The sequence below is a fragment of the Variovorax sp. 05L425 genome (genome assembly GCF_056397705.1).
On the sequence record NZ_JBFTNY010000023.1, the window covers coordinates 1 to 93,096 of the forward strand.

The window sequence follows — 93,096 nt, forward strand, 5'->3', positions numbered from 1 at the left end:
CGCAACGACGCCCTGCGCCCCTTGCCGCCMCGGCCCTTCGGGTGAGGCCCCAGAGAGGGCCCACTCGTCGTTGCCAATGCTCACTGGGGTCGCACCCCAGTTCCGCTTGGCGCCTAGATTGGGCCCTCTCTGGGGCCTCACGCGAGGGTCATTCATGTGTTAACAGGCCCTAGTCAACGAACGATCTTGTCGAGATTAGCCGCGCGGTCGAGTCCCTTGGCTTCGGCGAAACCCTTGACGTTGCGAAAGACCGTCGCGTCCAGATCGGCCTCGGTGAAATCGGCGCCGGTCACGTCGGCGTCCGTGAGGTCGGCGCCTCCGAGCTTGACGCGAAAGAAATTCGCGCCGCGCAGATTGCTGCCCTTGAGGTTGCAAAAAGTCATCAACGATCGGTTGAAGTCGGCGCCCGCCAGTGTCGCGCCCGCCAGGTTGGCGCTGGCGAGATCGGTTCGCATCTGTCCCATCCCCTGGTTCTTGATGTTGACGCCGACGACGGCATTGCTGAAGTTGGCCCCGGAGAGGTCCGCCCCAGGCAGGTCCGCGATCATCCGGACCCCGGTCATGTTGGCGCCCTTGAAGATCGGCATCTTCTTGACCTCGCCACCCAGGATGACCACCGAAAGCAGACTCGCGCGGGTCAGGTTGGCCCCCGTGAAATCCGTGCCCATCAGCCAGGCACCGTTCAGGTTGGCGCCTTCCAATGCTGCGCCGCGGAAGTCGGACAGCACGAGCTTGCTGCCGAAGAAACTCGTGCCCCGCAGGTTGGCGTTGCGAAAGTCGAGCTTGCTCAGGTCGAGGTCCGAGAGGTCCTTGCCCGAAAGGTCCGCCGCCGTGGTTGGCGATGCGTTCTTCAGCGCGGCCCTGACTTCATCTACCGAAAGGTCCGCCGCCGTGGCGTTCATGGCGCCGGCCACAGCCAGCAACGTGGTCATGGTGGCGTTCGCGAAACCTTGGATGCGGCTCATTGGGACTCCTCTCTCGCCATCGCGGCTATCCACGGGCCAACGTACGCAGGGGCCCATGGCGCCATAGCATTCAATCATTGCCACTTTGAAAGAGACCGACATGACCAAATGGCGCAAGCAGTCCGCTTCCGAGGTGTTCACGCCCGAAGAAACCGTCGCACGGCTCGCCGAGGAGCTGCCGAAGTGGTACTTCGAGGACGGGTGGATTCGTCGCAAGTTCAAGACCAGCGGCTGGAAAGGCACGCTGATGGTGGTCAACACCGTGGGCCACCTCGCGGAAGCCGCCTGGCATCACCCGGATCTCACGGTGTCATACGCGTTCGTCACGGTGAAGCTGATGAACCACGCGGCCAAGGGCATCACCGAGAAGGACTTCGAACTCGCCAGGAAGATCGAGGAAGTCGTGATGTGGCAACCCGGCGCCGTGGAAGGCGCGGTGCTCGAGGGCACGCCGGACGATCCGCGTTTCAAGTACCTGAAGTACGACTGACCTGCGCGCGGGGACGTTGCGTGGTGACACAGTGTCCTCAACTCGATACAAGTCAGCGCGCGCTCGCGAAGACCGCGCACGAGGTCCCGGGAGAGAGGTCAGCGGAACAGAGCTTGCTTTGCAAGCCTTGAACAACCATTGAACTTCATTACACCGAAAGCGCGATGGATCGCCCTCGAAACATTCCCGAAGCGAGCTTTGCCGACCGCCCGACGACCGTCGCACTGCGTGCGCCCGGGCGTTTGCATCTCGGATTTCTCGACCCTGCCGCATCCCTGGGCCGGCGCTTTGGCAGCGTCGGGCTGATGATCAACGGCTTCGAAACAGAGGTCGAGATCAGCGCGTCGCCCCTCGACCAGATCACGGCGAGGGGGCCCGCGGAGCATGCCGAGATCGAGCGCGCGGCCGCGTGCCTGGGCCTGCTGCGAGCACACAGCGGTCGTGGCGAACCGCTGCACCTCCGCTTGCTGCAGGTCTTGCCCGCGCATGCTGGATTCGGCTCGGGGACGCAGTTGGCACTGGCGATCGGCCGGGCGTTCGCGCTGTGGCACGGCCTGAGTGTCCCCACGGCCGCGCTGGCGCAATGGCTGGGTCGTGGGCTGCGGTCGGGCATCGGCATTGCAGGATTCGACCATGGCGGGCTGATCGTCGACGGCGGCCCGGGTGCGAACGGCGCGCCTGCGGCTGTGTTGTCGCGTATTCCGCTGCCCGAAGCCTGGCGCGTGCTGATCGTGCAGGACAGCGCACAGAAGGGCTTGTCGGGCGACGACGAAAGACAGCGCATCGCCAGCTTGCCGCCATTGCCCCGAGCGCTCGCCGCCGACATCTGCCACCAGGTGCTGATGCGCGTGCTGCCGGGCGCCGCCACGGGCGACTTCGCGCCCTTCGCGGCAGGCGTCACGCGCATCCAGCACGTGCTGGGCGAGCATTTCGCGCCCGCGCAGGGTGGCCGTGTTTTCGCAAGTGAAGCAGTGGGTCGACTGCTTGGATGGGCATTGCAGGCCGAGCACGTGGCCGCCATCGGCCAGAGCTCCTGGGGCCCGACCGGCTTCGCGATCCTCCCATCGCAGGCGCGCGCGGAAGCCGCGGTCGATGCCATGCTGGCGGCCAACCTCATCGCCCCATCGCTGACGCTGCGCGTTGTTTCCGGTCGCAACACCGGGGCCACGCTGCTCGATCGGCGTCTCGAAGTGCCCATGTCCTGAGTTCAACGCAGAGTCGTCTTCATGGAACGCCCCTACATCCTCCACATGTTCACACCGGGCCGGCAGATGAGCCCGTTCGACATCAACATGGCGGCCGACGCCGGCTACCAGATCGTCGTGCCGTACTGCGAGGTCGGCACCGACGGCGTTGCCGGGCTCACGCAGGACACCATCTTCTCGCGCAGTCCGAAGGGCCTGCTGCGAACCGGCATCTTCATCGGCGGGCGCGACGTGCTGCAGGCCGCCGACATGCTCGATCGTGCGAAGGCGGCCATGTTCAAGCCCTTCGTCGTGTCGCTGATGGCGGACCCCAGCGGCGCCTACACGACCGCGGCCGCGATGGTGGCCTGCGTCGAGGCTGCGCTTGCCGGCCAGCATGCACAAGGCGCACAGGGCGCACAAGGCCTGGACGGCCGGCGCGTGGTCATCCTCGGTGGCACGGGGCCGGTGGGCCGCATTGCCGGTGTGATCGCGGCACAGTCGGGCGCGCAGGTATTTCTCTCCAGCCGCGGTGGCACTGATGCGGCCGAAGCGGCTGCGGGCGAGACCGGCAAGCGCTTCGGCGTCAGCCTGCGCGGCGTCGCGGGCGGCGATCAGGCCGCCGTGCGCGCATCGATCGCCGACGCCGAGGTTCTGCTCGCCTGCGCGCCGGCAGGCGTCCAGGTCGTCTCGGCCGAGACGCTGACCTTCGCGAAGCAGCTCAAGGTCGCGGCCGATGTGAACGCGGTGCCGCCCGAGGGCATTGCCGGCGTCGGCGTGATGGACAACGCCAAGCCTTTGCCCGGCACCGCGGCGGTGGGTGTCGGTGCATTGGCGATCGGCAACGTCAAATACCAGACGCAGCAACGGCTCTTGGTGCAGATGCATGAGGCCGAATCGCCCGTGGTGTTGAGTTTCAAGGAGGCATTTGCCACCGCTCGTGCCTTCATTGCCGAAAAGGCGGCTTGATTGATCCGACCGCCCGCCATGACAGCGCTTGCCGTGGTCTCCATCTCCGCGCGGATGCTGGCCGAAGCGGCCGTCGATGACGGCTTCGAGGTCGTGGCGCTCGATCTGTTCGGAGACGCGGACACCCGTCGTGCCTGCGCCGAATGGCATTCGATCGGTGATCCGGCCAGCTTGAGCATCGATGGCGAACGGCTGCTGTCCGTGCTCGAAGGGCTCGCGCAGAGGGGCCGTGTCGCCGGCTGGATCGCCGGCTCCGGCTTCGAGGGCCGGCCCGATCTGCTGGAAACTGGCGCGGCGCTGTTGCCGCTGATCGGAACGCAGGCCGACGCCATGCGGCGCGTGCGGGACCCGCAGGCCTTCTTCGGATTCCTCGACGCGCGAGGGATCGCCCATCCGACAGTGCGGGTGACTGCGCCCGAGGACGCAGTCGGCTGGCTCGTGAAGGATGCGCATGGATGCGGTGGCTGGCACATTCGCCGGGCCGCATCGCCCGACGTCTTGGGCGTCCATCAGTACTTCCAGCGCGAGAGCGCAGGCAGGCCCATGTCGGCGACATTCGTCGCGAATGGGCGCGATGCCTCGGTGTTCGGCTTCAATCAACTGATCGTGCGGCCCCTGGCGGGGCGGCCCTTCGTGTATTGCGGTTCGGTGGGCCCGGTGCCATTGCCCCCCGTCGCGGCGGACCAGGTCACCGCGGCGCTGCGCGCGCTGGTGTCGGCCTTCTCGCTGCGCGGTCTGGGCAGCGTGGACTTCATGCTCGATGGCGAAGCCGTCGACGTGCTCGAAGTCAATCCGCGTCCGCCGGCCAGCATGGCGCTTTACGGTCCTGGCATGGTGGCCGCGCACGTGCGTGCCTGTGTGCGGGGCGATTTGCCGGAAAGGGCCGCGCAGGCGAACGGCCTCGTTCGCGGCACCGAAGTCGTCTTCGCACCGTGTCGGCTTTGGCTGGACGAGCCCGCCACGCAGCGTCTTGCCGCGCGCCCCGGCTGCCACGACCTGCCGATCGCCGCAACGGCCTTCGAAGCCGGCGATCCCTTGTGCAGCGTGAGTGCGAGCGGTGCGAACGCCGAGCACGTGCGCGAGTTGCTGCAGCGCGGCTGCGAGGCCGTGCATCAATCCCTGGAGATCTCCGCATGACGGACGCGACGGCGGCACCACCCCTGGCCGCATGCAAGCTCAGCGTGAACGCGCTCGCCCGACCGCTCGTCGAGCGGCTGCTTGCCAATGCCGATGCGCTCGGCGTGCGAGTGCGCCGCGACGAGGGTGGTCCCTTCATCGTCGACGCGGGCATTGCAGCGGGCGGAAGCGTCGCGGCGGGCCTGCTGGTGGGCGAGATCTGCATGGGCGGCCTCGGCCAGATCGTCCTGCGCCCCGATGGACTGGAAGGCTGGCCCACCTGGATCGAAGTGCACAGCGCGCAACCGGTGCTGGCCTGCCTGGGCAGCCAGTACGCCGGGTGGAGCCTCGCGGCCAGCAAGGAGGAAACGGGGGGCAAGAAGTTCTTCTCGCTCGGTTCCGGCCCGGCGCGCGCGCTGGCGGCCAAGGAAACGCTCTTCGATGAACTCGGCTATCGCGATCATGCGGATGCGGGCGTGCTCGTGATGGAGGTCGACCGGCCGCCGCCGCAGGTGATCATCGACAAGCTGCTGCGCGACTGCCATTTGAGCGCGGAGCAGCTGACCCTGATCCTCACGCCGACGACCAGCCTCGCCGGCACCACGCAGGTGGTGACGCGCGTGCTCGAGGTCGCGCTGCACAAGGCGCATCAGCTGGGCTTCGACCTCGGCAACATCGTGGGCGGCGCGGGCGCGGCGCCATTGCCGGCGCCCAGTCCCGACGGCGTCGAGGCCATGGGACGCACCAACGACGCGATCCTCTACGGGGGGCGCGTCCATCTCACCGTGCGTGGCGACGATGCAGCGGCGCGTGAGCTTGCCAGGCAGTTGCCCTCGCGCAACTCGAGCGACCACGGTCGTTCGTTCGCCGACATCTTCAAGGCAGCGGAATACGACTTCTACAAGATCGACGGCGCCTTGTTCGCGCCGGCCGAGGTGTGGGTCGGCAACCTCGACAGCGGCCACACCTGGCACGCCGGCGGCCTGGACATGCCGTTGCTGCTCGGCCTGTGGCGGCAGGAGGGGTGATGGCCTTCACGGTGGCCATCATGACGGACGAGACCGGCTGGCACACGCGCCGGCTCCAGGCGGCGCTGCGGGCGCGAGGCTGCGTCGGTCGCTGCGTCGATCTGGCGGACTGCCGGATCGATACGACGGCCGCCTGGCATGGCCTGGTCATCCCCGGCTTTGGTCGCGATCTGCCCGACGCGACGCTCGTGCGCGGCATCGCGAGCGGAACCTTCGAGCAGGTCACGAAGCGGCTCGGCGTGCTGCATGCGATGCGCGAACTCGGCGTGCCCGTCTACAACGACGCCCGGGCGATCGAACGCAGCGTCGACAAGTCGATGACCAGCCTGCTGCTGCACGCCGCGCGCATCGCATCGCCGCCGACCTGGGCGACCGAATCGCTCGCACACGCGCAGCGCATCGCGATCCGCGAAGGCGCGGCCGGCCACGCGCTGGTGCTCAAGCCGCTGTTCGGTTCGCAGGGCAAGGGCCTGCAGTTGGTGGGCCAGGCGGATGGCGTTCATCACCCGCTGCCGAATCTTGAGGCCACCTACGGATCGCTTGCCTACTTGCAGCGCTTCATTCCGGCGCTGACGACGCCCGGCTTCGATTGGCGGGTGCTGGTGGTCGGGGGCAGGGCGGTCACCGCGATGCGGCGGGTGAGCAGTCACTGGATCCACAACGTCGCCCAAGGCGCGCGCTGCGAACCGGCTGAACTGACGCCAGAACTCGCTGAACTGGCTGAAGGTGCCGCGCTGGCGCTGGGCATGGACTACGCCGGCGTGGACCTGATGCCGTCGAGGCGCGGCATCCAGGTGATCGAAGTCAACGGCGTCGCCGCCTGGCAGGGCCTGCAGCGCGTGACCGGCTTCGACATCGCCCGCAGCATCGTCGACGACCTGCTCGACCGCAAGCTGGCCAGCGCCCGGGCCGGCGCGCGGTCGACGATGCCGCGCCAAGCATGAATACGACCGACCGAGCCAGGGTGTGCTTCCTGCGCGCCTGCGAACTCGATGTGGCTGTGCGGAAGCCGGGCAACGTCAGCCGCGCCTCTGCCGGGCATGGCATGACGGCCGAGAGCTTTATCGCCAGCGCGAAGGCCGCGGCCGGGCCGCTGTTCGAGCCCGGGGCATCGGTGGGCGAGCGGATCGAGGCTGCAGTGGATGCGACATGGGCGGTCGCCGGATGCAACACCAACCTGGGCATCGTGCTGCTGTGCGCGCCCATCGCACGGGCTGTGGATCTGCGGCCCGACGCCACGGCGCCGACAGCCTTGCGAGAGGCCATCGAATCCGTGCTGGGCGCACTCGACTTGTCCGATGCACAGGCGGCCTTCCGCGCCATCGCCCGCGCCCGCCCGGGCGGCCTGGGCACGGCGCCGGACGAAGACGTCAGGCGCGCGCCCAGTGTCGGCCTGCGCGCGGCCATGGCGCTCGCGGCACACCGGGACAGCATCGCGCGCCAGTACCGCGACGGCTACGGCATGCTGTTCGACCTGGGGTTGCCGACGCTCGGAACCAGGTTCTCGCTGATGGCGCCGTCGGCCAACGGCGCGCCGGATGCCGGCACCGTCGCTGCGGTCCAGCGGCTCTATCTGGCGCTGCTGGGCAGCGTTGCCGATTCACACATTGTTCGAATTCATGGCGAGGCGGTGGCACACATTGTCATGACTGCGGCGCAGGGATGGCGGGTGCGCGCGCGCTGCGAAGGCGGGCTCGATGGCGATCCTCAATTCGCAGCCTGGGACGCCTCGCTCAAGGCAGACGGGATCAACCCGGGAACCACGGCCGATTTGACGGTCGCCGCGTTGCTGATCGCGGGTCTGACAGGCTCGCAGTGACTTGCCGTCGCGCAGGCCGGGACGGGTGGCACGGAACGTGATATCTGATGGATTGCGCCGGCCGGCAGGCCGGCGTCCCTTTGGCCCAGAACGCAATCCAGGAGACTAAAAACCATGGCAAAAATTGATCGCATGATGGTCGGCGAGTCACTCGTCGGTGAGGGCAATGAAGTGGCTCACATCGATCTGATCATCGGGCCGCGCGGCAGCCCTGCCGAAACAGCGTTCGCGAATGCACTGACCAACCAGAAGGACGGTTTCACCTGTCTGCTGGCCGTCGTTGCACCGAACCTGCTGACCAAGCCCGCGACCGTGCTCTTCAACAAGGTCACGATCAAGGGCGCCAAGCAGGCCGTGCAGATGTTCGGTCCGGCCCAGCGTGCCGTGGCCATGGCCGTGGCCGACTGTGTCGAGGACGGCACCATTCCTCAGGCCGAAGCCGACAACCTGTTCGTCTGCGTCGGCGTCTTCATCCACTGGCTGGCTGACGACGACACGAAAATCCAGGACTACAACTACCAGGCCACCAAGGAAGCGATCCAGCGCGCCGTCACCGGTTCGCCCACGGCCGCCGAAGTCGTCGCAAAGAAGGGCAGCGCCGCCCACCCGTTCGCAGCGCATACCTGAAAAACTGCGGCCGGCAAAGCCAGGCCCCTTCCAGAAACACCGCGGAACCGGCTTTGCCGGGCCGCTGGTGTTGCCCCCTGCAAGGGGGTGGGCGGCTACACGAAGTGAGCCAACCTGGGGGTGTGCTTGTTACCCGGGGACCATGCCGGCGCCGATCAAATGCAGGACTGCGCCTGCGCGGGAGGGGTGTTCCTTGGGTAGCGGCGCCCGGCGCTCGATCTGCACGCCGACGGCAGCCACATCGCTGAACTTCTTCGGCTTGACGACCTTGACGCGGACCCAGATCGCGCCGAATTCGTGGATCACGATGTCAGCGATCGCTTCGGCAAAGGCCTCGAGCAACTTCAGTTCGTGCTCGGCCAGCAGGCGGCGCAGTCGCTCGCAGACGGCCGCGTAGTCGATGGTGTCCGCAATGCGGTCGGTGTCGCAGGCCCGCGAGCGGGCCAGTCCCGCATGCACGTCGATGACCAGAGGCTGTGTGCGGTGCAACTCGCTCTCATGAATGCCAATGACGGTATTGCCGACGAAGCCTTCGATGAAGATCACGTCCATGGCGCTCAGATCCGCCAATGGGGGCTGCGCAACCACGGGCGCGGAACTTGCCGGATGCTGCTCGGAAGTCAAGGTGCTCCTTCGCGTGTGGGGTCCATGCTGTCGCAAAAAGTATCTTTGCGCACTGTGAACTCACGCTGCAAAATGCGGGCCATACAGACAGTGCGTTCCAGGCACCGCGCATCCGGTGGGCCGGTCGCACATGGAGACAATCGATGGCGCTGACTCTTCGAAAGAGCGCGAAGCCGGCAGATCCCCACGCGGATCGTGTGCTGGGCATCGTGCGCGGCGGGTTCCAGGACCAGACCACCGACGTGGTGATGCGCTCCTGGATCCGTTGTCTGGACCAGTACCACCTGCGACCGGACAAGCCGCACGACCCGAACGTGATCGGGCGTGCGCCACTCGAGGAGCGGCGCACGCGTCACGCAGGCGTGATCGAGTGCGCGCGGTACGAGATGACCACGCTCTACCAGCAGCTGGCCGACAGCGAGATCGCAGTGTTGTTGACCGACACCGACGGCGTGATCCTGCACATGGTGGCGTCGCCCGAGTTCGCTGCCGAAGTCGGGCCGCTGGGCTTGCGTGCCGGTGGCGTCTGGAGCGAAACCGAGGCAGGCACCAATGGCATGGGAACCTGCCTGGCTGCGGCCGGCCCGGTGACCGTGTGCCGCGACGATCACTTCTTCACGCAGTTCACGCAGCTCACCTGTTCGGCCGTCCCGGTGTTCGACCCTTTGGGCAACATCGTCGCGGCGCTCGACGTGACGAGCCGTTCCAGCCTGATGCAGCAGCATCTGCTGGTCCTGTTGTCCATGACGGCGCGGATGATCGAGAACCGCCTGATCGATCGCGAATTCCGCAACGCCCATCCGCTGCATTTCCACAGTCGCCCGGAGTTTGTCTACACACTGCACGAAGGCAAGCTCGCGGTGGACGACGACGGGCGCATTCTTGCCGCCAATCGCAGCGCCATGTTCCAACTCGGCTTGCAGACGATGGACCAGATCCGATCGCGACGCATCGAAGACCTGTTCCAGACTTCCCTCGCCGACATGCTGCAGCGAAGCGCCTCGTCATCGTTCCATCCGGTCGTGACCTACGGGACCGACGCGGCGCTGCGTTTCTTCGCGGTGGCGCGACGCCCGGCCTCGGTCGCGGACGCGGTGGCGGCCTCGTTGCCATCGTCGTCATCGTCGTCACCGAGCGACTTGTCGATTCCAACGATCTCTCGCGTCAAGGCGCGGCCGACGCCCGTGCTGCGCAGCGTGTCGACCGAGTGCACCTTCGAAGACCCGCGCCTTGCCGAACAACTGGCCATCGGCCGGCGGGTGATCGCCCGCGGTACGCCGGTGCTGGTGTGCGGCGAAACCGGTTCGGGCAAGGAGGTCTTCGCCCACGCGCTGCATGACGGCAGCCCGCGGGCGGGAGGGCCGTTCGTGGCGATCAATTGCGCGAGCCTGCCCGAGGCGCTCATCGAATCCGAGCTCTTCGGCTATTGCGCCGGTGCTTTCACCGGCGCACAGCGCTCCGGGCGCCGCGGCAAGGTCCTGCAGGCGGACGGCGGCACGCTGTTCCTCGACGAAATCGCCGACATGCCGCTCGAACTGCAATCGCGGCTCCTGCGCGTGCTCGACGAGCGTCGTGTCACGCCACTGGGCACCGAAGAAAGCCATGCGGTCGACTTCCAGTTGATCAGCGCCAGCCATCGTCACTTGCCGGGCATGGTGCGTGAAGGCCGGTTCCGGGAAGACCTCTACTACCGGCTCGCAGGCGTCGAAGTGCAATTGCCGGCGTTGCGCGAGCGCAGCGACAAGCTCCAACTGATTCGCGCGCTGCTGACTGCCGAAGGCGGCCCCGACGCATCGCTGAGTCCCGAGGCCGAGCGGCTGCTGATGGCGCACCAGTGGCCCGGCAACATCCGTCAATTGAGGCACGTCCTGCGCACTGCGGCGGCGCTGGCCGATGGAAGGCCGGTCACTCGTATCCACCTTCCTGCGATGGCGGTCAACCTCCAATCGACACGTGACGGTGAGCCGTTGCTCGGGATGAATACCGAGCGGGTCGACATGTCGGTGCCTGCCGCGACATCGGCCGCCGTGCCGGGCTCGGCGCGCGAGGTGCACGGCGACAACGCGCCCGGCAGCGCCAAGCTCAACCTCATCCAGGCCAACGAGCGGCAGTTGCTGCTGCAGATGCTCGAGCAGTACCGCTGGAATGTGAGCAACGTCGCCAAGGCGCTGGATGTCAGCCGGAACACGCTCTACCGCAAGATCCACAAGCTCCAGATCGAGGTCTCCCATCCCGAGCAAGAATCCTGATGCGCCCGACGACGCGGCGCCGGCCGAGCATGCCGAGCCGCGTTCGCGCTTCGCCTGGTGCGTGACCGGGTCCGGCCACTTTCTCGATGAGGCGATGGCGCTGGCTGCGCGACTGCCGAACGTCGACCTGTTTCTCTCCGCTGCCGGCGAGGAAGTCCTGGAGATCTACCGGCTGCACCTCGATGATCTGAAGTTGCGCTTTCGCATCTTTCGCGACAAGACGGCCAGCGGCGTGCCCGTGGGCATGCTGTACGAGGACATCTATCACACCGTCGTCGTCGCGCCGGCCACCAGCAACACCGTGGCCAAGTGCGCCTACGGCATCAGCGATTCGCTGCCGACCAACATGTTCGCGCAGGCCGGCAAGCGGGGCATACCGGGCATCGTGTTTGCATGCGACACCGAGCCGGTGGTCGTGACCCGGTCGCCGCACGATTGGGTCACGCTGCGGCCGAGGCGGATCGAACTCGACAACGTGGAGCGCCTGCGCGGGATCGATTTCTGCCGGGTCGTCACCTCGCCGGCCGAACTTGAAGCCGCACTCGACGTCCGACTGAAGGAAATCTCTCGCGCATGGAACACATCCTCTTCCTGACCGGGCACCTCGCACAGCCGAGCCTGGAGCGGGTGTTGGCCGGCATCGATGCCGCCCCGTTCACGTGGGAAGTGAGAGACCTCGGTTTGCAGGTTGCCGGGCTGATGACGGCGGACATGATCCGCCGCCGGGTGCCGCTGCAGGAGGGCGTCGATCGCATCGTCGTGCCGGGGCGCTGTCGTGGCGACATGGAGGCGTTGTCTCGGCACTTCGGCGTTCCGGTGCAGCGCGGTCCCGAGGAGGTAAAGGACCTGCCGCTTTTCTTCGATCGCGCCGCCAAGGCCATCATGGTGGACGAATACGAGGTCGCGATCTTTGCCGAGATCGTCGATGCGCCTCGACTGACCGTGCCGGAGATCGTCGCGCGCGCCGGGCGCCTGAGGGCCGATGGCGCCAACGTCATCGACCTGGGCTGCCTGCCTGAGACGCCATTCGATCGCCTTGAGGAAGCCGTCCAGGCGCTGAAAGCCGGGGGCTTCCAGGTCAGCGTCGATTCGGTCGACACCGCCGAGCTGCTGCGCGGCGGCCGCGCGGGCGCCGACTACCTGCTCAGCCTGACGCTGGACACCTTGTGGGTGGCAGAGGAGGTCGCATCCACCCCGATCCTGATCCCTCGCGTCCCCAGCGACGAGGCCTCGCTGCACGAGGCGGTCGAAGCCATGCAGCGGCGGGGCAGGGCGTTCCTCGCCGATTCGATCCTCGACCCGATCCCGTTCGGCCTGACGAAATCGATCGTGCGTTATCACCGGCTGCGCGAGCGCTTTCCCGAGGTGCCGATCATGATGGGCGTGGGCAACCTGACCGAATTGACGGAGGCGGACACCAGCGGCATCAACGCATTGCTGTTCGGAATCTGCGCCGAGCTCGACGTCGCCGCCGTGTTGACCACGCAAGTCAGCAACCACGCCCGTCGCGCGGTGAAGGAGGCCGACTGGGCGCGCCGCATCATGTACGCGGCGCGCCACCACGGCACGCTGCCCAAGGGCTTGAGCGATGCGCTGATGACGGTGCATGCCAAACGCCCGTTTCTCGATACGCCCGAAGAGATCGCGGCCACCGCGGCCCAAGTGCGCGATCCGAACTTCCGCGTGCAGGTGTCTGCGAGCGGCCTGCATGTCTACAACCGCGACGGGTTGCGCAGGGGGCTGGGCGCGTTCGAGCTGTGGCCGCAACTCGGCCTCGAAGCCGACGCGGCGCACGCCTTCTACATGGGCGTGGAACTGGCACACGCCGAGATCGCCCACAAGCTCGGCAAGCGCTATGTGCAGGATCAGCCATTGGACTGGGGCTGCGCCGTGGATCGCAGCGCCGAAGACCTCGATGCATGGTGCGCGCCGAGCACGACGAGGGCCCCTCGCAAGACGACCGAAGAGCCCTTCAAATGAACGACGTCATCTTCGAAACCGTCGTGACCACCGTTGCATCCAACGGAAAGCCGCATGTTGCGCCGATGGGCGTGCGCTACCGCGGCGAGCATGTGGTGCTGATGCCGTTCAAGCCTTCGACCACCTACGACAACATCTGCGCGACCGGTTGTGCCGTGCTCAACATCGTGACGGACACCCGCGTCTTCGCCGGCTGCGTGACCGGCCGCCGCGATTGGCCGACGCAGCCGGCAGAGAAGATCGCAGGTGTTCGCCTGGACAGCGCCTTGAGCCACGTCGAATTGAGGCTGGCCGAGCGGATCGACGACGTGGAGCGTCCGGTGCTGCACATGATGCGGGTGCAAGAGGTCATCCATTCGAGCTTCGCCGGATTCAACCGCGCGCAGGCGGCCGTGATCGAGGGGGCTGTGCTGGTGAGCCGTCTGCACATGCTGCCGCCGCAGAAGGTGGACAGCGAAATGGCCTATCTGAAGATCGCCATCGACAAGACGGCCGGCCCCAATGAGCGTGAAGCATGGCGCTGGCTGGTCGACGCAGTGCAAAATCATCGCGCCCGGGCCGCCGATGTCATGCAGGGACCATCGTCATGAAACTGCTCGTCAGCGTTCGAAGCGTCGAAGAAGCCTTGCTGGCTGCGGAAGGGGGAGCCGACTTCATCGACCTCAAGGAACCGGGCCATGGTGCGTTGGGCGGCTTGCCGATCGCCACCATTCGCGAGATCGTGGGTGCGCTGCGCCGGCACGCCAGCGGCCTGGCGATCAGCGCCACCATCGGCGACGTGGCGATGCACGAGGCTGAACGTATTGCCGCATGCGTCGATGCGGTCGGTGCGTGCGGCGTCGACTATGTGAAGGTTGGGATCGAGCGCGTGCCGCAGGGGCGGGTGGTTCTTGATGCGCTCGCCGCCAGCGGCTGGCCCATCGTGCCGGTCTTCATCGCCGACAAGGGATTGGAGTTCGCCGATGTCGCACATGCCTGCGCGTTGGGGTTTCCGGGCGTGATGGCCGACACCTTCGACAAACGTGCCGGCAGCCTGTTCGACGCGGTGCCGATGGACGATTTGCGCCGCTTCATCGCCGCGGTGCGCGCGACCGGGACGATGGTCGGCCTGGCGGGCGCGCTGCGCGCGACGCATGAACCCTTGTTGCGCGCGCTCGCGCCCGACTTCGCAGGCTTCCGCACGGCCGTGTGCGCGGGCGACCGAAGCGCGGCGCTCGACCCACAGCGCTTGCATTCACTGGTCGCACTGATGCACAACCGTGAGTCCGCCGAAGCAGCCGGCCCATCCCATCATTCATCGTCAAACCTGACCTGACCCAGGAGCAATGCACGAACGCGCGCCACTTCGTTGCAGTGAACGACGTCGATCGGGAACGCCGCGCCGTCCGACAGTTCCCCGAAAGACCGATCGACCACGCCCGCCTCGCCCAACTGGACCAGGCTCAACCTCGGGTCGATCTCGCACGACTTGACCAGCACGAGGCGCTCCGCATTGAGGCGATGGGCGAGATCGAGCGCAATGCTGTCGGAGGTGTACTCCCAGTTCGTCTGGGCGGTCGATCGGCTGCGTTGCAGTTCGAGGGGCAGCCACAGCGCCGTGTGTCCCTTGTGCAGCACACGGTGGATGTCCGAACGGGTGCGCGTGAGCTGCAACGAGGGATTCAAGCCGTGCATCAGGTAGGCGGTCTGCGCCATCGCGAGGATCGCCATGTTGTGCGCGCTGAGGTCGTTGAAGCGCCAATGCGCCTGGGCGCGCCTCACTTCGTCGCCGAAGGCGCCGCCACCGCAGACGACGATCACGCGACCCCCGCCGCATTCGGCCAGCAGGTCCAGCCATGCCGGCAGCAGCGGATTTGCGTTCAGGCTTCCGCCGATCTTCACGATCCACATACGGTGGGGTCCATGTCGAAGAGCGTTGCGACGGCGACGCACGGCGCGCACACCTGGGCCCACGCCTGCACTGCGGCGCGGCCGGTGCCGGTGTCCGCCCTTGCACGCGCGACGTCGCGACCGTACGCGACGTGACGGTGCGCGGGCCATGGCTCGGCCGTGCCCGCCAATGCACTTGCCACCACATCGCTCACCAGGAAGTCGCCGCAACCGGCGCTGACGATCACCGCGTCCTGCGGCAGCTCGTACGCTTCCATCACGCGGCGCATATCGCCGCCCAGCACGCCAACCTGCAGTGCTCGCCAGGACAGCGCAAAGTGCAGCCAATCGTCGGGCGAGGCATCTCGCCGATCGAGGCCGATCATGCGGGCCAGCCGCTGCCGGGTGGCGTCCAGGTCCTTGCTGGCGTTGTCGGCGCTCGGATGCAGATCATGGGCAGGGTTCAGTTCACCGGTCAGGCGGTAGACATCGGCGCTGGTCGCGAAAAACTCGTTCATCACGTTGTGCGGCGTCCCACGCCAATCGATGCGCTGCGCCACTGCGCAAAGCGGCGTGCGCACCACGCCGTGGTAGACCAGCTCGCCACTGGCCAGGCGCTGCGCGTCGGTGCGGTTGGCGGTGAGGATGCGGCTGTCCTTGAACGCGATCAGGTCGGATGTCGTGCTGCCGATGTCCACCAGCAAGCCGGTGCCGATGCTCAGTGCGGCGTGGCGTGCCGTCGCGAGCCAGTTGGCCGACGCGATGGCGTTCCAGAGGTCTGGCACCTCGGCGTCGCGGCACCAGCCGGCGTCCCCGGCGAAGAATTGCGGCGCCGGCAGTGCACGCGCCAGCTCCGACGCGATCCTTCGCACGCCATCTTCACGGTCCGCGAACAGGTCGACCATCTCGCCGGTCATCGTGACGGCGTGCTGCGCCGCCGCCAGCCCATCCCATCGCTGGCGAGCCGAATGGAGCACGGCATCGAGCCGGTCCATGCCCAGCCACAGAGGGCAGGGCCATTGCGCCACGTCGAACACTTCGCCGCCTTGCAGAAGGCAGGCCTTGGCGTGCGCACCGCCGATGTCCCAGCCGATCACGGTGCGTTCAGACATGCGCATGCACCGCCTTTGAATCCCGCTCGCCATTGCGGGTGGCGATCACCTCGGCAGCCAGGTTGCGCCCCAGCGCGCGCGACAGGTCAACGTAGGCGCTGGTCACGCGCGGGTTGATCTCGATCACCACGGGGCCGCGTCGTTCATGCCACACGAGGTCGATGCCGACGAAGCCGCGCAGACCAGGAACGGCCCGGTGCACGCGCGCGGCCAGGGCGCCGAGCTTCGCGGCGCGTGGATCCGTGAGCGGCATTGCGTTCACGTCGACGCTGCGAAACGACAGGAGGCCCTGTGCATCGATGTCCAGGTGCTGGCGGTTGATGCTCAGCAGTTCGTATCCCTTCGGGCCGCACAGCAGCGACAGGCTGAGTGCGACGCCCTCGACCCACGGCTCGATCGCCATGGCGCGGCCGGCACGCGAGCGCGTTGACCAGTCTTCCATCGCCAATTCCTGATCGTGATGCAGGCGGGTTTCGACGGCCCCGGCACCGTCGTCCGGCTTGACCACCCAGCGCGTGGTTTCCGGCTCATGCTCGAAGGCCAAGGGCGTGGCAATGCCCGCTTCGGCCAGCGTCGTCAATGTCATGCGCTTGCGCGTCGCGAGTTCGATCGCCGGGGCATCGCAGCCCAGCCAGCGTTCCGGATCGACGCATTGCTGCAAGCTCGCCAGCACGCCATCGGTTTCGGGCGCGACAACCCACGAGAGATCGTGCGTGTTGGCTTGGCGCCGGACGAATTCGAAGGCCGGTTCGCCGTTGCGCGGCGTGACCGGCCGGGCGGGTTCCGGCACGCGCGACGCCGCCGTGCAGGTCGCGACCGACAGGTCAAGGTTTCCAAGGCGAAGCAAGTCGGCCATGATGGCATTGCGCATGGACTGGCCCATCGCCAGAAGTTCGCCGGGGGCCATGTCCCCGCCGCCGCTCAGGTACTCGTACACAAAGATCCGTTTCATCGCTCCACCTGTCTCCCCCTTTTTGTTCGCTCGACATGAACCTCATTCCAGTCATCGACCTCATGCAGGGTCAAGTGGTGCGTGCCGTGCGCGGCAACCGCCAGTCGTATCGGCCCATCGAGTCGCGGCTGTGCAACAGCAGCGATCCGGTGACGGTGGCGAAGATCCTGTGCGAGCACTGCGCCACGCGGCAGCTGTACGTGGCCGACCTTGACGCCTTGCTCGGACGCCCGGGCCAGTCTGCGGTTTTGCGCACGCTGCTGCAAGCCATGCCCGGGCTCGAACTGTGGCTCGATGCCGGCTTTGCCAACGCACACGCAGCTGATGCGCTCCGGCTGGAACTCGGCGCCGCGGGCGAGCAGGTCGTCCCGGTCTTCGGCAGCGAATCGCTGGCGTCGCGCGAAGAGCTCGAGCGCTGCTTCGACGGTGACGGGGACGGCGTGCTGTCGCTGGACCGCCGTGATGGCCAGCACCTGGACGTCGCGGGTTGCTGGGACGCGCCCGCCCTGTGGCCCCGGCGCGTGATCGTCATGACGCTCGAACGCGTCGGCGCGGGTGCGGGCCCCGACCTGGAGACGCTTACCAATGTGCGTCGCAAATCGCCCACGACCTTCGTCGTCGGCGCCGGCGGCATCCGCAACCAGAGTGACCTGCAGGCAGCCAGCGACGCCGGCGCCTGTGCCTGGCTGGTGGCCAGCGCGCTGCATGACGGCGGGCTGCCCCGGGTGGGCGGCTGAGCCAAGCCAGAGTGGGTTCGCATCATGGATGTTGCCGCATCACGTTTCGTGCCAACGCGATACCGTTGCGCCGCGGGCCTGCGACGGTGCGCTCAGGCCAGAACTGCAACACGGCGCGCCACACAGTGTTTCACTTCTGAAGGACGTCCGTTCGCAGCGGGGAGGACATCGGCGTGGCGTGCAGTGGCACATCGCTTGCGTGAAGCAGCGCGATGACCGAATCTTTGCTGGCGACGGAAGGCGGTGCGGTGCGCTGGACCTGCCCTTTCTGTCTGTTGCTTTGCGACAACCTGAGCGTCCGGGCCAGCGCGACCACCACGCTGGAACTGGCCGATGGCGAGTGCGCCAGCGCGCGCATCGGCCTCGCGCAGTTTTCGGGCACGCCCTCTGCGGCAACATCCACGGTCGACGGGCAAGCTGTCGATCTGGCCGATGCGGTCGCTGCCGCTTCCCGCATCCTGGCCGCGAGCCGGCAACCGCTCTTCGGCGGCCTGGGTACCGATGTGGCGGGCGCGCGCGCCGTCTACCGTCTGGCCTGCGAGACGGGCGCGATCTGCGACCCCGCAGGCGGCGAGGCGCTGATGCATACCGTGCGATCGCTGCAAGATCGCGGCGCCTTCACCACCACGCTGGCCGAAGTGCGAACCCGCGCCGACCTCATCGTTTGCCTCGGCGAACTGCCCGGCGGCGAAGCTGCCGAGTTCTTTGCGCGTTGCGGTTTGGGGGAGGAAGGCCTGGTGCCGCAGCGACACGTGGTGCTACTGGGGGATGGGGCATCCGACCCGGCGGCCTTGGCGGCCTTGGCGGCGCTCGCCAGCTACGGTGGCGTTACGACCGAGTCGGTCCCCCTGCACGGCGACCTGTTCTCGACAGTGGCATTGCTGTCCGCGCTTCTGGCCCGACGTGCCGTGCGCGACGTCCCTTTGCCGCTGGCTGCATTGGCCGAGCGCTTGCTCGCCGCACGCTACGCGGTGATCGTCGGCCAAACGGGCCGGCTACCCGCGCAAGGCGCGTTGATCATCGAAGGCGTCCATCGGATCGTCGGTACGCTGAACACCACCACGCGCGCGGCTGCGATGTGGCTCGGTGGCGGCAACGGCGCGGGCACAGTGAACCAGGTATTCACCTGGCTCTCGGGATTGCCATTGCGTTCGCGTGCCGGCCCGGCGGGGCTGGAGCACGAACCGCTGTGCTTCGATGCCGTGCGCCTCCTGGCCGACGCAGCCGTGGACAGTTTGCTGTGGATCTCGAGCTTCGACGCCACATGTGCGCCGCCCGCGACACAGGCGCCGCTCGTTGTGCTGGGGCACCCCGCCCTTGGTCCCTCGGCCGCGCGCGTCGGGAGCGTCTTCATTCCGGTATCGACACCGGGTATCGGATCGGCCGGCCATCTCTTTCGGGCCGACGGCGGCGCGGTGCTGCCGCTGGTCCCGGTCTATCGCGACACCTTGCCGACGGTGGCCGACGTGCTCGGCGGCATCGCGCAGGGCGTCTCGGCGTTGCGCGCGAAAGCCAGCCCATGAGCAGCCTGCGCCTTCGCGGCGGTCGGCTCATCGATCCGACCCAGTCCGCCGACACCGTGCGCGACCTGTGCGTGCTGGATGGTCGCATCGCAACGCTCGACACGCGCGATCCGGTCGATGCCGAGATCGACGCAAGCGGCTGCGTCGTGATGGCGGGCGGCATCGACATGCACACGCACATCGGCGGCGGCAAGATCAACCTCGCGCGCCTGCTGATGCCCGAGGACCATCGGGCCAACGGCAATCCGATCGCACTCCCGGGCAATTCGCTCGAACTGGCGTCGTGCGGCGGCTGTGCGCCCGGCACGCTGGCCACGGGCTACCGCTATGTGGAGATGGGCTACACCGCGGCCTTCGAGCCGGCCATGATCGCGAGCAATGCACGCCAGGCGCACATGGAGATGGGCGACACGCCGATCCTCGACCACGGCGCCTACGTGATGCTCGGCAATGACGAGCTGTTTCTCGAACTGCTTTCCAAGGGCGGCGAGGCCGGACATACGTTCGAGGCCATCCGCGACTACATGGGCTGGACGATGCACGCCACCAAGGCAATGGGCGTCAAGGTGGTCAATCCTGCAGGCATTTCCGCCTTCAAGTTCAACCAGCGCAAGCTGGACGTCGACGAGCGCCATGTCCACTGGCAGGTCACGCCGCGTCAGGTGGTTCATACGTTGGCGCGGGCCCTCCGCGAACTCGGCGTGCCGCACCCGCTGCACATCCACGGCAGCAACCTGGGCGTGGCCGGCAACATTGAATCGACGCTCCAGACCATCCAGGCGCTGGAAGGCTTGCCCGCGCACCTGACGCATGTCCAGTTCCACGCCTACGGCACGGAAGGGCCGAAGAAGTTTTCATCCGCGGCGCTGCAACTCGCCGAGGCCGTCAACGCCAACCCGAACGTCAGCATCGATGTCGGACAGATCATGTTCGGCCAGACCGTCACGGCCTCGGCCGACTCGATGCGCCAGCATGCCCAATCCGGACTCGCCAGTCCGCGCAAGTGGGTCGGCAGCGATATCGAGTGCGAGGCCGGTTGCGGCGTCGTTCCGTTCAAGTACCGCGAGCAGAGCTATGTGAACGCATTGCAGTGGGTCATCGGGCTGGAGATCTTCCTGCTCGTCAAAGACCCGTGGCGGGTCGTGCTGACCACCGACCATCCCAACGGCGGACCGTTCACCAGCTACCCGCACCTGATCCGCCTGCTGATGGATCGCACCTTCCGCGAGGAACAACTGGCCAGGCTGCATCCGGACGTGGCGGCGAATTGCGCGTTGCGCTCGATCACGCGCGAGCTGACGCTGCGCGAGATCGCCATCATGACGCGCGCCGCGCCGGCAAGGCTGCTGGGTCTGCGCGACCGCGGCCACCTGGGCGTGGGGGCGGCCGCGGACATCGCGGTGTACCGCGAGCAGGCCGACCGCGAAGCCATGTTCTCCGCGCCCGAGTACGTCTTCAAGGACGGGGCGCTGGTAGCGCGGGGAGGGCGCGTCACAGCGGTGCCGGTCGGCGGCACCCACTTCGTCGAGCCGGACTATGACCGCGGCATCGAGAAGACCTTGCGCCGGCATCTCGCAGCGCGCGGCTCGGTGAACTTCGACCACATCGCGATCGGCCACGACGAGCTGTGCCGTTGCTGCAACGGCGGGCGCCTGCTGCCGGCGGCGTGTTTCAAGAGCGGGTCATGAGCGATACGTTGATCCGCAACGGCGTACAGATCGACGATGGCTTCGCCGAAGCCTTTCCGATGAAGGCGACGCGCATCATCATCACCGCGCACAACACCGCCTGGGCGCGTCACGCGGCGGTGTCGGCGACCGGCTTGGCCACCTCGGTGATTGCCTGTGGGTGCGAGGCCGGCATCGAGCGCGAACTTGGCCCCGAAGAGACGCCCGACGGACGCCCTGGCCTCAGCGTGCTGATCTTCTCGATGTCGGGCAAGGAGTTGGCCAAACAGGTGGAACGGCGTGTCGGCCAATGCGTGCTGACCTGCCCGACGACGGCGGTCTACGCCGGCATCGCCGAAGGGGAAGCGATCGCGCTCGGGCAGAACCTGCGCTTCTTCGGCGACGGCTGGCAGATTTCCAAGGTGATCGATGGCATCCGCTATTGGCGGGTGCCGGTGATGGACGGCGAGTTCGTTGCGCAGGAAAGCACGGCGGTGGTGAAGGGCGTGGGCGGCGGCAACCTGCTGCTTTTGTGCAGCGACACCGACAGCGCGCTGGCCGTCGCAGAGGCCGCCGTGCTCGCGATGAAGGCGCTTCCCAATGTGATCATGCCCTTCCCCGGCGGGGTGGTGCGCTCCGGCTCCAAAGTGGGCAGCAAGTATGCGGCGCTCAACGCGTCGACCAACGATGCGTTCTGCCCCAGCCTCTACGGCCTGGTGCCGCGCAGCGAACTGACGCCGCAGACACGCTGCGTGATGGAGATCGTGATCGATGGGCTGACCGAAGCCGATGTCGGCGCAGCGATGCGCGTGGGCATGCAAGCCGGTATCGCATGCGGCGCAGCGAAGGGGCTGCTGCGGATTTCTGCGGGTAACTACGGCGGCAAGCTCGGTCCGTTCCACTTCCATCTGCACAAGCTGCTGGCGGAGGGCGGGCCATGAGCGGCTGGCGGTTGACGCTCAAGGCATCACCTGCCCTCCGGGTGGACCTGCGCGGCGTGACGCCGACCGCGCTGGCGGGCCTGTCGGCGGCCGAGGTCGAGCGCCTGCACTTAGGATATGGCAATGCATGGATCCCCTTGGCCGAATTCTTCCGGATCGAGCCCCACGACGACAACGATTCGCTCATCTTCGACGGCGACCTGTCGCGCTTCGATCGTGTGGGCTGGCAGTTGGCGGGAGGCCGCATCCATGTCGACGGCAACGTCGGGCACCATGCCGGCGGCTGCATGACGGCAGGCGAACTCGTCGTCGAAGGCCGCGCCGGCCTGCTGGCCGCATGCGAAATGGCGGGCGGCACGTTCACCGTGCAGGGCGATGTGGACGATTTCGCGGCCGGCACCCTGCCGGGCAGCATGGACGGGATGCGCGGCGGCACCTTCGTCGTCAAGGGCCATGCCGGCGCCCGATTCGGGGATCGCATGCGGCGCGGCAGCGCCGTCATCCATGGCAATGCCGGCGACTTCCTGGCGTCGCGCCTGGTGGCCGGCACCATTGCCGTCGGCGGGCGCGCCGGGGCGCATGTGGGCTGGGGCATGCGGCGCGGCAGCGTCGTTTTCGCCAACGAGCCGGAGGCCTCGGACATTCCCGCCACCTTCGTTCCTGCGCTCGGTGGGGCGGACGTTTTCTGGCAACTGCTGGCGCGCGACCTTGCACGCCACGGCGGGCCCTTCGCGGCGCTGGCCGCGAGGCGCATCGAAAGGCACCTGGGGGACTTGGCAGTGGACGGCAGGGGGGAGATCATCATTGCCCGATAGCGGACGGAACCGCACCGTGAAAACTTCGACCACCGACTGTTTCGCGCTGCTCGACGACCGGGACGCAAGCCCCGCGCAGCCGACGAGCAGGCTGTACCGCGGATTCGTGCGCGAGCACCACTGCACCGACCCCGCCGGACTTGCCGCGATGTGGGCGCCGGTGGATGCCGACCTGCGCGCAGGGTTGCATGCGGTCCTGCTCATCGACTACGAATGGGGCGCCAAGCTCTTGAAGGCGGGCCACGAGCGACTCGGCGATGACGACGCGTCCGCACTCCGCGTGCTGATGTTCCGTGACCTGTCGCGACTCTCGGCCGCTGAGGTGAGCGACTGGCTCGCGAGCCTCGAGCCGGGTCCGCCGTCGGCGGCCGGCGTGATGGACCTGAAGCCCAGCGTGGACGAGCCGGCTTTCAAGCAGGCCATCGCGCGCATCCACGAGGCCATCGCCGCGGGCGAGACCTATCAGGTCAACTACACCTTCCGGCTGCAGGGACAGGCCTACGGGTCGCCGGTGGCGCTGTACCGGCGGCTGCGCGACCGCCAGCCGGTGTCCTATGGCGCGCTGGTCGCCTTGCCGGCGCGATGCGGATCCGTCGATGCAGTGACGCACGTGCTGTCCTGTTCGCCCGAACTCTTCCTGCACAACGAGCAAGGCCTGCTCACAGCCCGGCCCATGAAAGGCACGGCCTGCCGCGTGCAAGGCGCGGAAGGCGACAGCGAGACCGCGCGCATGCTGTCGATCGACGTCAAGAACCGGGCCGAGAACGTGATGATCGTCGACCTGCTGCGCAATGACCTGGGCCGCCTCGCGCAAATCGGCAGCGTGACGGTGTCGAAGCTGTTCGCGATCGAGCCTTACAACACGCTGTTCCAGATGACGTCCACCGTGCAGGCCCGGCTGAGGCCGGAAATCGGGTTTCCGGACGTGTTGCGTGCCGCGTTCCCATGCGGCTCGATCACCGGCGCGCCCAAGCACCACACGATGCAGTTGATCGCCGGGTTGGAGACCACGCCCCGCGGTCTCTATTGCGGCGCCATCGGCTGGATGGATGCGCCGCAGGGCGATGCGCGCGTGGGCGACTTCTGCCTGTCGGTGGCGATCCGGACTCTTTCCCTGGGGCATGAAGTACGCGGCTTGCGGCCCGCCCGCCTGGGTATCGGCGCCGGCATCGTGGCCGACAGCCGGGCCGACGACGAGTTCGACGAGAGTCATCTGAAGGCACGCTTCCTGACCGGCATGGACCCGGGCTTCGCGTTGTTCGAGACGATGCTCGCGATGCCGGAGCAGGGCGCCCGGACCGCGATTCGCCATCTCGATCGCCATCTGGCGCGGATGGCGCACAGCGCTCGTGCGCTGGGCTTCAGGTTCGACCGGGCTGAAGCGTTGGATGCTCTGTCGCGGCTCGCCCAGACCCTGGCGTCCGATGGACGCTGGCGCGTGCGGCTGGCCCTGTCCCATGACGGAAGCCTGCAACTCCAGCACGCGCCCCTTGCGCCTCTCGAGCGCGAAACGGTCATGCTGGTGGTGGCCGAGGAACGCCTGCCCGACTTCAACCCGCTGGCTGCCCACAAGACCACGCTGCGGCAGGTGTACGACGAAGGCGTGCGCGCCGCCGAGCGTGCCGGCGCCTTCGACAGCCTGTTCTTCACAAGCGATGGCCGGCTCGTCGAAGGCGGTCGCACGTCGGTGTTCCTGAAGATCGATGACCGCTGGGTCACGCCGCCGCTGGCCGACGGCGCACTGCCGGGCGTGATGCGCGCGTGCCTGTTGGAAGACCCGTCGTGGGGCGCCATCGAGCGCAGCCTGAGTCGGGACGATCTTCAACGCGCCGAGGCCATCGTCGTCTGCAATGCGCTGCGCGGTGCGTTGCCGGCGCGCATGCTGCAGCCCGTGCCTGCTTCGGTCGGCGAGTGACATGGCTTCCGACAGGCTCGCGCTGTTCGATCTGGATCTCACGCTGATCCCCTTCGACAGCGGCATGGCCTGGACGCAATTTCTCATCCGGAAAGGCATCCTGCCGGCCGAGGCCGAAGCGCGCTACCTGGCCTACTGTCACGAATACATTGCCGGCACGCTCGACATCCACGCGATGCACCGGGCGAACATGAAACCGCTGCTGCAGGTTCCGCGCGCGACGCTGGCGCAATGGCAACAGGCGTTCGAAACCGAGATGGCGCCGCGCATGCCGACGTCGACCCTGGCGCTGGTGAAGCGCCATCAAGACAACGGTGACCTGTGCGCCATCGTCACGGCGACAACGGAACTGATTTCGGCGCCGATCGCCCGTCTGTTCGGCATCGATCAACTGGTGGCCACGCGCCCGGCCACGGTGGATGGTGTGGAGGGTGCCCCATTCACCGGGGAGATCGATGGCGAGCCCTGCTATCGGCAACACAAGGTCACGCGCGTCAATGATTGGCTCGCCATGCAGCCACCGGGATCGAGGCGCAGCCTGGCCGAATTCGGGCAGTCGTGGTTCTATTCGGACGCCATGGGGGATCTGCCGTTGCTCAGTGCCGTTTCGCACCCGGTGGTGGTTTGCCCGGACGAACGCCTGCGCGCGCACGCCTTGCAGTCCGGGTGGCCGATCCTCGATCTTTGACCCGTTCCTTCAGGCCTGGATCAGCCCCCATCGCAGCGCGACCAGCGTCAGCTCCGACTGGTTGTTCGCTCCCAGCTTCTGCTTGACGTGGTACAGGTGCGTGCCCACCGTGCTCGGAGACAGGTTCAGGGTCTCGGCGATCTGCGCCACGCTCTGGCCGCGGGCCAACTGGATGAAGACCGAGAACTCGCGCTCGCTCAGCGTATCGGCCGGGCTGGTGTCGCCTTCGAGCTGCGTCAGCGCCAGGGCTTGTGCCGTCTGGGCATCGACATAGCGCTCGCCGCGCGCCACGGCGGTGACTGCGGCGATCAGCGCATCGGGCGCGCTGCGTTTGGTCAGGTAGCCGAGCGCCCCGGCGCGCAGCACGCGTCGCGGATGGGCAGTGTCCTCATGGGCCGAAAGGGCCAGCACGCGTGCCTTCGGATCTTGTGCCAGCAAGCGCCGGACCGCCTCCAGGCCGCCCATGCCGGGCATCGAGAGGTCCATCACCACCACGTCCGGCTTGACGCGTGGATAGTCGATGCAGGCCTGTTCGCCGCTTTCGGCCTCTCCCACCACTTCGACCTGCGCATCGGCCAGGAGCATGCGAAAGCCCACGCGGACCAGTTTGTGGTCATCGACCAGCAGCACGCGGATCATGCGGTCTCCTTGTGCGTCGACAGGGGCAAGCGCACCTGCAGGCGCACGCCGTGCGGTGCCGCGCGCTCGATCTCCAAGGTGCCACCCAGTCCCTCCACGCGTTCGGCAAGCCAGCGCAGCCCGTAATGGCCGCCGCGTTTCGGGTCTTCGGGCGGCATGCCGGTGCCGTCGTCGACCAGTTCCAGCGTCACATCGCCGGCCTGCGCTTGCAGGCTGAGTTGCAGATGGCGGGCCTTGCCGTGACGCAGGGCGTTGGTGATTCCCTCCTGCGCCGCCCGATACAAGGCGAGCGACACGTCGGCACACGGCATGCCGTCGGCCAGCTCGACATTCACGTCAATCTGCACATCCGTATGGATGCGTTGCGTGCGCTCGGCAAGATCATTCAATGCCTCGGCCAGCCCGAAGTTGTCCAGCACCAGCGGTGTCAGGCGCGGGATGATGCCGTGCATCGCGTCGTACAAACGCGAGGACTCGTCGGCGATCAGGCGCGCCGCCTGCTCGGCCTGTGGGTCGAACGAGTGCACACGCGTGGCGATCGACAGCGCCATGCTGCGCATCGCCGTCACCGACTGGCCGAGCTCGTCGTGCAGCTCCCGCGCGATCATGCGGCGCTCCGCTTCGATGTGCTTGTCGATCCACTGCGTGAGATCGCGGCTGTCGGAGAGCTGCAGTTCGGCCCGCACCGCGCGGCGTTCGGTTTCGATGCGCCCCTGCAACTCGCCGACCATGCGGTTGAAGGCCGCGCCGATCGCTGCAGCCTCGGTCCCTGCCAGCGGCGGCAGCGCTGCGTCGAAGCGCCCGGCCTGCAGCTGGTTCAGCGCCTGGACGATCTGGCCGAAGGGCCGCACCGCTCGCCCGACCAGCCAGAACACCATGGCGTTGACCACGATCAGGAATCCCAGCGCACCGAGGGCGAGGGTCACCACGTAATCCCATGCATCGACTTCGGCACGCGTGGCGTTCGCCCGCACGACCAGCTTGCCGTCGGGGAACTCGATGGATTGCACTGACGGTGGCGGCGCGATCAGTGCGCCGAACCAGTCGGGCGCGTCGCGGCCGGCCTTGTAGGTGGGTGGCGGTGAGCGGTAGAGCTCGTTGCCTTGCGCGTCGAACAGCGTGAGGTCGTTGGAGCGAATCCGCCCGATGCTCTGGAGGAAGGCCAGCATCGCCGGCGTGCCCTGCGCCGCGTAGCGCAAGGCGGTGCCCTGCAGCAGCAGCGCGGCGACGCGATTGGCCGCCACCGTTTCCTCATGCACGGACTCGCGCATGCTGCGCATCTCCAGCGCAAGCACGGTCGCTGCGAAGAGAACAGTCAGCGCAAGGACGATGAGGTTGATCTTCAGCCGAAGGCTCATGAGCGGGGGCCCGGGTTGGTACGGACACGCGGGTCATGGTAGCGGCTCACCGGGCCGGGCGGCGTCGATTCATGAAAATCATGAGCCCGGAATCATGATCCGGCGGCTGTGCCGATGGTGCGCCAAGGGCGACCATGGGTCACGGGAATGAGCAATCCCCGCGGCACCACACGGCGTCCGTGTCATTTTCATAGGAGAGACCTTTATGCAATGGACAACCCCTACTGCGACTGACTTGCGTCTCGGCTTCGAAATCACGATGTACATCGCCGCCCGCTGACCCGGGTTGCGGCACGCTCGACGCTCCGCAGGCCTGGCCTTCGGAGTGTCGGCTTGTCCGTCACGGGTTGGGCGTCCGACGCCACCGATGCGCATCACCGTCCTGGGTTCGGCTGCCGGTGGTGGCTTTCCGCAGTGGAACTGCAATTGCCGCAACTGCGCCGGCCTGCGCGCAGGCACATTGAACGCCAAGGCCCGCACGCAATCGTCGATCTTCGTGCAGCCTGACGACGGTGTGGACGGCGTGCTGTTCAACGCATCCCCCGACATCCTCGAACAGATCCGCAGCAAGCCTGCGTTGCAGCCGGCGCGTTCGTTGCGTGACACGGCCATCGCCGGTGTGGTGCTGATGGATGGCCAGATCGATCATGCGACCGGTCTTTTCATGCTCCGCGAACGCAAAGGTGCCCTGCCGTTGTGGTGCACCGATCCGGTCGAAGAGGACCTGAGTCAGGGTAATCCCGTGCTGCGCGTCCTGGGCCACTACTGCGGCGTGGACCGGCATCGCATCGCGCTGGACGGCAGCGCCTTCGCCGTGCCCGGCGTTGCGGACCTGAGCTTCCGCGCGTTGCCGCTGTCGAGCAAGGCCGCGCCTTACTCCCCGCACCGCGACAGTCCGGTGGAAGGGGACAACATCGGCATGCTGATCTCCGACGAACGCAGCGGCAAGCGGGCGTTCTACGCGCCCGGACTCGGGCAGATCACGCCCGCGGTGTTCGACGCCATGGCGGGTGCCGATGGCGTGCTGGTCGACGGCACCTTCTGGACCGATGACGAAATGCCCCGCCTCGGCCTCGGCGCCAAGACGGCCCGCGACATCGGCCACCTGCCGCAGTCGGGCCCGGGCGGCATGCTGGAGTGGATGGCCAAGCTGCCGCAGCGCACGCGGCGCATGCTCATCCACATCAACAACACCAATCCAATCCTCGACGAAGACTCTCCCGAACGCGCGACGCTGACGCGCGCCGGCATCGAGGTCTGCGAGGACGACATGCAGATCTGCATATGACTGACACCACCCAGGCATGGTCGCGGGACGAATTCGAGGCAAAGCTGCGCGAGCGCGGCCGTGCGTATCACATCCACCACCCGTTCAATGTCATGCTCAACAGCGGTCGTGCGACGCGGGAGCAGGTGCGCGGCTGGGTGGCGAACCGCTTCTATTACCAGATCGCGATCCCGATCAAGGACGCGGCGGTGCTGTCCAACTGCCCCGACCGCGAGGTCCGGCGGGGCTGGGTGCAACGCATCCTCGACCATGATGGGTTCGAGTTGAACGGCGTGCGCGACGAGGGCGGCATCGAGGCATGGCTGCGACTCGCCACGGCCGTGGGCCTCACGCGCGAGGAAGTGCTCGACCTGCGCCATGTGGCACCGGCGATGCGCTTTGCGGTCGATGCCTACGTGAACTTCGCGCGGCGCGCGCCCTGGCAGGAGGCGGTGTGCTCGTCGCTGACCGAACTCTTCGCCCCCGAGATCCACAAGCAACGTCTGGCGAATTGGCCCGAACACTACCCCTGGATCGACCCTGAAGGGATGGCGTACTTCCGCGACCGGGTGAGCCAGGCGCGGCGCGATGTGGAGCAGGGGCTGGCGATCACGCTTGCGCACTTCACGACCCGGCCCTTGCAGGAACGGGCGCTGGAGGTGCTGCAGCTCAAGCTCGACATCCTGTGGGCCATGAACGATGCGATGGCGCAGAAATACGGGGTGACTTCATGACGCCGCCCGGCATCGCCACCCGGCCTCGCGTCGGCACGGGCTTCCGCCTGCAGTGGGAGCCTGCGCAGAACGCCCATGTGCTGCTCTACCCGGAGGGCATGGTGAAGCTGAACCAGAGCGGCGGCGAGATCATGAAGCGCTGCGACGGCGAGCGCAGCGTGGCGGCCATCGTCAGCGAGCTGGAACAGGCTTTCTCGACCGGCGGGCTGAGCGGCGATGTGCTGGCGTTCATCGAGCTGGCGGGCAAGCAACGGTGGCTGGCATGGGACTGACGCAACACGCACCGCCCACACGACCCGTGACGCCCGGGCCGCCACTCTGGCTGCTGGCCGAGCTGACCTACCGCTGCCCGCTGCATTGCGTGTTTTGCTACAACCCGATCGACTTTGCGCGGCAGGAAGAAGAACTCACCACCGACGACTGGCTGCGGGTGCTGCGGCAGGGGCGCGAACTCGGCGCCGTGCAACTCGGCCTGTCGGGCGGCGAACCGCTCGTGCGCGACGATCTGGAGACGATCACGGCCGAAGCACATCGCCTGGGCTACTACACCAACCTGCTCACCTCCGGCGTCGGCCTGAATGCCGCGCGCGCAGCGGCGCTGAAGGCCGCAGGACTCGATCACGTTCAGCTCTCCTTCCAGGATTCCACGAAGGAGATGAACGACTTTCTTTCGCACACCAAGACCTTCGAGCTGAAGAGCCGGGTCGCGAAGATCATCAAGGACCAGGGATGGCCGATGGTGATGAACGTGGTGATCCACCGCATGAACATCGACCACGTCGACCGCATCATCGGCATGGCGGCCGAACTCGGCGCCGAGTACCTGGAACTCGCGAACACGCAGTACTACTCGTGGGCGTTCCTCAATCGCGACCAGCTGCTGCCGACGCATGAGCAGCTGAAGCAGGCCGAGCGCACGACCGACGCCTGGCGGGCCCGAATGGGCGATCGCATGCGCATCTTCTTCGTTGCACCCGACTACCACGAAGGAACGCCCAAGCGCTGCGTCAATGGTTGGGGCAGCACCTTCCTGAACGTGACGCCCGACGGCACGGTCTTGCCTTGCCACACCGCGAAGATGCTGCCGGGCCTGAGCTTTCCGAACGTTCGCGAGCACGGCCTGCGCGAGATCTGGTTCGAATCCGAGGGATTCAACCGGTATCGCGGCACCGGCTGGATGAAGGAGCCGTGTTCGAGTTGCGAATTCCGCGAGCAGGATCTGGGCGGATGCCGTTGCCAGGCCTACATGCTGGCCAACGATCCGGCCGTCGCCGACCCGGCGTGCGTGAAGAGCCCGCACCACCATCTGGTGCTGGAAGCCGTCGAGCGCGCCGGCGGCATGACCCCGGAGCAGGCCATGGAGCATCCGTTGGTGTTTCGCGAACCGGCCAACTCGCGCCGGCTCAGCCGTGCAACACCCACCCTGATTGAGTGAGACACTGTTTCCTGCGTGTCGTCGCGTCAGACCGCTGATCCAAAAATCCTGCGGTCTATCAACCGAAAGGAGCCTGGTACGGCAAGATGGCCACCGGGACGGATCGCGCACCCGCATCAGGAGGACAACGTGATCGATTTACCGCGCAGTGATGGGCACCGGCTCAACCAGAGACCTGGTTAGCCGCAGCGCCATGCGAACCTGGTTTTTCACGTCGCTGCGCGGCTATCGGATCAGCGGGTTGCCGGGCGATCTCGTCGCTGGACTGATGCTGGCGGCGATCGCCATCCCCGGGCAACTCGCCACTGCCCGGCTCGCGGGGATGCCGCCGCAGACGGGGCTCTATGCGTTTGCCGCCGGCTCCATCGCATTCGCCGCATTCGGCGCCAACCGCTTCATGTCGGTTGCGGCGGACTCGACGATTGCGCCGATCTTTGCCGGGGGCCTGGCCTCGATCGCAGCTGTCAGCGCCGTTCCCTATCCGCAGCTGGCTGCGCTGCTCGCCCTGATGGTCGGCTTCGTCCTCGTCGCCGTGGGCCTGCTCAAGGCCGGCTGGCTTGCGACGCTCCTGTCGATCCCGGTGACGACGGGTTTCCTGGCCGGCATCTCGGTCCACATCATCGTCGGCGAGTTGCCTACCCTGTTGGGAGTTCCCGGCGAGAAGGGGCATCTGCTCGCGCGCCTCGTCGACGTCCTGGGCCGGTTCGGGGAGGCCAATCCCTATGCGCTCGGATTGGGCGCTGGGGTCCTGATCGTGACGCTGGTCGCGTCGCGCATCAGCCCTCGTATTCCGGGCGCCCTGATCGGACTGGTCGCCGCGGGCACCGCCGTGGCCTGGTTTCACCTTGGTGCCCGCGGCGTCAGCCTGCTCGGCGCCTTGTCGGTGCCGCTGCCGCACGTTGCCTTGCCGACACTGCCGGATGTCGAGGCGTTCGGCCGCATGGTGCAGCTGGCGCTGGTGGTGGCCGTGGTCTGCATCATGCAGACGGCAGCGGTGGCCAGCACGTTCCCATCCGATGAGGGGAAGCCGGACGATGTCAGCCGCGACTTCGGGGCTGTCGGCGCGGGCAGCATCGTGGCCGGGCTGATCGGCGCCTTCGCGGTTGACGCAAGCCCGCCGAGCACCGCGATCGTGCGCGAGTCCGGAGGGCGATCGCAGATCTCGTCGCTGACGGCCGTCGGCCTGATGATCGCTCTGGCGGCGCTGGCGTCGGGTCTGATGGCCTATGTGCCCCACGCAGCGCTCTCCGGCATCCTGGTCTATATCGCCCTGCGCATTTTCCGTGTCGACCAGATGATCCGGATCTATCGCCGCGGCGGACTCGAGATCCTGCTGGTGGCAGCCAGCGCCGGGCTTGTCATTGCCCTGCCGATCGAGACTGGCATGCTGCTCGCCATCGTGATGTCCTTCATGCACAGCCTGTACATCGTCGCGCGGCCCTACTGCGTCGAACTGGCCCGCGTTCCGGGAAGCACTGTGTGGTGGCCTCCTGCCCCGGGCGCGCCGTTCGAGCGGGAGGCCGGGGTTCTCGTTTTCGCTCCCGGCGCGCCGCTCAACTTCAGCAACGCCGAGCGCATCTGCGCCGATCTGAAATCTGCCATCGCCAGGCAGCGCCTGCCCGTGAAGCTGGTGATCATCGAGGCCAACGGCATCATCGACATCGACTACACGGGGTCGCAGGTCCTGCTGCGCGCGATCACCGACCTTGCGGCTGCTGACATCGTCGTTGCCATCGCCAGGCTGTCGGTCGGGCGGGCGCAGGCACAGGCTCGACGAACGGGCTTGATCGAAGTGATCGGTCCAGACCGCGTGTTCATGTCGGTCGAGGAGGCAGTGCTCAAGCTGGCTCGGCGTTCCGCGGGCAGCAGCCTCGGGTGAAGAGACGTGGAGCCATATCCTGATCAGGACGAGAGCAGGGCGAGCACGCTGGTCCTCGCGCTGCTGTCGCTGCTCGTGGGATGTGTCACCGGGTTGGTCTGCGCCATGTTCCGGATCCTGCTCCGACGGGCCGATACCCTGCGAGGTGAGTTCATCGCGTTTGCGCATCAGCAGGGGCTCCTGGGCCTTCTGCTCGTCGTCGCCAGCGCCGCTGCTGCGACCGCCGCTGCAGCAGCCCTGGTGAGCAGGATCTCCCCGAACGCCGCGGGCAGCGGCATACCCGAGGTCGAGGCTGCGATCAGCGGTGGCGATCCGGGCAGGCCCGTGCGCACTGCCGCCGTCAAGTTCTTCGGCGGACTGCTCGCCATCGGATCCGGCCTGGCCCTCGGGCGCGAAGGACCCAGTGTGCAGATGGGGCATTCGATCGCCGACGTGATCGGCCGGTTGTTTCGGCGCAACCAACTCGACGCCCGCGTGCTGTTCGCCGCGGGCGCGGGTGCGGGACTCGCGACGGCCTTCAACGCACCGATCGCTGGCGCGGTGTTCGTCCTGGAGGAACTGCTGCGGCGCTTCGACACGCGCACCGCGGCCGCCGCGCTGGGCGCCTCGGCGGGGGCCATCGCAGTGGCTCGCGTATTCCTTGGCGTCGAACCGGATTTCACCGTGCCGGCACAGCCCTTTCCGGGCTTCGCGACGGTGCCGGTCCACATCGTCCTGGGTGTCATTGCAGCGCTGGCGGCTGCCGCCTATACGCGAGCCGTCATGGGCGCGCTGACGGTGGCCGATCGAGCGACCGGACTTCCGGTGACGGCCCGGGCGGCATTGATCGGCGGCGGGGTCGGTCTCGTGGCCTGGCTGGCGCCGCAATGGGTCGGCGGAGGCGACGCGATCACTCAGCAGACGCTGCTCAATGTGGGATCGCTGTCCACCATCGGCCTGATATTCGCAGTCCGCTTCGCGCTCGGTCCGCTGTCGTATGCGGCCGGCACGCCCGGGGGCCTGTTCGCACCGATGCTGGTGCTCGGCGCGCAGATCGGGCTCGTGTTCGGTCGACTGTACGACCAGTGGTTTCCAGGCGGCGGGTCCCCGACCGCCTACGCCGTGGTCGGCCTGACGGCATTTTTCACTGCGGTGGTCCGTGCGCCGCTCACTGGCATCTGCCTGGCGGTCGAGATGACGGGCAGCGCCAACCTGCTGCTGTCGATGATCGCCGCCTGCTTCGGGACCATGGTCGTGATGAATCTGCTTGGCATCCCGCCGATGTACGACCTGTTGCGTGATCGGGCCGAACGCAAACTCGGGCAGACTTCAACGGATGTCCGTGCTTGATTTGGACAACGGCCAGGCGCCAAATGAGAAGCCGCGTCCTGGCGCCGGGTGCCAGGTGAGAACGCATGCCTGAAGGGGAAGCCGTCATGAAGCGCCGAGACTTCATCACCACCACACTTGCAGCGCCCAATCTGCTGCTTGCTTCTTGCGCCAGCCCGCCGCCGCCCAGCGCCAGCCGACCCACCAAGGCGCAAATCACGGTGCTCTACGATGCCTTCGGCCGTGATCCGGCGCTGCAGAAGGACTGGGGCTATGCCGCGTTCGTGGAGGTCGGCGGCAAGCGCATCCTGTTCGATACCGGTAACAACGCCGATGTGCTGGCGAAGAACGCGGCGGCCCTGAGAGTAGACCTCGCGACGCTCGACTTCGTCGTGATGTCGCATCGACACGGCGACCATATGGGAGGCATGAGCCACCTGCTGAGCGTCAACCCGAAGGTCAAGATCTACGCGCCCAAGGAAGGCTTCGGTGTCTATGGCTCCGACCTCCCGAGCACGTTCTATCGCAAGGACGAGTCCTTGCCAGCCGAGCAGCGCTACTTCGGCGGCAAGCCGCCCGACGTGATGCGCTTCGGCAGTGCATGGCCGCAAGCGAACATCGCGCTGGTCGACAAGCCCGTGGTGATCGCACCGGGGATCCACCTGATTTCACTGGTGTCCGACAAGCCCGGCACGCTCGAGTTGCGCGAACTCTCGTTGGCGATGGAGACGCCCGACGGCATGGCGATCGTGGTCGGCTGCTCGCACACGGGCATTGACAACATCGTCAAGTCGGCTGCGGCGATCCAGCCGAAGATCCAGTTCGTCGTTGGGGGCCTCCATCTCGTTGTCGCCAAGGACCCGGAGATCGAGACCATCATCACGACGCTGCGCGACACGTACAAGGTCGCCTACGTCGCCCCAGGTCATTGCACCGGAGAACCGACGTTCACGGCGCTACGGAAGGCCTTCGGTGAACGCTGCCTTTACGCGGGGCTGGGCAGCACGATCACGCTGGGTGTCCCGCCCCGTGCGGCCGACGAAAGCGGGCTCACGGTGCCATCGGCGCTCGCAGACGACGATCTGAAGAGCTACCAGGCGCTGTTCACGGCGAGCGCCGAACGCCGACGTGGACTGTTCGCCGACCTGCAGCGGATGCCAACGCCAGATGGCGCCTATCTCGGGCAATGGCGGCGCAGCATGGTGGGCTGTTGTTGAGGGTGGCGCGCCTCGCTCCTCATTCTTCCAATTGCGCGCGTTGCAGGCGCACGAACAGGGTCGACGCATTGCGCCGGTGAAGGCTCCCGTACTGGTCCCAGTGCGCGAACTCCGGCAGCGCAGCCGCATCGGGCACCGCGCTCAGGGCGGTGCCGGCGCGCAGCAATTCCCGCACGCGCGCCTGCAATTGGGCAAGGTAGCGGACCTGCGCGTCGATGTCCTCGGGCGATGCCGCGGGCCCGTGCCCCGGCACGATCACCTTGACCGGCAGTGCTCGCAGGGCCTGCAGCGCGTGCAGCCAGCCTTCGAGGTCGCCGTCCTGCAGGTCCGGAATGCGCCCATGGTCGAGCAGGCCGCCTGCGAACAGAACGCCGGAAGCCGCATCGAGCACTGCGACGTCGCCCGGTCCGCTGGAGTGCCCGAAGTACATCAACCGGATCGGCCGGCCGATCACATCGAGAGTCTGCGTGGTGTCGAATTGCTGGTCCGGCGCGAACATCACGGTGCCGCGCATCTCCTCCTCGCCAAGCGTCTCCTTGAGCATCTTCAGGCAGCGTTCGCAGCGCGACGCCATCAGCGCCGCGGCCTGGCGATGCATGAGGATCGGAATTCCGTGCTCGCGATAGGCGGCACCGCCGAAGAGGAAGTCCTTTTGCGCATGGGTGATCAAGACCAGCCGCACCGGCTTGTCCGTCACGCTGCGGATCGCAGCCAGCAGCTGTTCGCCTTGGCGATAGGAGGTGCCGGTGTCGATGGCCAGCACGCCGGTGTCGCCGACGATGAAGCCGGCATTGCCGACACGGCCCAGGTTGCGGGTGTCGACCCCACCGGGCGCGCCCTGCACCATGTAGACGCCGGCAGCGAGCGCGACTGGCTTTCCGATGGCGGGCGCCTGTGGCGGACCGGACGCCGCACAGGCTGCGAGCAGGATTGCGGCGGCTGCGGCGGCGGCGATCCATGCGGTCAGCCGCATGCGCACACACCTCACGGTCATTGCGCGCGCCGGTATTTCAGCGTGCTCTCGAATCGCAGGTCGTGCGAGTCGATCACCTCGGCCTTGAGCTCGCCGTCGCCCTTCGGCAGGAAATAGAAGCGAAAGTTCGGGTTCTCGCTGATCGAGAAGTCGACGTCGGCCGACATCACCAGCACGCCCGCGTAGCTGACGTTCACCTGCCGCACGAAGTACGCCGGCGTGTACAGGCGCGAGACCTGGTCGAGTGCCAGGCCGGAGTTGTTGGGATGGCTGATCATGAGTTGCGCGAGCTGCGGCTGGTTGTCCTCAGCCTGGCCCTCGATGCTCAGTCTCATGCGACCGAGGGTCGCGAGCGCCGCCTGCGCGTCCTTGCCCGGCGGCGCCGAACAGCCGCCGGAGGCCTTGACGAAGGCCGTGGCCATGTGCAGCCGGCCGTCGTTGGTTTCGGCGATCGCACGCACGTGGGTGTACTCGTCGACGCGCACGCGGGTCTCGATGTCGGCCCGCCCGCTTTGCGGTGTGAACTGGAAGATCGCCGAGATGGGCGAAGGATTGTTGTCGATGATCAGGTAGACCTTGTCGATATAGCGCGCCGGCGTCTGCAGCAGGCGGGTGTGGATGGCGATCGGAACGATGGCTGCGTCTTCGGCCCGCGCCGGCACGACGAGCGAGATCACCTCGTCGCTGGCAGCGGCGATCGGCCGCGACTGGAACAGGCTGGCGCGTACCTTCTGCCACACGGGGTTGGCGTCCGGGTTGTCGGCTGTCTTGATCTCGGCCCAGGCGACGGTGCAGAGCAGGCCGATAACGACCAGCGCGCAGCTCGCAGCGATGCGCGCCAGGAAACGTTGGACGGACAGGCTTTTCATGGCCTCGACTTCCGAGGGCCGGAAGGCAACTGGACCGGCGGTGGTGCCACCGGCATGGGCGCAACATCTTCCCACTCCAGTTCAGCGTAGGCCGCGGTGACGTTGCGTCGATGGAAGCGTTCGCCGAGCAGCCAGTGGGAACCGGCAGGGACGCCGATACTGTCGACGGCTTGCTGGATCGTCCGATGGTCATGAAGGGCCGAGCGGGTGTCGCGCGCCAATGCCTCCAGGTAGCTCGCCTGGGTGGCGAAGGCGGCTGACCCGTTGGTGCTGACCGGCCCATGACCCGGCACCACGGTGTCGGCCGGTATCCGCCCGAGCTCGGCCATGACCGCCAGCCAGCCGCGCAGGCTGCCGTCGATCACGGGCAGGTGCTGCACGAACAGCAAGTCGGAAGTGAAGAGCGTGCGTGTGCGCTGGTCGTAGACCGTGAGGTCGTTGTCGGTGTGTGCCGTGGGCCAGGCCCGCAGCGTCAGGACGCGCTCGCCGAGATCCAGTTCCAGCGATGTGTCCACCACGGTGTCCGGGTAGACGATCGACGCGTGGGTCAGGCGGATGCCGAAGTCGCGTTCCAGCGCGTTCAGGTAGTAGGCCTCTCGCGCCGCCAGCGCCCGGGTGAAGCGCGCATGGGCCACGAAACGCGGCGCCGGCGAGCCTGCGTCGACGAACGCTGCATTGCCGAGCACATGGTCGGGGTGGGCATGCGTGTTGATGACCCAGCAGATGGGCAGCGGCGTGGTGCGTTCGATCGAGGCGCGCAACGCACGGCCGATCGCCGGCGTGCCCCCGGTGTCGATCACGGCGACGCAACGGCGTCCGACGATGAAGCCGAGGTTCGCCACGTCGCCTCCGTTGGCCGGCCCCCAGTCCTCGATCTTGCCGGCATGCACGAACACGCCAGGCTTGACTTCGGTGATTGCCAGCGCGGTCGCACCATCGGATGCGGGGGCGGCCGCGCAGGCAACGCCCAGCACCAACCCGGCGAGCAGGATCGGCATCGAAGGAAGGATGCCCGGCATCATGGGCCTGCTCGAGGCTATTTGGGGCCGGCGCCGATGAAGCATCCTTTCTCGGCCTTGGCCTGGAGTTCGCGCAAGCGCTTGATCTCGGGCTCGTAGGACGGGACGTCGCGGATCGCGCCGCCACGTTCGCCGCCAATGGACAAGGCCTTGGTGATCGTGCTCATCGTCACGTAATCCTTGTACTTCACGCTGCTGGCGAGTGCGTCGAGCGCGCACGAACACTTGGAGGTCATCTCGAAGGTCGGCCCGGGGTGCGCGCGCATGCACTCCTGCACGTACTGCACGCGGTCCAGCGTCGGGAAGTCGTTCACTGGGGCTGGGGTCGCGGCCATCGGCAGGGTGCACCAGCCCAGCAGGGCGATTGTGGTGATCGATCGTTTCATTGGGGTTCCGTCAGGGTTGGCGCCCGGCGCCTTCGAGAAGCATCTCCTCGACCATCAATGGTGCTGCGCCCGCGGATTCGCCGTCAACCCGGGTGCGAATACCGTAGACGCTGCCCGGCACGGCGTCCGACAGCAGGAAGACGTAGGTCTTGGTGGCCAGTTGCTCGAAGCGCGCACGGTTCGGATCGTCGAGGTAGGGCGAGACGGTGATCTCCCGCACCGCCACCGGTTGTCCGCGATAGGGCAGGGTGACGTTGCGCACCGTGGCGCCCTGGTACACCGCCATGCGGATGCGCTTGCGAAAGTAGGTGGGCTGGCCCTTGGTCAGGCGTTGCATCTCGCGAATGTCGCGCTCGAGGAAGTAGAGGATGGCCGGGTTGCCTCGGGCGCTTTCCACCTCGGGCTTCTGCACCGCGCGCGCGCCGCTGAAGAACTCCACGCGAGCGGCGCAGCACTTGCCGTCCGGGTCCGCGGTCAACAGCAGGTTCACCTTGTCGTCGAAGGGCTCTTCCAGCGTTCCGGTCTTGTGGAAGACGTAGTGCAGGGTGAGCGGCGGGTGCAGCTTGCCCAGGTGGTCGTCCATGAAGATCGCCTGCTCGGCGACCGAGAAATCAGTCGCTGCGAAGGCCAGCCAGGGGATCCCCACGATCAACGCGAGCGCCAGTCTCAGGACGGGGATTGCGTTCATCGGGAGGCTGGGAGCGCTATTGCTTCGGGGCCACGTAAGAGTAAGAGGCATCGACGATCGGTACGCCGTACTCCTTCAGGATCGCCTGGATCTGCGATCGGTTGGATTCGATCAGGCCTTCGACCTGCTGTTTCCATTCGCGCTCTCCGTAGCGCACGCCCATGGCGATCTGGTAGTCGAACTGGACGCCGGGCTCCGATTTCAGCGGGACCACCGCCAGCGCGGGCGTCTTGACGCGCTGCGCGTAGTAGCCGGCGATGGGGCCCCAGACAATGGCGACGTCGATCTTGCCCGCCGCGAGGTCCTTCTCGATGATCTCGCCGGGGTATTGATCAGGGTCGGCGTTCATCACGGGGTAGGGCACACCCTGCTCGACGAGCTTGTGCTTGGCGAGCCAGGTCGATGCGGGCGAACGGTCGTAGACGCCGATGCGCAGCTTGCTCAGCTTCGCAGGATCGACCTTCAGGAAGTCCTCGCCGGATGCCACTTGATCCAGGTCTTTGCCCTTCGGGAAAACCAGCGCGTAGGTCGAACGGTAGTACGGCTTGGTGGCCGACACCTGGTCATATTCCGCGGGAACGCCGATCACGATGTCGCAAGGGTATTCCTGGCCCGGCAGCTTGAACTTCAATGTGTTCCGGATGAAGGCCAGGCGCTGCGGAAAGGAGTAATAGACCACCGGAAGGCCCAGCGACTTTCCGAACGTTTCGGCGATCTTGTTCTCGATGCCCTCGCCCTTGACGTTCGAGAACGGCAGGTTGTTCGGGTCCTGGCAGACGCGCAGCGCGGTGCGTGCCGCGGGCGGGTCCTGCGCCGCCGCGCTGGCCGCCAGCGCAGCCAGCGCGATGCCGATGGCCGCGAGCATGCGTTGATGTGAGCCGGCGTGGGTCATTTGATCTCTTCGACTTTCGCGCGCGTGATCGCGCCGTCGGACCTTCCCTTGAGATAGGCGTAGAGCTGATTGATGTTCTGCATGACCACCGGGCTGTTGCCGAAGCTCTGCATTCCCTTGTCCAACCGGCCGTTGGTCACGGTCTTGATGAAGTCTTCCTTCGACAGCGTCTTCAGGCTGACCACGAGCGACGGCCCGACCAGTCCTTCCTGGTTGGCGCCGTGGCAGCGGTCGCAAGCGGCCGCTCGCCAAGCCCGGAAGCCTTTCATCGTCTCGGCGTCCACCTTGTAGCCATCGACCACCTTGTATAGAGGCGGTTTGTCGTCTGAATGAGCAGCGCCCGCCAAGATCAGCAGTGCGCCGGCGATAAGCAAGGCCTTCCTTGAACTCATATTGCGAGATCCTTGTTTTCGTCGGATTGAAGAGATGGCAACCCTTCGGCTGCCATCTCCGGATCTGGCCCCAAAGAGGGCCTTGCGCTTCAGTTGCCGCCTGGCAGCGCGAACACGGTCAGGGAACCGCCGAGTTCGGTGTACTGGTTGAGTTCCCTGTAGCCACCCACGGCGCCCAGGCCATCCTGGTCCTTCTCGAGCCCCGCGGCCATGCCGATGCCGGCCCAGCCACCGATGCCGGAGAACACGCCGATGTACTGCTTGCCCTTGTGCTCGTAGGTGAACACGTTGCCGATGATGCCGGAGGGCGTCTTGAACTTGAACAGTTCCTTGTTGATGTTCTTCTTGTCGACGCACTTCATGTAGCCCTCGAGCGTGCCGTAGCAGGAGAGGCCGCCCGCCGTGTTGAGCGCGCCGCTCCAGACCGAGAACTTCTCGGGATGGCTCTGCACGATCTTGCCGGTACCGGCGTTCCAGGTGATGTAGTTGCCCATGCCGCCATGGCTGCCCGGGGCCGGGTACATGGAGAGCGTGGCGCCGACGTATGGCTGGCCCGCCGTGTATTCGACCTTGAACGGCTCATAGTCCATGCAGACGTGATTGGTCGGCACGTAGAAGAGCTTGGTTTCCGGGTCGAAGGAAGCCGGCTGCTGGTCCTTGGAACCCAGTGCTGCCGGGCAGATGCCCTTGCTGTTGACGTCCGGCCCGTTCTGCGCCGTGGAGTACTTGGACACCACTTGCGGACGGCCGGTCTTCATGTCGACCTTCGTGGCCCAGTTCACTTGCGGGTCGTACTTTTCGGCCACGAGCAATTCGCCGGTCACACGGTTCAGCGTGTAGCCGAAGCCGTTGCGGTCGAAGTGCACGAGCGCCTTGGTGGGCTTGCCCTTGACGTCGATGTCGGCCAGGATCATCTCGTTGATGCCGTCGAAGTCCCATTCGTCGAACGGTGTCATCTGGTAGGCCCACTTGGCCATGCCGGTGTCGACGTCACGCGCGAAGATCGTCATGGACCACTTGTTGTCGCCGGGGCGTTGCGAGGGGTTCCAGGTCGACGGGTTGCCGGTGCCATAGAACACCGTATTGAGGGCCTTGTCGTAGCTGTACCAACCCCAGGTGGTCCCGCCGCCGAGTTTCCACTGATCGCCTTGCCAGGTCTTCAGCGAAGAGTCCTTGCCGACGGGCGCCATCTTGCCGTCGGTCCAGGTCATGGTCTTGTCCGGGTCCATGAGCATTTCGGCGTCCGGCCCCGTGCTGTAGGCCTTCCAGACCTGCTTGCCGGTGTTGATGTCGTAGGCCGCAAGGAAGCCCCGCACGCCCCACTCGCCGCCGCTGATGCCGGTGATGACCTTGTCCTTGAAGACGTGCGGCGCGTTGGTGTTGACGGCGCCCAGCTTCGGATCCCCGTTCTTCACGGTCCAGACGACCTTGCCGGTCTTGGCATCGAGCGCGACGAGATTGCTGTCGGCCTGCTGGAGGAAGACCTTGCCCTCGGCATATGCGACGCCGCGGTTGACCGTGTCGCAGCACATCTGCGGGATCACCGCCGGGTCCTGCTTGGGTTCGTACTTCCACACGATCTTCTGCGTATCGAGATCGATCGCGAAGACCTTGTTGGGGAAGGGCGAGTGCAGGAACATCATGTTGTCGATGACCAGCGGCGAACCTTCATGCCCGCGCAGCACGCCGGTGGAGAAGGTCCACGCGACCTGCATCTTGCCGACATTGCCGGTGTTGATCTGCTTGAGCGTGCTGTAGCGATGGTTGTACATGTCCCCAGCCTGCATCGCCCAGTTCTTCGAGTTGGCGATGTTTTTCTCGACGTCGGCATTCGCAAATGCCAAGGCTGGCAATGCGAGTAGCGCCACCGCCAAATAGCGCCAAGGGCGCCCGTGGAATTGCCCGGAAATTCGCATCGAAGTCTCCTTGTTCTGTTTCACCAGAGCCCCCCCGAACGGAACCTCCGACAGGGCGCCTGCCGCACAACGCAATGAAGTCGGCGACGGCACTAAATGCAAGATGCGCGCCCGCTCGAACACGCCTGATTCGCCGGTCCGGCGGGGGTGCCTCCTCGGTTGGCTCGGCCCCTCCGAGCGAGCCATTTCGTTAAGGGGAAACCCTATCGATGGCATGCATTGAAGAAGCGAGTTCCGAAGTTGACACTGCGTGTTTGCAATGGCGTCTCGCTCCCGCTGTCAGCGCGGCGAGAACCGAAGCATTGCGCCAGGCCCGCTGCGCCGAAATTGTGGCAACCACTTTCGACACAGAGTGTTTCACCGCCAGACGACGCATTCCCCAACCATGTCCTTTGCAGGGCGCAACCCGCTTGCGCCGATGGGCGCGCGTATTGCATGCTCGAAGTTATTCATGCCACAGACGCTCCCATCGACGACCATGCTCCGGACCACCGGCCTGACCAAGCGCTACGGGGCGCGGGCGGCATTGAAGGGTCTTTCGCTGACCATGTCGTCAGGTCAGTTCGTGGCCTTGCTCGGGCCCAACGGCGCAGGCAAGTCGACGCTGTTCCAGGTGCTCACCGGGCTGTTTGCAGCCGACGAAGGCGAGGTCGAAGTAGCCGGTCACTCGCTGCGCCGATCCGCGACCGCGGCATTGCGCCACATCGGCGTGGTGTTTCAGCAGATATCGCTCGATCTGGATCTGAGCATCCGCCGGAACCTGCTGTTCCAGGCCGACCTGCACGGCCTGCCGCGGCGGCTGGCGGCATCCCGCATCGAGGCGGGCTGTGCCCAACTCGGCATCGACGCGGACCTCGATCGCAAGGTGCGCGAACTGTCCGGCGGCAATCGGCGCAAGGTGGAACTTGTGCGTGCATTGCTGCATCGACCCTCCGTGCTGCTGATGGATGAAGCCACGGTGGGCCTGGACCCGAAGTCACGCCAGGACCTGATGCGTGCGCTCCATGCGAACGTGCAGGAGCGCGGAGTCTGCGTCCTGTGGGCAACGCACCGGGTGGAGGAGGCCGAAGGCGCCGACCGCGTGCTGGTGTTGCACAAGGGCGAGCTGCTGGCCGACGGCACGCCGGCCGAGGTGACGCAAGCGCTTGGAGAGCCGACGCTTGAAGCGGGGTTCATCGCGCGCACGAGTTGATCGCCATCGATTCACATCAGGAGAGACGTCGACATGAATGAAGTTGCCCCGGTCTGGAAGCGTGTGGCCCGTTCGGTCGTGGCGCTGTCGTGCGTGTGCCTCGGCACGGCCGCGCTGGCACAAGGCACCGCCTATGTGTCGAGCGAGAAGGACCAGGCCATCACGCTGATCGACCTGGCGACCCTCAGCGTCAAGGGCACCATCCCGACCTGCAATCGGGGGCGGCACATCCAGCTCACCGCGGATCACCTGATCATGGTCGCCTGCAGCGATTCGAACGTTGCCGACGTGATCGACCCGGCAACGGGCAAGTCGGTGCGCCGCATTCCGCTGGGCGACGAGCCCGAGGCCTTCGATGTATCGCCGGACGGCAAGACCATCTATTCATCCAACGAGGACGAAGGGGCGGTCAGCTTCATCGATGCCTTGAGCGGCAAGGTGCTCAAGACGATCAAGGTCGGCAAGGAGCCCGAAGGCGTGAAGGTCAGCGCGGACGGCAAGACGCTGTATGTGACCTCCGAAGTCGCAAGCCTCGTGCACGTGATCGACGTCGCCAGCGGCACCATCGTCAAGAACGTGAAAGTCGGCAAGCGGCCACGTCGCATGGCCTTCACCCCCGACGGCAAGGAACTGTGGGTCACCAACGAACTCGACGCGAGCGTCAGCATCATCGATACGGCCACACGCAATGTGATCGGCAACGTGAAGTTCGAAGTCAAGGGCGCGCGCAGCGAAGACATCACGCCGGTAGGCATCCAGATTTCGCGCGACGGCAAACGCGCCTTCGTGGCGCTGGGCCGTGCCAACCACGTCGCGTTCGTCGACGTGCCGCAGCGCAAGGTCACGAACCTCGTACTGGTCGGCAAGCGCGCATGGAACGTCACGCTCGACAAGGCCGAAGCCCGGCTGTACGTGGTGAACGGCTTGAGTGATGACGTGACCGTCGTCGATGTCGCCGCGGCCAAGCCGATCAAGAGCATCCCCGTCGGCCGCGTGCCTTATGGGCTGGTGGTGGTCGAATGAAGTGGATCGCCTGCTCTGTCGGCCTTTCGTCGCTGCTGGGGCTGCTGCTGGCGGCGCCGGCGTCGATCGGACAAACGAAGGGCGCCATCACCCCGTTGAAGGCGACGCTGATCTCGCCGAACCCTGACACGCGGCTCGAACGGTCGCGCGTCGAGCGCCACTTTCTGGGCCACCCTGACGGCCCCGCGAGTGACGGCTTGCAGGTCGCGTTGGACGAAGGCCAGTTCGAACTCGAGGCCGTCGATGCGGCGGTCACGCTGGCGAAGCAGTCCGCCGACTCGCGGGAGGCCGCACGCGCCGCCGCGCAGGCGGCCGAAAAATCAGGCGCCGCCGTGATCGTGACGGATCTTCCCGCCGATTGGACGCTGGCCGTGGTCGATGCCGTGAAGCTGCCGGTGATCAACGTCGGCGATGCCGAAGATCGTCTGCGCGAGCAGGACTGCAGGGCGCGCCTGTTCCACATTCTTCCGAGCGAGCGCATGCGGGCCGACGCGCTGGCGCAAACGCTCGTGTCGCGCAAATGGAGCAAGGTGTTGCTGCTCGTCGGCCCGAGCGCGCAGGACCAGGTGCGCGCCGCCGCGGCGCAGGCTTCGATCAAGCGCTACGGCTTGCAGGTGGTTGCGACCAAGCCTTTCAAGCTCTCGGGCGACCCGCGCGAGCGCGACCTGGCCAATCCGCTGCTGCTGACGGCCGGCACCACTTACGACGCCGTCTGGGTGGTCGACAGCGACGGCGAATTCGCACGCGGCCTGCCATACCGGATCGTGTTGCCTCGCCCGGTGGTGGGTGATGCGGGGCTGGTGGCGTTGGCCTGGCATGCGCAGTTCGAGCGCTACGGCGCGCCGCAGGTGTCGCGCCGTTTTGCCAAGGCGGTTGGCCGGCCCATGACCGACAGCGACTGGTCGGCGTGGATGGCAGGCAAGGCGCTGGTCGCGGCCGCCATCGCGGCGCCGAAAGGGCCCGCCGCAGCCTGGGCGCAGGCGCTCGCCAAGACGCCGATCGATGGCTCCAAAGGCACGAACCTGACCTTCCGTCCGTGGGATGGGCAGTTGCGCCAGACCGTGCTTCTCACCGACGGCCAGGGCGTGATTTCGCAGGCGCCGGTCGAAGGCCTGCTGCATCCGACCAACGTGCTGGACACACTGGGCGCGGACGCCCCGGAGAAGCGATGCAAGACGACGCCATGATTCCCGTCGAAGCCGGCGAGGCGGAACTCGCGCCGCACCGCGGGGTCGCGCATGCGCTGCAGGCCATGCAGGCGATCGTCATGCGCGAACTGCTCAAGTTCTCGCAGCAGACCGGCCGGCTGGTGTCGGCGCTGGTCCGCCCGCTGCTGTGGCTGGCGGTGTTCGCCGCGGGTTTTCGCAACGTGTTCGGCGTCGCGATCGTCGAGCCCTACGACACCTACATCCCCTATGACGTCTACATCGTGCCGGGCCTGGTGGGCATGGTGCTGTTGTTCAACGGGATGCAGTCGTCCCTCGCGATGGTCTACGACCGCGAAATGGGCCTGATGCGGCTGCTGCTCACCGCACCGTTGCCGCGCGCATGGCTGCTGTTCTGCAAGCTCTGCGCGACGGCGCTGCTGTCGGTGTTGCAGGCGCTTGCCTTCGTGATCGTCGCCTTGCTGATCGGCACCGATCTGCCGATCTTCTCGCTGGGCGGTCTGAATGCCTTGGTCGCACTGGTCTGCGGGGCGCTGATGCTGGGCGCGCTCGGCCTGCTGCTGTCGGTGCGCATCAAGCAGCTCGAGAACTTCGCCGGCACGATGAACTTCGTGATCTTCCCGATGTACTTCATGTCGACCGCGCTCTACCCGCTGTGGAAGCTGCAGGAGTCGGGCGCCGAGTGGGTCTATCAGCTCGCGCGCTTCAACCCGTTCACGCACGCCGTCGAATGGATCCGGTTTGCGCTGTACGGCAAGGACCCGGGCGCGGCACCCTGGATCGTGCTGGGTTGCCTGACGGTGTTCTTCGTGTTCGCTTGTTGGGGCTACGACCCGCAGCGCGGTTTCGGCGGATTGACGAAGCGCGGCGGAGGACCGCCATGAACACCGCCATGAACACCGGCCGCCGCCGTTGGCTGCGCAGTGCGGCCGCGTTCGCGTTGGCTGCGGGGCCCATGGTGCACGCGCTGGCCGCCGACACCTTTCCGTCCCGGCCGATCACGATGTGGGTGCCGTGGGCGGCCGGTGGCGCGACCGATCTGTCGTTGCGGCTCCTGGCCGAACTCGCTGGGCAGGCGCTCGGCCAACCCGTGGTGGTCGCCAACCGGGCCGGTGCCGGCGGCACGATGGCGATGCCGATCCTGTTCCAGGCCGAACCCAACGGCTACACCATTGCGCAGATGCCGCAGCCGGTCTTTCGCATGCCCTTCATGCAGCAGGTGATCTGGGATCCGGTGCGCGACGTCACGCCCATCATCCAGATTTCGGGCGTCACTTTCGGGGTGCTGGTGCGCGCTTCCAGCCCATTGCGCTCACTCGAGCAACTGTTCGACTTCGCGCGCAAGCGGCCCGGTGAGTTGAGCATCGCCACCAACGGCATCGGCACGACGCCGCACCTCGTGCTCGAAGCACTCTTCACCGATCGGGGGCTGAGCTACATCCATGTGCCCTACAAGGGCACGGCCGAGTTGACCCTGGCAGTGTCGTCGGGGCAGGTGATGGCGGGCGTCAATTCCTCGGGCTTCGCGCCGGAAGTCGATGCGGGTCGCCTGCGATTGCTCGCGACCATGGGGGCGAAGCGCTCGCCGCGCTGGCCGCAGGTGCCGACCTTGCGCGAACTGGGCTTCGACATCGTGGCGATGTCGCCTTACGGGCTGGCCGGCCCGCGCGGATTGCCGCCTGACGTGCTTGCCGTTCTGCATGACGGCTTCAAGAAGGCGCTGTTCGACCCGCGGTTCGCCGAAGACCTGGCAAGGTACGACCAGGAGATCGCCTATCTCGGGCCGGAGGACTACGCGCGGGCCTGCCGCGAAGAGTACGCCAAGGAACGTGCAATGGCCGAGCGCTTGAAGAGCCCGCGCGGCCCGGGTGGCTGAGGACGGCCATGGAGGACCTCGAATGGACCGAGACGATGGGTTGATGAGCGACTGGCGGCAGCGGGCGCTGATGCTCGAAGCCGAGGTCGCCAAGGCGGTGATCGGCCAGGCGCGGGCGATCCGCCTCATCAATACGGCCGTCTTCGCGCGCGGCCACGTGCTGTTGCAGGGCGATGTCGGGGTCGGCAAGACGACGCTGCTGCGGGCCTTCGCGCAGGCGCTGGGCGGCGGGTTCGCGCGCATCGAAGGGACCATCGACCTGATGCCCAACGACCTGATCTACTACACCTACATCAGCGCGGAGGGCAGGCCCGCGGTCGAGCACGGGCCGTTGATCACGCACGGCGAAAGCCTCGCGATCTTCTTCTTCAACGAGATCAACCGGGCGCGCCCGCAGGTGCATTCGCTGCTGCTGCGCGTGATGGCCGAGCGCAGCGTGGCGGCCTTCAATCGCGAGTTCCGTTTTCCGCATCTCCTGGTGTTTGCCGACCGCAACCGGGTGGAGCGCGAAGAGACCTTCGAGATTTCGGCCGCGGCGCGCGACCGCTTCATGCTGGAAGTGACCGTCGATGCGCCCGCGTCCGATGCTGAAAGGCGTCAGCTGATGGGCGATCCACGCTTCCACGACACCGATCGGCTCGTCGGCGCGCTGGCCGGCGGGCTGGTCGCTTACCAGGAGCTGAATCAGGTCTCGGAGTTGATCCAGCGCTGCGTGCAGGCCTCCGAGGCATTGCAGGCCTATGCGCTCGATCTGTGGCGCGCGACGGCGGCGCCCGCCGACTACGGCGTGCGGCTGTCGGACGTTGACACGGCCCACCTGATGCTCGCGGGCGCCAGTCCGCGCGGCATGAGCCTGCTGCTGCGCGCCGCCCGCGTTGCGGCCTGGCTCGACGGGCGCGACTACGTCACGCCCAAGGACGTGCAGGCGGTCTTCGTCGAGACCATCGCGCATCGGCTGTGCTATCACCCGGTGTATGAGATGCGTCGCCAGGAGATCTCGGGCCGCCTGATGAGCGGCATCCTCTCAAGCGTGGCTGCACCTTGAGTGACATGGGGCGATGTGATGACACAGCAGCCAACCGTGCAGGAACTGCATTACCGGATCGGGGCGCCGGCGCTGGGCCACTTCCCCGGGCATCACCGAAGTTCGCGCGGTGACAGCGGCTTCGAGTTTCGTGGCCATGCGGCGCTGCTCGACGCACCGGACCCGCGTCGGCTCGATCTGCACGCGAGCCTGCGCGACCCGTTCGGCAACTGGATCGTGCGGGTCTACAGCCAGCGCAAGGCGATTCCGGTGGTGATGGTGGCGGACTTGTCGGCCTCCATGAGTTTCATCGGCACACACCGCAAGCTCGATGTCCTGGCCGACTTCGTCGACAGCCTGGCCTGGTCGGCCTGGCGCACCGGCGACAGCTTCGGCTTCGTCGGTTGCGACAGTTCGGTCCGCGAGGATGTGCTGTTGCCGCCGACGCGCTCGCGCGGCATGGGTGGCGCGCTGGCGGGGACGCTTCGCACCCTGCATCTTCAAGGTCGCTCGGCACGCGCGCTGGTGCTGGCGCATCGCTTCCTCGGACGGCAGCGTTCGCTGGTATTTCTCGTCTCGGACTTTCATCTGCCGCTGCCCGAGGTCGAAGCCGTGATGGCCTCGATGGCCCACCACGATCTGGTGCCGGTGGTGCTGTGGGACCCGCTGGAGTTCGGCCTGACCCCGCGACAGGGCCTGGCGCAGGTGACCGACCCGGAATCCGGCGTCACGAAACTGCTGTGGTGGCGTCCGGCCTTGCGCGAAAGGTGGCTGGCGGCCCACCGGCAGCGCCGCGATGCGCTGTTGCGGATCTTTCGGGTGCAGCAGCTCAAGCCGCTGTTCATCGAGGGCGCCTTCGATGCCAACGCAGTCACGCGGCACTTCCACGCGTGAATCACGCGTGAACCCCATGTGAGCCATGCATGATGACGATCTGGTGGATGCATCCGGCCCTACGCGGACTTTGCGCCGCGATGCTCGGGTGGCTTGCATCGGCGGCTTGTGCAGAGGTGCTGCCGGGACAGCTGAATGCCACCTCGAGCGAGCCGCGAGCCTTCGGCTACCAGATCGGCGACACGGTGTCGCGCACTGTCACGGTCGACGCTTCGGACGGCCTGGTGCTCGACGAGTCCAGCGTGCCGCAGGCCGGTGCGCGCGGCAATGCCCTGGAGTTGCGCAGCATCGAGCGACGCAGCAGTGCCGAGCCCGGCGGGCGGCGCCACGAGCTGACGCTGGCCTACCAGGTGTTCCTTTCGCCGCCGGAGCCGCGCACCCTCGAGATGCCGGGGTTCGTCTTGCGCTTCCAGGGCCAGCCGCGGGCGCAGGAGGTCCGTGTCGAAGCCTGGCCGGTGACCGTGTCGCCGCTCGTGCCGGTGGAGGTCTCGCCCCGGCGCGGACTCGGTGAACTGCAGCCCGATGCGCCCCCGCCCCTGATCGACACCCGCTTCGCGCGCTGGCGCCTCACCGCTTACGGCGTCGTGTCGCTTTTGCTGCTGGCGTACCTTGCCCATGTGTACATCGGCTTGCCGTGGTGGACGCGCGCGCATCGGCCGTTCACGTTGGCATGGCGCAGGCTGCACGGCCTCACGCCGACGAGTCCCGATCCGCAATGGCGCGAGGCGTTCAAGCAGCTTCATGAAGCCTTGAACCGGACGATGGGGGAGGTGGTCTTCGAGGAGGGCATCGGTCGCTTCGTCAAGGCCCAACCGCACTTTGCGCATCTGCGCGACGACCTCGCCACATTCTTCCGGCAGTCGCGGCTCGAGTTCTTCGGCAAGCAGGCTGAGAAGGGGCAACAAGTGCCTGCGCATGCAGATCGAAGCTGGCTGATCGAGTTCTGCCGGCGTTGCCGCGATGCCGAGAGGGGCTCCCTATGAGCTTCGACCATCCCTGGCTGCTATGGCTGTTGCCGCTGTCCGTGCTGCCGCTTCTGGCGCGGTCGGGCGGCGCGCTCGACAACACCTGGGCGACGCTCATGCCCCGGGACCGGGCGTCCGAACTGCTGGGATGGGCGCTGCGCATCGTCGGCGTCCTCGCGCTCGCTGCGCTCGGCATCGGCATGGCCGGCCCGTACTGGCCGGAGTACGACGTCGAGCGTATCGGCAAGGGTGCCGAGATCGTGCTGGTGCTCGATCGCAGCCGCAGCATGGACCAGGGCTTTGGCGGCGCGCGCCCCCCGGGCGCGGCGGCGAAAGGCACCGGCCCGGAAGCGATCGACTACTACATGACCCAGGTCAGGACGCGCGAGTCCAAGGGCAAGGTTGCGCGGCAATTGCTGTCCGAGTTCATCGCCAAGCGCCAGGAAGACCGGTTCGGCATGATCGTCTTCAGCACCTTGCCGATCCGGGTGCTGGAGTTCACGCAGAAGAACGAAGCGATCCAGGCCGCCATCGTGGCCGGCGACGTGGGCCGCGGCCTTTCGGAGACCAACATCGGCCTCGCGATGCAATCGGCGCTGTCGTCCTTCGTCGATCGGCCCTACACCGGCTCGCGCATCGTCATGCTGGTGTCCGACGGCGGTGACCGGCTCGACCCGCCTTCCCGCGAGCGCATCGCCTATTTGGCGCGCAAGCACCGCGTCGCGATCTACTGGATCTACCTTCGCTCCGCCAACAGTCCGGGGCTGGTCCTGGAAAAAGGCGAAGCGGCGGAGAACGTCGACGCTGTGCCCGAATACGCGCTGCATCGCTTCTTCGAGTCTCTCGGAACGTCGTACCGCGCCTACGAGGCCAGCGATCCCGAAGCGCTGAAGAAGGCCATCGAGGCGGTCAATCTTCTCGAGAACCTGCCGATCACCTACCTCGACACCGTGCCCCGGCGCGACCTGTCCGGAGCGGTGTTCGGTGTTGCCTTCGGCTGCCTCCTGCTGCTGCTCGCAGCGAACCTGGCGGAGGTCCGGCGATGGGCATGAACCCGCAGCGACGCACGCGCGCAGTGCTGGGCCTGCTCGCGGTCATTGCCGTCATGGCGGCGATCGACGGCGCGTTGACGTGGCGCCAGCATCTGTGGAACGAATCGATCGTGTCGGGCCCGTTGCCGGCCGAGACCCAGGACGTCCCACCGCAAGTGCGGTTCGCGCAGGCCTTTGCGCAGGCCGAAAGCGGCGCCGACGAAGCGGCCCTGCATCTCTATCGCAGCCTCGAAGACGATTCGGCGCTCGGCCTGGCCGCGCACTACAACAGCGCCAACCTGCTGATGCGCCAGGCGGTGGTGGTGCAAGCCGGCACCGAACCCGGCAAGGCGATCGCGCTGATCGAGTTGGCCAAGGAGGGCTACCGCGACGTGTTGCGCGTCGATCCGCGGCACTGGGACGCGCGCTACAACCTGGAGCGCGCCCAGCGGCTGCTCCCCGATCCCGACGAGATGGACGCTGCGCCACCGGAAAACCGGCGCGACTCCGAACGCGCGGCCACCACGGTGCGCGGCCATTCGCCCGGCCTGCCATGACGCCCTGGCACCGCTTGCGCGCCTCGTGGCGGCACAGCACCGACCGTTGGCTGCTTTCGCTGGCGGCGCTGGCGCTGGCTGCCAGCCTGCTCGATCCGGCTGTGGTGATGGAGCGTTCGTTGTTCGATCACGTGGTCGTGCTCGACGTGACCCAGAGCATGAATGTCACGGACGCGGACATCGACGGCCGACCCGCTTCACGACTCGACGCTGCCAAGCACGCCTTGCGTCAATCGCTGCTGCGATTGCCGTGCGGCTCGAAGGTGGGCTGGGCGATCTTCACCGAATACCGTTCACTGTTGCTGCTCGCACCGATCGAGGTGTGCGCCAACCTGAGCGAGTTGCGTTCGACCCTGGCGCAGATCGACTCGCGCATGGCCTGGTCGGGCAACAGCGAGATCGCCAAGGGATTGCACAGTGCGATCGACATCGCAAGGCACTTGCCGGACAAGCCATCGCTGGTGTTCATCACCGACGGGCAGGAGGCGCCGCCGCTGAACCCGCACTACCGCCCGTCTTTCGACGACAAGCCAGGCGACGTGCAAGGGCTGATCGTGGGCGTCGGTGACCTGCTGCCGTCGCCGATCCCGAAGACCGATCCGGAGGGCCGGCCGCTCGGCTTCTGGCGCGCCGATGAAGTGGCGCAGACCGATCTGCGCAGCCAGGGGCGCGGCGCGAGCGTGCGTGGCGAGGTGCTGGTGGACGAGTCGGCGGGTTCGGCCGCGCCCATGCTTGGCGCCACGCCGGGATTGGAGCACCTGTCGTCATTGCGCGAAAGCTATCTGCGCTTGCTTGCGGGCGAGCAGGGCCTGGCGTTTGTTCGCCTGCAATCGCGCGAACGGCTGGCGGAAGCATTGATGTCGCCCGCGCTCGCCAGGCCGGCGCCTGTTCGTACCGGTGGGCGCGTCCTCCTGGCGGGACTGGCGTTCTGTCTGCTGCTGGTGCGCTATGCGGTCCCGTGGTTGCGGAAGACCAAGGTGTTGAAGAAATAGAACTCGGCGTCCAACGCCCACTGGATGTTCGAAGACTGGCGAAACCCGTGCTGCTCGCCCGCGAAGAGCACGTACTGCGCGGTGATCCCTTTCCGGCGCAGCGCCGTGACCATCAACTCGGTCTGGCTGGGCGGGACGATCTTGTCTTCGGCACCCTGAAAGAACGCGACCGGCGCCGACAGCCGGTCGGCGTTGCGAACCGGCGAACGGTCGAGATAGGCCTTGCGATCCGTGTACGGCGCGATCAGCCAATCCAGATAGCGGGATTCGAACTTGTGCGTGTCGCGGGCCAGCGCGTCCGGATCGCTGACCCCGTAGTGACTTCCGCCCGCCCTGAACATGCCGCGAACCGCGGGATCCGCGCAGGTCAGGCAAGTCAGGGTCGTGAATCCGCCGGCACTGCTGCCGGTAATGACCGTTCGCGTCGCATCGACCCATTGCCTGTCGATCAAGTACCGGGCGGCGGCGGCGCAGTCGTCGGCATCCACGATGCCCCACATCCCCTGCAAGCGTTCGCGGTAGGCGCGTCCGTAACCGGTGCTGCCGCCGTAGTCGACATCGACGACCGCGATGCCCCGGCTGGTCCAGAACTGCGTGCGCAAGTCGAGCGTGCGCGAGGCCGACGAAGTGGGTCCGCCATGGCACTTGACCAGGAGCGGCGGCAGTTTTCCGTCGGGTGCGATGTGGTCGGCGTTCATCGGAGGGTAGAACAACCCGAACGCCGTCTGTCCGCCGGGTGTCGGAAACTCGACCGGCTGAGGGATGGAGAAATGCCTGTTCGTTGCGGGGTCGTCTGCGACGGTCGTGGACTTCCGGATCGTGGTGATCTTTCCGCTGTGCGCGTCCAGCACAACGATCGAACCCGGAATGGTTGGCCCCCCAGCCTTGAAGGCCACCTTCGAGCCTTGCGCCCGCACCGACGAGAATTCGGTGAAAGGCAGGTTCACTTCCGTCAGCTTGCCGCTTGCGAGTTCAAGCAGAGCAAGCTTGCCAACTCCGCCTTCGATGTATGTGCATATCGCCTCGCTCGCCGACAGGAAGGCGTATGTCGACATCCCGAAATTCCATTGCGCCCGACCGAACTCCGCCGCCCTCGGGCAGACATTGACGGAGACGCCGTGGGCTTCCGATCGATGGATGTTCCACCAGCCTGAGCGATCGGACACGAAATGGAGCACGCCATCCGGTGCCCATTCCGGTTGGAACACGGACTCTGTCGGACCGCCTGCGATCCTGATCGGGTTCTCCACGCCAACCCCGGTGAAGTCCGCGACCCATAGTTCGGTTCCCACCCAGGGCATGTGGGGGTGGTTCCACGACAGCCAGGCCAGGCGCCGGCCATCCGGACTGAGCCGTGGCGACGCGTAGAAGTCATTTCCCTCTACCAGTACGGTCCCGGCGCCGCCTGAATGCAGGTCCAGGACCACGATGGTGTTGACGGCCTCCTTGCCTGGAATCCGATGATCCTCTCGGACACCGATCCAGAGATGGCGAGAGGCGTTGATCTGGCCGTCAGCGTATCGAAGTCCTGCGTCTGGCTGGCCCGGGGCAGGGGCTGGGGTCAGCGGTACAGGGCTGCCGTCGTTGCCTTCGAGTCGATACAGCCGCTGGTCCTTGAAGTTGCTGAAGTAGCTGACCCCTCCGGAAACAACGACCCCGGCACCGCCGTACTCGTGCACCCGCGTGCGCGCGGAAAAAGGCTCCGGCGTGACATCCATGGCCGTCCCGTCGGCGCTGTGTCGAACCAGCACGCGGCGTCCGGCCTCTTGCGGCCGGCCTTCGACCCAGTACACATCGGTGCCGTCGAGCAGCACATCGACGAGGTCGATCATGGCCGTCGCGACGAGTTCGGACGTGATGGGGGATGTCCAGTTGCCGAAGGGCGTTGTCGTCGGGCGGGGCATGGGACACCTCAGGTGCGCGAACGACGGGTCGGCCCGAAGTCGACCGGCAGGCTTCCTTCGGTCTTCACTTCCCGCAGCACGATCGCCGAGCGCACGTGGGTGACGCCGGCCTGTTCGAACAAGGTGGTGTGCAGGAATTTCTCGTAGTGCTTGATGTCCGGCACCAGCACCGTGAGGATGTAGTCGGCCGGGCCGGTGGCCGACACGCAGCGCACGATCTCGGGGCTCACTTCGACCGCCTTCTCGAAGTCGCGCACCTTCGACTCGTTGTGTCGGTCGAGATTCACTTCCGTCACCGCTGCGATATTGAGACCCACCTTCTCGCGGTCGACCACGACGGTGTAGCCGCGGATCACGCCCGCGGTTTCCATCTCCTTGATGCGGCGCCAGCAGGGCGTGGACGACAGTCCCACCTTGTCGGCAATCTGCTGCACCGTCTGCCGCGCGTCGCGCTGCAGTTCGAGCAGGATCTGCAACGAGTAGTTATCCAGGGGAATGGAATCGTCATTCATGGGCATTTGCGAGAACAATATTCTCTGATCTAGGGTCAGTTCGGGCCAATTGCAGAGAATATTCCTCCTGCAAGCGAAGAACAATCCCCGGATGAATTCATTCGCGACCCCTTCTCCCGTCCAGCGCCCCACGTACCAGCTTTCCGACAGCCTTTGGGCGCGATCCGGCGCCGTTTTCCTGACCGGAACGCAGGCCCTGGTGCGCGTGCTTCTGATGCAGCGCCAGCGCGATGCGGACCGTGGGTTGGACACCCAGGGCTTCGTCAGCGGCTACCGCGGCTCGCCGCTCGGGATGGTCGACCAGGCGATCTGGAAGGCCGGTGCGGGCTTCAAGGATGCGGGCATCCGCTTCGTGCCTGCGATCAACGAGGAGCTTGCGGCGACGCAGGTGCTGGGCACGCAACGCGTGGAGTCGGACCCCGAACGCAGCGTCGAGGGCGTGTTCGCGATGTGGTACGGCAAGGGCCCGGGCGTGGACCGCGCCGGCGATGCGCTCAAGCATGGCAATGCCTATGGCTCGTCGCCGCACGGCGGTGTGCTTGTGGTGGCGGGCGACGATCACGGCTGCGTCTCTTCGTCGATGCCGCATCAAAGCGACCATGCTTTCGTCGCCTGGAGCATGCCGGTCATGCAACCGGCTTGCGTGGCCGAGTACCTGGAATTCGGCCTGTACGGCTACGAACTCTCGCGCTTCTCGGGCGCGTGGGTCGGCATGGCGGCGCTGTCCGAAGTGGTCGAGAGCGCGGGCACGGTGGACCTCGACCTGATCGAATCGCACGTCGCCGCCTGGGCCGATGCCGACACGGTGCGCGCCGCCACCGGTCATCGCGCGCCCATCGACGGGTTGCACTACCGCTGGCCCGACCTGCCTTCGCTGCGCATCGAATCGCGCCTGGCCGACAAGCTGGAGGCCGTGGCTGCCTTCGCGCGCGTCAACAGCATCGACCGCCACGTGATCGAGAGCCCGCATGCGAAGGTGGGCATCGTGACCTGCGGCAAGGCGCACTACGACCTGATGGAAGTGCTGCGCCGTCTCGAAGTGACGCCGGAGAGTCTCGCGCGCGTCGGGGTCAGGCTCTACAAGGTGGGGCTGAGCTTTCCGATCGAGCAGACGCGCGTCAAGGCCTTCGCGCAGGGCCTCGACGAGATCCTGATCGTCGAGGAGAAGGGCGCGATCGTCGAGAGCCAGTTGCGCGACCTTTTCTACAACGCGCCTCCTGGTACGCGACCCGCGTTGGTCGGCAAGCACGACCGCGAAGGCCGGCCGCTGGTATCGGCGCTCGGCGAGTTGCGGCCATCGCGGCTGATCGAACTGGTAGCCCACTGGCTGTCGGTGCACTTTCCCGACAACGCCGACCTTGGCGACCACTTCCAGCACGTCCGCGATTTCACGCCGCCGGAACTGCTGAGCAATGACGGCGATTCGGTCAAGCGCCTGCCGTACTTCTGCGCCGGCTGCCCGCACAACACCAGCACCAAGGTGCCCGAGGGCTCGACCGCGCGCGCCGGCATCGGCTGCCACTTCATGGCCAACTGGATGGACCGCAGCACCGCAGGGCTGATCCAGATGGGCGGCGAGGGCGTCGACTGGGTCTCGCACTCGATGTTCACGCGCACCCCGCACGTCTTCCAGAACCTCGGCGACGGCACGTACTACCACTCGGGCTATCTCGCGATCCGCCAGGCGGTCGCGGCCAAGGCGACGCTGACCTACAAGATCCTGTTCAACGACGCTGTCGCGATGACCGGCGGACAGCCGGTCGACGGCATCATCAGCGTCGACGCCATCGCGCGACAGGTCGAATCGGAAGGCGTGAAGCAGGTGGTCGTCGTCAGTGACGCGATCGAGAAGTACGCGCAGATCAAGGGCAAGTTCCCGGCCGGCACCGAGTTCCATGACCGAAGCGAACTCGATGCGGTACAGCGCCGCCTGCGCGAGATCCCCGGTGTGACGGTGCTGATCTACGAGCAGACCTGCGCGGCCGAGAAGCGCCGGCGCCGCAAGAAGGGCGAGTTGGTCGATCCGCCCAAGCGCCTCTTCATCAACGAGGCGGTGTGCGAAGGCTGCGGCGATTGCAGCGTGCAGAGCAACTGCGTGGCGGTGCTGCCGCATGAAACCGATCTGGGTCGCAAGCGCAAGATCGACCAGACGAGTTGCAACAAGGACTACTCCTGCGCGAAGGGCTTCTGCCCCAGCTTCGTCGGCGTCACCGGCGGCGCGCTGCGCAAGAAGAGCGGCGCGCTGGCCGCGGGCCGCGATGCCTTCCTGCAGCATGTGGCGGCATTGCCGCTGCCGGCGCCACGCACATGGGACGCGCCCTATGACCTGCTCGTCACCGGCGTCGGCGGCACCGGCGTGGTGACTGTCGGGGCGGTGATCGCGATGGCCGCGCACCTCGAAGGCAAGTCGGCGAGCGTGCTGGACTTCATGGGCTTCGCGCAGAAGGGTGGGGCGGTGCTGAGCTTCGTGCGCCTGGCCGATACGCCGGAGCGACTGAACCAGGTGCGCATCGACACCCAGCAGGCCGATGCGATCCTGGCGTGCGACATCGTCGTGGGCGCTTCGCCCGATGCGCTGCAGACCGTGCGGCACGGACGCACCCGCATCCTCGCGAACACGCACGAGATCCCCGTGGCCGAGTCGCTGCGCAATCCGGACGCCGATCTCAAGGCCGAACTGCTGCTGGAGAAGATGCGCTTCGTCGCGGGCAGGAGCCAGGTCGAGACCTTCGATGCGCAGACGCTGGCGGAGGAATTCCTCGGCGACACGCTGGCGTCGAACATCCTCGCCACCGGCTATGCGTGGCAGCGCGGGCTGGTCCCGCTGAGCCTGGAGGCGGTGACGCGCGCGATCGAACTCAACGGCGTCGCAGTCGCTGCGAACCTCATGGCCTTCTCGCTCGGCCGGCTCGCTGCGGGCGCGCCGCAGGCCGTCGAGGGCTTGCGCAACGCCACGGCAAGCAGCGTGCAGGACGAATCGCTGGAAGCCCTGATCGCTCGCGGGCGCAAGCACCTTGCCGGCTACCAGAACGCAGCCTGGGCGCAGCGCTTCGAGGCGCGCGTACGCGTCTTGCAGCAGCGCGAAGCGGCACTCGGCGGCGGCGATCCGAGCTTTCCGGTCACGCGCAACGCGACGCTCAGCCTGCTCAAGCTCATGAGCTACAAGGACGAGTACGAGGTCGCGCGCCTCTACAGCGACGGCAGCTTCCGCGAGAGGCTCGCGGATCAGTTCGAAGGCGACATCAAGCTTGAATTCCACATGGCTCCGCCTTTCCTGTCGCGGCCGAAGAACGGACAGCCGCCCGTCAAGATCCGACTCGGCGCCTGGATGATGCCGGCCATGAAGTGGCTCGCCCATGGCAAGCGCTTGCGCGGCACGGCCTTCGACGTGTTCGGCCACACGGCGGAACGTCGGCTGGAGCGCTCGCTGATCGGGCAGTTCGATGCACGGCTGGACGAGTTGATGGCCGAACTGTCGCCCGACAACCAGAAGCTCGCGGCGCAGATCGCTGCAGTGCCGCTGACGATTCGCGGCTACGGCCATGTGAAGCTGGCCAATCTCGCACTGGCGCGTGGCCGCGAAGCGGAGTTGATGCATCGCTTCTCGCCCGGTCGCTACCCGAGGCCGGCGACGGAAGCGAAGGCCGGGCAGATTCGCGGGATCTCGGTTGTCGCGACGCACTGAGGACGGCGCCTCGGAAGTAGGATGGCTCCCGACCACCCGTTCTGAGGAGTCCCTTCAATGACCGACCGCCTCCGCTCGATCGCCGCAACCGTGGAAAGGATCACGGGGGCGTTTCTGCTGTGCCTCTTGGCCGGGTGCTCAACCACCGACACCCGTCCTCCTCGTCAATTCGGACCCTGCCAGACGGACCCGGGTTCGTTCGCGTGCCAAGTGGACCGATATTCGCGGGCCGGGATGTGACGCCTGCATCAAGAGGGCCTGCTTTATGGCCTCGGGTCGAGCGCAGAGAAGATGGCGATGGCCAGCAGGATGACGATTGCCGTGATGGCGATGATCTTGAGCTTGCTCACGGTGGCGTCTCCTCCTTTTTGGGATTCTTCGCCTTGTCCTTGTAGTCCATGACGGCCGCTGTGACATGCGGATTCTCCCTCTCCTCAAATTTGATGAGGGCTCCGTTTGGCGTCGACAGAGCGCAGCCCAGCGGAATTTCCGGGCGCATACAACGGCCAGCCCAGAGTGCGCGACAGTCTTCCACGCGCGCGAGAATTCTGTCGTGAGCCCGAGGCGGAGGACGCGTCTGCAGTAGTCTTCGAGAGCGCAGTGTTTTCATCGAAAGGAACTGCCATGGAAGAACGTCCCCCGCTCCCGCCGTTCACCCTCGAATCCGCCACGCAGAAAGTTCGGCTGGCGGAGGACGGATGGAACACGCGTGACCCCTCTCGTGTCGCCCTTGCTTACAGCCTGGACACCCGCTGGCGCAACCGCGCCGAGATCTTCCAGGGGCGCGCAGCGGCGCAGGCCATGCTGGAACGCAAGTGGGCGCGCGAACTCGAGTACCGCCTCATCAAGGAACTGTGGGCCTTTGGCGGAAACCGAATCGCCGTCCGATTCGCATACGAATGGCACGACGACTCGATGAACTGGTTTCGAAGCTACGGCAACGAGAACTGGGAGTTCAACGCGGACGGCCTGATGGCGTGGCGACATGCCAGCATCAACGACCTGCCCATCAAGGGGTCCGAACGGAAATTCCACTGGCCGCTCGGCCGACGCCCGGATGAACACCCTGGCTTGAGCGATCTGGGGCTTTGATGAATGGCCTGCCCGGAGGGGATCGAACCCCCGACAACCTGCTTAGAAGGCAGGTGCTCTATCCAACTGAGCTACGGGCAGCGAGTGTGCTGCGGGGATTTTACGGTGCTGTTCGGGTCCCGCTGAATCTCACACCACCATCGGCACGGCGGCCCCGTCCATCGACAGGATCGCGCCCGAGATATAGCTCGCGCTCGGCGATGCGAGAAAAACCACCGCGTTGGCAATGTCCTCCGGCTTGGCCAGCCGGCCGAGCGGCATGCGCGCCTCGGCGTCGCGAAGCACTTCGGCTTCGGTCAGCTTGCGCAGGCGCGCATCGGCTGCAATGCCTTCGGCCATGCGATCAGTCAGCGTCAGCGCGGGATTGACTGCGTTCACGCGAACGCCGCGCGGCCCGTAGGCGGCGGCGAGGCCGGCGGTGGCCAGCATCAGCGCGGCATTGGCAGCGCCGCCCGCAAGATGGGTGGGCGTGGCCACCTTGCCGCCCATGCCGATGACGTTGACGATCGCGCCGGAGCCGCGCTCGCCCATTCGCTTGATGACGGGGTCCATCACGTTCACATAGGTGAAGAACTTCGCCTGCATCGCGTCGTGCCAGGTCTGCGGCTGAAGTTCGTCGAAAGGTGTCCGGCGTGCGGCACCGGCGGAGTTCACCAGGATGTCGATCGGGCCCGATTCGGCCTGCACCGCGTCGATCATGTTCAAGGCCGCACGCGCGTCGCCGAGGTCCGCGCAATAGCCGCCGACCGCGTGCCCCGCCGAACGCATCTGCGCGGCTGCGGCGTCGAGGTGCGCCGGCGTTCGTCCTGCAAGACTGACGCGCGCACCTTCCTGCAGGAAGGCTCGCGCACACGCCAGGCCGATGCCGCGGCTGCCGCCGGTGATGAGCACATGCTTGCCGGTCAATTGAAGATCCATGTCGCCTCCGATGGTCAAGAAGGCGGAATTGTGAATGCGTCAGCGACGGCGTGCGCGAGGGCGGGAGTTTGGCCGATACTCCTTTCCGTTCCGTGGGCTAGTCTGGAAGCGGGTCTCCGGCTGCCGCGAGCGTTGATGTTTTGGAGTTTCGAATGAAGTTTGCCTTGGTTCTTGCCGCCGTCTTGTTGGCCGGATGCTCTCAATTCGGAAAGGTGTCGGGCACCGCGATGAACGATCCGCAGGTGGGCAGCTACTGCGAAGCACCCGTTGCCGGCGCCTGCCTCGGGTGCAACATTTCGTGCCCTGCCAATGCGCGGGCGAGCTGCAGGGCCGGCGCCACGACCGCCAGCGCCGGCAATGCGCTCGGCGCGTGCACGCGCGGTGCGGTCTGCGAGTGCCGCTAGCAGCGTACATGGGCCCTGATCATGGCGATCCTTGTCGGCACCGCTTCATGGACTGACAAGACGCTGATCGATTGCGGGCGCTTCTACCCGAAGGAAGCAAAGACGCCCGAGGCGCGGCTGCGCTTCTATTCGTCCATCTTTCCGCTCGTCGAGGTGGACAGCAGCTACTACGGCATCCCGGCGCCCACCACCGTGTTCAATTGGGCCGAGCGCACGCCGGAGAACTTCGTTTTCAACGTCAAGGCGTTCCGACTCTTCACGGGTCACCAGACAGATCCGAAGGTGCTGCACAAGGACATCAAGGAGGCACTCGGTTCGACCAAGACGCTGCACTACCGCAGCACGCCGCCGGAGATACGCACCGAGCTATGGAGACGGTTCATCGACGCGATCCTGCCGCTCAAGGAAGCCGGCAAGCTCGGCCTGGTCCACTTCCAGTTCCCGCCCTGGCTGATGTGCAACCAGGAGGGGTTTGCGCACGTCGAGCATTGCGTCGAACAGATGGCGGGGCACACGGTCAGCGTCGAGTTCCGCCACGCGTCGTGGTTCGATGAGTCGCATCGCGTCGGCACCATCGACTTCCTGCGGGAACTGCGCGCCGTGCACACCGTGGTCGACGGACCTCAGGGCTTCGCGAACAGCGTTCCCTTGCTGGCCGAGACCACGAACCCGGACTACGCATTGGTGCGGCTGCACGGCCGCAACGTCGACACCTACAACGCCAAGGGCGCAAGCTCGGCGGCGGAGCGCTTCGACTACGACTACCCGGACCAGGAATTGCGCGAAATCATGGTGGAGGTCATCCGGCTGGCCTACAAGGTGCGCAACACGCACCTGATCTTCAACAATTGCGATGAAGACAAAGGCCAGCGCAATGGCATCACGTTCATGAAGATGCTGCTGGCGCATGGGTGAAGGCGCTTCGCCTCGGCGGACGTTGTGCGAGCTTGCCAATCGGTTCGCGCGGGCCTATAAGAATCAGCGGCGAACCGCAGCCAGGAGGCCACATGTCGGACGATCTGAGCAATTTCAAACCGCTGGACCCGGGTCGCATCAATACCCACGATCCGGTCGAACTCAAGTATTGGTGTGAACAGCTCCACTGCACTGAGTCAGAGCTCCAAGGCGCCTTGTCTAAGGTCGGAGATCACGTCACCGTGGTGCGTGAGCATCTGGGATCGCATGGGTGACTGAGGATGTCTGGGGCCGACCAGGACAAACCGGCCTCTGTAAACGAAAAGAAGACGACGGCTGAGTCGCTCATGCGCCTATAGACGCGCCTGGAGTGGCGCCTTGTGCTCGCGCACTTTTGCTATGAAGTACTCAGCTTTCAGGCCGTTGTCGCTGATGGTCTGAATGCGGCGAAGGTCCACGATCAACACGTCGCCCTTGCCGAACCGCTGCTCTCCTGATTCGATTTTCGCTAGAAAGTCGACATCGATGATTTCCGCGAAGAACGAGGTGCTTCCATCATTGAATCGCCACTTGTTGCCGTCCTTGAATACGGCCGACTCGATCTGAAGAACGGCGTGTTCCGAGAGGCTATCGGAAACGACATCGGTGTTGCTCGCAGCAATCTCGAAGTACGGAACTTCGACGTTAGTGATGACGGTCTCTGTTTGACCATCGCGGCCGCACGCAAAGAGGTCAACCCCTTCGCGCTCCAGCGGCTTCAAAACCTTTGCGAGCGATTGTCGGACGATTCTGCTTTGGTACAACCTGCCGGCGACAAGGTCGACTTCGAATGATTCCTTCACTTCGAATCCGACCACCTCGAAGATCGTTTTGTCACCATCAAACCGGATGGACGAAGGTTTGCGACCCCGAAGCCATTTGATCAGGCCGATCAGGCCACCTCCGCCCGCCGTGACAAGGCCGAGGCCTCCCAGGATTGCCAATAGATTCGCGGCCGCAGTCGCCGCTGGCCCGGACAGCATCGACACAAGTTGCTGGGCGATTGTCTGAACCGCGATCAGGTCTACCCCAAAGGATCCGCCCTTGAAATTGCCCTGGACATTGACACGTACCTCCGAGGCATCCGGAAAGGCCGCCTTGTTTGCCTCTTCCAGCAGATTCGAGAAAGCGATCAGAGCCGGCGCCAACTCGCGGACGTCCATCTGGTAGTTCTGCAGGGCCGGGCCGTCATACTTGATCGAGAAGTGCACTGATGCGGTCATATCGGTCATGAAGGTATCACCTTTTGTGGCGTGCAGACGTCTGCGCGGACGCTGCGACAAGAGAAGAGCCGGCTCAGGGCGGGCGCTTGGCTCCGACTGGCGCGGAGTAGATATCAGGTGGTCCGATATGGAAATGAGACGTGTCGGAAAGTCTCTGAAGCAACATGCGACCGAAGGCGCGCCCTATCGGCCGTCAGCGGGGTTTGGTCTCACGCTGGGTTCGAGCGATCGCCGCAACCACGGCGGGCTCCATGACAGGCGTTTGCAAATCTCGTTGATCCTCGGCGGTCACGAGCGCGGCCAGCATGGTGGCTGCTGTGGGACAACTGCGAACTTGCCCAGGGGTGCGCATGCAAACCAGGAGGGGGCGCATCAGGGCAGATCGGATTCGCTCGTTGCCCTTAAGAATCTCTCATCTGTTTGAAACAGTGCCTCGAAACGAGAAATGCCGGCAATGGGCTAACCCATTGCCGGCATTCACATTTCAATGGTCGGGGCGAAAGGATTCGAACCTTCGACCCTCTGGTCCCAAACCAGATGCGCTACCAGGCTGCGCTACACCCCGACGAGCCTGCGATTCTAACCCGGCGGAAGGCGCTCTTTGGTTTTTTGCGTTCAGCGACGTTGATATTGCGATTTGCCAAACAGGATTTCCCGTTCCTTGTCGCCCGTGATGGGTGTGCGCAGATCGGCGAGAACCTTGACGCCGCGCTGCACCGCGGGGCGGGCCGCGATGCCGTCGAACCATTGCTTGAGATGCGGATAGTCGGTGAGCACGATGCCCTGGTTCTCCCAGCTCCGAAGCCACGGAAAGATCGCGATGTCGGCAATCGAATAGGTGTCGCCCGCGATGAACTTGTTCGACGAGAGCTGCTTGTCGATGACGCCGTAGATGCGCTTGGCTTCGTTCGAATAGCGGTCGATCGCATACGCGATCTTCTCCGGGGCGTAGTTGCGAAAGTGATGCGCCTGGCCGAGCATCGGACCGACGCTGCCCATCTGGAATATCAACCACTGGAGCACCGCATAGCGGCTACGGTCATCAGTGGGAAGGAACTTGCCGGTCTTGCCCGCGAGGTAGACCAGGATCGCCCCGGATTCGAACAGCGAGATCGGCTTGCCGTCCGGCCCTTCAGGGTCGGTGATGGCGGGGATCTTGTTGTTGGGGCTGATCTTCAGGAAGGCCGGTTCGAACTGGTCGCCCTTGCCGATGTTGACCGGGTGTGCGCGATAGGGGAGGCCGCATTCCTCCAGCATGATGTGAACCTTGTGGCCGTTGGGCGTGGCCCAGGAATAGGCGTCGATGGGTGCTTGGGGCATGTCTCTGGATTCCGTGTGTGGTGACAAGGCCGGCCAGCATAGCCCTCGGCGGCACTTCGTGCAGGGCAGGGCCTTAGCCGACCTGCTCGTCGTGCGCGTAGCACCACATCCAGTCTTCGCCGCGCTCGAGCGACGCCACGACCGGGTGTCCGGTTGCCCTGTAGTGCCGGGTTGCGTGCCGGTTCTTGGACGAGTCGCAGCAGCCTACATGGCCGCAATGCACGCACAGGCGCAGGTGGACCCACTCGTCGCCCATCGCGAGGCATTCCTCGCATCCCGCCGATTTGGGCGGAACGATGACGTTGGGAACGTGGGAGCAGGGGTAGATGCTCGACATCGGCGTTTCCTCGCGGTTCAGGGCTTCGAGTATTGGATGCGCGTCAGGCCACGGCCGCCGACGACGCCAGGTGTTGATGGATGAGTGCAACGACCGCCGCGCCTTCGCCGATGGCACCGCCCACGCGCTTGACGGAGCCCGAACGCACATCGCCGATCGCGAAGACGCCCGGCACGCTGGATTCGAGCGGGGCCGCCACCTTCGCCGGAAAGCCGCCGCGCGCCGCAGAGCCGGTCAGCACGAAGCCGTGCTTGTCGAGCGCGACGCCGCAGCCTTCGAGCCAGTCCGTCTCCGGCACCGCGCCGATGAAAAGAAAGATGTTCCGCGCCGGGCAATCCTGCTGCTGGCCGCTGCGGCGGTCGCGCCACGTCGCACCGTTCAGGCCGGTCGATGGTTCACCGTGCAATTGCATCAGTTCTGTATGCGGACGCAGCGCGATGTTGGGCGTGGCCTCGATGCGGTCGATCAGGTAGCGCGACATGGTGGCCGCCAGCGAGGGGCCGCGCACCAGCACATTGACCTTGGCAGCGTGCTGCGAAAGAAAAACCGCGGCCTGGCCCGCCGAGTTGCCGCCGCCGACCAGGGCGACCTCTTGTTGACTGCAGAGCTTGGCCTCCAGCGCCGAGGCCCAGTACCAGATGCCTCGTCCCTCGAACTCGGACAGGCGCGGCACATCAGGACGGCGATAGCGCGCGCCGCTGGCGATCACCAGCGTCTTCGATCGGAGCTTTCGGCCGTCGACGAGTTGGACTGAGATTTCGCCATGTGACTCCGCGCGGGTGCAATCGAGGGAAGCAACCTCGGCCGGGATCAGCATCTCGACGCCGAATTTCTGCGCCTGCACGTAGGCGCGGCCGGCGAGGGCGCCGCCGGAGATGCCGGTCGGGAATCCGAGGTAATTCTCGATGCGCGCACTGGCGCCCGCCTGTCCGCCAAAGAAGCGACAGTCGACGACGATGACGCGCAAACCTTCCGATGCGGCGTAGACCGCGGTTGCCAGCCCTGCGGGCCCGGCACCGACCACCAGCACATCGAACAGATCCTCATGCTCGATGGTGTCGACCATGCCGAGGCAGCGAGCCAATGCGTTCTCCGTTGGATTGGCCATGACGGAGCCGTTGGGGCAGACAACCAGCAGGTCGACCTCGCCATATTGTTCGAGCAGCGCGGCCGCGTCGGCGTCTTGCGTGGCGTCGACCACATGGTAGGGATGGCCGTTGCGGCCGAGGAAGTTCTGGATCCGCAACACTTCGGCGGATTGCGGTGGTCCGATCAATACCGGGCCACTCGCGCCCGATTCGATCAGCGCGACGCGCCGCAGGATCATGGCCCGGACCAGCCGTTCGCCAAGGTCGGCCTCCGCAATGATCAGGGCGCGCAACTGGTCGGGCGGCACCAGCAGTGTCTCGACGTCGACTTCGGCATGTCCGTCGACCAGCGCCGGGCGGCCCGAAAGCTGCGCGACTTCGGCAAGAAACTGGCCCGGCCCCTGTCGTTCGATCGGCACGATACGGCCGAGACCGTCGCGCTGGCTGATCGCCACCACGCCGTCGAGCACGACGAACATGCCCGGGCCGGGCTCCCCGGCCTTGAACAGGCAGGTGCCGGCCGCATACCGCCTGACGCTGCCAAAGCGCCTGATGCGCCCGATCTCCTGGGCAGTCAGCAGGGGAAACATCTGATGGCGTCGGGTTTCGACCTCGACCCTGGTTTCGTTGGCCATGAAATCTCCGTTGGGCGAATCTTCGGCATTAAACGATGAAGCGGCGGGATTCGCGCAAGTCATGCAATTGCCACCGGAATGACACGCTTGTTTCACCGCATGTCCCGAGACTTCGTCGGCAGAAAGGGACCCGCATGAAAGAACTGCCCACACCGACTTTTCCGTTCTCTCAACTGGGCCTGCGTGCGGCCCTCTGGCCGACGCCCGGCGCGGCTCAGCGTCCTGCAGCAATCCCTGTGCCGAGTACTGCGCCGGCGAGCGAGCCCTCGGCGGGCGGCATCAGCGTCAGTTGGGCCCGTCATCAGGATGACGTTCGCGCGGCACAGCGCCTGCGCTATGAGGTTTTTGCCGGCGAGATGGGCGCGCGCCTCGCGACGCTGCTGGAAGGTCACGATATCGATCTTTTTGACGACTTTTGCGAGCATCTCCTGGTGCGTGACGATGCCACGCGCCGGGTGATCGGCACCTATCGTGTGCTCACGCCTGCCCAGGCGCGGCGCGTCGGCAGCACTTACAGCGACACTGAATTCGACCTGACCCGCCTGCGCGATCTGCGCGAGCGCATGGTGGAACTCGGCCGTAGCTGCGTTCACGCGGACCACCGGCAGGGCGGCGTAATCCTGGCGCTCTGGGGTGCGCTGGCGGCTTTCATGAACCGCAACAAACTGGACACCATGATCGGCTGCGCCAGTATTCCGATGTGGCATAACGGCGTGACCAGCGGCGACGCGGCCGCCAGCATCTGGCGCCAGCTCTCGGCGACCCACATGGCGCCCATTCAGTATCACGTCCAGCCACGCCTGCCGCTGCCGGTGCACCGGCTGGACGACGCCTTGGACATCGAGCCACCAGCGCTGATCAAGGGCTACCTTCGGCTGGGCGCCAAGGTCCTGGGGCCGCCAGCCTGGGATCCTGACTTCAATACGGCCGATTTGCCGATGCTGATGCGCATCGACGACCTGCCGCCGCGCTATCGCAAGCACTTTCTGGGTAACTAAGACAGGCAAACGAGGCCCGTCACGCCGTTGTCATGCAACTGTCACAAGCGGCGCGGAAACTGTCATGTTTTGGCTTATGGTTGATTCCGTGCCGGTTGTTCCAGAATTCCTCTCCATGCCGCCAGAAATCAGCGACAGCCTGACTGTTGCCGCGAAACCCGCGCTGACACTGCTCGACCGAGACCACAGCATCCTGGCGTTCAACGAGCGCGTACTCGACTGGGCGTATCGACCCGAAGTGCCGCTGATCGAGCGGCTTCGGTACTTGTGCATCGTCTCCTCCAACCTGGATGAGTTTTTCGAGGTCCGTGCCGCGCCACACCTGGGCGCCAGCGTGGCGGGCGAGCACAAGGGCAACTACAGCGTCGAATCCTTCGAGCGCTTGGCCGAGGCGGCGCACGCGCTCGTAGGTCGGCAGTATTCGCTCTACAACGACGAGCTCATCCCGGCCTTCGCGAGCTTGGGCATGCAGATCATTTCGCATGGGGAGCGCAATCCGGCACAGCGCAAATGGGTGCATGACTACTTCGAGCGCGAGGTCCGGCCGCTGCTGATCCCCGTCGGGCTGGACCCGGCGCATCCGTTTCCGCAAGTTGCCAACAAGTCGCTCAACTTCATCGTGCGGCTCAGCGGCAAGGACGCCTTCGGCCGCGAGAACCCGATCGCCATCGTGAAGGTGCCGCGGGTGCTGCCGCGCGTGATCCGCATGCCGGCCAAGGTGTCGGGCGGCAAGACCTTGTTCATCGCGCTGTCGAGCATCGTGCGGGCGCATCTGTCGAGCATGTTCCCGGGGCGGGAAGTCGGCGAGTTTTCCCAGTTCCGGGTGACGCGCCATTCCGATCTCGCCGTGGACGAGGAAGACGTCAAGAACCTGCGTACCGCGTTGCGCCAGGGCTTGCAGCATCGTCACTACGGCCAGGCCGTGCGCCTGGAGGTGTCGTCGAGCTGCGCCGAGTCGCTCGCTAGCTTCTTGTTGGCGCAGTTCAACCTGCCGGCGCAGGCCCTGTACCGCGTGCACGGGCCCGTCAACCTGGCCCGGCTGACGCAGCTGATCGATCTGCTCGACGAGCCGCAACTGAAGTTTCCGCCCTATCAGGCGTCCTACCCGGTCACGCTGTCGCCGGGGCAGTCCTTCTTCGACAGGCTGCAGCGCGGCGATGCGCTCATCCACCAGCCCTTCGAGAGCTTCGAGGGCGTGCTGGCCTTCTTGCGCGAGGCGGTGCAGGACCCGCAGGTCCTGGCGATCAAGCAGACCATCTACCGCACCGGCACCGACTCCAAGCTGATGGACCTGCTGCGCGAAGCCGTGCGCCGCGGCAAGGAAGTGACCGTGATCGTGGAACTCAAGGCGCGTTTCGACGAAGAGGCCAACATCAACTGGGCGGAGATGCTCGAATCGATCGGCGCGCAGGTCGTGTACGGCGTCGTCGGCCTGAAGACGCACGCCAAGATGCTGCTGGTCACGCGCCGCGAAGGCAAGCAGATGCGCCGCTACGGGCATCTGTCGACCGGCAACTACAACCCGCGCACCGCGGCGCTCTACACCGACATCAGCCATCTGACGGCCGACCCGCTGCTGACGGCGGACATGGAAGCCGTCTTCGTCCACATGGCCAGCCAGAGCCGCCTGCCGAAGCTCCACCGCATGTGGGTGGCGCCGTTCGACATGCATCGCAACCTGATCGCACGCATCGACGCGCTGGGTGCGGCGTCGGCGGCCGGCGAACCCACGCGCATCGTCGCGAAGATGAACGCGCTGACCGACGAGGACCTGATCGCTGCGTTGGTCAGGGCGGGGCAGAAGGGCGTGAAGATCGATCTCATCGTTCGCGGCGCCTGCACGCTGCCGGCGCGGGTGCCGGGCCTGACCGACAACATCCGCGTGCGCTCGGTGATCGGCCGCTTCCTGGAGCATTCGCGCGTTTTCTATTTCCGGCAGTCGCACGACGAATCGCTCTATTTGTCGAGTGCCGACTGGATGAACCGCAACATGATGCGGCGCCTCGAGGTGGTCTGGCCGGTGACGGATCCGGTGCTGCGGCAGCGACTCATCGACGAATGCCTGGTGGCCTACCTGCACGATGGGCGCGATGCCTGGGACCTCGGTCCGGACGGCATCTACCGTCGCGTGGACAAGGACACCCACGGGGGCGAGGAGGGCGCGTCGCGCGCCATCGAAGCGCACGGTGCGCAAACGGCCTTGATGAACCGTTACGCGTCGCGCGGACTTCGGCGCGCCGCATCACGAGACTGATCCATGGACTTGATTTTCTGGCGCCACGCCGAGGCGGACGATTGGACAGAGGGCTGCGACGACATGCAGCGCTCCCTGACCCCGCGCGGTGAAAAGCAGGCGAAGCGGATGGCCGCCTGGCTCGACCGTCAGTTGCCGGAAGGCACACGCATTGTCTGCAGCCCCGCGCGCCGCTGCGAGCAGACCGCGCTCGCGCTCGGCCGCAAGTACAAATTGCGTGGCGAACTCGCGCCCGACACCACACCCGACGCACTGCTCTCCGTGGCCGGATGGCCAAACGGCAAGTCCGTGGTGCTCATGATCGGCCACCAGCCTTCGCTCGGTCAGGCCATTTCGTTGCTGCTCGGACTGCAGCAGGACAGCTGTCCGGTGCGCAAGGGCGCCGTCTGGTGGATTCGCACCCGTGAGCGCGACGGCGACGTGCAGACCGTGGTCGTCACGGTGCAGGCGCCGGAACTGCTCTGAAGGCCCTTCAGACCTTGGCGAGTTCGACCCGCCAGTTGGTCTTCTGCCAGGCCAGAACCTCTTCGCGCAGCAGATGCGCGGATTGCGGGTAGAGGTCGGACCACTCCGAGCGACAGGTGATCGCGAAGAGCCTGCCGTCGGGCCGCGAGATTCGCAGTCCCGCCAGATCCGGATCCCGTCGCGCGTGACAGAGGATCACGGCCAGCCGAAGTGCCAGCAACTGCGGGACGAAAGTCGCGTCGTCCAGCACCGATTCCAGCTTGCGCAGCTTGCCCCGGTGTCCGAGCACCAGTTGGCTCAGCCAGTGCATCTCGTTGACGGCGAAGCCTGGCGCATCGGCGTTGTCGAGGATGTATGCGCCGTGCTTGTGATACTCGCTGTGGGAAATATGGGTGCCGATCTCGTGCAGTTGAGCGGCCCAGCTCAGTTTGCGCAGCGAGCGGCCGGCGCGGCTGGTGGTGCCGCCGCCGCGCGCGCTCGGGTCGAGTTGCAGATACAGCGCCGCCGCCGTATCGCTGACCCGCTTGACCTGCGCCGCGTCGACGGCAAAACGGTTGGCAAGCCGGGCCACCGTGCTGGCGCGCAGGTCAGCCACCGTGTCATCGCGCTCCAGCAGCTCGTAGAGCACGCCGTGGCGCAGCGCGCCTTGGGCGACCCTCATTTCCTCGATCTCGAGGAGGTCGAACACGGCCCGCAGCACGCTCACGCCGCCGCCGATCACCGCCTTGCGATCCTCGCGCATTCCCTCGATGCGCAGGCGGTCTGCGCTGCCGGCCTTGAGCAGCCGGTCGACCAGCCAGTCGAGGCCCTCGCGGGTGATCAGGCCCGGCTCGCCGCCGGCGAGCGCCAGCACGTCGCCCACCGCGCCGATCGTGCCGGATGCCCCATAGGCCACATCCCAGCGATCGGGAACATAGGTGGAGAGCGCGTCGTCGAGCACAGCCTTGGCGGCGACTTCGGCAGCCTTGAAGGCCGAAGTCGTGAACAGACCTTGCGAAAAATGCTTCATCGACCACGCGACGCTGCCGACGCGGTACGACTCCATCACATCAGCTTCGAGCCCATGGCCGATGATCATTTCGGTGGAACGCCCGCCGATGTCGATCACCAGCCGGCGTTCGCGGTCCGTCGCATCGGTGTGGGGCAGCATGTGTGCGACCCCCTGGTAGATCAGGCGCGCTTCTTCGCGGCCCGTGATGACGTCGATGCCGAAGCCCAGAATGGTGCGCGCGCGCAACAGGAAGTCGTCGCGGTTTCGGGCTTCGCGAAGGGTCTGGGTGGCGACTGCGCGGACTTCCGAGCGCTTGAACCCCGCCAGCCGCTCGCCGAAGCGGGCCAGCGCGTCCCAACCGCGTTGCATCGCCTCGGGTGTGAGGTTTCGGGAGGAATCGAGGCCGTTGCCCTGGCGAACGGTCTCCTTGATGTATTCGGCGCGGTGAATCTGGCCGTGATCGACGCGGCCGATCTCGAGGCGATAGCTGTTCGAGCCCAGATCGACCGCGGCGAGGCGGGTTCCGTTTTGCATGTTGAGGTGGAAATGTCGGGGCCTGATCGTAGCGTGCAGATCGCGGGCGACTTGCGTCAACCGGTATCTGGTGGGTGCAGACAAGGCTAGGCGCGGCCCATGACAGTTGTGTGACAGCGTCATGTGGTGCCGCGGGGCCCCGAGGGGCCTTTCCCTCTGTGAAGGCATGTCATATCACTGTCACACAAGCTTTCTAGAGTCCGTGCCAAGCCCCCTGAGGGGGTTCTTGTGCAGCTCAAAGGAAGCATCATGAAAACGACGTTCAAATTTGCAGCCGTCGGCCTCTTGGCCGCGGCTTTCTTCCATGTTTCCGCATTTGCGGACGAGGCCACCGGTGCCGGCGCCAGCTTCCCGGCGCCGCTGTATGCGAAGTGGGCTTCCGACTTCAATAAGGCCACCGGCGCCAAGATCAACTACCAATCCGTCGGCTCGGGCGCGGGCATCAAGCAGATCGATGCGAAGACGGTCGATTTCGGTGCATCCGACATGCCCCTGTCCGACGAGGAACTCAAAGCCAAGGGCCTGATGCAGTTTCCCACGGTCATCGGCGGCGTGGTCCCGGTGATCAACATCCAAGGCATCAAGCCCGGTGAACTGAAGCTCAGCGGCCAGGTTCTCGGCGACATCTATCTCGGCAAGATCACCAAGTGGAACGATCCGGCCATCAAGGCGCTCAACCCCAGCCTGGCACTGCCTGACGCCGCCATCGCCACGGTGCGCCGCGCCGACGGTTCGGGCACCACCTTCCTGTTCACGAACTACCTGAGCAAGGCCAATCCCGACTGGAAGGCCAAGGTCGGCGACGGCACAGCCGTCAACTGGCCCAACGGTGCGGGCGGCAAGGGCAACGAAGGCGTCGCAGCCTTCGTGAATCGCCTGCCCAACTCGATCGGCTACGTCGAGTACGCTTACGTCAAGCAGAACAAGATGAACTACGCGCTGATGCAGAACAAGGACGGCGCCTTCGTGTCGCCGGACGACTCGGCCTTCAAGGCTGCCGCTGCCGGCGCCGACTGGTCGAAGAGCTTCTACCAGGTGCTGACCGACCAGCCGGGCAAGGATTCGTGGCCCATCACCGGCGCGACCTTCATCCTGATGCACAAGACGCAGGACAAGCCCGCGCAAGCCGCCACCACGCTCAAGTTCTTCGACTGGGCCTACAAGACCGGCGACAAGACCGCCGCCGACCTCGACTACGTCCCGATGCCTGACAAGGTCAAGGGCGTGATCTCGACCGCCTGGGGCGACATCAAGGATGCGTCGGGCAAGCCCGTCGCTTTCAAGTAAGCAGGACATGACGGCGCGCGTATGAGCACTCCGCTTGATTGCGCGCCGCATTCGGAGCGACCCGTGTCATCCACTTTCCCCGCAAGCGCCACGCCGCTCGACCTTTCGGCCGAGCGCGCCCGCGTCACGGCGAGTCCGCCGCCGGCCAAGCGGCCGCGCAGCGGCGCAACCACCGATCGACTGTTCGGCCTCGCCGCCAAGGGCGCCGCGCTGCTGACGCTCGCGATGCTGATCGGCATTCTGCTTTCGCTGCTGGTCGGCGCCTGGCCCGCCATCTCGAAGTTCGGCCTCGGTTTCCTCACCAGCAGCGTGTGGGATCCGGTGCAGGACCAGTACGGCGGCCTTGTGATGATCTACGGGACGCTGGCGACCTCCGCCATCGCGTTGATCATCGCCGTGCCGGTGAGTTTCGGCATCGCGCTGTTCCTCACCGAGATGTCGCCGTCCTGGTTGAAGCGTCCACTTGGCACGGCGATCGAGTTGCTGGCGGCGGTGCCTTCCATCGTCTACGGCATGTGGGGTCTGCTGGTCTTCGGGCCGATCCTTTCCACATTCGTGCAGCAACCGCTGCAGAAACTCTTCGCGGGCGTTCCCTACCTGGGCGCCCTGGTGTCGGGGCCTCCGGTGGGCATCGGCATCCTGTCGGCGGGCATCATCCTCGCGATCATGATCATTCCGTTCATCGCTTCGGTGATGCGGGACGTGTTCGAGGTGACGCCGCCGCTGCTCAAGGAATCGGCCTACGGGCTCGGTTCGACCACCTGGGAAGTGGTGTCGAAAGTCGTGCTGCCTTACACCAAGGCCGGTGTCATCGGCGGCATCATGCTCGGCCTCGGCCGGGCCCTGGGCGAGACCATGGCGGTCACTTTCGTCATCGGCAACACCAACCAGCTCAATTCGCTTTCGGTCTTCGAGGCGGCCAACAGCATCACCTCGGTGCTGGCCAACGAGTTTGCCGAGGCAGGGGCGGGCTTGCACCAGGCTTCGCTGATGTACCTCGGCCTTGTGCTGTTCTTCATCACCTTTGTCGTGCTGTCGCTGTCCAAGCTGCTTCTGATGCAGATGCGCAAGAGCGAAGGAACCAAGTCATGAGCACGGCTGAACGTCTGCTGAGCGCCAAGACGCTCCAGGAAACACGCGCGGCCAAGTTCGCCGTGCGCAAGCGCGTCAACTTCATTGCGCTGACCCTGTCATTGGCGGCGATGGCCTTCGGGGTCTTCTGGCTGATCTGGATCCTGTGGGAAACGCTGCGCCTCGGCATCGGCGGCCTGACGCTGAGTACCCTGACCGAAATGACGCCGCCGCCCAACGAGGACGGCGGTATCGCCAATGCGATCTTCGGCTCGCTCACCATGGTGCTGCTTGCCACCTTCATCGGCACGCCAATCGGGATCATGGCCGGCATCTACCTCGCCGAGTACAACCCCAAGGGATGGCTCTCCAGCATCGTGCGTTTCGTCAACGACATCCTGCTGTCGGCACCGTCGATCATCATCGGCCTGTTCGTCTATGCGATCGTGGTGGCGTACTTCAAGTCGTTCTCTGGCCTCGCCGGCTCACTGGCGCTGGCGCTGATCGTGATTCCGGTCGTGATCCGCACGACCGAGAACATGCTGCAACTGGTTCCCCCGGGCCTGCGCGAAGCGGCTTACGCGCTCGGCACGCCGAAGTGGAAGGTCATCCTGAGCATTACCCTGCGCGCCGCCCGGGCCGGCGTCGTCACGGGCGTGCTGCTGGCGGTGGCCCGCATTGCCGGTGAAACCGCGCCGCTGCTCTTCACTGCGCTCAGCAACCAGTTCTGGACGGCGGACATGCGTCAACCGATGGCCAGCCTGCCAGTGACGATCTTCAAGTTCGCGATGAGCCCGTACGAAAACTGGCAGCATCTTGCCTGGGCCGGCGTGTTCCTGATCACCGTTGCCGTCCTGGCCCTCAACATCCTCGCGCGCGTTCTCACGCGAAACAAGCTCTGAACACCATGCCAACCACAATCGCTCAACCGACACGCGCGAAGATCTCGGTCAAGGATCTGAACTTCTACTACGGCAAGTTCCATGCGCTGAAGGGCATCAATCTCGAGATCCCCGAGAACAAGGTCACGGCCTTCATCGGCCCGTCGGGCTGCGGCAAGTCGACCTTGTTGCGCACCTTCAACCGCATGTTCGAGTTGTACCCGGAGCAGCGCGCCGAGGGCACCATTTCGCTCGACGGCGAAAACCTTCTGACGTCGAAGCAGGACGTGGCCCTGATCCGTGCCAAGGTCGGCATGGTGTTCCAGAAGCCGACGCCTTTCCCGATGTCGATCTACGACAACATCGCGTTCGGCGTGAAGCTGTTCGAGAACCTCAGTGCTTCCGAGATGGACGACCGCGTCGAGTGGGCGCTCAAGAAGGCCGCCCTGTGGACCGAGGTGCGCGACAAGCTTCAACAGAGCGGCTCCGGCCTCTCCGGTGGGCAACAGCAGCGCCTGTGCATCGCGCGCGGTATCGCGATCAAGCCTGAAGTGCTTTTGCTCGACGAGCCGTGCTCGGCGCTGGACCCGATTTCCACGGCCAAGATCGAAGAGTTGATCGCCGAGCTGAAAAGCGAGTACACCGTGGTCATCGTGACCCACAACATGCAGCAGGCGGCGCGTTGCAGCGACTACACCGCCTACATGTACCTCGGCGACCTGATCGAATTCGGCGCGACCGAAGAACTGTTCTTCAAGCCGAAGCGCAAAGAGACCGAAGACTACATCACGGGCCGTTTCGGCTAAGGAGGCCGCATGACAGAAAAGCATCTTTCCAGTCAGTTCGACAGCGAACTCAACACGGTCTCCTCGCGGGTGATGGAGCTCGGCGGCATGGTCGAGGCCCAGATCAACCAGGCGGTGTACGCGCTCCAGCAGTTCGACCCCGAGACGGCCGACCGCGTGATGGAGACCGAGCACCGGGTCAATGCGATGGAGATCGAGATCGACCGCGAGCTGTCGTCGATCATCGCCCGCCGCCAGCCGACCGCGCGTGACCTGCGGCTGCTGATCGCCATCTCGAAGACCACTGCCAACCTGGAGCGTGTGGGCGACGAGGCCAACAAGATCGCGCGCATGGTCAAGTCGATCATCGAAAGCGGATCGGCGCGCGCGTTGCCTTCCACGGAACTGCGCATTGCCGCGGACCTGGCGTCGGGCCTGCTGCGCAAGGCGCTCGATGCCTTCGCCCGGCTGGACACCGCCGCCGCGCTGTCGATCCTGAAGGACGACGACCTGATCGACAAGGAATTCGACGGCTTCGTGCGCAAGCTGGTCACCTACATGATGGAAGACCCACGCACGATCTCCGCGAGCCTCGACCTGCTGTTCCTGGCGAAGGCCATTGAGCGCATCGGCGATCACGCGAAGAACATCGCGGAATTCATCATCTACATCGTCAAGGGAGCGGACGTGCGGCACACTTCGATGCAGGAAATCGAATCGGCGTTGCAGTGATCGCTCTCGAACGGAGAATTTGAGGATTCATGAAGAAACCCCGCATCCTGATCGTTGAAGACGAGTCTTCGATTGCCGAACTGATCGCCGTCAATTTGCGGCATAACGGCTTCGATCCGATCTGGGCCGAGGACGGCGCCGCGGCGCAGCGCGAGATCGATGCGTTCATGCCCGACCTGGTCCTGCTGGACTGGATGCTGCCGGGCCAGAGTGGCCTGCAGCTTGCCCGCCAGTGGCGCAGGGATTCGCGCACCAAGGCGATGCCGATTCTCATGCTGACCGCGCGTGGCGACGAGCCCGACAAGGTGGCGGGCCTCGATGCCGGCGCCGACGACTACATCACCAAGCCTTTTTCAACCCAGGAGATGCTGGCGCGCATCCGTGCGGTGCTGCGCCGCCGTGCGCCCGAGGTCGTGACCGAGCGTGTCGAAATCGGCGAACTCGCTCTCGACACGGCGACGCATCGCGTCACCTGGCAAGGCTCGCCTCTGAAAGTCGGGCCGACCGAATTCAAGCTGCTCGGCTTTCTCATGCAGCATGCCGAACGCGTGCACAGCCGCGCGCAATTGCTCGACAAGGTCTGGGGCGACCACGTCTACATCGAAGAGCGCACGGTCGACGTGCACGTCAAGCGCCTGCGCGAATCGCTCGGCCCGGCCGCGCCGATGGTCGAGACGGTGCGTGGCGCGGGTTACCGGCTCACGGCCCAGGCCACGGTGTGAGAAGGCTCGCCGGGCAAGACCGGGCGAGATAATGGACCTTCATGCCGTTTCGTATCGCGACTTTCCTGATCGCTTCGCTTGTCGGCGGCTGCGTTGCAGCGGCGTTCGGCTGGCGTTTCGTCTGGCTGGGTGCCTGGCTGGGCGTCGTCCTGTGGCTGCTGCTCGACGCCTGGCGCGCGCAGCGGCTTCTCGACGTTCTCCGGAAGGATGTTTCCGGGCTGCCGTCGCGCGGTCCCGGCGTCTGGGGCGAACTCGCTGAGCGCATCCGCAAGCTGCTGCGCGATCGCGAGAAGGAGACACAGCTAGCCGAGGAGCGCCTGCAGGAATTTCTGGCGGCCATCCAGGCCTCTCCCAACGGTGTGGTGCTGCTCGACCAGCAAGGACGCATCGAATGGTGCAACCAGACCGCGGCGGATCAGTTCGGCATCGATGCCGAGCGCGACCTGCTGCAGCATCTCGCCAACCTGGTCCGCGACCCGGCATTCGTCGCCTATCTGGCCTCGTGGAACTACAGCCGTGACGTCGTGATCGACGCGCCGTCGAAACTGCCGCACCGCAGCCATCCGGCGCGGCTTTCGGTGCAGGTCCATCCGTACGCCGGCAATCGCCGGATGCTGCTCACGCGCGACATCACTTCGCTCGAGCAGGCCGATGCCATGCGGCGCGATTTCGTCGCCAATGTCTCGCACGAGATCCGCACGCCGCTCACGGTGCTCGCCGGCTTCGTCGAGACCTTGCAGAACCTGCCCCTGGATGCCGAGGAGAGATCGCGCTATCTCGCACTCATGGGCCAGCAGTCCCATCGCATGGAAACGCTGGTCAACGACCTGCTGACCTTGTCGCGCCTCGAAGGAAGTGCGGCACCGCCGGCCAGCCGCTGGACCCGCATGCGGGCTCTCATGGCGCAATGCGAGGACGAGGGACGCGGGCTCTCGAGCCGTCTTTGCACGCAGGGCCATCAGTTGTCGTTCTCGATGGAGGCGGACACCGAGATCGCAGGCGCGCCGACCGAACTGCAGAGTGCGATGTCGAATCTGGTGACCAACGCAATCCGCTACACACCCGCCGGCGGCCAGGTGGCCGTCACCTGGCGCTTGCTTCCCGACGGGCGCGGCGAATACGCAGTGCGCGACAGCGGACCCGGCATCGCTGCCGAGCACATCCCGCGGCTGACCGAGCGCTTCTATCGCATCGATCGCAGCCGCTCGCGCKAGACCGGCGGCACCGGGCTCGGCCTTGCGATCGTGAAGCATATCGCGCAACGGCACGGGGCCGAATTGCGCATCGAGAGCACGGTCGGCAACGGTTCGCGCTTCGCGCTGGTGTTTCCGGTCACGCGGCTGCGACCGGCCGCGGCGGTCAGCGCGGTGGCCTGACGGTGCGAGCCAGCAGGATCAGAAAAAGCCCCGCGGTCAGGGACAGTGCCACGGCGCTCATGAGCCAGAAGGCCAGCGGCGAATGCATGGCCGTCCAGGGGCCGATGCCGCGATAGGCCAGCAGGTAGCTCCCGCCGAGTCCCATGCCCCAAAGCAGGGTGCAGTAGAGGATCAGCGGCATCACCGTGACGCGATAGCAACGCAGCACGAACACACACAGCGTCTGCACTGCATCGGCGAAGTGGTAGCCCGCGGTGACCAGCAGCAGCATTGCGCCGAGCGCGATCACGGCAGGGTTGCCAGAGTAGATGCCGGCGAGCTGCCATCGAAACAGGGCCATCGACGTTGCGAACAGCAGCGCGAGGCACACCGTCAATTCGAAGCCTTTGCGGCCCGCACGCCGCGCGAGTGCGTCATCGCCGGCGCCGAGCCAGAAACTGACGCGCGCACTCGTGGCGATGGAAAGCGACAGGGGCACCATGTACGCGACGGCCGTGAGGTTCGACGCGATCTGGTGTGCGGCCGAGGCCGTCGTACCCAGGCGTGCGATGAAGAGCGCCATCAGCGTGAACGAAGTCACCTCGACCAGCACGGCCAGCCCGGCGGGCACGCCCAGCCGCGCGAACTGGCGCAACTGCGTCCAGTCCGGCGCCTCGACGCGCTGCCAGAAGCGGTATTCGCGATAGAACGGCTCGTTGTGGAGCAACCAGATCGCCGCGCCGAGCATCGTGTAGTTGACCACCAGCGTTGCCCATCCGCACCCGACCAGCCCCATGGCGGGCAGTCCGGCGCCGCCGAAGGTGAACCAGATCGACAAGGGGAGCTTGATGCCCAGTGACCCCAGTTGCAGCCACGTCACGAGCTGCGGTTTCCCGAGACCCTGGTTGAGCGTGCTGAACAGCCTGAACAGCAATGCGGGCGCCAATGCAAAGGCCAGCACACCCAGATAGGCCTCGACATCGTCTCGCATGCTCGCGGGCACTTCGGTCCAGCGAAGCATCGGCGCGGGAAAGAGCAGCACCGTCATCCCGAGGATGATCGCGGCGCCGCACAGGTACAGCGACTGCCGGACCGATCGACCGACTTCCGACGTACGTTTCGCGCCGTGAAGCTCGGCCCAGATGGGCAAGAGTGCCTGCAGCGCACCCATCAGGGAGACGAAAACGCTGATGAAGATCGCCGAGCCCACCGACAGGGCTGCAAGAGCGCCTTCGGCGTAGCGTCCGGCCACGATCGTGTCAGTGACACCGAAGGCCATGACGGCCAGTTGGCCGACCAGCACCGTCGCTGCATGGCGCGCGATCACACGCCGTTCGCTAGCCACCTGCGGGGGCAATCCGTTGATAGAGCAGCAAGTCGTCGGCCGGGCTGGTCGGGCGACGCAATGTGCCGATGAGGCGCCATCCGTCGAGATTCACGACCTCGTGAAGGCGCGCGATCGCGACGGGGCCGACAAGCAGCCAGGGGCATGCCTGGCCGCCCAACAGCGGTTGTACGTTGAAGTTCCCGTGATGGCGAAGTGCCGCGATATGGGGCCGGTCGAGTGCGAGCTCGGAGATGCAGTAGGGCTGTCCGACGCGCTCCGAGATCGCGCGGACCTGGGGCGCGTAGCTTCGGGCGTAGTCGAGCACCGGCAGCCACAGTGTCATCACGAGTGTCCAGCACAGGGCGGCGCCGCCGGCCGGCAGTACCAGCGTCTTCCATAGTGCCGCGCGATGGCGGCCGGTGCGCCATCTCACAAGCCACGCCCAGGCGAGCGTTGCAGTCACGGCGAAGATGAAGGCCACTACGGAAAGCTGCGGCACGAAGCCGGGCGCCAGCTTTGCAACGTTTGCCGCGGGCTTGGCCGGCACCCCGGTCTGCATCGCGATCCAGATCACCCAGATGGTGATGGCCGAACCGCTGAAGAACAGCAGCGTGAACCAGTCGATCAGCGCCGCCACGCTGCGTCTGAAAGTCGGGAGTGCAAACGCGGCCAATGTGGCAAATGCGGGCAAGCCCAGCAATAGCGAGCGCTCGGAAAAATTGGTGGTCCAAGTGGCGAGCAAGGGAACGACAACGAACCACAAGGGCAGGGCTACATGCCGCGCCGTCAGCTGACGACGCCAGCGCCACAGTGTCCAGATGGCAAGTGGCCATGCCGGCCAGGTGAACCAAAGCAGCAGCTTGGCTTGGTCGCGCACCTCTTGAATGATGCGGTGGCCGGGCAGATCGATCTTCCATTGCAGCAGGCCCAGCGCGGCGGCCAGTATCACTGCCAGCAGCGTGGCGCCGAACACGGCGACGATGGCTCCCGTTGTGTAGACGGGTTCGGAGTCCGTCGGCTGGTCTGCTGCGCCGCGCCTGCGCTCTTCGATGAGGATGACACCGCAGCCGATGCCCAGCGCAAGTCCGACAGTCGGGCCGCCGCTCAGGGTCATGCCAACGGTGCCGATGAGGAGGACCACGAAAGCGCCGACGCGCCGATATGGCAGCGCGGCAACGCCATAGAACAGCAGGGAGGCGAAAAAGAGTTGGGCGAGCGCCGGCGTGGTCTCGTGCCCCAGTTGGGCTAGCCCAAGGCAGGCGATCAGCGCCAGCAAGGCACCGTCGGCAATCGCGCGCGCGTAGTCGGTCGGCTGTGCCTCGCCTCCGAAGGCGAACGCCACTGGTTGCGCGCGCGAGGTGCGGGCCAGGTAGTAGACGGCGTACCAGGTGGCGGCGAAGGTGCCTGCGAGGAGGAGCGCGAAGGCGATCCGCACGGCGAGATCGGGGTTGATCCATGCGGGCGCGAACTTGATGGCCCAGGCGCCGATCCAGTAGGGAATCAGCGCCGGCGTCTCGGGACGCAACCCGAGCAGCATGGGGTCGAACCACCGTGCGATGCCCTCCGTGGTGCGCGCCAATTCCGCCATGTACCCGAATGCGGTGATGTCGGCGCTCTTCCAGGGACCGCGGCCCAGCAGGCCGGGCATCAGGTAGGCCGCGCACAGCATCAGCAATGCAATGCGCGGCAGACGGCGCACAGCGCTCTGGGCAACGATTGCGGGCGTCGGCTGGTTCAACGGCGGAGGAGGGGGAAAGGGAAGTCGGTTGAAAAGAAAAAGGGCAGCGCGGTGACCCGGGCTGCCCTCGACACGGAAGCGCCTTCCTTACTTGGAGGCAGTCTTGCCGAAGCGGTTGCGGAATTTCTCGACGCGGCCGCCCATGTTGTCGACCGACTTTTGCGTGCCGGTATAGAAGGGATGCGATTCGCTCGACGTATCGAGCTTGTAGAGAGGCAGTTCACGACCGTCGTCGGTCTTGCCCATTTCCTTGGTGTTCGCGCACGAACGGGTCACGAACTTGAAGCCGTTCGACAGGTCGACGAACAGAACTTCGCGGTAGTTCGGGTGAATGCCTTCTTTCATGATCTTTCCTTTGGTCGATGCGAGAGCCACAAATCCGCCATTCATGATTGACCCACGTTGACGGAAGACGCGGCACAACGCCGCGCTGCACTTTTCGCGAAGCCCGCAATTATCGCATACTGGCCCCTTTTAGCGCCAGAGGCCCATTTCACATGCCCCCACCCACCTTGCGCGCCGGCCTTGTCGGCTACGGATTTGCGGGTCAGACCTTCCATGCCCCGGTGATTTCTGCCGTTCCCGGTCTTGAACTGGGTGCTGTCGCGAGTTCGCAGCCCCACAAGGTTCATGCGGATTGGCCCGGCGTGGACGTGGTTCCAGACGTCGAAGCGCTGTTGAGCCGAGCCGATATCGATCTGGTCGTGGTCGCGACCCCCAATGCCCAGCACCATCCGGTAGCCAAGGCCGCGCTGGCTGCAGGCAAGCATGTGGTGGTGGACAAGCCCTTCACCCTGGACGCCACCCAGGCGCGCGAACTCGCCGCTATGGCGGCGAGCAACAGCCGCGTGCTGTCGGTCTACCAGAATCGCCGTCTCGACTCGGATTTCCTGACCTTGCGAGAGGTCCTGGCAAGCGGTGAACTGGGCCGGCCGGTGTACTTCGAGTCGCACTTCGATCGCTACCGTCCGGAAGTGCGCGCACGCTGGCGCGAGCAGCCCGTGCCGGGCGCAGGCCTTTGGGTGGATCTGGGCTCGCATCTGCTCGACCAGACAATCCAGTTGTTTGGGCGGCCCGATACGCTGCAACTCGACAGCGCCGTCTTGCGTGACGGGGCGTTGGTCGAAGACTATTTCCATGCGGTGCTCCGCTACGAAACCGGCCCGCATGCGCCGCTGCGCGTGATTCTGCATGCGACCACGCTGGCCGCGCATGTGGCGCCGCGCTACATCCTGCACGGCGTGCGCGGAAGCTACGTCAAGCGCGGAGTCGATCCACAGGAAGATGCATTGCGTGCCGGCGGACGGCCGACGGATGCGGCTTGGGGTGCCGATCCGATCGACGGCGAACTCTCGATATCGGCAAGCGACGGCCGCGTGCAGACGCGGAAGCTGCCCACGCGTGCGGGCAACTACGTCGACTACTACGTCGCGGTGCGCGATGCCATTCTCGGCAAGGGCCCGAATCCGGTCACGCCGGACCAGGCGGTCGAGCTCATGGAGTTGCTCGACCTCGGTCGACAGAGCGCAACCGAAGGGCGCGCCTTGTCGGCTCGCTGATCAGCCGCCTCGCCTCATCATGTCGAAGAACTCGACATTGGTCTTGGTGGCCTTCATGTTCTTGAGCATGAGTTCCATCGCCTCGATCTCGTCCATGTTGTACATGAGCTGGCGAAGGATCCGAGTCTTCTGAAGAATCTCGGGCGGCAACAGCAGTTCTTCGCGACGAGTGCCGCTGCGGTTGAGCTGGATCGAGGGGAACACGCGCTTTTCGTAGAGGCGGCGGTCCAGGTGGATTTCGGAGTTGCCCGTGCCCTTGAACTCTTCGAAGATCACTTCGTCCATGCGGCTACCGGTGTCGATCAGGGCCGTGCCGATGATCGTGAGCGAGCCGCCTTCTTCGACGTTGCGTGCGGCGCCGAGGAAGCGCTTGGGGCGCTGCAGGGCGTTCGAGTCCACGCCACCGGTCAGCACCTTGCCCGATGAAGGCACCACATTGTTGTAGGCGCGGGCAAGGCGGGTGATCGAGTCGAGCAGGATCACCACGTCCTTCTTGAGTTCGACCAGCCGCTTGGCGCGCTCGATCACCATTTCGGCGACATGCACGTGGCGGGCCGCCGGCTCGTCGAAGGTCGACGCGATGACTTCGCCCTTCACGGTGCGCTGCATCTCCGTCACTTCTTCAGGCCGCTCGTCCACGAGCAGCACCATCATGTGCACCTCGGGGTAGTTGGCGCTGATCGCGTGGGCCATGTGCTGCATCATGACCGTCTTGCCGCTCTTGGGCGGGGCCACCAGCAGGGCGCGCTGGCCTTTGCCGATGGGCGCAATGATGTCGATGATGCGGCCGGTGATGTTCTCGTCGCCCTTGAAGTTGTCGCGTTCCAGGCGCATCAGCTGCTTGGGAAACAGCGGCGTCAGGTTCTCGAACATCACCTTGTGCTTGTTCGCTTCGGGGAGGCCGTCGTTGACCTTGTCGAGCTTGGTCAGCGCGAAATAGCGTTCGCCGTCCTTGGGCGTGCGCACCTCGCCTTCGATCATGTCGCCGGTGTGCAGATTGAATCGGCGCACCTGGCTGGGCGAGATGTAGATGTCGTCCGTGCTGGCGGTGAAGCTGGTGTCGGGACTGCGCAGGAAGCCGAAGCCGTCCGGCAGGATCTCGAGTACACCGTCGGCAAAAACCTGCTCGCCGGCCTTTGCGCGCTTCTTGATGATCGCGAACATCAGCTCCTGCTTGCGCATGCGGCCGACGTTTTCGATCTCAAGGGCTTCGGCCTGCTTGAGGACTTCGGACACGTGGAGTGCCTTGAGTTCGTTTAAGTGCATGGAACGACCCCTTGCGGGGATAGCTGTCAAAACGAGGAGGGGGAGGTTTGATGTGAGGCGAGAAATGCCTCACAAACCGGGGAACTCGAACCGGGTACCTGAAAGGGCCGGTGATCTGTGCGGAATTATGACAGGAAAAAAGAAAGCTGCCGACGCATTGCGCGACGGCAGCAGGGAGACCGGTTAAGCGAGTTGCTGGTCGATGAAGGCGGTCAACTGCGCCTTGCTCATCGCACCGACCTTGGTGGCGGCCAATTGGCCGTCCTTGAACAGCATGAGCGTCGGGATGCCGCGGATGCCGAACTTGGCGGGAATGTCGCGGTTCTCGTCGACGTTCATCTTGGCGATCTGCAGCTTGCCTTCATAGGTGCTCGAGACCTCGTCGAGGATAGGGGCGATCATCTTGCAGGGGCCGCACCATTCGGCCCAGTAGTCCACCAGGACTGGCTTGCCGGACTTGAGCACGTCGGCTTCGAAAGAAGAGTCGGAGATGTGTTTGATGAGGTCGCTGGCCATGGATGTGTCCTTCTGCGCGGAGAGTTTCGGTGCAGCTAAAGTGCGGGTCATTGTGACAGAAACCAAGTATCGGCGTGGTCCGCGGGAAAGCTATGGCGCCGATAGCCCACGCCCTTTCAGAACACCCCATGCCTCCTGTTGAGCGCCACCCCGCGCATGCGCTCTGGTGCGACCCGGATCGCGGCCTCGTCTGCCGGATCTCGCGCGTGCTGGCCGAGCGCGGCCTGCATCCTTCGCGTACCGTGGTCCTCGTGCCGTACGCGCAACTCATGCAGGTCGCGCGCAGCATGTGGGTCGCGCACGGCGCTTCGGGATTCGCCCCCCGCTTCGAGACCACGCGCAACTGGGCACGGAGCGTGGGCGGCTTCGTGCCTGATGCCGATGACATTGCATTCGACATGGCGCGCGACCTGATCACGGCGCAGTCGCTGCTGGTTCGTGCCGGATTTTCGGCGTCGCGCAACGCACTGGCGGGAAGGCTGGTCGACATCGCGCTTCAGTTGGCGCCGCTGGCAGCGGCCGAACTGCCGGAGGAGCGCACCGCATGGGCCGAACGGGTCCGCGGAGCGATCGACGCGGGCAGGGGGTCCGAATGGTTCAACATGGAAAGCGCGTTGAACGGCATCGCGCTCGCTTGGGCAGCGAGTTCGGGCTACGCAACTGATGTGCTGTTTTCGGACGCCGCACGGGCGCAGGTCGATCAGTTGATCGTGCTCGACGGCCTGCAAGCCGACCCGCTCAGCCGAAAGCTTGACAGTCTTTTCGGCGAGCGCTCCATGCGTTTGCCGCTCGCGACGGCGAATGCGCCGGGGTGCATCGCCAGCCTGCATGCGGCCGCCGATCCGGAAGACGAGGCAGAGCGCGCAGCGGCGTGTGTAGTGCGTCACCTGTCGGAAGACCACGCGCCGGTCGCGTTGGTGGCGACCGACCGCGCACTGACCCGCCGCATCAGTGCGCATCTCGTGTCGCGGGGGGTGATCCTTCGCGATGAAACCGGCTGGAAATTGTCGACCACGCGAGCCGCCGCCAACCTGATGAGCGCGCTGCGCGCCTGTGCCCACGATGCCGGCAGCGACCAGGTGCTGGATTGGCTCAAGCACGCCGGGGCCTTCGACCGCCGCGAGGTCCTGTTGCTCGAATCGCGGCTGCGCGATCGCGGAATGCGCGAATGGCGCACTTGGCGGTCGTTCGTCGCAGGCAGCACGAAGCCGCAAGATCTCGAACTCGTGGCCTTCACCGACAAGATTGAAACGACGCGCGGTGCGCTGGTCCGCGCGCGGCCGCTCGGGGAGTGGCTCGCGGCCACACGTGCGCTGCTGGAAACCAGTGGCCAGTGGTCTGTGCTGGTGGGCGATGTGGCCGGAATCGAAGTCATCGCCGCCCTGTACCTGGACGCCGAGGAAGGCGAAATCCGTGGTGCGCGCTGCACACTGGCCGAGTTCACTGCCTGGGCCCGCGATGTGTTGGAAGCGGCAAGTTTCGTGCACGTGCCCGCTGACATCGACGCGCCGCAGGTGTTCGTTCTGCCGCTGCATCAACTGCTCGGACGTGCATTTGCCGCCGTCGTGGTGCCCGGCTGTGATGACCAGCGCCTACCGGCCTCGCCGGAGCCGCCGGGCGACTGGAGCGCCTCGCAGCGCGCTGCGCTGTCATTGCCGTCGCGCGAGGCGCTGGAGGCGGCGCAGCGGTCGGCGTGGGCCATCGCGTTGGGCGCGCCGTACTGTGATGTCCTATGGCGTCAGTTCGACGCCAGCGGCGAACCCGTGCGGCCGAGCCCGCTCGTTCAGATGCTGCATCTGGGCCATGCGGGCGAGGGCGCCGCAGATCCACGCCGACCAGTGCAAATCCCGGCGCGGCCGACGCCGCATCCATTGCCTCGCGGCGATGCGCTCATGCCAGCGACGTTGTCCTCCACCGCCTACGAGGACCTGCGCCGATGCCCGTACAGATTCTTCGCCATGCGCCAGTTGGGTCTGCGCAGCAGCGATGAGTTGGACGCCGAGGTCGACAAGCGCGACTTCGGCAACTGGCTGCATGCCGTGCTGGGGCATTTCCATGAGGTGCTGAAGGCCGATCCGACATCCGACCTCCAGGTTCGGCGGGCAATGATGGCAGCCGCGGAAGCGCAGGCGACCAGCGAGTTCGGCCTGTCGGAAGCCGAGTTCCTGCCTTTTGCTGCCGCGTGGCCCGCGGTGCGCGACGGCTATCTGACCTGGCTCGCCGGGCACGAGGCGGCCGAGGGGGCGGTCTTCATCGAATCCGAGCCATGGAAGGAAGTGCCCCTCGGCCGCGTGAGGTTGATTGGCCGTCTGGATCGTGTCGACTCCGTTCCCGACGGAAGGGCCTTCGTGATCGACTACAAGACCGAATCCGCCGACAAGACGCGCGATCGCATCAAGGACCCGTCCGAAGATACTCAACTCGCGTTCTACGCCGCGCTCTTTCCTGACGACAGCTTGCGCGCGGCCTATGTCAACGTCGGCGAAAAGGCCTCCGGCACGCGCACCTTCGAGCAAACGGACGTCGTGACGGCGCGCGACGCGCTGGTCGCCGGCGTGATGGACGATCTTGCCCGTATCGCCGACGGTGCGGCGCTGCCCGCGCTTGGTGAGGGGCCGGTCTGCGAGCACTGCGCCGCGCGCGGCCTGTGTCGGAAAGACTTCTGGGAGGAGCCGGCATGACCGCACCGGCCTACGAACACAACGGCGCGCACGTCACCCGCGAACGCTTCTATGCGATCGCGTGCGACCCGCGCCGCTCCGTCGCGGTGGAAGCCTGCGCCGGCGCAGGCAAGACCTGGATGCTGGTGTCGCGCATCCTGCGCGCGCTGTTGGACGAGGGCGAGGGCGCCTGCGCGCCGCACGAGATCCTGGCGATCACCTTCACGAAGAAGGCGGCCGGCGAAATGCGAGAGCGCCTCGACCAATGGCTGGAAAAGTTCGCCCAGCAGCCTGTGGCCGAACTGGTGCCCGAGCTTGTGATGCGCGGCATGACGCGCGCCGCCGCCGAAGCCGCCGCCCCACGCCTGCAAGGCCTGTACCGAGAGCTTCTTGCGGGCGGCCGGCCGGTGCAGTTTCGTACCTTCCACGCGTGGTTCGCCGGCCTGCTGCGAAGCGCTCCCGTCGCCGTTCTCGAACGGCTGTGCTTGCCGGCCAACTATCAACTGTTGGAAGACGATGCCGAGGCGCGGATGCGCGTCTGGCGTCCGTTCCATTCGGCCGTCGCTGCGGATGAAGATGCCTCGGCCGACTACTGCGCCCTGGTCGCGACGCACGGCCGCTCGCAGACCGCCAAGGCACTGGACGAAGCGCTCACGCGCCGCGTCGAGTTCGTGCTCGCCGATGCGCACGATGCGGTGGATCCGGCCGTTACGCCGATGGCCAGGATGTATCCCGCCTTTGCGGGCGCCGAATCGCCGGAAGACGTGTTGCTGCACGACCCGGCATGGCGCGGCGCATTGCTGGCGGCAGCCCGCGCGTTGGGCCGGGCGAGCGCGCCAACGTTCTCGCGGCGAGGCGTCGAGCTCGAACAGTCGGTGACAGAAGGCCAGGCCGCGGGCGTGCTCGACGCGCTCCTTACGCAGAAGGGCGAGCCGCGCAAGTTCAGCGAAAAGCTCGCCGGCCTTGACGATGTGCGCGCTGCACAGGAGCGCGTTTTGCAGTACTGCGCCGCGCAGGCCCAGCACGATGCGTGGCTCTACCAGCAACGAATGACGAGGCTGACGCGCATGCTGATCGCCTGCTTCGCGGAAGTGAAGGTCTCGAATGGCTGGGTCGACATGAACGATGTCGAACAGGCTGCGCATCTGCTCCTGGGCAACGCGGAGCTCTGGGGCTGGGTTCAGGAGCGGCTCGACGCGCGGGTGCGCCATCTGCTCATCGACGAGTTCCAGGACACCAACCCGCTGCAATGGCAGGCGCTCAACGGCTGGCTCGCAAGCTATGCCGGAGCGGGTGGGCGCAGGCCCGGCGTCTTCATCGTCGGCGATCCGAAGCAGAGCATCTATCGCTTCCGGCGCGCGGAGCCGCAGGTCTTCATCGCCGCCAAGCAGTTCGTCCAGCAAGGGTTGAACGGCGACCTGCTCAACTGCGATCACACGCACCGCAATGCGCAAGCGGTGATCGAACTGGTCAACGCAACCATGCAGGATGCGCAGCGGGCCGGCGAATTCAGTGGATTCCGCGATCACACGACAGAGTCGAGCGTGCCGGGTCACATCCGCAAGCTGCCGTTGATCGAACGCGACGCGATTGCAAGCGTTCCGGCGCCCGGCGACGCAACGACGGACGGTGCGCTGCCCTGGCGCGACAGCCTCACCACGCCGCGTGTCCTGCCGGAAGAAAAGCTGCTGCAGAAGGAATGCGAGCAGGCGGCTCGCTGGATCGCAGGGCGCATCGCAGGCGGGCTCGCGCCGAGCCGGATCATGGTGCTGGCGCGGCGCCGCAGCCGGCTGGCCGTGATGCAGGATGAGTTGCGCAAGCTGCACATCGCCGTCCAGCAGCCGGAAAAGAACGAACTGAACGACGCGCCGGAAGTGCAAGACGTGGTCGCGCTCATCGATGCGCTGGTGTCGACGGACCACGACCTGTCGCTCGCGCGGACGCTGAAATCGCCCTTGTTCGGGCTCGACGATGACGCGCTGGTGCAGATCGCGCTGAAGCAACGCGAATTGCGGAAGAGCTGGTTCGACGTCCTGCAGATGCCGGAGCAACCCACACCGCTCGCCGGAATCGGCGCAAGACTGCGGAAGTGGCAGCGGTGGCTGGAAACTTTGCCGCCACACGACGCGTTGAGCGCGATCTATCACGATGCCAACGTCCTCTCGACCTTCGCTGCGGCGGCGCCGACGGCCATGCGGGCCAGCGTGCTCGCCAATCTGCGCGGGCTGCTGGCGGCATCGCTCGAACTCGACGGCGCGCGTTTCGCAACCCCTTACGGCCTGGTGCGTGCGTTGCGCGCCGGAGGTGTCAGGGCGCCTTCGGTGGCTGTCACCGATGCTGTTCAATTGCTGACTGTCCATGGCGCCAAGGGCTTGGAGGCGGAATTGGTGTTGCTTCTGGATACCGACACCTCGGCGCAGCGCGCTCAAACCATGGGCGTCCTCGTGAAGTGGCCGGGCCATGCCGTCGCCCCCGAGCGCTTCGTGTTCATGGCGAGCGAAAAGAATCCGCCCGCATGCTCGACTGAAGATCTTGCGCAGGAGCAGGCCGCAAGACACCGCGAGGAAATCAATGCGCTCTACGTCGCGACGACCCGCGCGAGGACTGAGCTGGTCGTCTCTGCTGTCGCCGCCGCGCGATCCAGCGGCCAAAGCTGGTGGGCGCGGCTGGAAGCACGCAGCGAGCCGGTGGACGATGTGGCACCGGTGGCAGCAGCCGTTTCCGCCGCATCTGCGCCGGTCGAATTCGAGATGCTGGAGATGCCCGCCTTGGCGACGGTCGATGAGCGGCACCCCGTCATGCCTCAGGTCCGTGATGCCGAGACACGCGCTTCGGCGCTCGGGCAGGCGATGCACCGGTTGCTCGAATGGGCCCAGCCGGGCACTCCGCTACCGACCGAACACGTGCGTGCAGCAGCGCGTGAATTCGCGCTTGACCTGCACGCCACGCGTGCCGCTGCCGCACTGGCGGAGCGTATCCGTGCCGGTGCAGGCGCCTGGGCATGGGACGCCCAAGCGCTGGACTGGCACGGCAACGAAGTCACCTTGATCCATGAAGGCCAGACGCTGCGCATCGATCGCCTGGTGCGCCATCGCGAGAGCGGCGCGTGGTGGGTGCTCGACTACAAGTCCGCCGCGCGCCCCGAACGCGACGCAGCCTTGATCGCTCAACTGAGCCGCTATCGCGATGCGGTGCAAGAGGCTTATCCCGGCGAGACGGTCCGCGCCGCATTCCTGACCGGGCAGGGCGAACTGGTGACACTCGAATGATTCAAGAAAAAAACGTTGCCGTGGTCGGCGGTGGTCCCGCCGGATTGATGGCGGCTGAGGTGCTCAGCGCGCGCGGTATGCAGGTGCATCTGTACGACGCCATGCCGTCCGTCGGGCGCAAGTTCCTGCTCGCGGGCCGTGGTGGCCTGAACCTCACGCATTCCGAGCCGTTCGACAAGTTCGTCGAGCGTTTTGGCGAACGCCGCACCCAGGTCGAGGCCTTGCTTCGTCGATTCGGTCCTGATGCACTGTGCGATTGGGCGCATGGACTGGGCATCGAGACCTTCGTCGGTACATCCGGCCGGGTGTTTCCGAAAGACATGAAGGCCGCACCGCTGCTGCGCGCGTGGTTGCACCGTCTGAGGCAGGCCGGCGTGCAGTTCCATATGCGCCATCGCTGGCTCGGATGGACCGACACCGCAGCGCCAGCGACTTCGTTGCGATTTGCGACGTCCGCTGGCGAGATCACTTCGCAGCATGACGCGGTGGTGCTCGCGCTCGGCGGTGCCAGTTGGTCGCGGCTCGGTTCCGATGGCGCGTGGGCGCCCTGGCTTGCGGATCGCGGCGTGGATGTCGCGCCATTGCTACCGGCCAATTGCGGCTTCGATCTCGCTTGGACGCCTTACTTTGCCGAGCGCTTCGCTGGCGTGCCCTTCAAGTCAGTGGCCGTCTCGTTTGGCGACGCGCAAGGTCGCCGCTTCGCGCGAAAGGGCGAGTTCGTCGCGACTGTCACCGGGATCGAAGGCAGCCTCGTCTACGCCGCCTCGGCGATGTTGCGCGACGAGATCGCCCAGAACGGAAGTGCCACGCTGCTGCTCGACTTGTTGCCTGATCGCAGCCCGGAACAGGTGCGGGCGGCCGTATCGCATCCCCGCGGCTCGCGTTCGGTGGCGAGCCACCTGAAAAGCCGACTGGGGCTGGATGGCATCAAGATGGCTGTGCTGCACGAAGTGCTCACGCGCGACGACATGCATTCGCCCGAAAAGCTGACCGAGACGATCAAGGCCGTGCCGCTCCGGCTGGTTGCGCCAAGGCCCATCGACGAGGCCATCAGTACTGCCGGCGGCGTCCGCTTCGAGGCGCTCGACGGCCATCTGATGAGCAGCGTGCTACCTGGGGTGTTCTTTGCCGGCGAGATGCTCGACTGGGAGGCCCCCACCGGCGGCTATTTGCTGACCGCCAGCATGGCCAGCGGCGCGGTGGCTGCGGACGGTGTGCTAAAGCGTTGCGCGTAGGGCCGCAACCTGATCGCGGCCTTCAATGGCGCGACGGCTGCCAGTGCTGGACAGTGGTCGCGATCACCCGGGCTGCCTGTTCCCTGATGCTCCGGACGCCCGAGCCCTCGCGCGCGACCGGAAAGGGCCAGGACGACCGGCCGACGAGCGGCCTGGGTGCAAAGGGAAGCACACGCGCAGTGGCTTGAGGGGGAGAAAAGGGGGTCATGACGTCGCCTCGATGTTGTTCTTGGGGACGGCGAATTCTACTTGAAACACTGTATTTGCGTGCGGGGTATCCGCTTAGCTCCACCGACTGAAATAACTGGATGTTCATCCAGCAATACTAGCCCTTTTGACGGCCCGCTGCACCTGCTTGGACCACGTCCTCGTAGGTCACTGGAGCGGTGACCACGGCCTGCTGCAAGAGCCGGTAGA

Annotated in this window: 86 protein-coding genes and 2 tRNA genes; 58 read left to right on the forward strand and 30 right to left on the reverse strand. The window is 66.0% G+C overall.

What is annotated here, in order from left to right; all coding sequences use genetic code 11:
* Nucleotides 1-173 precede the first annotated feature (173 nt).
* Nucleotides 174-965, reverse strand: coding sequence for a pentapeptide repeat-containing protein (locus tag AC1DN9_RS23110; RefSeq protein ID WP_478103982.1), 792 nt, complete (start codon nt 963-965; stop codon nt 174-176).
* A gap of 100 nt (nt 966-1,065) precedes the next feature.
* Between AC1DN9_RS23110 and AC1DN9_RS23115 the strand changes: the two genes are divergently transcribed.
* From AC1DN9_RS23115 to fae, 8 genes are all read left to right on the forward strand, one after another.
* Nucleotides 1,066-1,455: a 4a-hydroxytetrahydrobiopterin dehydratase gene (locus AC1DN9_RS23115; protein ID WP_478103983.1), complete on the forward strand. Its 390-nt coding sequence runs from the start codon at nt 1,066-1,068 to the stop codon at nt 1,453-1,455.
* 164 nt (nt 1,456-1,619) lie between these two features.
* Nucleotides 1,620-2,660: a beta-ribofuranosylaminobenzene 5'-phosphate synthase family protein gene (locus AC1DN9_RS23120; RefSeq protein ID WP_478103984.1), complete on the forward strand. Its 1,041-nt coding sequence runs from the start codon at nt 1,620-1,622 to the stop codon at nt 2,658-2,660.
* A 21-nt stretch (nt 2,661-2,681) separates the two neighbouring features.
* Nucleotides 2,682-3,608: an NAD(P)-dependent methylenetetrahydromethanopterin dehydrogenase gene (locus tag AC1DN9_RS23125; RefSeq protein ID WP_478103986.1), complete on the forward strand. Its 927-nt coding sequence runs from the start codon at nt 2,682-2,684 to the stop codon at nt 3,606-3,608.
* Between the two features lie 18 nt (nt 3,609-3,626).
* Complete coding sequence (locus AC1DN9_RS23130) at nt 3,627-4,745, forward strand: ATP-grasp domain-containing protein (protein ID WP_478103987.1); 1,119 nt, start codon at nt 3,627-3,629, stop codon at nt 4,743-4,745.
* Entirely contained in the window at nt 4,742-5,752 is a 1,011-nt protein-coding gene (mch, locus tag AC1DN9_RS23135; RefSeq protein ID WP_478103988.1) for a methenyltetrahydromethanopterin cyclohydrolase, read from the forward strand. The genes AC1DN9_RS23130 and mch overlap by 4 nt, the downstream gene beginning before the upstream one ends.
* Nucleotides 5,752-6,696 carry an ATP-grasp domain-containing protein gene (locus tag AC1DN9_RS23140; RefSeq protein ID WP_478103989.1) on the forward strand — a complete coding sequence of 315 codons (945 nt, stop codon included), beginning with the start codon at nt 5,752-5,754 and terminating at the stop codon, nt 6,694-6,696. Before mch ends, AC1DN9_RS23140 begins: the two co-directional genes overlap by 1 nt.
* The gene (locus AC1DN9_RS23145; RefSeq protein ID WP_478103991.1) at nt 6,693-7,571 is read left to right on the forward strand and encodes a triphosphoribosyl-dephospho-CoA synthase; all 879 of its coding nucleotides are present in this window, start codon (nt 6,693-6,695) and stop codon (nt 7,569-7,571) included. Before AC1DN9_RS23140 ends, AC1DN9_RS23145 begins: the two co-directional genes overlap by 4 nt.
* A 114-nt stretch (nt 7,572-7,685) precedes the next feature.
* The gene (gene fae / locus AC1DN9_RS23150) at nt 7,686-8,198 is read left to right on the forward strand and encodes a formaldehyde-activating enzyme (RefSeq protein ID WP_478103992.1); all 513 of its coding nucleotides are present in this window, start codon (nt 7,686-7,688) and stop codon (nt 8,196-8,198) included.
* A 129-nt stretch (nt 8,199-8,327) separates the two neighbouring features.
* On the opposite strand, the gene AC1DN9_RS23155 is transcribed toward fae, so the two are convergent.
* The gene (locus AC1DN9_RS23155; protein ID WP_478103993.1) at nt 8,328-8,822 is read right to left on the reverse strand and encodes a dihydroneopterin aldolase; all 495 of its coding nucleotides are present in this window, start codon (nt 8,820-8,822) and stop codon (nt 8,328-8,330) included.
* Between the two features lie 143 nt (nt 8,823-8,965).
* On the opposite strand from AC1DN9_RS23155, the gene AC1DN9_RS23160 reads away from it, so the two are divergent.
* The 5 genes from AC1DN9_RS23160 to AC1DN9_RS23180 are packed head-to-tail and all read left to right on the forward strand — an operon-like array spanning nt 8,966 to nt 14,366.
* Complete coding sequence (locus AC1DN9_RS23160) at nt 8,966-11,071, forward strand: sigma-54-dependent Fis family transcriptional regulator (protein WP_478103995.1); 2,106 nt, start codon at nt 8,966-8,968, stop codon at nt 11,069-11,071.
* On the forward strand, nt 10,995-11,666 hold the full coding sequence (locus AC1DN9_RS23165) for a flavoprotein (protein ID WP_478103996.1): 672 nt from the start codon (nt 10,995-10,997) through the stop codon (nt 11,664-11,666). Before AC1DN9_RS23160 ends, AC1DN9_RS23165 begins: the two co-directional genes overlap by 77 nt.
* Complete coding sequence (locus AC1DN9_RS23170) at nt 11,645-13,051, forward strand: DUF6513 domain-containing protein (protein ID WP_478103997.1); 1,407 nt, start codon at nt 11,645-11,647, stop codon at nt 13,049-13,051. Before AC1DN9_RS23165 ends, AC1DN9_RS23170 begins: the two co-directional genes overlap by 22 nt.
* Nucleotides 13,048-13,641 (forward strand): DUF447 domain-containing protein, encoded by a 594-nt coding sequence (locus AC1DN9_RS23175; protein ID WP_478103999.1) that lies wholly within the window; start codon nt 13,048-13,050, stop codon nt 13,639-13,641. The genes AC1DN9_RS23170 and AC1DN9_RS23175 overlap by 4 nt, the downstream gene beginning before the upstream one ends.
* Nucleotides 13,638-14,366, forward strand: coding sequence for a (5-formylfuran-3-yl)methyl phosphate synthase (locus AC1DN9_RS23180; RefSeq protein WP_478104000.1), 729 nt, complete (start codon nt 13,638-13,640; stop codon nt 14,364-14,366). The genes AC1DN9_RS23175 and AC1DN9_RS23180 overlap by 4 nt, the downstream gene beginning before the upstream one ends.
* On the opposite strand, the gene AC1DN9_RS23185 is transcribed toward AC1DN9_RS23180, so the two are convergent.
* From AC1DN9_RS23185 to AC1DN9_RS23195, 3 genes are read right to left on the reverse strand one after another with little or no spacing between them, the layout of a single operon-like run.
* On the reverse strand, nt 14,342-14,941 hold the full coding sequence (locus tag AC1DN9_RS23185; protein WP_478104001.1) for an amino acid kinase family protein: 600 nt from the start codon (nt 14,939-14,941) through the stop codon (nt 14,342-14,344). The genes AC1DN9_RS23180 and AC1DN9_RS23185 overlap by 25 nt on opposite strands.
* Nucleotides 14,929-16,038 (reverse strand): hydantoinase/oxoprolinase family protein, encoded by a 1,110-nt coding sequence (locus tag AC1DN9_RS23190; protein WP_478104003.1) that lies wholly within the window; start codon nt 16,036-16,038, stop codon nt 14,929-14,931. Before AC1DN9_RS23190 ends, AC1DN9_RS23185 begins: the two co-directional genes overlap by 13 nt.
* A complete protein-coding gene (locus AC1DN9_RS23195; RefSeq protein ID WP_478104004.1) occupies nt 16,025-16,984 on the reverse strand; it encodes an ATP-grasp domain-containing protein in 960 nt (319 codons plus the stop codon). The genes AC1DN9_RS23190 and AC1DN9_RS23195 overlap by 14 nt, the downstream gene beginning before the upstream one ends.
* Before the next feature lie 35 nt (nt 16,985-17,019).
* Here AC1DN9_RS23195 and AC1DN9_RS23200 point away from each other — a divergent pair, with 35 nt between their 5' ends.
* From AC1DN9_RS23200 to AC1DN9_RS23230, 7 genes are all read left to right on the forward strand, one after another.
* Complete coding sequence (locus AC1DN9_RS23200; protein WP_478104005.1) at nt 17,020-17,721, forward strand: HisA/HisF-related TIM barrel protein; 702 nt, start codon at nt 17,020-17,022, stop codon at nt 17,719-17,721.
* 212 nt (nt 17,722-17,933) lie between these two features.
* Nucleotides 17,934-19,244: a molybdopterin-binding domain-containing protein gene (locus AC1DN9_RS23205; protein ID WP_478104006.1), complete on the forward strand. Its 1,311-nt coding sequence runs from the start codon at nt 17,934-17,936 to the stop codon at nt 19,242-19,244.
* Complete coding sequence (locus AC1DN9_RS23210; RefSeq protein ID WP_478104007.1) at nt 19,241-20,932, forward strand: formylmethanofuran dehydrogenase subunit A; 1,692 nt, start codon at nt 19,241-19,243, stop codon at nt 20,930-20,932. Before AC1DN9_RS23205 ends, AC1DN9_RS23210 begins: the two co-directional genes overlap by 4 nt.
* Nucleotides 20,929-21,852 (forward strand): formylmethanofuran--tetrahydromethanopterin N-formyltransferase, encoded by a 924-nt coding sequence (gene fhcD / locus AC1DN9_RS23215; RefSeq protein WP_478104009.1) that lies wholly within the window; start codon nt 20,929-20,931, stop codon nt 21,850-21,852. The genes AC1DN9_RS23210 and fhcD overlap by 4 nt, the downstream gene beginning before the upstream one ends.
* Nucleotides 21,849-22,667: a formylmethanofuran dehydrogenase subunit C gene (locus AC1DN9_RS23220; RefSeq protein WP_478104010.1), complete on the forward strand. Its 819-nt coding sequence runs from the start codon at nt 21,849-21,851 to the stop codon at nt 22,665-22,667. Before fhcD ends, AC1DN9_RS23220 begins: the two co-directional genes overlap by 4 nt.
* Nucleotides 22,668-22,683: 16 nt before the next feature.
* Nucleotides 22,684-24,582 (forward strand): chorismate-binding protein, encoded by a 1,899-nt coding sequence (locus tag AC1DN9_RS23225; protein WP_478104011.1) that lies wholly within the window; start codon nt 22,684-22,686, stop codon nt 24,580-24,582.
* 1 nt (nt 24,583) lies between these two features.
* Nucleotides 24,584-25,270: an HAD family hydrolase gene (locus AC1DN9_RS23230; protein ID WP_478104012.1), complete on the forward strand. Its 687-nt coding sequence runs from the start codon at nt 24,584-24,586 to the stop codon at nt 25,268-25,270.
* Between the two features lie 9 nt (nt 25,271-25,279).
* Here the strand turns inward: AC1DN9_RS23230 and AC1DN9_RS23235 are convergent, their stop codons facing one another.
* Both AC1DN9_RS23235 and AC1DN9_RS23240 read right to left on the reverse strand, forming a co-directional pair.
* A complete protein-coding gene (locus AC1DN9_RS23235) occupies nt 25,280-25,909 on the reverse strand; it encodes a response regulator (RefSeq protein WP_478104013.1) in 630 nt (209 codons plus the stop codon).
* Nucleotides 25,906-27,267: an ATP-binding protein gene (locus tag AC1DN9_RS23240; RefSeq protein WP_478104014.1), complete on the reverse strand. Its 1,362-nt coding sequence runs from the start codon at nt 27,265-27,267 to the stop codon at nt 25,906-25,908. The genes AC1DN9_RS23235 and AC1DN9_RS23240 overlap by 4 nt, the downstream gene beginning before the upstream one ends.
* 205 nt (nt 27,268-27,472) lie before the next feature.
* On the opposite strand from AC1DN9_RS23240, the gene pqqA reads away from it, so the two are divergent.
* The 8 genes from pqqA (at nt 27,473) to AC1DN9_RS23280 (ending at nt 35,107) form a co-directional block, all read left to right on the forward strand.
* Nucleotides 27,473-27,547, forward strand: coding sequence for a pyrroloquinoline quinone precursor peptide PqqA (gene pqqA, locus AC1DN9_RS23245; protein ID WP_478104087.1), 75 nt, complete (start codon nt 27,473-27,475; stop codon nt 27,545-27,547).
* Between the two features lie 87 nt (nt 27,548-27,634).
* Nucleotides 27,635-28,555, forward strand: a complete 921-nt coding sequence (gene pqqB / locus AC1DN9_RS23250) for a pyrroloquinoline quinone biosynthesis protein PqqB (RefSeq protein ID WP_478104016.1) — start codon at nt 27,635-27,637, stop codon at nt 28,553-28,555.
* Complete coding sequence (pqqC, locus tag AC1DN9_RS23255) at nt 28,552-29,268, forward strand: pyrroloquinoline-quinone synthase PqqC (protein ID WP_478104017.1); 717 nt, start codon at nt 28,552-28,554, stop codon at nt 29,266-29,268. The genes pqqB and pqqC overlap by 4 nt, the downstream gene beginning before the upstream one ends.
* Nucleotides 29,265-29,540, forward strand: coding sequence for a pyrroloquinoline quinone biosynthesis peptide chaperone PqqD (gene pqqD, locus AC1DN9_RS23260; RefSeq protein WP_478104018.1), 276 nt, complete (start codon nt 29,265-29,267; stop codon nt 29,538-29,540). Before pqqC ends, pqqD begins: the two co-directional genes overlap by 4 nt.
* The gene (pqqE, locus tag AC1DN9_RS23265; RefSeq protein WP_478104020.1) at nt 29,531-30,703 is read left to right on the forward strand and encodes a pyrroloquinoline quinone biosynthesis protein PqqE; all 1,173 of its coding nucleotides are present in this window, start codon (nt 29,531-29,533) and stop codon (nt 30,701-30,703) included. Before pqqD ends, pqqE begins: the two co-directional genes overlap by 10 nt.
* A 193-nt stretch (nt 30,704-30,896) precedes the next feature.
* Nucleotides 30,897-32,582 carry a SulP family inorganic anion transporter gene (locus AC1DN9_RS23270; protein ID WP_478104021.1) on the forward strand — a complete coding sequence of 562 codons (1,686 nt, stop codon included), beginning with the start codon at nt 30,897-30,899 and terminating at the stop codon, nt 32,580-32,582.
* Nucleotides 32,583-32,588: 6 nt separating this feature from the next.
* Nucleotides 32,589-33,911, forward strand: coding sequence for a ClC family H(+)/Cl(-) exchange transporter (locus AC1DN9_RS23275; RefSeq protein ID WP_478104022.1), 1,323 nt, complete (start codon nt 32,589-32,591; stop codon nt 33,909-33,911).
* An 86-nt stretch (nt 33,912-33,997) separates the two neighbouring features.
* Nucleotides 33,998-35,107 carry an MBL fold metallo-hydrolase gene (locus AC1DN9_RS23280; RefSeq protein ID WP_478104024.1) on the forward strand — a complete coding sequence of 370 codons (1,110 nt, stop codon included), beginning with the start codon at nt 33,998-34,000 and terminating at the stop codon, nt 35,105-35,107.
* 19 nt (nt 35,108-35,126) lie between these two features.
* Here AC1DN9_RS23280 and AC1DN9_RS23285 read toward each other — a convergent pair whose 3' ends face one another.
* From AC1DN9_RS23285 to AC1DN9_RS23320, 8 genes are all read right to left on the reverse strand, one after another.
* Nucleotides 35,127-36,080, reverse strand: coding sequence for an MBL fold metallo-hydrolase (locus AC1DN9_RS23285; RefSeq protein ID WP_478104025.1), 954 nt, complete (start codon nt 36,078-36,080; stop codon nt 35,127-35,129).
* Between the two features lie 17 nt (nt 36,081-36,097).
* Nucleotides 36,098-36,949 carry a quinoprotein dehydrogenase-associated SoxYZ-like carrier gene (locus AC1DN9_RS23290; RefSeq protein ID WP_478104026.1) on the reverse strand — a complete coding sequence of 284 codons (852 nt, stop codon included), beginning with the start codon at nt 36,947-36,949 and terminating at the stop codon, nt 36,098-36,100.
* Nucleotides 36,946-37,971 (reverse strand): quinoprotein relay system zinc metallohydrolase 2, encoded by a 1,026-nt coding sequence (locus AC1DN9_RS23295; RefSeq protein WP_478104027.1) that lies wholly within the window; start codon nt 37,969-37,971, stop codon nt 36,946-36,948. Before AC1DN9_RS23295 ends, AC1DN9_RS23290 begins: the two co-directional genes overlap by 4 nt.
* A 14-nt stretch (nt 37,972-37,985) precedes the next feature.
* Nucleotides 37,986-38,354, reverse strand: a complete 369-nt coding sequence (locus tag AC1DN9_RS23300; protein ID WP_478104029.1) for a hypothetical protein — start codon at nt 38,352-38,354, stop codon at nt 37,986-37,988.
* A gap of 10 nt (nt 38,355-38,364) precedes the next feature.
* Complete coding sequence (locus AC1DN9_RS23305; protein ID WP_478104030.1) at nt 38,365-39,042, reverse strand: hypothetical protein; 678 nt, start codon at nt 39,040-39,042, stop codon at nt 38,365-38,367.
* A 16-nt stretch (nt 39,043-39,058) separates the two neighbouring features.
* Nucleotides 39,059-39,907, reverse strand: coding sequence for a substrate-binding domain-containing protein (locus tag AC1DN9_RS23310; protein ID WP_478104088.1), 849 nt, complete (start codon nt 39,905-39,907; stop codon nt 39,059-39,061).
* Between the two features lie 23 nt (nt 39,908-39,930).
* Nucleotides 39,931-40,326, reverse strand: coding sequence for a c-type cytochrome (locus AC1DN9_RS23315; RefSeq protein WP_478104031.1), 396 nt, complete (start codon nt 40,324-40,326; stop codon nt 39,931-39,933).
* An 89-nt stretch (nt 40,327-40,415) separates the two neighbouring features.
* Entirely contained in the window at nt 40,416-42,242 is a 1,827-nt protein-coding gene (locus AC1DN9_RS23320; RefSeq protein ID WP_478104032.1) for a methanol/ethanol family PQQ-dependent dehydrogenase, read from the reverse strand.
* Between the two features lie 478 nt (nt 42,243-42,720).
* Here AC1DN9_RS23320 and AC1DN9_RS23325 point away from each other — a divergent pair, with 478 nt between their 5' ends.
* From AC1DN9_RS23325 to AC1DN9_RS23375, 11 genes are read left to right on the forward strand one after another with little or no spacing between them, the layout of a single operon-like run.
* On the forward strand, nt 42,721-43,434 hold the full coding sequence (locus tag AC1DN9_RS23325; RefSeq protein WP_478104089.1) for an ABC transporter ATP-binding protein: 714 nt from the start codon (nt 42,721-42,723) through the stop codon (nt 43,432-43,434).
* 33 nt (nt 43,435-43,467) lie between these two features.
* A complete protein-coding gene (locus AC1DN9_RS23330; protein WP_478104034.1) occupies nt 43,468-44,457 on the forward strand; it encodes a PQQ-dependent catabolism-associated beta-propeller protein in 990 nt (329 codons plus the stop codon).
* Nucleotides 44,454-45,644 carry an ABC transporter substrate-binding protein gene (locus AC1DN9_RS23335; protein WP_478104035.1) on the forward strand — a complete coding sequence of 397 codons (1,191 nt, stop codon included), beginning with the start codon at nt 44,454-44,456 and terminating at the stop codon, nt 45,642-45,644. Before AC1DN9_RS23330 ends, AC1DN9_RS23335 begins: the two co-directional genes overlap by 4 nt.
* On the forward strand, nt 45,641-46,507 hold the full coding sequence (locus tag AC1DN9_RS23340) for an ABC transporter permease (RefSeq protein ID WP_478104091.1): 867 nt from the start codon (nt 45,641-45,643) through the stop codon (nt 46,505-46,507). The genes AC1DN9_RS23335 and AC1DN9_RS23340 overlap by 4 nt, the downstream gene beginning before the upstream one ends.
* Nucleotides 46,504-47,499 (forward strand): tripartite tricarboxylate transporter substrate binding protein, encoded by a 996-nt coding sequence (locus AC1DN9_RS23345; RefSeq protein ID WP_478104036.1) that lies wholly within the window; start codon nt 46,504-46,506, stop codon nt 47,497-47,499. The genes AC1DN9_RS23340 and AC1DN9_RS23345 overlap by 4 nt, the downstream gene beginning before the upstream one ends.
* 22 nt (nt 47,500-47,521) lie before the next feature.
* Nucleotides 47,522-48,544 (forward strand): AAA family ATPase, encoded by a 1,023-nt coding sequence (locus AC1DN9_RS23350; protein ID WP_478104037.1) that lies wholly within the window; start codon nt 47,522-47,524, stop codon nt 48,542-48,544.
* A gap of 18 nt (nt 48,545-48,562) precedes the next feature.
* A complete protein-coding gene (locus AC1DN9_RS23355) occupies nt 48,563-49,417 on the forward strand; it encodes a DUF58 domain-containing protein (protein WP_478104039.1) in 855 nt (284 codons plus the stop codon).
* A 29-nt stretch (nt 49,418-49,446) separates the two neighbouring features.
* Nucleotides 49,447-50,400, forward strand: coding sequence for a hypothetical protein (locus AC1DN9_RS23360; protein ID WP_478104040.1), 954 nt, complete (start codon nt 49,447-49,449; stop codon nt 50,398-50,400).
* Nucleotides 50,397-51,434, forward strand: coding sequence for a vWA domain-containing protein (locus AC1DN9_RS23365; RefSeq protein ID WP_478104041.1), 1,038 nt, complete (start codon nt 50,397-50,399; stop codon nt 51,432-51,434). Before AC1DN9_RS23360 ends, AC1DN9_RS23365 begins: the two co-directional genes overlap by 4 nt.
* The gene (locus AC1DN9_RS23370; protein ID WP_478104043.1) at nt 51,431-51,970 is read left to right on the forward strand and encodes an MxaK protein; all 540 of its coding nucleotides are present in this window, start codon (nt 51,431-51,433) and stop codon (nt 51,968-51,970) included. Before AC1DN9_RS23365 ends, AC1DN9_RS23370 begins: the two co-directional genes overlap by 4 nt.
* Nucleotides 51,967-52,962 carry a vWA domain-containing protein gene (locus AC1DN9_RS23375; RefSeq protein WP_478104044.1) on the forward strand — a complete coding sequence of 332 codons (996 nt, stop codon included), beginning with the start codon at nt 51,967-51,969 and terminating at the stop codon, nt 52,960-52,962. Before AC1DN9_RS23370 ends, AC1DN9_RS23375 begins: the two co-directional genes overlap by 4 nt.
* On the opposite strand, the gene AC1DN9_RS23380 is transcribed toward AC1DN9_RS23375, so the two are convergent.
* Together AC1DN9_RS23380 and AC1DN9_RS23385 are read right to left on the reverse strand one after the other, a co-directional pair.
* A complete protein-coding gene (locus AC1DN9_RS23380) occupies nt 52,917-54,866 on the reverse strand; it encodes a S9 family peptidase (RefSeq protein WP_478104045.1) in 1,950 nt (649 codons plus the stop codon). The two genes, AC1DN9_RS23375 and AC1DN9_RS23380, sit on opposite strands and share 46 nt — an antisense overlap.
* 8 nt (nt 54,867-54,874) lie before the next feature.
* Nucleotides 54,875-55,378: an Lrp/AsnC family transcriptional regulator gene (locus tag AC1DN9_RS23385; RefSeq protein WP_478104046.1), complete on the reverse strand. Its 504-nt coding sequence runs from the start codon at nt 55,376-55,378 to the stop codon at nt 54,875-54,877.
* Between the two features lie 91 nt (nt 55,379-55,469).
* On the opposite strand from AC1DN9_RS23385, the gene AC1DN9_RS23390 reads away from it, so the two are divergent.
* Both AC1DN9_RS23390 and AC1DN9_RS23395 read left to right on the forward strand, forming a co-directional pair.
* Nucleotides 55,470-59,063 carry an indolepyruvate ferredoxin oxidoreductase family protein gene (locus AC1DN9_RS23390; protein WP_478104048.1) on the forward strand — a complete coding sequence of 1,198 codons (3,594 nt, stop codon included), beginning with the start codon at nt 55,470-55,472 and terminating at the stop codon, nt 59,061-59,063.
* 624 nt (nt 59,064-59,687) lie between these two features.
* Nucleotides 59,688-60,155 (forward strand): nuclear transport factor 2 family protein, encoded by a 468-nt coding sequence (locus AC1DN9_RS23395; RefSeq protein WP_478104049.1) that lies wholly within the window; start codon nt 59,688-59,690, stop codon nt 60,153-60,155.
* Nucleotides 60,156-60,159: 4 nt separating this feature from the next.
* Here the strand turns inward: AC1DN9_RS23395 and AC1DN9_RS23400 are convergent.
* Together AC1DN9_RS23400 and AC1DN9_RS23405 are read right to left on the reverse strand one after the other, a co-directional pair.
* Nucleotides 60,160-60,236 (reverse strand) — tRNA-Arg (locus tag AC1DN9_RS23400).
* 48 nt (nt 60,237-60,284) lie between these two features.
* Entirely contained in the window at nt 60,285-61,073 is a 789-nt protein-coding gene (locus AC1DN9_RS23405) for an SDR family NAD(P)-dependent oxidoreductase (RefSeq protein WP_478104050.1), read from the reverse strand.
* Between the two features lie 152 nt (nt 61,074-61,225).
* Between AC1DN9_RS23405 and AC1DN9_RS23410 the strand changes: the two genes are divergently transcribed.
* The 3 genes from AC1DN9_RS23410 to AC1DN9_RS23420 all read left to right on the forward strand — a co-directional run bounded on the left by AC1DN9_RS23410 (nt 61,226) and on the right by AC1DN9_RS23420 (nt 62,667).
* Entirely contained in the window at nt 61,226-61,477 is a 252-nt protein-coding gene (locus AC1DN9_RS23410) for a hypothetical protein (protein ID WP_478104052.1), read from the forward strand.
* A gap of 21 nt (nt 61,478-61,498) precedes the next feature.
* Nucleotides 61,499-62,392 (forward strand): DUF72 domain-containing protein, encoded by an 894-nt coding sequence (locus AC1DN9_RS23415; RefSeq protein ID WP_478104053.1) that lies wholly within the window; start codon nt 61,499-61,501, stop codon nt 62,390-62,392.
* Nucleotides 62,393-62,484: 92 nt separating this feature from the next.
* On the forward strand, nt 62,485-62,667 hold the full coding sequence (locus AC1DN9_RS23420) for a DUF3606 domain-containing protein (RefSeq protein WP_478104054.1): 183 nt from the start codon (nt 62,485-62,487) through the stop codon (nt 62,665-62,667).
* 78 nt (nt 62,668-62,745) lie between these two features.
* On the opposite strand, the gene AC1DN9_RS23425 is transcribed toward AC1DN9_RS23420, so the two are convergent.
* The 5 genes from AC1DN9_RS23425 to AC1DN9_RS23445 form a co-directional block, all read right to left on the reverse strand.
* Nucleotides 62,746-63,663, reverse strand: coding sequence for an LAPAL motif-containing putative phage structural protein (locus AC1DN9_RS23425; RefSeq protein WP_478104056.1), 918 nt, complete (start codon nt 63,661-63,663; stop codon nt 62,746-62,748).
* A 479-nt stretch (nt 63,664-64,142) separates the two neighbouring features.
* A tRNA-Pro gene (locus tag AC1DN9_RS23430) sits at nt 64,143-64,219 on the reverse strand.
* Between the two features lie 50 nt (nt 64,220-64,269).
* A complete protein-coding gene (locus AC1DN9_RS23435) occupies nt 64,270-64,974 on the reverse strand; it encodes a glutathione binding-like protein (protein WP_478104057.1) in 705 nt (234 codons plus the stop codon).
* A 73-nt stretch (nt 64,975-65,047) separates the two neighbouring features.
* Nucleotides 65,048-65,311 (reverse strand): UBP-type zinc finger domain-containing protein, encoded by a 264-nt coding sequence (locus AC1DN9_RS23440; protein WP_478104058.1) that lies wholly within the window; start codon nt 65,309-65,311, stop codon nt 65,048-65,050.
* Between the two features lie 43 nt (nt 65,312-65,354).
* The gene (locus AC1DN9_RS23445) at nt 65,355-67,034 is read right to left on the reverse strand and encodes an FAD-dependent oxidoreductase (protein ID WP_478104059.1); all 1,680 of its coding nucleotides are present in this window, start codon (nt 67,032-67,034) and stop codon (nt 65,355-65,357) included.
* 134 nt (nt 67,035-67,168) lie between these two features.
* Between AC1DN9_RS23445 and AC1DN9_RS23450 the strand changes: the two genes are divergently transcribed.
* From AC1DN9_RS23450 to AC1DN9_RS23460, 3 genes are all read left to right on the forward strand, one after another.
* Nucleotides 67,169-68,032, forward strand: a complete 864-nt coding sequence (locus AC1DN9_RS23450; RefSeq protein WP_478104061.1) for a GNAT family N-acetyltransferase — start codon at nt 67,169-67,171, stop codon at nt 68,030-68,032.
* A gap of 115 nt (nt 68,033-68,147) precedes the next feature.
* Nucleotides 68,148-70,286 carry a polyphosphate kinase 1 gene (gene ppk1 / locus AC1DN9_RS23455; RefSeq protein ID WP_478104062.1) on the forward strand — a complete coding sequence of 713 codons (2,139 nt, stop codon included), beginning with the start codon at nt 68,148-68,150 and terminating at the stop codon, nt 70,284-70,286.
* Nucleotides 70,287-70,289: 3 nt separating this feature from the next.
* Nucleotides 70,290-70,751: a SixA phosphatase family protein gene (locus tag AC1DN9_RS23460; protein ID WP_478104064.1), complete on the forward strand. Its 462-nt coding sequence runs from the start codon at nt 70,290-70,292 to the stop codon at nt 70,749-70,751.
* 7 nt (nt 70,752-70,758) lie between these two features.
* On the opposite strand, the gene AC1DN9_RS23465 is transcribed toward AC1DN9_RS23460, so the two are convergent.
* Nucleotides 70,759-72,276: a Ppx/GppA phosphatase family protein gene (locus AC1DN9_RS23465; protein WP_478104065.1), complete on the reverse strand. Its 1,518-nt coding sequence runs from the start codon at nt 72,274-72,276 to the stop codon at nt 70,759-70,761.
* A gap of 249 nt (nt 72,277-72,525) precedes the next feature.
* Here AC1DN9_RS23465 and pstS point away from each other — a divergent pair, with 249 nt between their 5' ends.
* From pstS to phoR, 7 genes are read left to right on the forward strand one after another with little or no spacing between them, the layout of a single operon-like run.
* A complete protein-coding gene (pstS, locus tag AC1DN9_RS23470) occupies nt 72,526-73,563 on the forward strand; it encodes a phosphate ABC transporter substrate-binding protein PstS (RefSeq protein WP_478104067.1) in 1,038 nt (345 codons plus the stop codon).
* A 21-nt stretch (nt 73,564-73,584) separates the two neighbouring features.
* Nucleotides 73,585-74,655, forward strand: a complete 1,071-nt coding sequence (gene pstC / locus AC1DN9_RS23475) for a phosphate ABC transporter permease subunit PstC (RefSeq protein WP_478104068.1) — start codon at nt 73,585-73,587, stop codon at nt 74,653-74,655.
* Nucleotides 74,652-75,536, forward strand: coding sequence for a phosphate ABC transporter permease PstA (gene pstA / locus AC1DN9_RS23480; RefSeq protein WP_478104070.1), 885 nt, complete (start codon nt 74,652-74,654; stop codon nt 75,534-75,536). The genes pstC and pstA overlap by 4 nt, the downstream gene beginning before the upstream one ends.
* A 5-nt stretch (nt 75,537-75,541) precedes the next feature.
* Entirely contained in the window at nt 75,542-76,321 is a 780-nt protein-coding gene (gene pstB / locus AC1DN9_RS23485) for a phosphate ABC transporter ATP-binding protein PstB (protein WP_478104071.1), read from the forward strand.
* Between the two features lie 9 nt (nt 76,322-76,330).
* The gene (gene phoU, locus AC1DN9_RS23490) at nt 76,331-77,032 is read left to right on the forward strand and encodes a phosphate signaling complex protein PhoU (protein ID WP_478104072.1); all 702 of its coding nucleotides are present in this window, start codon (nt 76,331-76,333) and stop codon (nt 77,030-77,032) included.
* A gap of 29 nt (nt 77,033-77,061) precedes the next feature.
* The gene (phoB, locus tag AC1DN9_RS23495; RefSeq protein WP_478104074.1) at nt 77,062-77,754 is read left to right on the forward strand and encodes a phosphate regulon transcriptional regulator PhoB; all 693 of its coding nucleotides are present in this window, start codon (nt 77,062-77,064) and stop codon (nt 77,752-77,754) included.
* Nucleotides 77,755-77,795: 41 nt separating this feature from the next.
* Nucleotides 77,796-79,130: a phosphate regulon sensor histidine kinase PhoR gene (phoR, locus tag AC1DN9_RS23500; RefSeq protein WP_478104075.1), complete on the forward strand. Its 1,335-nt coding sequence runs from the start codon at nt 77,796-77,798 to the stop codon at nt 79,128-79,130.
* On the opposite strand, the gene AC1DN9_RS23505 is transcribed toward phoR, so the two are convergent.
* From AC1DN9_RS23505 to AC1DN9_RS23515, 3 genes are all read right to left on the reverse strand, one after another.
* Nucleotides 79,114-80,454 carry an MATE family efflux transporter gene (locus tag AC1DN9_RS23505; protein ID WP_478104076.1) on the reverse strand — a complete coding sequence of 447 codons (1,341 nt, stop codon included), beginning with the start codon at nt 80,452-80,454 and terminating at the stop codon, nt 79,114-79,116. The genes phoR and AC1DN9_RS23505 overlap by 17 nt on opposite strands.
* Complete coding sequence (locus tag AC1DN9_RS23510; RefSeq protein WP_478104077.1) at nt 80,447-82,174, reverse strand: hypothetical protein; 1,728 nt, start codon at nt 82,172-82,174, stop codon at nt 80,447-80,449. Before AC1DN9_RS23510 ends, AC1DN9_RS23505 begins: the two co-directional genes overlap by 8 nt.
* 87 nt (nt 82,175-82,261) lie before the next feature.
* The gene (locus AC1DN9_RS23515) at nt 82,262-82,519 is read right to left on the reverse strand and encodes a type B 50S ribosomal protein L31 (protein WP_478104079.1); all 258 of its coding nucleotides are present in this window, start codon (nt 82,517-82,519) and stop codon (nt 82,262-82,264) included.
* A gap of 152 nt (nt 82,520-82,671) precedes the next feature.
* On the opposite strand from AC1DN9_RS23515, the gene AC1DN9_RS23520 reads away from it, so the two are divergent.
* On the forward strand, nt 82,672-83,733 hold the full coding sequence (locus tag AC1DN9_RS23520; RefSeq protein ID WP_478104080.1) for an oxidoreductase: 1,062 nt from the start codon (nt 82,672-82,674) through the stop codon (nt 83,731-83,733).
* On the opposite strand, the gene rho is transcribed toward AC1DN9_RS23520, so the two are convergent.
* Entirely contained in the window at nt 83,734-84,999 is a 1,266-nt protein-coding gene (gene rho / locus AC1DN9_RS23525; RefSeq protein ID WP_478104081.1) for a transcription termination factor Rho, read from the reverse strand.
* Nucleotides 85,000-85,182: 183 nt separating this feature from the next.
* Complete coding sequence (trxA, locus tag AC1DN9_RS23530) at nt 85,183-85,515, reverse strand: thioredoxin TrxA (protein WP_183023723.1); 333 nt, start codon at nt 85,513-85,515, stop codon at nt 85,183-85,185.
* Between the two features lie 128 nt (nt 85,516-85,643).
* Between trxA and AC1DN9_RS23535 the strand changes: the two genes are divergently transcribed.
* The 3 genes from AC1DN9_RS23535 to AC1DN9_RS23545 are packed head-to-tail and all read left to right on the forward strand — an operon-like array spanning nt 85,644 to nt 92,679.
* A complete protein-coding gene (locus AC1DN9_RS23535) occupies nt 85,644-88,196 on the forward strand; it encodes a PD-(D/E)XK nuclease family protein (protein WP_478104083.1) in 2,553 nt (850 codons plus the stop codon).
* Nucleotides 88,193-91,444 carry a UvrD-helicase domain-containing protein gene (locus tag AC1DN9_RS23540; RefSeq protein WP_478104084.1) on the forward strand — a complete coding sequence of 1,084 codons (3,252 nt, stop codon included), beginning with the start codon at nt 88,193-88,195 and terminating at the stop codon, nt 91,442-91,444. Before AC1DN9_RS23535 ends, AC1DN9_RS23540 begins: the two co-directional genes overlap by 4 nt.
* Nucleotides 91,441-92,679, forward strand: a complete 1,239-nt coding sequence (locus AC1DN9_RS23545; RefSeq protein WP_478104085.1) for a TIGR03862 family flavoprotein — start codon at nt 91,441-91,443, stop codon at nt 92,677-92,679. Before AC1DN9_RS23540 ends, AC1DN9_RS23545 begins: the two co-directional genes overlap by 4 nt.
* Nucleotides 92,680-93,096: the final 417 nt, after the last annotated feature.

Coding starts and splice junctions, on each gene's coding strand:
- AC1DN9_RS23415 (WP_478104053.1), top strand. CDS start 61,499: ATGGCGATCCTTGTCGGCACCGCTTCATGGACTGACAAGACGCTGATC.
- rho (WP_478104081.1), bottom strand. CDS start 84,999: ATGCACTTAAACGAACTCAAGGCACTCCACGTGTCCGAAGTCCTCAAG.
- AC1DN9_RS23385 (WP_478104046.1), bottom strand. CDS start 55,378: ATGAATGACGATTCCATTCCCCTGGATAACTACTCGTTGCAGATCCTG.
- AC1DN9_RS23220 (WP_478104010.1), top strand. CDS start 21,849: ATGAGCGGCTGGCGGTTGACGCTCAAGGCATCACCTGCCCTCCGGGTG.
- AC1DN9_RS23305 (WP_478104030.1), bottom strand. CDS start 39,042: ATGAACGCAATCCCCGTCCTGAGACTGGCGCTCGCGTTGATCGTGGGG.
- AC1DN9_RS23410 (WP_478104052.1), top strand. CDS start 61,226: ATGAAGTTTGCCTTGGTTCTTGCCGCCGTCTTGTTGGCCGGATGCTCT.
- AC1DN9_RS23120 (WP_478103984.1), top strand. CDS start 1,620: ATGGATCGCCCTCGAAACATTCCCGAAGCGAGCTTTGCCGACCGCCCG.
- phoB (WP_478104074.1), top strand. CDS start 77,062: ATGAAGAAACCCCGCATCCTGATCGTTGAAGACGAGTCTTCGATTGCC.
- pqqE (WP_478104020.1), top strand. CDS start 29,531: ATGGGACTGACGCAACACGCACCGCCCACACGACCCGTGACGCCCGGG.
- AC1DN9_RS23110 (WP_478103982.1), bottom strand. CDS start 965: ATGAGCCGCATCCAAGGTTTCGCGAACGCCACCATGACCACGTTGCTG.
- AC1DN9_RS23270 (WP_478104021.1), top strand. CDS start 30,897: ATGCGAACCTGGTTTTTCACGTCGCTGCGCGGCTATCGGATCAGCGGG.
- fae (WP_478103992.1), top strand. CDS start 7,686: ATGGCAAAAATTGATCGCATGATGGTCGGCGAGTCACTCGTCGGTGAG.
- AC1DN9_RS23395 (WP_478104049.1), top strand. CDS start 59,688: ATGGAAGAACGTCCCCCGCTCCCGCCGTTCACCCTCGAATCCGCCACG.
- AC1DN9_RS23325 (WP_478104089.1), top strand. CDS start 42,721: ATGCTCCGGACCACCGGCCTGACCAAGCGCTACGGGGCGCGGGCGGCA.
- AC1DN9_RS23235 (WP_478104013.1), bottom strand. CDS start 25,909: ATGATCCGCGTGCTGCTGGTCGATGACCACAAACTGGTCCGCGTGGGC.
- AC1DN9_RS23190 (WP_478104003.1), bottom strand. CDS start 16,038: ATGCGCATGTCTGAACGCACCGTGATCGGCTGGGACATCGGCGGTGCG.
- AC1DN9_RS23230 (WP_478104012.1), top strand. CDS start 24,584: ATGGCTTCCGACAGGCTCGCGCTGTTCGATCTGGATCTCACGCTGATC.
- AC1DN9_RS23310 (WP_478104088.1), bottom strand. CDS start 39,907: ATGCTCGCGGCCATCGGCATCGCGCTGGCTGCGCTGGCGGCCAGCGCG.
- AC1DN9_RS23160 (WP_478103995.1), top strand. CDS start 8,966: ATGGCGCTGACTCTTCGAAAGAGCGCGAAGCCGGCAGATCCCCACGCG.
- AC1DN9_RS23440 (WP_478104058.1), bottom strand. CDS start 65,311: ATGTCGAGCATCTACCCCTGCTCCCACGTTCCCAACGTCATCGTTCCG.
- pstS (WP_478104067.1), top strand. CDS start 72,526: ATGAAAACGACGTTCAAATTTGCAGCCGTCGGCCTCTTGGCCGCGGCT.
- AC1DN9_RS23115 (WP_478103983.1), top strand. CDS start 1,066: ATGACCAAATGGCGCAAGCAGTCCGCTTCCGAGGTGTTCACGCCCGAA.
- AC1DN9_RS23195 (WP_478104004.1), bottom strand. CDS start 16,984: ATGAAACGGATCTTTGTGTACGAGTACCTGAGCGGCGGCGGGGACATG.
- AC1DN9_RS23435 (WP_478104057.1), bottom strand. CDS start 64,974: ATGCCCCAAGCACCCATCGACGCCTATTCCTGGGCCACGCCCAACGGC.
- AC1DN9_RS23300 (WP_478104029.1), bottom strand. CDS start 38,354: ATGAAACGATCGATCACCACAATCGCCCTGCTGGGCTGGTGCACCCTG.
- AC1DN9_RS23465 (WP_478104065.1), bottom strand. CDS start 72,276: ATGCAAAACGGAACCCGCCTCGCCGCGGTCGATCTGGGCTCGAACAGC.
- AC1DN9_RS23320 (WP_478104032.1), bottom strand. CDS start 42,242: ATGCGAATTTCCGGGCAATTCCACGGGCGCCCTTGGCGCTATTTGGCG.
- AC1DN9_RS23520 (WP_478104080.1), top strand. CDS start 82,672: ATGCCCCCACCCACCTTGCGCGCCGGCCTTGTCGGCTACGGATTTGCG.
- AC1DN9_RS23140 (WP_478103989.1), top strand. CDS start 5,752: ATGGCCTTCACGGTGGCCATCATGACGGACGAGACCGGCTGGCACACG.
- pstB (WP_478104071.1), top strand. CDS start 75,542: ATGCCAACCACAATCGCTCAACCGACACGCGCGAAGATCTCGGTCAAG.
- AC1DN9_RS23285 (WP_478104025.1), bottom strand. CDS start 36,080: ATGCGGCTGACCGCATGGATCGCCGCCGCCGCAGCCGCCGCAATCCTG.
- AC1DN9_RS23370 (WP_478104043.1), top strand. CDS start 51,431: ATGAACCCGCAGCGACGCACGCGCGCAGTGCTGGGCCTGCTCGCGGTC.
- AC1DN9_RS23210 (WP_478104007.1), top strand. CDS start 19,241: ATGAGCAGCCTGCGCCTTCGCGGCGGTCGGCTCATCGATCCGACCCAG.
- AC1DN9_RS23375 (WP_478104044.1), top strand. CDS start 51,967: ATGACGCCCTGGCACCGCTTGCGCGCCTCGTGGCGGCACAGCACCGAC.
- AC1DN9_RS23180 (WP_478104000.1), top strand. CDS start 13,638: ATGAAACTGCTCGTCAGCGTTCGAAGCGTCGAAGAAGCCTTGCTGGCT.
- AC1DN9_RS23330 (WP_478104034.1), top strand. CDS start 43,468: ATGAATGAAGTTGCCCCGGTCTGGAAGCGTGTGGCCCGTTCGGTCGTG.
- AC1DN9_RS23425 (WP_478104056.1), bottom strand. CDS start 63,663: ATGACCGATATGACCGCATCAGTGCACTTCTCGATCAAGTATGACGGC.
- AC1DN9_RS23420 (WP_478104054.1), top strand. CDS start 62,485: ATGTCGGACGATCTGAGCAATTTCAAACCGCTGGACCCGGGTCGCATC.
- fhcD (WP_478104009.1), top strand. CDS start 20,929: ATGAGCGATACGTTGATCCGCAACGGCGTACAGATCGACGATGGCTTC.
- AC1DN9_RS23240 (WP_478104014.1), bottom strand. CDS start 27,267: ATGAGCCTTCGGCTGAAGATCAACCTCATCGTCCTTGCGCTGACTGTT.
- AC1DN9_RS23145 (WP_478103991.1), top strand. CDS start 6,693: ATGAATACGACCGACCGAGCCAGGGTGTGCTTCCTGCGCGCCTGCGAA.
- pqqD (WP_478104018.1), top strand. CDS start 29,265: ATGACGCCGCCCGGCATCGCCACCCGGCCTCGCGTCGGCACGGGCTTC.
- pstA (WP_478104070.1), top strand. CDS start 74,652: ATGAGCACGGCTGAACGTCTGCTGAGCGCCAAGACGCTCCAGGAAACA.
- AC1DN9_RS23450 (WP_478104061.1), top strand. CDS start 67,169: ATGAAAGAACTGCCCACACCGACTTTTCCGTTCTCTCAACTGGGCCTG.
- AC1DN9_RS23380 (WP_478104045.1), bottom strand. CDS start 54,866: ATGCCCCGCCCGACGACAACGCCCTTCGGCAACTGGACATCCCCCATC.
- AC1DN9_RS23355 (WP_478104039.1), top strand. CDS start 48,563: ATGACACAGCAGCCAACCGTGCAGGAACTGCATTACCGGATCGGGGCG.
- AC1DN9_RS23460 (WP_478104064.1), top strand. CDS start 70,290: ATGGACTTGATTTTCTGGCGCCACGCCGAGGCGGACGATTGGACAGAG.
- ppk1 (WP_478104062.1), top strand. CDS start 68,148: ATGCCGCCAGAAATCAGCGACAGCCTGACTGTTGCCGCGAAACCCGCG.
- AC1DN9_RS23545 (WP_478104085.1), top strand. CDS start 91,441: ATGATTCAAGAAAAAAACGTTGCCGTGGTCGGCGGTGGTCCCGCCGGA.
- AC1DN9_RS23205 (WP_478104006.1), top strand. CDS start 17,934: ATGACCGAATCTTTGCTGGCGACGGAAGGCGGTGCGGTGCGCTGGACC.
- AC1DN9_RS23290 (WP_478104026.1), bottom strand. CDS start 36,949: ATGAAAAGCCTGTCCGTCCAACGTTTCCTGGCGCGCATCGCTGCGAGC.
- AC1DN9_RS23515 (WP_478104079.1), bottom strand. CDS start 82,519: ATGAAAGAAGGCATTCACCCGAACTACCGCGAAGTTCTGTTCGTCGAC.
- AC1DN9_RS23365 (WP_478104041.1), top strand. CDS start 50,397: ATGAGCTTCGACCATCCCTGGCTGCTATGGCTGTTGCCGCTGTCCGTG.
- AC1DN9_RS23335 (WP_478104035.1), top strand. CDS start 44,454: ATGAAGTGGATCGCCTGCTCTGTCGGCCTTTCGTCGCTGCTGGGGCTG.
- pqqC (WP_478104017.1), top strand. CDS start 28,552: ATGACTGACACCACCCAGGCATGGTCGCGGGACGAATTCGAGGCAAAG.
- AC1DN9_RS23185 (WP_478104001.1), bottom strand. CDS start 14,941: ATGTGGATCGTGAAGATCGGCGGAAGCCTGAACGCAAATCCGCTGCTG.
- AC1DN9_RS23535 (WP_478104083.1), top strand. CDS start 85,644: ATGCCTCCTGTTGAGCGCCACCCCGCGCATGCGCTCTGGTGCGACCCG.
- AC1DN9_RS23350 (WP_478104037.1), top strand. CDS start 47,522: ATGGACCGAGACGATGGGTTGATGAGCGACTGGCGGCAGCGGGCGCTG.
- pqqB (WP_478104016.1), top strand. CDS start 27,635: ATGCGCATCACCGTCCTGGGTTCGGCTGCCGGTGGTGGCTTTCCGCAG.
- trxA (WP_183023723.1), bottom strand. CDS start 85,515: ATGGCCAGCGACCTCATCAAACACATCTCCGACTCTTCTTTCGAAGCC.
- pstC (WP_478104068.1), top strand. CDS start 73,585: ATGAGCACTCCGCTTGATTGCGCGCCGCATTCGGAGCGACCCGTGTCA.
- AC1DN9_RS23390 (WP_478104048.1), top strand. CDS start 55,470: ATGAATTCATTCGCGACCCCTTCTCCCGTCCAGCGCCCCACGTACCAG.
- AC1DN9_RS23125 (WP_478103986.1), top strand. CDS start 2,682: ATGGAACGCCCCTACATCCTCCACATGTTCACACCGGGCCGGCAGATG.
- AC1DN9_RS23360 (WP_478104040.1), top strand. CDS start 49,447: ATGATGACGATCTGGTGGATGCATCCGGCCCTACGCGGACTTTGCGCC.
- phoU (WP_478104072.1), top strand. CDS start 76,331: ATGACAGAAAAGCATCTTTCCAGTCAGTTCGACAGCGAACTCAACACG.
- AC1DN9_RS23175 (WP_478103999.1), top strand. CDS start 13,048: ATGAACGACGTCATCTTCGAAACCGTCGTGACCACCGTTGCATCCAAC.
- AC1DN9_RS23345 (WP_478104036.1), top strand. CDS start 46,504: ATGAACACCGCCATGAACACCGGCCGCCGCCGTTGGCTGCGCAGTGCG.
- AC1DN9_RS23445 (WP_478104059.1), bottom strand. CDS start 67,034: ATGGCCAACGAAACCAGGGTCGAGGTCGAAACCCGACGCCATCAGATG.
- mch (WP_478103988.1), top strand. CDS start 4,742: ATGACGGACGCGACGGCGGCACCACCCCTGGCCGCATGCAAGCTCAGC.
- AC1DN9_RS23405 (WP_478104050.1), bottom strand. CDS start 61,073: ATGGATCTTCAATTGACCGGCAAGCATGTGCTCATCACCGGCGGCAGC.
- AC1DN9_RS23340 (WP_478104091.1), top strand. CDS start 45,641: ATGATTCCCGTCGAAGCCGGCGAGGCGGAACTCGCGCCGCACCGCGGG.
- AC1DN9_RS23200 (WP_478104005.1), top strand. CDS start 17,020: ATGAACCTCATTCCAGTCATCGACCTCATGCAGGGTCAAGTGGTGCGT.
- AC1DN9_RS23295 (WP_478104027.1), bottom strand. CDS start 37,971: ATGATGCCGGGCATCCTTCCTTCGATGCCGATCCTGCTCGCCGGGTTG.
- AC1DN9_RS23540 (WP_478104084.1), top strand. CDS start 88,193: ATGACCGCACCGGCCTACGAACACAACGGCGCGCACGTCACCCGCGAA.
- AC1DN9_RS23280 (WP_478104024.1), top strand. CDS start 33,998: ATGAAGCGCCGAGACTTCATCACCACCACACTTGCAGCGCCCAATCTG.
- AC1DN9_RS23170 (WP_478103997.1), top strand. CDS start 11,645: ATGGAACACATCCTCTTCCTGACCGGGCACCTCGCACAGCCGAGCCTG.
- AC1DN9_RS23130 (WP_478103987.1), top strand. CDS start 3,627: ATGACAGCGCTTGCCGTGGTCTCCATCTCCGCGCGGATGCTGGCCGAA.
- AC1DN9_RS23165 (WP_478103996.1), top strand. CDS start 10,995: ATGTCAGCCGGAACACGCTCTACCGCAAGATCCACAAGCTCCAGATCG.
- AC1DN9_RS23315 (WP_478104031.1), bottom strand. CDS start 40,326: ATGAGTTCAAGGAAGGCCTTGCTTATCGCCGGCGCACTGCTGATCTTG.